A 112,440-nucleotide genomic window follows, 5' to 3' on the forward strand; every position below is an offset into this window, starting at 1 on the left:
CGGCCGGCCTGCTCCAGCACCGTTACCTCGCAGCCGGCCTGGCGGGCCGTGGCCGCCACCTCCAGCCCGATCCACCCGCCCCCCACGACCAGCAGCCGCCGTCCCGGTCCCAGCGCCGCGCGCAGCTTCAGCGCATCGTCGCGCGTGCGCAGCACGTAGACGCCGGGCCCCTCGGCCCCCGGCAGCAAGGGCACGACCGGGCGGCCGCCGGTGCACAGCAGCAGGCTGTCGTAGGCGGCGCTGCCGCCGCCGGACAGCTCCACGCGCCGCGCGTCCAGCCTGAGCCGCCGGACCGCGACGCCCGGGCGGAATTCGATGTCCAGCTCGCGCAGCTTCTGCGCGGAAAACAGCTCCGTGCTCTCGGGCGCGGCCTGTCCGCCGAGCACGGCCTTGCTCAAGGGCGGCCGTTCGTAGGGGGCGTGCGGCTCCGCGCCCACCAGCAGCACGCGCCCCGCGTAGCCGTGCTGGCGCAGGGCGACGGCGGCATGGCCGCCCGCCTGGCCGGCGCCGGCCACCACGATGGCGCCGGCTTGCGGCGGACGGATAGGACCGCCTTCGCGCTGCGCGCTCCGGTATTCGCCCTTGGGGCGGCCCGGCGGGCTCATGCCTCCTCCGCCTTGAGATAAACGGTGCCGGCCTCGACGCGCACTTCGTAGCGCCGCAGGTCGGTGGTGACGGGCGGGCATTGGGGCTTGCCGGTGCGGACGTCGAATACGCCCTGGTGCAGCGGGCATTCGATGGCGCCGTTCTCGAGATAGCCGTCCGCCAGGCTGGCGTTGCCGTGTGGGCAGCGGTCCTGCGTGGCGCAGATCTCGCCTTGCAGGTCGTAGAGGCAGACGCCCTCTCCTTCGTGCACCACGCGCAGCGTGCCGGTATCGGGGGAGATGTCGTCCACCCGGGCCACGGGTTTCCAGGTTTCCATGATTACAGCCCCATTGCTTTGCGGTAGTAGTCGTAGAAGGCGCGGATGAGCACTTCCGTCACCATGTAGTCAGCGGGCCCGGTGTCGCGGCCGCCCATTTCCACGATGCCGCGCGCTTCCGGATAGCCTGAAACGCCGATCTGCACCTGGTTGAGCATTTCGCTGTCGTCCATGGAGACGAAGCCGGCCGGCCCCAGCAGATTGGCGTGCTTGAGCCGCAGGCGCGTCATTTCCTCGTCGTCGTCCTCGTAGCCGTAATAGGTGAACACGAGCTCGTGCTCGGTGGGGCTGCGCGGAATGACGTGCCGGGTCTTGAGCGAATTGGCCTGGATGCCGAACTGCGCCGCCGGAAACACCCACGCCCCGCCGACGCGCCCGCGGTTGAACTCGGCGCGCGGCGTCACGGTTTCAAGGTCGCGCAGCTCCAGGTCGTCGCGGAAGCGGCTCATCTCGGCGGTCGCTTCGGTCTTCTTCTTGCCCTCGTTGTGCGAAACCATCACGCTGTGCGCGCCGCCGCCGGTGGGGATGCATTCCGAGCGCGAATCCGCGCGCCACAGCCCGAACGTGATGTAGAAGGTGTGCAGCAGGGTCGCGTGATAGGGATCTTTCAGGTTTTCGAGGTACATCTTCCAGTTGCTGGGAATGAGCTGGCGGCTGTAGCCCAGCAGCTTGAGTTTCTTGCCCGGCAGCATGTGATCGATCTCGGCCAGCACCTCGGGGCCGCAGTATTCCTCGAAACCGGGCGCGTCTTCGCTGAACGTGGCCCACACCGATCCGCCCCGGTTCACGCTGCGCAACTTGCGTATGCCGTGCTGGCGCGGATCGAAGTCGCGCGGCATGCCGCCCTTGCCCATGGCGCCGCGCCGGAACGGCACGCCCTGCAGATTGCCGTCCAGATCGTAGTTCCATTGGTGGTACGGGCAGGTGAAATCGGCGACCTTGCCGGTGTTCTGCCAGCAGATCTGCGCGCCGCGGTGGGCGCAGCGGTTTTCCAGCACGTTGATCTCGCCGTTGGCGGCGCGCACCATGATGACGGGGCGGTTGCCTATCCAGTTGCGCTTGTAGCAGCCGGGCTCGGGCACTTCGCAGTCGAGCCCCACGTAGTTCCAGGTCTTGCCGGCGAAGAACACGTCCATTTCCTTCTGGAAGATGGCCGGATCGGTATAGACCCAGTTGGGGATGCGCGTGCAGCCTTCCTCGGGCCAGCGGCGCGCGATGGAAACGGGCGCCGCTTCGGGCGCCTGCGGCACGGCGGTGTCGGGACAGGTCATGGGTATTTCCTCGATGCGGTTCAGATGGGAACGATGAGCGACGTGCGCACGCGGTAGTTGTCGTAAACGCAGTCGCGCCGGCTCAGCGCGAAGCCGCCGTCTTGCACGCGCACCACGTCGAGATACCGGCCCACCATGTTGAGCGTGGGTTCGCGGTCGGACAGCGACTCCATGACGGCGAAATTGGCCTGGGCCACGAGGTGGTCGCCCTGCACTTCCATGACGCGCACGCCGCTGATGAAGTGACGCAGCGCGCGCGGCTCGAACATGGTGGTCTCGCGCAGCGCCGTCACCCGGTCCCGCAGCATGTTGCGGTTCATGCAGTAGATCAGGCCCAGCGGCAGGCCGGCGTCATGGTTCTCGCGCGACAGCACGCGATAGTGGCAGTCTTCGGTGAAGAAGCCCGGCCAGTCTTCGAGCCTGTCTTCGTCCAGGCAATAGGCATAGTCTTCGTAGAAGTCGCGCAGCCGTGCGCGCAGGGCTTGCGTGTCGGTGGTGTCTATCATCATGGTTCGATGCCGGTTAACACTGAAAGGGGCTGGGCGCCGGCCCCGGGCGGTTCGGATGGCGGCCGGAAAGCGCCGGCTTCATGCGCGTCGGCCTCATGAAGCCGCGGCCAGTTGCGCGCGGTTGCTCTCGAAACCGCGCTGGCTGCCCAGCGCCAGAATGGGTTCCTGCATGCGTTCCTGCCAGATCAGCGATTCCATGGCGATCTGCAGCGGATGGTCCTGCACCGTGAGGGCCGAAGTGGTCTCGGTGCCCGAATGATGCGAATGCATGGCCCAGCCCGGCGCCGACAGGATCAGGTCGCCCGCCTTCCAGTCGAGCCGCCGGCCGTCGACCTTGCTGTAGCCGTTGCCGCGCAGGTAGTAATTGATGGCCGAGGAACTGTGGCGGTGCGGCACGTGATGGTTGTCCGGCGGCGAGGACGAGATGGTGGCGAAGAAGCTGTGCGTGGTCCCGATGCGGCGCTCGGTGGCCGGGTTGTAGAGCACGAAGAGCCGGCGGCCGTTGTAGCCGCGCGCGATGTCTTCCACCGAGGGCAGGCGGCGCGACACGAGTTCCCAGGGCCAGTGCAGGGCGCGCGACTCCACCACGTCGATGTCGATGAGCCATTCGTAGCCGAGCAGCCAGGCGCCCTCGGGCGTGATCTGCTCGCGCAGGGCCAGGTCGCGCGCGCGCGCCGCGCCGGGCTCGCGCGCCGGTATCGGCCGCGTGCGGGCGTCGGCGGGCGGCGTGTCGCCCTCGAACTCCTCCACGTAATGGATTTCCATCTTCTCCAGCAGCGGCGCGTTGGAGTACGAAAGCCTCACCCACGGGGTCTTGCCTTCGTTGCGATAGGAATGGACCTGCATGGCGGGCGTGTTCCACACGTCCCAGTGGCGCACGCGGATGTCGCGGCCGGCCACGGTGGCCACGCCCTCGCCGGCGATGCTGATCTCCAGCATGTTGGAGTTCTTGCGCAGGTTGAATGTGCTCTCGCCCGGATTGAGGACGTTGATGGTCACGTCGGTGCCGGGCGCCAGCCCCAGGCCGGGCGCGACGGCCTGCGGATGCACGATGAGAGAGGCGCGGCGGCCGTTGTCGGGCCGGGGCGCGTCGGACAGGCGGGCGATTTCCCGGTCGATGTCCTCTTTGGGAATGACGATGGACGGCCACATGGATTGCTGCCGGGGACAGGCCCCGCTTACATCGACAAACATGGTCTGGTCTCCAGTGGGGCCGGCGCGCCGGCCCGGTTGCATGAATCCCGGCTCAGGGCGCCAGGAGCAGGTTTTCCCGCGTCTGCGCGGGCAGCGCGATGCCGGCGCCCCGGGCGCGCGCGTGCTCGTATACGCGGCGCGCCAGCGCGAGATCGGACAGCCCCATGCCCATGCCCTTGAAGATCGTGAGCCGCGCGCCGCGCGGCCGGCTCTTCCCCTGGGCCAGCAGGTCGCAGAGCGCCGGCACGTCGTCCCAGGACGCGTCCGCGCCGTAGCGCTCGCGCAGCTCGCGCGACCCGCGGCGCGCGTTCTCCAGATCGTCCACCGCCACCAGGTCGGCCAGCCCGAAAACGTCCTGCGCGAACTCGGCCTTGGCGGGCAGGATGGCGCCCAGGGCATTCAGGTGCCGGCAATCGTGCAGGGCCGCCGCGTCCACGAAGGGTTCGGCCGCCCGCGTGATCAGCGTCACGATCTCGGCGCCGGCCAGCGCCTCGTCCAGGCTGTCCGCGGCTTGCACGGCGAAGGCGTAGCGGCCCGCGACCGCCTGCACGAAGGCCTGCCGCTTTTCCGGCGTGGGGCTGTAGACGCGCACTCGGGTCAGGGGCCGGGCGGCGGCCAGCGCCGCCAGCTGGGTCACGGCCTGCGGGCCCGTGCCGATGAGGGCGGCCGTCCGGGATCCGGGCGGCGCCAGCAGCCGCGTCGCCACGCCGCCGACGGCGGCGGTGCGCAGCATGCCGAGCGCGCGCGCCTCGATGATGGCCCGGGGCGCGCCGCTGTCGGCATCGAACAGGGTGTAGAGCGAGCCGCCGCCGCCCGGCACGTGCAGCCAGGTCTTGAAGCCCGCGTATCCGCCCCCGCCCGTCATGAGCGAGCCCAACGCATGCATGGAACTGCCCTGGCCCCAGGTCGCCAGCGCCTTGGGCACATTGCGGGCGCGCTCGCGGCCCTGCTCCAGCAGGATTTCGTGCAGGGCGTCGATGGCGCCCGGCATGTCCAGCGCGTCCACCACGTCGCGCTCGGTCAGATAGAGAATGCCTTCAGACATGGATGCCTCCCGCGGGCGAGGGTTCGTCCGCCACGGCGTTGCGCAAACAGCCCACGCCGGGGATGTCGATTTCCAGCACGTCGCCGGCGCGCAGGAAGCGCGGCGGCTTGCGGCTGGCGCCCACGCCCTCGGGCGTGCCCGTGGCGATGATGTCGCCGGGCGACAGGGGCGTGAATGCGCTCAGGTAGGCGATGAGACGGGCGATGGGAAAAATCAGGTCCGCTACCGAGCCGCGCTGCATGGTTTCGCCGTTGAGCCGCGAAATGACTTCCAGCCGCCGCGGATCGCCCGCCTCGTCGGCGGTGGTGATCCATGGCCCCAGCGCGCCGCTGCGCTCGAAGTTCTTGCCCGGCGTGACCTGCGTGTTGTGTTTCTGGAAGTCCCGCACGGAGTTTTCGGCCATACAGGTGTAGCCGGCCACGTGGGCGGCGGCTTCCCGCTCCGGGATGTGCCGCCCGCCGCGGCCGATCACCACGGCCAGCTCGCCTTCGTAGTCGTAGCGGTCCGAGGCGGCCGGTTTCCAGAGCGGCTCGCCCTGGCCGACGAAACTGTCGGCATAGCGCGGGAACACCGAGGGATGGGCGGGGAGTTCCCTGCCCGCTTCGGCAACGTGACGGCCGTAGTTCAGCCCCACGCAGAGAATCTTGGCGCCCGGGGCCAGGGGCGGCAGCCATTGCAGCCCTTGCGCCGGCACCCGCGCGCCGCCCTGCCGGACCGCCTGTGCGATGCGTTCGGCCCCGGCGGCCAGCGCCGCGCGCAGATCGGGCCAGGCGTGCGTCAGGGACAGCACGCCGTCGTCCTGCACCACGCCCCAGCCGGGCGCGCCCTCATGGACGAAGCTTGCCAGCTTCATGTCGTCTCCTTCCATTTGGCATGCAATGCGTCGCTGCGTTGCATGCATTTCTGGATTTATTCGGCCTCTCACAGGCCGTTTTGGAAATTATTGCATGCAATTTTGATCTATCGCAAGAAGGTAGACAATTTTTTTGTACTCATTGCATGCAATTTTCTGGTTACACTGGCCGCTCCCCCGTTATTGCGCATTCCCACATGGCCGCCCAGATCGACAAAGTGATTTCCGAACTCCGCGACATGGTGCTTTCCGGTGCCTTGCAGCCCGGCGAGCGCGTGGTGGAGCTGCAGTTTTCCGCCAGGCTGGGCGTGTCGCGCACGCCGCTGCGCATTGCGCTCACGGAACTGGAAAAAGAAGGTCTGCTGGAACGCCTGCCGTCGCGGGGTTTTCGCGTGCGGGCGTTCACGGTGGAGGAAATCGCCGACGCGGTGGACGTGCGCGGCGTGCTGGAAGGCATGGCGGCGCGGCTGCTGGCCGAGCGCGGCGCCTCGCCGGAGGTGCTGGCGCAACTATCGCAGGCGGTGGAAGAAGGCTGGCGCCTGCTGGCGCCCGCGCGCCGCGATCCCAACACCACGGTGGACGCGCGCGCCTGGGGCCGCATCAACCAGCGCTTCCACGAGATTCTCTGGACGGCCGCCGGAAACCGGGCGCTGCTCTCGGCGCTGGAACACAACAACAAGACGCCGCTCGCGGGCCCGGCCGCGCTTACCCTGCCCTCCACGCCCTCGCTGCTGGAAACGCCTTTCGTGCTGCGGGCGCAGACCGACCATGAAGACCTGCTGCGCGCCATCGAGCAGCGCGAAGCCGCGCGCGCCGAAAGCCTGATGCGCGAACACGCCTATCGCAGCCGCGAAAACAAGCGCGTGCTGCTGCAGTCGATACGCGGCGCCATGCCGCCCCAGCCCGCGCCGGCCGAGGCGACGTAGGCGGGCAAGCGCGGCGGGGCTACTGACGCAGCAGGAAGCTGCGGATGTCGTCGGCGATGGGCATGACGGCCAGCATCATGAGCACGGCCGCCAGCGGCAGCGTGGAACCGAAGCCGAAGTGGAAGAAGGAATAGGCGCCGGCCACGCCCCCCACGAAGAAGAGCGACACCAGCGTGATGAGCACGCGCAGCTTGGCGCGGTCGGCGCGCACCGGCGGCAGCCCCACGGCCTCGGCCGGCGCGAGGTTCCAGTAGAAGAGCTTGCCCAGCTCGATGCCGATGTCGGTGACCATGCCGGTGACGTGGGTGGTGCGGATCTCGGCCTTGGACACCTTGGTGATCATGGCGTTCTGCAGGCCCATGATGTAGCAGAGCACCATGACGGTGGTCGGCACGTACAACCAGCGCAGCAATTCGAGATTGGCGCCCAGCAGCCCGAAGCAGACGAGCAGCAGCGCCTCCAGGAGCAGCGGCATGGCGAACTCGCTCGCCAGCCGGGAGCGGCGGCCGAAGTTGATGAGGAACGCCGAGGACGCCGCGCCCGCGAGGAAGGACAGCAGCGCGGCCAGCCCCTGCATCGCCACCACGATGCCGCCCAGCGCCAGATGGTCGGCCATGAGGGAGACGATGCCGGACATGTGCGAGGTGTACTGCTGCACCGCCAGGAAACCGCCGGCGTTCACGGCGCCGGCGATAAATGTCAGGACATACGCAAGCTGCCGGTTTGCTTCCGGCGTGCGCTGCACCGCCGTGAGACGGCGAAGATGATGCGGAATGGTCACGCGCGAACCCTTGGACGCAGACGAACGAATGGCTCTGGCCGGCCGAAAGACCGGACACGGCCATTCTAGTCCTCCCGGGACGGGCTGGCGCGATCCGCCATATGGCGGATCAGTCCTGTCCTGCCAGGCGCAATTGCTCGCGCCGGTACTCGCCCTGGCGCTCCAGCATCCATCCCGGATATTCGGACGGCAGCGCGCTGGCCGCGTCCAGGCTGGCCAGCTCCTCGGCCGACAGCCGGACCGAGGCGGCGGCCAGGTTGTCGTCGAGCTGCCCGGGACGCTTGGCGCCCACGATCACGCTGGTCACCACGGGCTGGTGCAGCAGCCACGCCAGCGCCACCTGGGCCACCGACACGCCCCGGCCGTCGGCGATGACGCGCATGGCGTCGATGCAGTCGTAGGCGCGCTCGCGGTCCACCGGCGGGAAGTCGAAGACCGCGCGCCGCGCGCCGGCCTCGCCGCCGCCCTCGCGGCCGTATTTGCCGCTGAGCAGCCCGCCGGCCAGCGGGCTCCACACCATCAGGCCCAGACCCTCGCTGCGCAGCATGGGCGCCAGTTCGCGCTCCAGGTCGCGGCCGGCCAGTGTGTAGTACGCCTGCAGCGACGCGAACCCGGCCCAGCCCCTGCGCTCGGCGATGCCCAGCGCCTTCATGATCTGCCAGGCCGCCCAGTTCGACACCCCCACGTAGCGGACGTGGCCTTGGCGGACCAGGTCGTCCAGCGCCGCCACGGTTTCCTCGATGGGCGTGGCCGGGTCGAACCCGTGGATCTGGTAGAGGTCAATGTAGTCCGTCTGCAGGCGCGCCAGGCTCTGCTTGACGCCCTCCATGATGTGCCGGCGCGAATTGCCGCGCGCGTTGGGGCCCGGCCCGGTCTGGCCCGACACCTTGGTAGCCAGCACCACGTCGTCGCGCGCCACGCCGAGCTCGCGCAGCGCCTGTCCGGTCATGATCTCGGAGCGGCCCTCCGAATAGACGTCGGCCGTGTCGACGAAATTGACGCCGGCCTCCAGCGCGCGCCCCACGAGGGCGGTGGCTTCCTGCTGCTGCAGCCGGCCGATCTTGCTCCAGAGTTCGCCTTCGCCGCCGAAGGTCATGGTGCCCAGGCACAGTTCCGAGACGAACAGGCCGGTGTTTCCGAGTTTCTTGTAGCGCATAGGAGGGCTCCGAAAAATAGAATGGGGACGGGTCGGGCGGCGGCCGCCGCGCCAGAATGACGCCCACAGTATGCGTCCGCCCCACCCTCCGCCGCGATACTCGATCCTGCCCTTTTCTTGCCCGATCCTCCGGCGCCGGCGGCACGCCCGATCCTGCGCATTTTCTGCCTGATCCTGCACCGGCCCGGCACACCATGCGGGCAGCGGGCCGACTGGCACTACACTGGATGCGCCTGTTTCTCCGAGCGGTTTTTCTTCTTTCATCGCTCCCCATGTCTGCCGCACAGCCCGAATCCTTTCCCCCGCCCGCCGCCGCGCTCGCCCTGGACCAGGCGTTCGAACCCGCGCGCCGCGAACTGCTCGCCCTGCTCCAGCGCATGACCGCCGGCGTGGACGGCTCCCTGGAAACCCCCATAGAAGGCTTGTACCTGCACCGGCTGGTGCAGCCCACCGGCCCCAAGCCCACCATGCAGAACGCCGCGCTGGCGGTGATCGCCCAGGGGTCCAAGCGACTTTTCATCGGCGATGACGTCTACGAATACGATCCTTTCCACTACCTGGTTTCTTCCGTGGACCTGCCGGTGGTGGCCAAGGTGTCGGTGGCCAGCCCGGACCTGCCCTACCTGGGCCTGCGCCTGGAGCTGAACCCGGAGGAAATCACCGCGCTCATCAGCGACGCGAACCTGCCGCCCCTGGCGCCGGCCGAGGCGCCGCGCGCGCTGTGCGTGAATCCGCTAGGCGGCGCGATGCTGGACGTGGTGCTGCGCATGCTGCGCCTGCTGGACACGCCGCGCGACATTCCCATCCTGGGGCCCATGGTCAAGCGCGAACTGCTTTACCGGCTGCTCATGAACGGCCAGGGCGCGGCCCTGCGCCTGACCGTGCTGCAGGACAGCCAGCTCAACCGCGTGGCCAAGGCCATCCGCATCCTGCGCGACCACTACGCCAAGCCGCTGCGCGTGGAAGACATCGCGCGCGACGTGCACATGAGCGTTTCCTCGCTGCACCATCACTTCAAGCAGGCCACCGCCATGAGCCCGCTGCAGTACCAGAAGCAGCTGCGCCTGCAGGAAGCGCGCCGCCTCATGCTGACGGCGGATGCCGGCGTGGCGCTGGCCGCGCGCGCGGTCGGCTACGAAAGCTCTTCGCAGTTCAGCCGCGAATACAGCCGCCTGTTCGGCACGCCGCCGCTGCGCGACAAGCAGCGTTGGAAGGACGAGGCGCTGGCCGCGTGACGGCGGCCGGAACCCCGCGCCGGCCAAGCGCCCCGCGGCGTCTTTGCGGCGCCGGAGCCGCGTTCCGGCGCTTTTTTCAATCTTTTGCAAACCGGCGCGCCGCGGTTGACAAGCGGCGGCGGTTGGGATGTGATGGGTGCTCCGGGGTCCCGCGCCCCGGCTTTTTTTCAGCCCACACCCTGGTTTTTTAAGAGGCCGTTATGTTCCCTGAATATCGTCACCTCATTACCCAGCTGAAAGCCGAAAACGCGCACTTTGCCGCGCTTTTCCAGCGCCACAACGCATTGGATCAGGAAATCCAGAACCGGGAGGCCGGCATCGTGCCGTCCTCGGGCAATGAAGTCGAAGTGCTGAAGAAAGAAAAGCTGCACCTCAAAGACAAGCTCTACGGCATGTTGCGCGCCGCCGACGGCAAGAACGGCGGCTGACCCGCGCCGGCGCGCCGTGTCCCTCGGCGCGCCCGTTCCGTTTCCCTATGGCCTGGGCGCATGGCGCAGCGTCAGCATCACGTCGCGCGGATCGCCATCGTGGCTGTTGCGCGCGGCCGTGTCGTACAAGGACACGCAGCGCTTCTTGTCGAACAGGTTGTTCACCTTGAGCGCAATGCTCAGCTCCGGCGTGGCCTGGCAGCCGATCCGCGCGCGCCAGGCCACGCCGCTCGCCTCGGCCTGCACGCCCTGGCTGCGCGCCTTGCCGGAAGCGCGCGAGCAGCGCCGGCTGCCGCAGGCGGGGCCGCTTTCGTAATCGTTGACCGCGCGGCTACGGGCGGCCCGCGCCGGGGCCGGCGAGCCAGGCGAGATAGGCCGCCTCCATGCCGGCCGCCATGCCCGCGGAACTGAAGCGGGCGTCGCCCCGGATGCGGGCTTCGCCCGCCCGCCCCATGGCCAGGCGCAGCGGAGGATCGGCCGCCAGGCGGCCCAGCGCGGCAGCCAGGGCGGCCACGTCGCCCGGCGGCACCAGCAGGCCGGTCTGGCCGTGCGCCACCACTTCGGGCACGCCGCCCACGCGCGTGCCCACCACCGGCAGGCCGTGAGCCGAAGCCTCGATGAACGCCGTGCCCAGGGCCTCGCTCGCCGTGGGCAGCGCGAAGATGTCGCACCCCGCCAGCACGTTGGAAATATCGGCGCGATGCCCGAGAAAATGCACGCGCCCGCCGCAGCCCAGCGCGCACGCCCGGGCCCGCAGCGCGGCCTGCTGCGAGCCCGCGCCTGCGAGCACCAGATGCGCGTCGGCATGCGGCAGCCGCGCCATGGCGGCCACCAGCAGCGCCTGGCCCTTCTGTGGCCGCAGATGCGCCACGCAGCCCACCACCAGCGCATGCGGCGCAATGCCGAGTTCGGCGCGCAGCGTGGAATGCGCGGGGCGCGACACGGGATCGATGCCGTCCGGCACCGTGCGCACGTCGCCGGAACGCACGCCGCGCGCGCGCAGCAGGCCGGCCACGTGCTCGCTCACGGCGACAACTTTGTGCGGCAGGCCCGTGTAGGTCCAGCGCGAGCCGACCGGCCGGGCCAGATGCCGCGTGCGCACGATGAGCGGCACCCGGGCCAGGCGGCCGGCCGCCGCGGCGATGACCGTGTCGCGCCGGCTGTGCGTATTGAGGACATCGAATCGGCCGCGCGCAAGCATGCGCCGCAAGCCCAGCAGCGCGCGGACGTAGTTGGCCACGCCGTCCATGGGATGCGGGTGCACCGTGAAACCCGCCGCACGCAGGCGCCCGGCCAGCATGCTGCCCGGCTGGCAGACGGCTTCCATGTGGTGCCCGCGATCGCGCATGGCGATCATTTCCTTGAGGATGCGATGCTCCTGCCCGCCGAACGTGGTGGCGGCTTCGGAGTGGAGAATGCGCAACGGCCTTCCGTGCATCATGCGCGCTCTTGCCCGGCGCGCGCGGCGAGCAGCGCGTCGAGGTAGCGGCAGTCGGACGCCTCCAGGGCGCCGAAGGGCGTGGCTGCGCCGGCGCACAAGCGCAGGCGCTGGTTTCCCAGGACGGCGATTTTCTGGCCATAGGCGTCGCTGTCCACGTTCCAGCCGGCCGCATGCAGACGGCGCAGGACAGCGGAGGGCTGCAGCGTTTCCAGGCGATAGGGAGGCAGGCAGCCGCGCAAATGGGCCGGCGTGTCGCGGGCGTTGCCCGCTTCGACCAGGCAGGGCCCGCGGCCCCGCCCCGGCTCGTACGTATACAGATAAAGCGCGGACAAGGAGGTCCGGCAGGCATTGTTCGACATGAAGAAAAGGCCGCGAAATCCGGGATGGGGAAAAAGACGGCGCGCCGGGCCGGCAGGCAGCCGGCGCGCCATGACAGGAATCAATGCTAGCGGCCCCTGTTACAGGACTTGTCTGGCAATGCTGCGGCCTTTTCTGATTTGATCCATTTTCGGCAAAAGTCTTTTCCGCGATTGCTTGACAAGCACATATGGCTGTATTGTTGCAACCAGAAAATTCACAAAAATTTCACGATCCTCTGCCGGGCGCCACGAGCGCCTCTCTGTTTTGATATCCGGAAACCACGTGACGCAGCCCTTGCGCATCGCGCATGCCGAAGCCGCCATCGGCTTCGGCGGCCAGGAACAGCGCATTCTCAAAGAAATGATCGCCATGCGCGATCGCGGCCACCACCTTGAACTGATCTGCCGTCCCGAGGCGCAGCTCGTGCGGCGCGCGGGCGATGCCGGCTTCAAGGTGCATACCGTGCAGATGGGCGGACTGCTCAATCTGATCAAGGGCGCGCCCAAGGTGCGGCGCATCCTGCGCGAAGGCGGTTTCGACGTGCTCAACACGCACAGCCGCATCGACACCCTGCTGGCGGGCATCGGCGCGCGGTCGCTGGGCAACGCGCCGCTGGTGGTGCGCACGCGCCATCTGAGCAACCGCGTCAATTCCATGCTGGCCTACACGTGGGTGCCCCACCGCCTCATCACCGTGAGCAATCACGTGCGCGAATATCTCATCGAGCGCGGCGTGCCGCGCGAGCGCGTGGAAACGGTGTACTCGCCGATCAAGCTGCCGCCGGCCGGACTGCAATCCACGCTGCGCGCCGAGCTCGGCCTGTCGGAGCAGGACGTGGTGGTGTGCTGCGTGGCCATCCTGCGCGCCACCAAGGGCCACCGCGAGCTGATCGAGGCCCTGCGCCCGCTGATGCTGGAAAATCCCCGCATTCACCTGGTGCTGGTGGGCAATGGTTCGCCGCTCTTCGAGCAATTGCAGGCGCTCATCGCCGAGATCGGCCTGCAGGACCGGATCCACATGCTGGGCTTTCGCGACGACGTGCCCAATATCCTGGCGGGCAGCGACATTTTCGCCCTGCCCACCCTGAAAGAAGCCTCGGGCACGGTGTTCGTCGAGGCGGCCGCCTGCGGCCTGCCCGTGGTGGGCGTGGACGTGGGCGGGGTGAGCGAGATGCTGAGAAACGGCGAAACCGGCATCCTGGTGCCGCCCATGGACATTCCGGCGCTGCGCGACGTGCTGCGCCGCCTGATCGAGGATCCCCGGCTGCGCGCCTCGATGGGCAGGGCCGGCGAACGCCTGGTGCGCGAAGGAGGCCAGTTCTCGCTGGCGGCGCTGGCGGAAAACACCGAGAAGGTCTACCGCAAATGGCTGGACGAGCTCCGTCCGCCGCATGGCGCCGCGCACCGCGCAACGACTTCCTGATCATGCGCCTCGCTTCCCTGCCGATTTCCGATCAAACCTTCGAGGGCATTGCCGTGCCCTCCCTGACGCCCGCGCCCGGCGTCGAGGGCGCGGCCGTGCGCCTGACGCCGCGTCCGCCCGGCGTATTCGACATCATCGACCTGGCCCAGGCGCACCGCGTGGCGGCCGGCAGCGAGCGCGACGTGTACGAACATCCACGCAATCCGGCGCTGCTCATCAAGGTCATCAACCATGCGCGGGCCCGCGAGCCGGGGCGTCGCCAGGCATGGCACAAACAGTTCCAGCGCGAGCAGGCCTACCGCATTTTCATCGCCGAACTGTCGGAATACCTGGCGACCAGCGCGCACAGCGGCATGCCGCAGGGCAATGCGCTGCTGTCGCGCATCTGCGGCGTGGTGAACACCAGCGCGGGCCTGGGCCTGGTGGTGGAAAAAATCGTGGACGAGCGTGGCGAACTGGCTCCCACCCTGCAGCAAGTGGTGGCGGCGCAGGGCTACGGCCCGCAGTTGCGCCAGCAGGTGCACCAGTTTTTCCTGGCGCTGGCCGACGCGCACGTGATCTTCAACGACGTGAGCGCCCGCAACATCGTGGTCGGCCGCAACGCCGATGGACACGCCGGCCTGTTTCTCGTGGACGGCTACGGTCCCAAGCAGTTCCTGCCTGTCTATGCTTGGAGCAAGGCGCTCAACCGGCGGCGGCTGTTGCGCAAGTACGAAAAGATGGCCGACAAAATGGCGCGCCTGGGCGCCGGCGCGCTGACGGCGCATCCCGTGGAGGCCGAGCCGTCCGTGTCGGCGGCCGGCCCGGTGCGCGCGCTGCCCGCCGGGGGACGGCAATGAAAAAAGCCGCGGGCCCCGGCTGGGGCGCGCGGCTTGCAGGCATGGACGGGTTCAGCCGGCCACGCGGAAGCGCTCGGCGTCGTCCATGAAGGCCTTCTCGCCGAAGCCCGCCTCGTTCGAGCCGAAAGGCATCTGCGCGCGCAGCTTCCAGAATGCCGGGATGTTCCACTCGCGCGCCACGGCGGCGTCGATGAGCGGGTTGTAGTGCTGCAGGCTGGCGCCCACGCCCGCGTTGGCCAGCGCCGTCCATACCGAAAGCTGGGCCATGCCGCCGGCTTGCTCGGACCAGACGGGGAAGTTGTCGGCGTACAGCGGGAATTTTTCCTGCAGGCTGCGCACCACGTCCTGGTCTTCGAAGAACAGCACCGTGCCCACGCCCGCGGCAAAGCTCTTGAGCTTGGCTTCGGTCTTCTCGAAGCCCTCGGCCGGCGCGACCTTGCGCACTTCATCCGTGGCCATGGCCCAGAGTTTCTCGCTTTCGGCGCCAAACAGCACCAGGGCGCGCGAGCTCTGCGAATTGAAGGACGAGGGGCTGTGCTTGATGGCTTCCTGGATCAGGGTCGTGAGCTCTTCCTTGGAGAGCGGTACGTTGCGGCCCAGGGCGTATTGCGTGCGGCGCTTTTTGAGCGCCTCGAGGTAAGCATTGCTCATGGCGGTGAAAGCCTCTAGAACGACGGAAGAAGGCCAGATTCTACCCAGCCGCGCCCGCCCCGGTCCCGCGCATCGCGCGTAAAACCACGGTTTCGGCCCGGAACAGATTGTTCCATCGGTGACGCGAATGGACAGCGCCGCGCCCGCCGGCATCTAGCGGGCCTGCGCCGCGGCCCGGCGCACCCGTACGGGAATGGACTTGTACGAAGGCGTGCCGCTCTCCTCGTCGATGTAGTCCAGCGGCGCCAGCACGTTGGCCTCCGGATAGTAGGCAGCCGCCGATCCGCGCGAAATGCCGTACTGCACCGCCGTGAGCCCTTCCATGCGCAGCGTCCGGCCCGCGGCGACGGTTTCCACGTCCACCAGGTCGCCGTGCGCCAGGCCGAGGTCGGCCAGGTCCTGCGCATTCATGAACAGCACGTCGCGCCGCCCGAACACGCCGCGATAGCGGTCGTCCATGCCGTAGATCGTGGTGTTGTACTGGTCGTGGCTGCGGATGGTCATGAGCCGCAGACAGCCCGGGTCCCAGGGCTCGTAGCGCTCGCGCACACCCGGAAACACCGAGAATTCCGCCTTGCCCGACGGCGTGGGCCAGACGCGCCCGGTGGGCGGCAGCGGCATGCGGAAACCGCCCGGCACCCGGATGCGCCGGTTGTAGCCCTCGAAGCCGGGTATGGTCCGCTCGATGAGGTCGCGGATGCGGTCGTAGTCGGCCACCAGTTCCGTCCAGGGAACTTTGCTGTCGGGCAGCGCCGCGCCCGCCATGCCGGCGATGATGGCGCACTCCGACCGCAGGTAAGGCGAGGCGGGCTTCAGCCGCCCCGCCGAGGCGTGCACCATGGACATGGAGTCTTCGACCGTGATCGACTGGGGCCCCGAGTCCTGCAAGTCCAGCTCGGTGCGGCCCAGGCACGGGAACAGGTAGGTTTCGCGCGCCACCAGCAGATGCGAGCGGTTGAGCTTGGTGCCCACGTGCACGCTGAGGTCCAGGTTCTTCATGGCGGGAAAGCAGCGCTCGGGGTCGGGCAGCGCCACGGCGAAATTCCCGCCCAGGCAAATGAGCGCGCGCGCCGTGCCGGCGATCATTGCTTCCATGGCCTTCACGGCGTCGTGACCGTGCGCGCTCGGCGGCCGGAAGCCGAAGACGGCCTGCAGGCTGGCCAGGAACTGCGCCGACGGCTTCTCGGTAATGCCCACGGTGCGGTTGCCCTGCACGTTGGAATGGCCGCGCAAGGGGCAGATGCCGGCGCCGGGCTTGCCGATGTTGCCGCGCAGCAGCAGCAGGTCGGCGATGAGCCGCACGTTGGCCGTGCCCATGTTGTGCTGCGTGATGCCCATGCCGTAGGTGATGATGGTGGCGTTGGACGCGGCATAGGCCTGCGCCACCTGCTCCAGGTCGGCCCGCGCCAGCCCGCTTTCGTATTCGATGTCGGCCCAGCCGGTCGCCCGCAGGTCGGCCTCCAGCGCCTCGAACCCCCGGGTGTGCCGGGCGATGAATTCGCGGTCGAGCACGCCGCCGCGCTCGTCTTCGAGCGCCAGCACCGCCTTCATGATGCCCTTGAGCGCCGCCGCGTCGCCGCCGGCGCGCACCTGGTAGTACGTGGAGGCGATGTCCGTCGAGCCCAGCGTGGCCATCTCCAGCACGTCCTGCGGATCGGCAAAACGCTCCAGCGCCCGCTCGCGCATGGGGTTGAACACGATGATGGGCACTTTGCGCCGGGCAACTTCGTGCAGCGTTCCCATCATGCGCGGATGGTTGGTGCCCGGATTGTGGCCGATGGAAATGACAAGCTCGGTCTGGTCGAAATCCGCCAGCGACACCGTGCCCTTGCCGATGCCGATGGATTGCGGCAGCCCCACGCTGGTGGCCTCGTGGCACATGTTGGAGCAGTCGGGAAAGTTGTTGGTGCCGTACTCGCGCGCGAAGAGCTGGAGCAGATAGGCCGCTTCGTTGGACGCCCGGCCCGAGGTGTAGAACTCCACCTGGTCGGGCGACGCCAAGCCGCGCATGGCCTTGCCGATGCGGCCGAAAGCCTCTTCCCATTGCACCGCGCGGAATTTGTCCGTGACCGGGTCGTACGCCATGGGGTGCGTGAGCCGGCCGAAGTTCTCCAGCTCGTAGTCGGAATAGCCCAGCAGCTCGGACACGGTGTGCCGCTCGAAGAACTCCGGCGTTACGCGCTTGTTGGTGGCCTCCCAGGTAACGGCCTTGGCGCCGTTCTCGCAGAACTGGAACGTGGAGCGGTGCTCCTTGTCGGGCCAGGCGCAGCCCGGACAGTCGAAACCCGTAGGCTGGTTCGTGCGCAGCAGCACGACGGGCGCCTCGAAAGTGTCCATCTGCTGCCGGACGGCCTGCGCGGTCGCGCGCAGCGCCCCCCAGCCGCCCGCCGGCCCGCCATAGGGCCGCACGCCGGGCACGTTGCGCTGCTTGGACTTGCTCATGCTCGAAAAACCCCCGATTCGCCTTGCGCGCCGGTCCGCCGGACGCGGCGCGCAACAGATACACAGGCCGTCAATATAGAAGGGATACAGGACCGGCGGACAGCACAGTTTTTCGGGCAGGAAAGCAGCACAGTTGCCGTGCGCGACGGCGTTGAAATTTTGAAATACTATATCGTTCCAGTTTTTCTTTCCGGCTTTTCCGTCCGCACGCCATGCGTCCCACGCAACGCCCCCGCCGCCGTCCGCGCGCCGCCCCGTCCTGGCTGGCGCTGCTGGGCCTGCTGTGGGTGCTGGCGTCCGCGGCCGGCATGCCCCAGGCCGCCACCTGGCACGCGCTGTCGCACCTGTCCGGCTCGCAGGCCGGCAAACCCGAAGACGTCCGGCCCGGCGGGCACGGCGATGGCGCGGCGCACGGCGGCTGCGACCTCTGCAACGCGCTGGACCTCTGGGACGCCGCGCTGGCGCCCATGGCGCCCCCCGCGCCGCCGGATCCGGCCGCGCAACCGGCGCCGCGCCTGGCGCTCGCGCCCGGCCCCGCCGCGCGCAGCGCGCACTGGTTCCGCTCGCGCGCGCCGCCGCGCGCCTGCGCCAGCCGCTGACATCAGCCGCGCGCTCCTTGCGCGCCCGCATCCCATTTTCCCGATTCACGCCATGCAAAAAATCCACTTCCGGCGCGGCGCGCGCTCGCGCCTGCCCGCCGCCCTGCGGCCGCTTTCCCTGGCCCTGGCCGCCCTGCCGTTCTGCCCCGCCGCCCTGGCCCAGCCTGCCGGCGCGCCCGCCGCCACGCTCGCCCCGGTCGTCGTGACGGGCAATCCGCTCGGCGAGCCGGCCCTCGCCACGCCCTCCACCGTGCTCGAAGGCGCCGACCTGGACCTGCGCCGCGGCGACACCCTGGGCGCCACGCTCAACGGCCTGCCCGGGGTGGCCGCCACCAGCTACGGCCCGATGGTGGGCCGGCCCATCATCCGCGGCATGGACGGCGACCGCATCCGGCTGCTGAACAACGGCGTAGGCGCGCTGGACGCGTCCTCGCTTTCCTACGACCACCAGGTGCCCACCGACCCGCAGGCGGCCGACCGCGTGGAAATCCTGCGCGGGCCGGCCGCCCTGCTCTACGGCGGCAACGCCATCGGCGGCGTGGTCAACACCATCGACAACCGCATCCCCACCGAACCCATCCAGGGAGTGCAGGGCCAGATACAGGGCGAATATGGCGGCGCCAACACCTCGCGCAGCGGCAGCGCGCGCGTGGAAGGCGGCGACGGCACGTTCGCCGTGCACGCCGACGTGTTCGGCCGCGAAACCAGCGAGCTGCGCATTCCCGGCGATGCGCGCTCGGCCCGCGCGCGGGCCGCCGATCCGGACGCGGCCTCGCCCCACGGCCGGCTGCCCAACAGCGACGGCCGCGACAGCGGCGGCGCGCTGGGCATGGGCTGGACCAGCGACCGCGGCTACGCGGGCGTGTCGGTCAGCGGCTATGACTCCGACTACGGCTCGGTGGCCGAGCCCGACGTGCGCATCCGCCTGCGCCAGCAGCGGGTCAACGCCGCCACCGAGCTGCGCGACCTGGACGGCATCTTTACCCGCGTGCGCCTCAGCGCCGGCTACACCGACTACCAGCACAAGGAAATCGAAGACGGGGAAACCGGCACCATCTTCAAGAACCGCGGCTATGAGGCCAGGCTGGAAGCCCAGCATGCCGAGCTGGGTCCGGTGCGCGGCGTCATCGGCCTGCAAGGCGGGCAGTCGCGCTTTTCGGCGCTGGGCGACGAGGCGCTGGTGCCCACGGTGGACACCGACAGCCTGGCGCTCTTCGACGTGGAAACCTGGCAGGTCGATCCGCGCTGGAGCCTGAGCGCCGGCGCGCGCCTGGAGCATACGCGGCTGTCGCCCTCGGCCGGCGGCAACGCACGCTTTCAGGACAGCGCCGGACGCACGTTCAACGCCGCGAGCATATCGCTGGGCACGGTGTACCAGCTGGATCCGGTCTGGTCGCTGGCCGCCAATGCCGCCTATACCGAACGCGCGCCCACCTTTTATGAGCTCTACGCCAACGGCCCGCACGAGGCCACGGGCCAGTACCTCGTGGGCAGCCAGGACCTGTCCAAGGAGCGCGCCTGGTCGGGCGACCTCGGACTGCGCTGGGCGCGCGGCGCGGACAAGGGCGGCGTCAGCGTGTTCTACAGCCATTTCGCCAATTATCTTGCCGAGCTGAACACGGGCCGGCTGCGCAACGACGACGGCGACGTGGTAGGCGCGGACAGCGACGATGCGCTGCCCGAAGCCGTCTACCGCGGCGTGCCCGCCGACTTCTACGGCGTCGAGGCCGAAAGCAGCACGCGCGTGTATGCCGCCGGCGGCCACACGCTGGACCTCAAGCTTGCGGGCGACTACACCCATGCCCGCAACGCGGACACCGGCGAGCCGCTGCCGCGCATCGCGCCCCTGCGCCTGAGCGCCGGGCTGGACTGGGGCCAGGGCCCCTGGAGCGCGGGCGTGTCGGTCACGCGGGCGTTCGCCCAGCACCGCCATCCCGATGAGGACGACAGTACGCCCGCCTACTACAGTCTGGACGCGCATGCCGGCTACCGTTTCAAGGCGGGCGCCACCCGCTGGGAAGCCTATGTGCGCGGCGTCAACCTGACCAACCAGGACATCCGCTACGCCACCTCGGTGCTGCGCGACGTGGCGCCCGAAGGCGGACGCGGCGTGCTGGTCGGGCTGAAAGGCAGCTTCTAGGGGCGCCGGGCGCGCGAGCCGGGACCGGAACCGGGACGTCCTAGCGCGGCACGCGCCGCAGCACCTGCCCCGGCCGCGCGCCGGTGGAACGCCCCTCGCGCCAGACGGGCTGGCCGTTGGTCCACACGGCGTGGATGCCGATCGACGGCGCGACCGGCTGCGCGAAGGTCGCGCGGTCGGCCACTTCCCCGGCGTCCAGCAGCACCACGTCGGCATGCGCGCCCTCGCGCAGCTCGCCGCGGCCGGCCAGCCCGAAACGGGCGGCGGTGAGCCCGGTCATCTTGTGCACGGCCTGCTCCAGGGCGAAGAGCCCCAGCCCGCGGCCGTAGTGGCCCAGCACCCGCGGAAACGTGCCCCACAGGCGCGGATGCGGCTTCTCGTCGTGCGGCAGCCCGTCCGATCCGATCATGGTTTCGTCGAACCGCAGAATGCGCCGCACGTCTTCCTCGTCCATGCGGAAGTAGATGGCGCCGGCCGGCTGCAGACGGTCCACCGCCTGCGCCAGCGGGCAACCCAGCTCGCGCGCGACCTCGTCCAGGTCGCGGCCCGCGAACTGAGGCATGGCCTTGGACCAGGTCACGATGACCCGCGCGGCGCCGTCGACCAGATCGTGCGACAGAATGGTGGACGAGGCGTTGTACGGATAGCAATCCAGGCATACCGGCTGACGGCCCATCTGCTCGCGGATGCGGGCCAGCGTCTGCGCCGAACGGCCACGGTTGGCCGCGCCCACCACCTTGTGATGCGAGATCACCACCGGCACGCCCAGCTCGCGGCCGATGCGGAAGGTTTCCTCCAGCGACGCCATGACGCTGTCGCCCTCGTCGCGCATGTGCGTGCAGTACAGGCCCTGGCGCCCGCTCAGCGGCCGGCAGACCTCGATGACTTCTTCGGTGGTGGCGGCGGCCGAGGGCGCATAGGCCAGTCCGGTGGACACGCCGATGGCGCCTTCCTGCAGCGCTTCGTCCACGCGGGCCCGCATGCGCGCGATTTCCGCCGCGCGGGCGGGCCGGCCCACGTCGTCCATCTCGATCACGCGCAGCGTGGTGTGGCCCACCAGCATGGCGCAGTTGGTGGCGGCGGGCTGCGCGCGCAGCGCGTCCAGGTAGTCGGCGAAGCGCGCATAGCGGAACCACTGCCCGCCGGCGTCCAGCAGGTCCAGCGGCGGCACCGGCGCGCGCGCCGGCTGGGGCATGGGCGCGAGCGAGATGCCGCAGTTCCCGCCGATGACGGTGGTCACGCCCTGGCTGACCTTGGGCGCCATGTCGCCGTCGGAGAGCATGGCCCGGTCGTCGTGGGTGTGGGCGTCGATGAATCCGGGCGTCGCGGTCAGCCCGCGCGCGTCGATTTCCTCGCGCGCCCGCGCGCCGGAAAGATCGCCGATGCGCGCAATGCGCCCGCCCGCGATGGCGATGTCGGCCTCGTAGCGCGGCGCGCCCGTGCCGTCCACCACCTCGGCGCCCCGGATCAGGTAATCGAAAACCTCGGACCGGGTCATTTTTCCGCCTTTTTCAGATGCCAGAACAGCGTGACCGGCGCCTGCAGAATGCCCGACAGCCGGGTGCTGTAGGCAGCCGGAATCTGGAACTGCCCCAGCGGCGCCACCACGCCCTCGTCGATGGCGAGCTTCTGGATTTCGGCGGCGATCCGCTTGCGCTCGGCCGGATCGGAAGCCTGCGCGAACTTCAGGCGCAGCGCCTCGATCGCGGGCACGTCGGGCCAGCCGGCCCAGGCCTTGCGGCCATTGGACGCCAGGGTCGTGTTGCCGAAGGGGTCGCCGCTGCTGGCCAGGATGCTGTAGGTGGAAAACAGGTTCCAGCCGCCTTCCTGCGGCGGATTCTGGTTGCCTTGCTGCGTGACCAGCGTCTGCCAATCCATGGCTTTCATCGTGACGTTGAAGCCTGCCTTGCGCAGCGCCGCGCCCACCACCACGGGCTGGGCCGACAGCATGGCGATGTCGGTGGGCTGCAGGACGATTACCGGCGTGCCGTCGTATCCGGCCTCCTTGAGCAGCGCCCGGGCCTTGTCCAGGCGCGCCGGCACCACCCAGTCCTCGCCGTAATTGTCGCCATAGGGATTGCCGCAGCCCATGACGGCGGCGCAGGTCTTGTAGTACTTGGGATCGCCCACCAGCGCCTTGAGCACGTCTTCCTGGCTGACCGCCGCAATGGCCGCCTGCCGCACCAGCCTGTTGTCGAACGGCGGATAGAGGTGATTCATGCGGAAATAGGTCCAGGCGCCCAGCTTGTCCAGCACCTCGACCTTCAGGCCGTCCTGGTTTTCCACCATGGGCAGCAGGTCGAACGGCACTTGCTGGATGAAATCCACCTCGCCGTTCTGCAAGGCGTTGATGGCGGTCATCTGGTCCGGCATGGCCACCCATTCGACGCGGTCCACGTTGGCCACCTTGCCGCCCGCCGTCCAGCTCGGCGGTTCGCTGCGCGGCACGTAGTCCTTGTTCTTCTCGTAGACCACTTTCAGGCCCGGCCTGAATTCGGACGCCACGAAGCGGAACGGGCCCGAGCCAATGTATTCGCCGATGGGCTGGGACGCGGGCGTCTCGGCGATGCGCCTGGGCATCATGAAAGCGGGACGCGAACTGATCTTGGACAGGCCCTCCAGCAGCAGCGGCGTGGGCTGTTTGAGCACGATGCGGAAATGCCGGTCGTCGACCGCCGCCATGTCCTGCACCAGCGTCATCAGCACCTGTCCCGTGGCGTCCACGGCGGCCCAGCGCCTGATGGAAGCAATGCAGTCTTCCGAGGTGACGGGCTTGCCGTCGTGCCATTTCAGGCCGTCGCGCAAGGCGAAGGTATAGGTCTTGCCGTCGTCGCCCACCGTCCAGCTCGCCATCTGCGGCTGCACCTTGAAATGCTCGTCCAGCCCCAGCAGCGTGTCGTAGATCATGTAGGCATGATCCCGCGTCATGAAGGCTGTGGTGAGAATGGGGTCCAGCACGCGCAGACCCGACTGCATGACCGCCGTCACGGTTTCGGCCATGGACGCCGGCGCGGCCAGCGACGCGCCCGCCACCGCCACGGACAGCAGGAGGTGCCTGGCTCCCCGGCGCAATTTCGATTTCAGCTTCATGATGGCTCCCTCGTATCGTTGTGCCCGGCTGCCTCGCCGGTTGGAGTTGCGGGCCCGCGCCCTTCGGCCGCCCGTTCCCGGCCGCCGCGCGGGCCCCGCGATGGCCGCGCCGCCCGCCGCGCCTCCAGCTCGCACAGCGGCGTGCGCCGCAGCTCCTCGGGCAAGTGGCCGACCATGCTCTGCAGCGCGGCGTACAGGCGCGCCCAGCCTTCGTCCGTGCGCAGCGGCACGCCCAGGAAATGGCTCTCGGTCTTGGCGCGCAGCATCAGGTACAGCACGCCCGCCAGCATGATGCTGACCTGGGCGGGCACGTCCGCCTCGCCCGTCAGGCCGTCGACCCGGTCGATGAAGGCGCGCGCCGCCCGCTCGCGGCGATCGGCGAGCCGTGCCGTCACTTCGTTGCGCTCCACCAGTTCCCAGAGACGGATTTCGCGCAGCGTCTCGTTGCCGCCCAGGGCGTCGATCTGCGCGCGCAACATCGAGAGAATCAGGTCGGCCGGCGCGCGGGAACTGGATTCGTCCGCCTGCAGCAGGCCCGAACGGCCGGTCCAGTAATCCTGCTCGCGCATCCAGGCCAGCAGCAGGCCGGGCAGCCCGTCGAAATAGCGGTAGATCAGCTCCTTGCTCACGCCCGCGCGCTTGGCGATGGCGTTCACGCCCACCCCGGCCATGCCGGTTTCGCGTATCTGGGCCTCGAGCGCCCGCATGATCTGGCGCTCGGTCTGTTCACGCCTGGACATGGTCCATCCTCGCCAGCAGCATGTGCTGGCCCGGCTCCGCGCCCGGCAGCGCCTGCCCCGCGCGCAGCTCGGCATACAGTTCGGTAGTCGCCGTGCCGATGCGGCGGCCGCCGCAGCGCACCTCGGTGCCGAGATATACCGCCGTGCCGCGCCGGTTGAGCGAGGCCAGGCGGGGGTTGGCGGTTTCGAGCCGCACGATGACGCCCGCGCCGTCCACGTGCACGCAATCGCGTTCGGCGGGCGCCAGGTCGGCCGCCTGCTTCAAGACGAGCAGGCGCAGCGCCGCCGGGCCGCCCAGCAGCCTCGACCAGGCAAGGTCCGCCAGGTCGGCGGCCAGGTCGCCCCGCGCATGGATGGAGTTGTGCAGCAGGCCCAGGGTGGCGGGCGGAATCTCGCGCCGCGCCAGGCCCAGATCGTCGCGGCGTCGCACCCGCGCGCTGTTGCCCATGCCGAGCCGTCCGCGCATGTCGATGGCGATGAGGCCGGCGTCCCATTCCGGGTGCGCGTCCAGCACCGCGTCGACCGCGTCCTGGGGATGCGTCCCGCCCGCCATGCGCGCCAGCACGGCCTGGTTGAGCGCGACGCCGTCCTCGCCGGGCAGGTTGGGCAGGCGATGGCCCGTGACCAGGCCCACGCCGCCGGCGCCCGCCAGGAACTGCGTCAGCGGCTCGGGGCGGTCCGGGCCGCTGGAAATGACGGCCGCCACGCGCGCGTCGCGCCACGAAGGCGGCACGTCCAGCGCCGTCACGCCTCCGCGTTGCGTCACCCGGTACTCCGCCGCGCCCGCCGCGCCGCAGACCGCCATGACGGCAAAGCCGCCGATGGCGCCGCGGCCGAGCAATTCGGCGCCCAGCACCGCGTCATATACCGCCGCGCCGGCGGCGTTTCCCGCCGCTGCTATCCCGATGGTCATGAGGCTCGCCCTCGATGTGACCACGTGGTCACGTGCCGATGCTAGCACCGGCCCGCGCGCCGTCACAAGCCCGGGGGAAACCCGCAACGCCGGCCGCGGGCGGATGCGGGCCGGGCCTTGCGCATGGCGCGGCCCGCATTCCTCCTCTTGGAGCATGACGCGTCCCACGCTGGTGCGCGGCGCACCAGCATTGTGCGGCGCGCGGGCGCCCCGCGCCGGCCGTCGTCCCGGCTGTTCCGGCGCCAGACCCGTACATCCGGACCTGGCACGGACCTTGCTTGACTCCTGGCAGGGCGGACAGCCGTCCGCCCCCAAGACAACCCGTGCAGTCCCCGGCAAAGGCGCCCCGACCCCACCCTGAGGTCCAGGGCGCTTTTTGCTTTCCGGAATGCCGTCACACGCAATGGACAACCGATGACCGCCGCAACTACGTCTCCGCCCCGCCTGATCGTGATCGGCAACGGCATGGTCGGCCACCACTTCGTTGAACAGCTTGCCTCGCGCGGCGCGCTCGCCCGCTGGCAGGTGCTCGTCTTCGGCGAAGAGAGCCGGCGCGCCTACGACCGCGTGCACCTGTCGGAATACCTGGCCGGCCGCGACGCCGAGTCCATGGCGCTGGGCGACGGCTCGGTCTACGCGCGGCCGGAGGTCACGCTGCGGCTGGGCGAGCGCGTGACCGGCATCGACCGGCGCAGCCGCGAAGTGGTCACCGAAAGCGGCCGCTATCCCTACGACAAGCTGGTGCTGGCCACCGGCTCCTTCCCCTTCGTGCCGCCGATCTCCGGCGCGCCGGAGCAGCCCCTGGTCTACCGCACGCTGGACGACCTGGACCGCATCCGCGAGGAAGCGGCACAGGGCGCCCGGCGCGGCGTGGTGGTGGGCGGCGGACTGCTGGGGCTGGAAGCGGCCAATGCGCTGAAAGCCCTCGGGCTGGAAGCGCACGTGGTGGAATTCGCGCCGCGGCTCATGCCGGTGCAGCTCGACGAGCAGGGCGGCGAAGCGCTCAAGGCCCGCATCGAGGCGCTCGGCGTGCGCGTACACCTGTCGCGCTCCACGGAGTCCATCAAGCCGGGCTCGCATTACCGCTACCGCATGCATTTCGTCGACGGCGAGGCGCTGGAAACGGACATGGTGGTGTTTTCCGCGGGCATCCGTCCGCGCGACGGGCTGGCGCGCAGCGCGGGCCTGGCGCTGGGCGCCCGCGGCGGCGTGCTCATCGACGAAAACTGCCGCACCAGCGATCCCGACATCTATGCCATCGGCGAATGCGCCCTCTTCAATGGCGTGGTCTATGGGCTGGTCGCGCCCGGCTACCAGATGGCGCGCAGCGCGGCCGCGGCACTCTGCGGCCAGGCCGGCGAGCCCTTCGCCGGCGCCGACATGTCCACCAAGCTCAAGCTGCTGGGCGTGGACGTGGGATCGATCGGCGACGCGCACGGTCGCACGCCCGGCTCGCGCAGCTACCGCTACATCGACGAGGCCAGCGCCAGCTACCGCCGGCTGGTGGTGTCGGCCGATGGCAAACAGGTGCTGGGCGCCGTGCTGGTGGGCGACAACAGCTATTACGACACGCTGCTGCAATACGCGCAGAACGGACTGGCCGCGCCGGCCGACCCGGCCAGCCTGATCCTGCCCGCGGGCGGCGAAGCGCCCGCGCTGGGCCCCGCCGCGCTGCCCGCCACGGCCACCATCTGCTCCTGTCACAACGTCAGCAAGGGCGCCGTCTGCGCCGCCATCGACGGCGGCTGCGCCGACCTTGCGGGCGTCAAGGCATGCACCCGCGCCTCAACCGGCTGCGGCGGCTGCGCCGCGCTGCTCAAGCAGGTGGTCGAGCACGAGCTTGCCGGGCGCGGCGTGCAGGTGGACAAGAGCCTGTGCGAACACTTCGCCTATACGCGGCAGGAGCTGTATGCGCTGGTGCGCGTCGAAGGCCTGGAAACCTTCGAGGAACTGCTGGCACGCCATGGCAGGGGCGCGCTGGGCTGCGACATCTGCAAGCCCGCGGTGGCCTCGATTCTGGCCTCGTGCTGGAACCGGCCCATCCAGGATCCGTCGCTGGTGCCCTTGCAGGACACGAACGACACCTTCATGGCCAACATGCAGAAGAACGGCACCTACTCCGTGGTGCCCCGCATCCCCGGCGGCGAGATCACGCCCGAGGGCCTGATCGCCATTGGCCAGGTGGCCCGCAAGTACAAGCTCTACACCAAGATCACCGGCGGCCAGCGCATCGACCTCTTCGGCGCGCAATTGCACGAACTGCCCGACATCTGGGCCGAGCTTATCGCCGCGGGCTTCGAGACGGGGCATGCCTACGGCAAATCGACCCGCACGGTGAAGTCCTGCGTAGGCAGCACCTGGTGCCGCTACGGCGTGCAGGACAGCGTCGCCATGGCGCTGCGCCTGGAGAACCGCTACAAGGGCCTGCGCTCGCCGCACAAGCTGAAGTTCGCCGTGTCGGGCTGCACGCGCGAATGCGCCGAAGCGCAGAGCAAGGACATTGGCGTGATCGCCACGGAGAACGGCTGGAACCTGTACGTGTGCGGCAATGGCGGCATGCGGCCGCGCCACGCCGAGCTGTTCGCCACCGACCTGGACGACGACACCCTGGTCCGTATCATCGACCGGCTGCTGATGTTCTACATCCGCACCGCCGACAAGCTGCAGCGCACCTCGGTCTGGCGCGAATCGCTCGAAGGCGGGCTCGACTACCTCAAGGCCGTGGTGCTGGACGACAGCCTCGGCCTGTGCGCCGAACTGGAGGCGCAGATGCAGGCCGTGGTGGACCGCTACGAATGCGAATGGGCCAACGCCCTGGCCGACCCCGAAAAGCTCAAGCGCTTCCGGACTTTCGTCAACGACCGGCGCGCCGACCCCGATATCCGCTTCGTCGAGGAACGCGGCCAGCGCCGCCCCGCGAACGCGGACGAGGCCCCGCTCGCCGCAGCACTGGAGGAACACTGATGGATGCCCTGCGCGAACCCTGCTGGCGCGTCGTCTGCCGGCGCTCGGACCTGGTCGCCCATTCCGGCGTGGTGGCCTGGCTGGACGGCGAACAGGTGGCGCTCTTCTACCTGCCCGGCGAGGAGGCCGTTTACGCCGTGGGCAACCGCGATCCGAAATCCGGCGCCAACGTGGTCGGACGCGGCATCGTGTGCAGCCTGGGCGGCGAGAAGGTAGTGGCCGCGCCGCTCTACAAGCAGCATTTCCGGCTGAGCGACGGCTCCTGCGTGGAGTTCCCCGAACAGCGCATCGCCGCATGGCCGGCGCGCCTGAACGGCGACGCCGTCGAAGTCGCTTTCTGATCTCTCAAGCCATGCCAGGGGAAGCCCGCATCATGATCCACCCCGTGTTTCTCATCGGCGCCGGTCCCGGCGACCCCGAACTGCTCACGATCAAGGCCGTCAAGGCCCTGCGGCAGGCCGAAATCGTCCTGGCCGACGATCTGGTCAACCCCGAGGTGCTGGCGCATTGCCCGCAGGCGCGCGTCATCCCGGTGGGCAAGCGCGGCGGATGCCGCTCCACGCCGCAGGATTTCATCCAGCGCCTCATGCTGCGCTATGCGCGCCAGGGCCGGAAAGTCGCCCGCCTGAAGGGCGGCGACCCTTGCATCTTCGGCCGAGGCGGCGAGGAAGCCGCCTGGCTGGCCGCGCGCGGGGTGCCGTGCGAGATCGTCAACGGCATCACCGCGGGCCTGGCCGCCGCGACCGCGATCGGCATCCCCCTCACGCTGCGCGGCGTGGCGCGCGGCGTGACCCTGGTCACCGCGCACACCGAAGACGGCGGCGCGCCCGACTGGGCCGCCCTCGCCCGCTCGGGCACGACCCTGGTGGTCTACATGGGCGTGGCCAGACTGCCCGCGACCGCCGCGGGTCTGCTGGAAGGCGGCCTGCCCGGCGACACCGCGGTCGCCATGATCGAGCGCGCATCGCTGCCCGGCCAGCGCGAAATCCGCTCGACGCTGGCGCGCATGCAGGCCGACGCGAGCTGCCAGGGCCTGCGCAGCCCCGCCATCCTGGTCATCGGCGACGTGGCGGCCTGCAGCCGTTTCGGCGTCGCCGCTGCCAGCCTCCCTGCGCCCGCGCGCGCCGCGCGGGCATGAGCCCGCGCCGGAGCCTGCCATGACCAGGGCCGGGCCCGCGCTCAGGTTTCTCGCGGCGGCGCGCCAGTCCGAGCTGCTGGCCCTTGAGCAGCTCGCGCGCATCAGCGATTTCGTGGCGCTGCTGAGCGAGCTCGTCCACGCCCTGCAGAAGGAGCGCGGCTACTCCAACCTGTACCTGTGCCTGCGGCAGGACACGCTGCTGACGCACCTGGGCGGCCTCTGCGACGCCGCGGACGAATGCGAACGCGCCGTGCGCGGCTTCCTGGACGGCATGGAGCAGGAAGGCGGCAAGGCCCGGCTGTACGACGCCATTGCCTATGCGCTGTACCGGCTGGACGAACTGCCCGACCTGCGCTGGCGCGTGCGGCGCCAGCGCATCGACGCCGAGGCGGCGAGCGCGGCCTATACCCGCCTCATCTCCAGCCTGCTGGCCGTGGTGTTCGAGGCGGCGGACGCCTCGCTGGACGCCGGCATCACCCGGCTGCTGGTGGCCCTGCTCAACTTCATGCAGGGCAAGGAACTGGCCGGCCAGGAGCGCGCCCTCGGCGTCACGGGCTACGCCGCGGGCTACTTCGACGAAGCGCGCCAGGCGCGCCTGGACGGCCTGGTCGGCGACCAGCAGCGCAGCTTCGACACCTTCGAGCGCCATGCGCCGTCGGGCATCCAGCGGGCCTGGCGGCAGGCGCGCCGGCACGATGCCGCCGTGGCGCGCATGCGCGACATGGCCCGCCGCGCCGGCGAACGCCATCCCGTCGATCCCGCGCTGGGCGCCGTATGGTTCGACGTGTGCACCGCGCGCATCGACGCCATGCGCCCCATCGCATCCGGGCTGACGGACCTGCTGGCCGAGGAATGCCGGCAGCGCATCGGCCAGACCCGCCGCGATCTGCGCAACCACGGACTGCTGCGCGAACGCCTGGAAAAGCAGGCCAGAGGCATGGCGCCCGCGATGCTCTTCAGCGTGCAGGGCCGGGCGCTGGATGCGCCGCCGCCCGGCGGCGTGGGCGGCGAGATCGAGCGGTCCATACTCGACATCCTGCAGGCGCAACGCGAACAAATGCAGAAGGCCGACGAGGCGCTGGCGCAGGCCCGCGCCGCGCTGGACGACCAGAAAGACCTGCTGCGCGCCAAGCGCCTGCTCATGCGGACCCGGCGCCTGTCCGAACCCGACGCGCACGCCTGGCTGCAGCGCGCCGCCATGCAGAGCGGCCGGACGCTCATCGACGTGGCGCGGCAGGTGCTGGCCGCAGCGGGCTAACGCGACGTGCGGCGCGGCCGGCGAGGCGCGGCCGGCCAGGCGCGGCCGGCGAGGCGCGGCCGGCCCGCGCCGGGAGGATCAGGCGCGCGACAACCGCTTGCGCACGCGGACCAGGCCCGGCTCGCCCGACGGCGCCAGCCCCCAGACGCGCTCGGACACCCAGGTGCCGCGCTGCGTCAGGTACGCCGGCATGCTGAGGACGGCCGAATGCGGCGTCACGGCGGCCAGCGTGCCCATGGCCGCCATGCCGTCGGTGAAGGCCACCAGCACCTCGTCGCCGGGCGACAGCCTCGCCTCGCCCCGCGGTTCCAGGCAGCTCAACAGGGCGCCGGGATAGAGATGGCTGTGGTTCGCGGAAAAACGCCAGAGCATAAGGCCTCCCGACAATGCGCGGCGCCGGGGCAGCCCCCTGGCCGCCGCGGCCGCGCAAGGCCCCCAGCTTATCCGATGGCGCGCCCGCGAGGAAAGGGCCGGCGGGGCGCCGGCCGGCATCCCCGAACTACCTCGCGACCGCCTGCGCGTGGTCCGGCAGCAGGAAACGCGCCACCTCCCCCGCCAGCTGGGCCGCCTGCCGCTCCATGGACATCGCGGCCGCCGCGGTCTGCTCGACCAGCGCGGCGTTCTGCTGCGTCATGCGATCGAGCTCGTTGACCGCCTGGCTGATCTGGCGCACGCCGATGTCCTGCTCGCGCGCGCCGTTCGCGATCTCGCCGAGCAGGCGATTGACCTGCTGCGACGACTGCTCGATGTCGTTGATCATGGTGCCGGCCTCGGTCACGACCGACACGCCGCTGGCCACCTTGGACACGCTTTCGGAAATGAGCTTGCTCACTTCCTTCGCGGCGGCGGCCGTGCGCAGCGCAAGAGCGCGCACCTCGGCCGCGACGACCGCGAAGCCCCGGCCCTGCTCCCCAGCGCGCGCCGATTCCACGGCGGCGTTGAGCGCCAGGATGTTGGTCTGGAACGCAATGCCGTCGATGGTGCCGGCGATCTCGGCGATCTTGTTCGACGAGTCGCGTATCTGTTCCATGGTGCCCACCACTTCGCGCATCACGCGGCCGCCGTCGGTGGCCACCTGGGCGTTCTGCAGCGCCATCCTGGCCGCTGCGCCGGTGTGCTGCGTGTTGTGGCTGATGGTCGAGGTGATCTCCTCCATCGCGGCCGCCGATGCTTCCAGGTCGCCCGCCGCATGCTCGGTCCGCGACGACAGATCGTTCGCGCCGGCGGCGATTTCCCGGGCGGAATACAGGATCTCGTCGCTGGATTCGCGCACATGCACCACCATGGTGCGCAGCGCGTTCTGCATGGCCAGCAGGTCCAGCATCAGCTCGGCCGCCTCGTCCTTGCCCCAGGGGCTCGGAGAAGTGGTGAGGTCGCCCGTGGCCATGGCGTGCAGATGGCGGCGCGTCTCTTTCAGACCGCCGTTCATCACGTGGTAGAAACTCAGGAACAGATAGGCGCCGACGGCCACGGTCAGCAAGACCCAGAAGGCGGTCCAGGCGATCAGCGACCGCACGTTTTCCCAGACATCGTGCACGTACACGCCCGAACCGAGCACCCAGCCCCAGGGCTCGAAGCCGCGCACGTACGAGATCTTGTCCTCGGCGTCCGGGTGATTGGGTTTGGCCCATTGGTAGCTCACGAACCCCTGCCCGCCCCCGCTGCCCGTCTCGGCGAAGCGCCTGAAGACGTGCTCGCCCCGGGGATCCGTATACCCGCTCATGTCGCGCCCGTTGAGTTGCGGATTCACCGGGTGCATGACCATGCGCTGCCGGACGTCGTTGATCCAGAAGTACTCGCCCTGCTCGTAGCGCAGCGGCTCCAGCAGCGAAATCGCCAGCGTCTGCGCGGCCTCGCGGGTGAGCTTGCCCGCCGCCTCCATGCCGTGCGCGTATTGCAGCAGCCCGTAGGCGATCTCCACGTGCTGCCGCGTGGCGTTCATGCGTTCCTGCATGGTCCGCTCGTACTGGCTGTGCAGCAGCCAGCTCACCAGGGCCAGCATCGGCGCCAGGAACACCAGCGAGATCAGGGCCGCCTTGGTGTTGAACCTGAGCTTGCGAAAGGCGCGAACCCCCGGAGCCCAAAGACCGTGATGCCTGAAGAATCCTTCATCCGCGGGCACCGAAGTCGCCACGGGCACATATTCTGCGGAGCTCAACTGAATGCATCAAAATTTATCATTAAGTAAGAAAACGCGATCTTAGCTTGAGGCGCGGCGGCAAAGCGGAATTCAGGGGCCGGCTTGATGCGCGTCATCCGCCGTTGTCACGGCAAAACAACACCTGCGGAAAAAACCGCCGCGGACGCGGCGGCTTCACCCTCCCGAAATGCCGTAGGCCGTGTTCAGCAGTTGCGGCACGATCTCCCTGGCCATGCGTTGCGGGGGATAGGCGTCGGTCGCCGCCGTGACATTGATGGCCGCGCGCGGCAGCCCGGGCTCGTCGCGCAGCAGCACGGCCGCCCCGATCTGGTTGAGCAGGACCTGGTCTTCGGCAAGCGCATACCCCTGCTCGCGCGCCCGCGCGATTTCGCCCGCCAGCGCGGCGCGGTCGGTCACTGTGCGCACGGTATAGGGCTGGATGTCGGCCCGCTCCAGATACTCGCGCACCGCGTCATCGCCGCGCTGCGACAGCAGCATGCGGCCCGCGCTGTTGCACCAGGCCGGCATGCGCCGCCCGGGCAGCATTTCCGCCAGCGTGAGCTGGCGGCTCGGCAGGCGCAGCAGATAGATCATGTCGCCGCCGTCGAGCACGCTCATGTTCACCGCCAGCCCGCAGCGCTCGCGCAATGCCACCAGATGCGGCGCCGCCCGCGACACCAGCCGGTCGCTGCGCAGGAAGAAATAGCCCAGCTCCACGACGCGCGGCGTCAGCACGTAGCGCCGGGTCTGCGGGTCTTTCCCGAGGTAGCCCATGCGCTCCCAGGTGTGCGTGAAACGCTGCGCCGCGCTTTTGCCCAGCCCGGTAATCTGCCCGATCTCGGTCAGCCCCAGGGATTCGCGCGTGTTCCGAAACGCCTCGAGCACCCGCATCGCCTTGGGCAGGGAAGCAATGTAGAGCGGATCGCGCGGCCCGCCGCCCTCGGGCGGATCGTCTTCCAGTCTGTCGGTCATGGGAGTGCCTCGTTTACCCGGATTGCGGCGCCTGGCGTCCGGACGGTTAAATATTGATTAACAGTACTATGTATTGTATTGCAATACAAGTGCCGAAAAACTCTAGCCGAGGACATCCATGAGCTGGCAAACCCTGTGCAGCATGACGGCGACCCAGATGCGCGCCGAGATCGCCGCGGGACGGCTGAGCGCCCGCGAACTGACCGAAGCCCATCTGGAATCGATCGCGCAGCGCAATTCCGCCGTCAATGCCGTGGTGACGGTGGATCCCGAGGGCGCCCTGGCGCAAGCGCGCGCCGCCGACCAAGCCCAGGCCGCCGGCCGGGCGCTGGGCCTGCTCCATGGCCTGCCCGTCGCGCACAAAGACTGCTTTCTCACGGAAGGCATGCGCACGACCTGGGGTTCGCCCATCCACGCCGGCTTCGTTCCCGCGCAGTCCAGCCTGATTGTCGCGCGCCAGCGCGCCGCCGGCGCCATTACCCTGGGCAAGACCAACATGCCCGAATTCGGCGCCGGCTCGCAGACCTACAACCCGGTATTCGGCGCCACGCACAACCCCTATGATCCTTCCCGCACCGCGGGCGGCAGCAGCGGCGGCGCGGCCGCCGCGCTGGCCTGCCGGCTGCTGCCCCTGGCCGACGGCACCGACATGGGCGGCTCGCTGCGCAATCCGGCCAGCTTCTGCAACGTCGTGGGCCTGCGCCCCTCGCCGGGCCGCGTGCCCCTGTGGCCCAATGCGGCCGCCTACAACACGCTGACGGTCGCCGGGCCCATGGCCCGCACCGTTGCCGACGCCGCCCTGTATCTCGCCGCGATGGCCGGCCCCGATGCGCGAGATCCGCTTTCCATCGACCAGGACCCGGCACGCTTTCTGGGCGCGCTGGAACGCGATTTCGCCGGCACGCGCGTGGCCTACGCCCCCGACTGGGGCGGCCTGCCCACCGAACCGCGCGTGCGCCAGGTGCTCGACGGCCGATTGGGGGTCTTCGCCTCGCTGGGCTGCGAGATTGTCGAGGCCTGCCCCGATTTCACCGGCGCCGACAGCGCCTTCCACGCCTTGCGCGGGCTGGCTTTCGCCACTACGCAGGGCCAGGCCCTGGCGCGCGAGCGCGCGCGCATGAAAGACACCGTCGTCTGGAACATCGAGCTGGGCCTGCAGCAATCGGGCGCCGCGCTCGCGCAGGCCGAGCGCGACCGCGCGGCGCTCTTCGCTCGCATGCATGCCTTCATGCAGGACCACGACTATCTCGTCGGCGCGGTCAGCCAGGTTGCCCCCTTCCCGGTCGACGAACCCTATGTGCGCGAGATCGATGGCGTGCCCATGGGGAACTACATCGACTGGATGCGCTCCGGCTATTACCTCTCGCTGACCGGGCATCCGGCGATCTCGGTGCCATGCGGCTTCACGCCCGACGGGCTGCCCGTGGGCATCCAGATCGTGGGCCGCTATCGCGATGAGCTGGGCGTACTGCGCCTGGCGCACGCCTTCGAGCAGGCCACGGAATGCTGGCGCAGGGCGCCCGCGGGCATGGCCTGAGCGCCGCACCGCCGGCGAAGATTTCCACACGCGGAGCCCGGCTCCGCTTCTCAAGGGGAGAGCAGTCCAATGTTGCGCAGATTTTTCCAACGCCTGGCCCTCGCCGCCATGGCAGCCGTGGCCATGGCGCCCGCGCACGGCCACGCCCAGTCCGGCTGGCCGGCAAAGCCCGTCACGCTCATCGTGCCCTTTCCGCCCGGCGGCTCCACCGACGTGCTGGCGCGCCTGTTCGCCGCCAAACTGGGCGACCGGCTGGGCCAGAGCGTGGTCGTGGAGAACCGCCCGGGAGCCAATACCGGCATCGGCGCTGCGGCCGTGGCGCGCGCGGCGCCCGACGGCTACACGCTGCTCATCACGGGCGCGCCCACCTTCACCACCAATTCGCTGCTCTACCCCAATCTGGGCTATGACCCGATCAAGAGCTATGAATACGTCGCCATCGCGGGCAGCGCGCCGTTCGTGATCCTCACCAACCCGCAGACCGGCCTGTCCAACGTAGCGGACATCGTCAAGCAGTCCGCCGCCGGGCCGTTGAGCTTCGGCTCTTTCGGCACGGCGTCCACGCCCCACCTGGCCGGCGAATTCCTGGCGCAGCGCACGGGCGCGAAACTGCTGCACGTGCCCTATCGCGGCAGCGCGCCGGCCATGACGGACCTGATCGGCAACCAGATCCCGCTGTCCATCGACACCCTGGTCGCGGCCTTGCCGCAGATCCGCGCGGACAAGGTCCGCGCGCTTGCCGTCACGGGCGCCGAACGCGCCCGGCTGCTGCCGCAAGTGCCCACCGTCATGGAGTCCGGCGTCGCGGGCTATGACTTCATCACGTGGTACGGCATCGCCGCGCCGCGCGGCACGCCCGCCCCCGTCGTCGAACGCCTGTCGCGGGAAGTGAAGGCCATGCTGGCCGACGCGGATACGCCGCAGAAGATGCGCGATCTGGGCTTCGATCCCTTCTATGCCGACGCGCAGGCGTTCCGCGCCCGCGTGAAGCAGGAACTCGAACGCAATGCGGGCGTAATCAAGGCGGCGGGAATCAAGCCGGAATAGCGCCCTGGCGATGCGCCCGGCGCGCATCGCCAAAGATGCATGAGGTGGCGGCAACGCAACAAAGAACGGACCGCCGGCACGGCCCGCGCGGGCCATAACGCATTGCGCTGCGGGCCGGGTGGTATATAGTGAAGCGGTCCTGTCGCTGATTCCGCAGCAGCGGAATGAGTGTCTGTCTTGCGCCATCTCCGCCATGAATGACAATGACAGCATAGGTAACCCGGGGCGCCGCGCCTTTTTCAGAAAGTCGCTTCCGCTCATCCCCGCCACGGCGCTGGCCGCCTCGGGCGGCGCCCTCGCAGCGCCAGTCCCCGCCCCCCTGCCCGAAGTTCCCGGACCGGCGGTGGATCCCTCCCTGGCCAATGCCGCCAAATACCAGCCCCGGTTCTTCACCACCGAGGAATACCGCTTTCTCCAGGCCGCGGCGGCCCGCCTGATCCCCAAGGACGAACTGGGCCCGGGCGCGCTGGAAGCGGGCGTGCCCGAGTTCATCGACCGCCAGATGGGAACCGCATACGCGGCCGGCGGCCTGTGGTACATGCAAGGCCCCTTCGCGCCCGATGCGCCCAGAGAAATGGGCTATCAGCTCAAGCTCAGTCCCCGCGAGGTGTATCGCCTGGGCATCGCGGCGGCCGATCGGTGGTGCGCCCGGAAGCTGGGCAAGGCATTTGCCGAACTGGGTCCGCAAGAGCAGGACCAGGCGCTGGCCGCCATGGAAAAAGGCATAGACGGTTTCGAGCACCTGCCCTCGTCCACGTTCTTCTCCATGCTCTGGACCAACACGCGGGAGGGCTTTTTCAGCGATCCCATGCACGGCGGCAACAAAGGCATGGCGGGTTGGAAGCTCATCAATTTTCCCGGCGCGCGCGCCGACTTCATGGACTGGATCGAGCGCGACGAGAAGTACCCCCAACCCCCGGTTTCCATACGCGGCGCAAGAGGATAGCCCATGGCCACGACCCTGAAAAAGACCGACGTGGTGGTGCTGGGCTTCGGCTGGACGGGCGCCATCATGGCCAAGGAACTCACCGAGGCCGGCCTGTCGGTGGTGGCGCTGGAGCGCGGCCCCATGCGCGACACCTATCCCGACGGCGTCTACCCGCAGACCATGGACGAACTCACGTACAACTCGCGCAAGAAGCTGTTCGTGGACGTATCCAAGGAAACCGTGACCATCCGCCACACCAGCAAGGACACCGCCCTGCCCAACCGCCAGCTCGGGGCCTTCCTGCCGGGCAACGGCGTGGGCGGAGCCGGCCTGCACTGGTCCGGCGTGCACTTCCGGGTCGACCCCATGGAGCTGCGCATGCGCAGCCACTACGAAGAACGCTACGGCAAGGACTTCATCCCCGAAGGCATGACCATCCAGGACTTCGGCGCCACGTACGAAGAGTTGGAGCCTCACTTCGATTTCGCCGAGAAAGTCTTCGGCACGTCGGGCACGGCCTGGACCGTCAACGGCAAAAAGGTGGGCGAAGGCAAGGGCGGCAATCCTTTCGCGCCCGACCGCTCCAGCGACTTTCCGCTGCCGGCGCAGAAGAACTCGGTGTCGGCCATGCTGTTCGGCAAGGCGGCCGAAGCGGTGGGCTACCACCCCTACAACATGCCTTCGGCCAATACCTCGGGCCCCTACACCAACCCCTACGGCGCGCAGATGGGGCCCTGCAATTTCTGCGGTTTCTGTAGCGGCTATGCCTGTTATATGTATTCCAAGGCATCGCCCAACGTGAACATCCTGCCCGCGCTGCGGCTGGAGCCGCGCTTCGAGCTGCGCACCCATTGCCAGGTCCGGCGCATCAACCTGGCGCCCGACGGCAAGACCGCCACCGGCGTGACCTACGTGGACGCGGCCGGGCAGGAAGTGGTGCAGCCCGCCGACATCGTGGCGGTGTGCATGTTCCAGTTCAACAACGTGCGCATGCTGCTGCTGTCCGGCGTGGGCAAGCCCTACGACCCGGACACCGGCACCGGCGTGGTGGGCCGCAATTTCGCCTACCAGAACATGGCCACCATCAAGGTCTTCTTCGGCAAGGACCAGCACTACACCAATCCCTTCATGGGCGCGGGCGGCAACGGCATCGCGGTCGATGATTTCAACGCCGACAACTTCGACCACGGGCCGGCAGGCTTTGTCGGCGGTTCGCCGTTCTGGGTCAACCAAGCAGGCACCAAGCCGATCTCCGCCTCGGTCGCGCCGCCCGGCACGCCCGGCTGGGGCAGCGGCTGGAAGAAAGCCATGGCCGACTACTACGAGCACCACGTCTCCATGGACGCGCACGGCGCGCACCAGAGCTACCGGGCCAACTACCTCAGCCTGGACCCCACCTACAAGGACGCCTGTGGCGATCCGCTGCTGCGCATGACCTTCGACTGGCAGCCCAACGACATCAAGATGAACCTGTTCATGCAGGAGAAAATGGCCGCCATCGCGCGCGCCATGGGGGGCAAGGCCATCGGCGTGTCGGGCAAGCAGGAAGGCGCCCGTTTCGACACCTCCAGCTACCAGACCACCCACTTGAACGGCGGCGCCATCATGGGCGTTGATCCGCGCACCAGTGTGGTCAACCGCTATCTGCAGTGCTGGGACGTGCACAACGTCTTCGTGCTGGGGGCCTCGGCCTTTCCGCAAGGGCTGGGCTACAACCCCACGGGGCTGGTGGCCGCGCTCGCGTACTGGTCGGCCAGGGCCATCCGCGAACAGTACCTGAAGCGCCCCGGCGCGCTGCTGAAGGCATGAGGAGCGGACCATGATGCAAGCACGCGACGGCCGCGCCGCGCATCCGTGGGCCCGGCCGCTGGCCGCCCTGGGCGCGGCGGGCGCGGCGGCCCTTTGCGCCGCCGCGGGCCTGACCTGGGCGAGAATGCCGGGCCCCGCGGCCGGCGGCGCGAGCAACGTGCCCGCGCCGCAGGGCCAGACGGGGCCGCAGCCCATGATCTCCGCTGCGCCGCATGCGCCCCCGCCCGCCAACGACGGGGCCACTTCCAGCGACCCGCTGGTGCGCGGCGCCTACCTGGCGCGCATGGGAGACTGCGTGGCCTGCCACACCGCCCCGGGCGGCAAGCCTTACGCGGGCGGCCTGCCGATGGCCTCGCCCATCGGCACGCTGTACTCCACCAACATCACGCCCGACGCCAAGACCGGCATCGGCGGCTACAGCTTCGAAGACTTCGACCGGGCCGTGCGCGAGGGCGTATCGCGCGACCGGGGCAGCCTCTACCCCGCCATGCCCTACCCGTCCTATGCCCGGCTGAGCGAGCAGGACATGCGCGACCTGTACGCCTACTTCATGAAAGGCGTCGCACCGGTGGAGCATGCGGTGCCCGACAACGACATCCCGTGGCCGCTTTCCATGCGCTGGCCGCTGGCCGTCTGGCGCATGCTGTTCGCGCCCGACGCCGACGAGGTCCAGGCCAAGGCCGACGCCGTCTCGCCGCAGGCCGACCCCAAGCTGCGCGGCGCCTACCTGGTCGAGGGCCTGGGACACTGCGGCTCGTGCCATACGCCGCGCGCCTTCACCATGCAGGAAAAGGCCCTCACCGACAGCGACCCCGTCTACCTGAGCGGCGGCGACGCCCCCATCGACGGCTGGATCGCCAAGAGCCTGCGCGGCGAAGCCGCCGACGGCCTGGGCCGCTGGTCGGAACAGGACATCGTCGATCTGCTGAAGACCGGGCGCAACAACCAGACCGCCGTCTTCGGCGGCATGAGCGACGTCATCCGCCACAGCACGCAATACCTGAGCGACCGGGATCTGCGGGCCATCGCCGTGTACCTGAAGGCCCTGTCGCCGCGCGAACCGGGCCGCGGCGACCCCGCCTACGCCGCCAGCCCGGACACCGCCAACGCCCTGTGGAAGGGCGACGCGCGCGCGCGCGGCGCCGCCCTGTACCTGGACAATTGCGCCGCGTGCCACCGTTCCGACGGCAAGGGCTATGCGCAGGTGTTCCCGGCCCTGGCGGGCAACAGCGCCGTGCTCGCGGCCGACCCGCGCAACGTGATAGGCATCGTGCTCCAGGGCCACGAGGTGCCGGCCACCGCCACGCGGCCTTCCACCTTCACCATGCCGGCCTTCGGCTGGCGGCTGACGGACCAGCAGGTTGCCGACATCGCGACCTTCGTGCGCGCTAGCTGGGGCAACCAGGCCGGGGCGGTGGACAGCGGCGCGGTCCGCAACGTGCGCAGCGGGCAGCAGGAAGCCGCGTCGTCATCGCAATAGCGCCCTCGGGCGTGTCAACCCGGACGCCGCGCCCATCCAGAAAGCCAATTGCGCGAGCACGCCCGCGCCGGCCAGCGTCCAGGCCGCCGCCAGCGCCGGGGCGCCGCCCACCCCGGCCTGGGGCGGATTTTCGTGGACTTCTGCCTGGAGCTGTTCGCGCACTGGCCCAGGCGGGCCTGGCCGGCCGCCGGGCCCCGGCATATCCGGATGCCTATTGCGCGGTGTAGCCGCCGTCCGCGACCAGGGCGCTGCCGGTAATGAAACTCGCGCCGTCGGACAGCAGGAATGCAATCGCATGGGCGATTTCCCCGGCGCTTCCGAGGCGGCCGATAGGATGCTGGCTGACCAGTCCCGCGCGGGTGGCGGCATCGTAGCGGCCAAGCAGCGGCGTGTCCACGTAGCCCGGATGGATGGAATTGACGCGGATGCCCTTGGCCGAGTAGGCCAGCGCCGCGGAGCGCGTCAGGCCCGTAACGCCATGCTTGGACGCGTTGTAGGCGGGCGCATGGCCGGCGCCGACCAGCCCCAGGATCGAGGACATATTGACGATCGCCCCGCCGCCGGCGGCGAGAATGGCCGGAATCTCGTAGCGCAGGCCGTACGCCACGCCATTGAGATTGATGTCGATGACGCGTTGCCAGACGTCGAGCGCCATCTCGCCCGCCGGGCCCGAATCCCCGCCGACACCGGCATTGTTGACCGCGAAGTGCAGCGCCCCGAAATGCTTCACCGCGCAATCGACGGCCGCCTCCACCTCGCCGGGCCTGGACACGTCGGCGACGTTGGCCGCCGCCTTGCCGCCCGCCGCGACGATATCGTCGACCACGCGCCGCACCGCGGCGGCATCCCGGTCCGAGACGACCACCGACAGGCCGTTGGCGGCCAGCAGGCGGGCGGTGGCCTCCCCGATGCCGGACGCGGCGCCGGTGACCAGCGCCGACACGCCCGAGAACGAATACTTCATGGCAATACTCCTTGCACGTCGTGCCCAACGCGGGCCGGGGCCGACCGCAGCGGCCGCCCCGCCCCGCTTCAATACATGTGCTGTCCGCCGTTCATGGCCAGGTTGCTGCCCGTCATGAAGGCCGCGGCGTCGCTGCAGAGGAACGCGACCAGCTCGGCGATTTCCGCGGGCTGGCCCAGCCTGCCCACCGGAATCTGCGAAATGATCTGCGACTCCAGGATGTCCCTGGGAATCTTGGCGACCATCTGCGTCTCGAGATAGCCCGGCGACACGGTATTGACCGTGACGCCCTTGCTCGCCAGCTCCAGCGCGAGCGACTTGGTGAAGCCGTGGATTCCCGCCTTGGACGCCGAGTAGTTCGTCTGGCCGAATTGCCCCTTGCTGCCATTGACGGACGAGATGTTGACGATGCGGCCCCAGCCCCGCTGCACCATGCCCTCGACGAACGGCTTGGTCACGTTGAACATGGAGTCGAGGTTGGTGCGCAGCACCGCGTCCCAGCTCTCCTTGCTCATTTTCCGGAAGCTGCCGTCGCGGGTAATGCCGGCGTCGTTGATCAGGATGTCGACCGCCAGGCCATCGGCGTGGATGCGCGCCGCCATCTCCTGGCACGAGTCGAAGTCCGAGACATCGGTCCCGTAGGCCCGGAACGCGTAACCGCGCCCGGCCTGCTGCCGCAGCCATTCTTCGGCGCGCGTATTGGCCTTGCTGTGGGTGACGATCACCTCGTGGCCCGCGTCGTGCAGCCGGAGCGCGATGGCTTCGCCCAGCCCGCTCATGCCGCCCGTTACCAGCGCAGTGTGTTTAGCCGACATGGGCGTCCCCTTTCTTCTTGGCCGCTCCGCCCTCGGCCGGAGCCCATTGGGCGCCCCAGTTTCCGAAGTAGTCGAGGAACGGAAGCTTGGCGCCGCCGGGCTCGATGCCGCCTATCGAGGATTTCTGCCAGGACTGGATCGCCTGCTGCAGGCCCTGCGTGAACGCCGCCTGGTTCTCGATCGCGATCTGGGTGGCGTTCTGCGCGTCCGCGAAACGCTGCTGCACCTGGCGCCAGAACGCCTCGGCCGGCAGCGCGAGCAGCGTCTGCCACGTCGAGGTCTGCCCCAGGTTCTCGATCTCGGCCTTGTATTCGCCCGCGCCTTCCTGGCTGACGCGGGAGGCCAGCCCCAGCCATCGCTGGCTGTTTTCGTGCAGCAACTGTGCAACGCGGAGATGCAGCTCGATGTTGGCCCTCAGCAGGTCGAAGGGAAAAGCGTTGTTGGTAGCCATGGAAACTCCTTAGCAATCGGATTGCTCCCGCAGGAGGCGGCGGGAGGGTATGGCCACGTCGGCCGCCGGCCCGTTTCTGGCGTATGGCGACGGCATGGCTACTTCTCCTTGACGTACAGCCCGGGGGCATCGCAGAGCGGCGCATAGCCGCGCGCAGCCGCTCCAAGCGCAGGCGGCTTGACCGGGGCCCCCGAGCGGCTCTTGAGCCAGGCAGCCCAGGCTTCCCACCACGAACCGCGGTGGACCTTGACCTTGGCGGCCCACTCGTCCGGCGACACATAGCCGCCGCCGCGCGGACGCGTCGCGATCTGGTACTGCCTGCGCGGATGCCCGGGCTCGCTGATGATGCCGGCGTTGTGCCCGCCGGTCGTAAGCACGAAAGTGATTTCTGCGGGAGACAGGTGATGCAGCTTGTACACCGACCGCCACGGCGCGACGTGATCCTTCACGGTGCCCACGCAGAACGTGGGCAGATCCAGCGTGCTCAGCGTCACCGGCCTGTCTCCCACCGGATAGCGGCCGTTGGCCAGGTCGTTGTCGAGAAACAGCCGGCGCAGATACTGAGAATGCATCCGCGCCGGCATGCGCGTGGCGTCGGCGTTCCACGCCATCAGATCATTCATGGGGCGGCGCTCGCCCAACAGATACTCTTCCACCAGCCGCGACCACAGAAGGTCATAGGAACGCAGCATCTGGAACGCCGCCACCATCTGATCCGCCCGCAGATAGCCCGACTCCGCCATCTGCGCCTCCAGCAGGCTGACCTGGCTCTCGTCGATGAACAGGCCCAGCTCACCCGGCTCGCTGAAATCCGTTTGCGCCGTGAACAAGCTCAGCGACGCCAGGCGCCCGGCCTGGCCGTCGCGCACCATGGCCGCGGCCGCGATGGCCAGCAGCGTGCCGCCCAGGCAGTAACCCGTGGCATGAATCTTCCGGTCCGGCACGATGGCCCGGATGGCATCGAGCGCGGCATGAACGCCATGCTCCATGTATTCGTCCATGCCGAAGTTCCGCTCGGCATAGCTTGGATTCTTCCATGATATGCAGAACACGGTATAGCCTTGCGCCACCAGATACCGGATCAGCGAGTTCGACGGCGACAGATCCAGGATGTAGTACTTCATGATCCACGCCGGCACGACCAGTATGGGCTCCGGATGCACCCTGGAGGTGGCCGGGCCGTACTGGATCAGCTCCATGACCGGATTGCGCAGCACCACCTTGCCCGGCGTCACCGCCACGTCCTTTCCCACGACGAAGCGCTCCGTCCCGGCGGGCGGCAGGCCTGCGGCGCGCCGCTGTATGTCTTCCAGCAGATTGTTCATGCCGCGCACGAGATTCATGCCGGCTTCCTCCACCGTGCGCCGCAGCGCCACCGGGTTGGTCGCCAGCAGGTTGCCGGGCGAGAAAATATCCAGCCACTGCCGGGCCGTAAAGGCAACGACTTTCTGGTGATGCCGCGACAGCCCCCAGATATCGCTGGTCGCCGCCTCCCACCAGTGCTGCGTCATGAGGAAACTCTGGTGCAGCAGACTGAAAGGCCATTGCCGCCATGCGGGATCGCGGAAACGACGGTCCAGGATGGGCGGTTCGATATGCGCCGGCCCCTTCAGCGGGCCCACGTGCGCATATTCGCGCAGATAGTCGGAAAGCTCCTGCGCCTGGTCGATCGCCAGCTTCGTCAATTGCAGGCGCTTGCCGGGCGAGCGCGCCAGGTGGCTCAGCCAGTCCACCATGGCCAGCGTGGCCGATTCCGGCGAAAGCGACGTCCAGGCGCGTGCCCAGAGCGCATGCGCGTGCGCGTCGATGGAATCGGGAGGGGCGGCATCCGCCGGCTCTGACACGGCATACTCCTTCGCGAGGCGTTGCTGACAAACGTGACGACCCTATGGTGTCGCGTGGCGCGCCAAAAGGGATTGACCTAAGTCAACTAGCGACCAACTGGTCGGTAGCTGCATCCGCGCGCATGCGTCTGCGTTGCACATCGCCGCGCAATGTTGCAGAACGATACGCGCACCTCCGGGCAGGCCCCCCGGGCGTGGGTAACAACAATTGACATCCACGGCGCGGCGCCCACGGAAACACGAAACGCGGCCCATGCCCCATCAGAACATCGACCGCGGGTCGCGAGCAATAGCACGCTTTCCATGGCCCTGCCCACGAGCGCGGCCCGCGGGACTGGAATCGATGAAGCCGCCGTTGCGCGCGCCATGGATCTGCAAGGGATGGACGCCCGTTCGTCGCGCGCCACGAGAGCATGGGCAGGTAGCGCATGCCTTCATTTCTGCCATGGGAAATGGACGGACCCCGGCACCTCGGCCAGTTGCTCACCTTGGGGCATGCCTCTCAATGCTTGGCCAAGACGTCGCTCTTGCGGACCACGATGCCTGGCGTGCCTCGGAATCCGCTCGACGGCATCAGCATCGGATTGTCGTCGAGGGCCTGGCGGACAGCGTCGGGGAAGACCGACAACCAGCAGCGCCTGCGCAATGCCATATGGCGCAGCCTGTACGACAGCAAGCACGAGGCCATCGCAGAGTATTCGGTATTCGCAAACTTCAGTCGGCCGTTCCTGAACTTAAAAAACGAAAGCGAACTCAAGGCGCTTGCGGCTTTGGTGGCGTTTCTGGCATCGGCCCAAGCAGGTTTCATGTCTGGCGAGGTAGTTCATATCAGCGGTGGTCGTTACGGATAAGCTGCGACTAAGGAAAACGGACAATGACTCATCAACAATCGCTTTCCCGTGAACTCTCCGAATGGGCCATGAGGCTGCGCTTCGACCAAGCCCCCGCTGACGCGCGGCAGGCGATCGCTAATTGCCTGCTGTATAACCTGACCATGGGCCTTGCGGTGGACGACAGTAATGACCAGCTCGGGAGGGCTCTGCGCTCCATTGCCGACGCGAACGGTACTGCGCGTCTATTCAGGGGTCGCGGGACTCGCAGTGCAGCGGATACCGCCTTCATCAATGCCGGGCTCATCACGGCGCGCGGCCAGAACGACACCCATCCCCAGGTCGTCACGCATATGCGCTTCGAGATTGCGACGGGCAGCCAAGCTGCCATCAGCGTTGCCGCGATCAAGGGGCGTATGTCTTCCGAGAGGAAAATCTGGATAGCCCGGCTGATTGCCGAAGAACTGCGAGCGAGCGACTTTATCCCTGCCCTGCCCGCCGATCCGGCTTGAATGTTGCCGGCTTCGAGGTAGCGCCGTGAATCTCGACCCCACGCGAGGTCTGATCCTGGCCCGGTCAGAGTTCGGGCGAAAATCTTTGCCCGCCGGAACCGAGCGACCAAGCAAGTTGGCGCCGACCATGCCCCAAGCGCACACAGGCTCAGAGGAATGGGCCCGCCTCAACTCGAACCCAGGAGAGAGAAGACAGGCGGCGAAATACGCTATTGCGACCGACTGCGCATTCTTGCCTCAATGCCCACATGGATTTGCTCACGGCCCACTGCAAGTTCGTTGTCCCATAGGTTGTCCCATAAGCCGGGCAAAGAAAAAGGGCCAGCTCAACGACATTGAGCTAACCCTTTGATTTTATTGGTCGGGGCGGCGGGATTCGAACTCGCGACCCTCTGCTCCCAAAGCAGATGCGCTACCAGGCTGCGCTACGCCCCGAAGGGTCGCCACTATAACAGATCCGGCCTGCCCGCCGGGGCGATGGCATGCGAGCAGTTACCGATTGACGCCTATATATTTCAAGCCTAAATTAAAAAGCCGCCCGCCTGGGGCGTGCCGCCACAGGCCGTTAGCATCGGCTGCGAGGCGTATACACAATCACAATCGTTCATCGGGAAAATCATGTCTCACGCATCCGCCGCGCCAGCCTGGGGTACGCCGGGCCGCACTACCTATACCGTGTTGCTCGTCTGCTGGCTGGCCATTCTGTTCGAAGGCTACGACGTGGGCGTGATGGGCGCGGTGCTGCCGGCGCTGGCGGAGTACAGGGAATGGAACCTGACCCCGCTGGAACTGGGCATGCTGGGCAGCTATGCGCTGGCGGGCATGTTCGTGGGTTCGTTCGCGGTGGGCACGCTGAGCGATCTGCTGGGGCGGCGGCGCATGCTGCTGGGATGCGTGGGGCTGTTCTCGCTCACCATGGTGGGCGCGGCCTGGGCGCCGACGCCGGCCTGGTTCGCGGCGTTCCGGTTCCTGGGCGGCCTGGGGCTGGGCGGGGTGATCCCGGTGGCGGCGGCGCTGACGATCGAGTACTCGCCGCCGCCGCGCCGCGGCTTCAATTACGGGGTGATGTACTCGGGGTATTCGCTGGGCATCCTGTGCTCGGCGGCCGTGGCCATGGCCCTGCTGGCCCATTGGGGCTGGCGCGCCGTCATTGCGGCGGGCGCCCTGCCGCTGGTGCTGCTGCCGCTGCTGGCGCGCCTGCTGCCCGAATCGCTGGAGTATCTCTTGTCCAAGGGCGACGAGGCCGGCGCCCGCGCGCAGGCCGCGCGCCTGGGCATCGCCTCGCTGGAGCCGTTCCGGCCGCGCGAGGTGGAGGGCGAGAAGGCGACGTGGCGCGATGTGCTGGCGGCGGTGTTCGCTCCGCGCCAATTGCGGGCCACGCTGTGTTTCTGGGGCGCGCTGTTCCTGGGGATGATGCTGGTGTATGGGCTGAACACCTGGCTGCCGCAGATCATGCGCAAGAACGGCTACGACCTGGGTTCGAGCATCTCGTTCCTGCTCGTCTTCAGCCTGGCCTCGGCGGTGGGCGGTCTGGTGCTGGGCCGGTTTGCCGACAAGAGCGAGCCGCGCCGCATCGTGTCGCTGTTTTTCCTGGTGGGCGCGGCGGGCATTTACTGCCTGACCTACCGCAATTCGCTGGCCGTGAATTATCTGTGGGTGGCGCTGGCCGGCGTGGGCAGCATTTCGTCTTCGCTGATTCTCACCGGCTACCTGGCGGGCTACTATCCGGCGCACGCGCGCGGCGCGGCGACTGGCTGGGCGCTGAGTTTCGCGCGCATCGGCGCCATGAGCGGGCCGATCGTGGGCGGCTATCTCGCCAGCCTGAAGCTGCCGCTGGCGTGGAATTTCGTCGTGTTTTCCTGCGCGGCGGCGCTGGCGGCGATCCTGGTGATGCTGATCCCGGCGCGGCGGGCGGCGGCCGCGCATGCGGCAGACGAGCCCCTGCCCGCCCAGGGCGACTGAGGCCCGGAAGCCCGTCGCCTCAGCCGAAGCGGCCGGTGATGTAGTCTTCGGTTTCCTTGCGAGCGGGCTTCACGAAGATCTGGTCGGTCTGTCCGTACTCCACCAGCTCGCCCAGGTACATGTAGGCGGTGAAGTCCGAGCAGCGCGCGGCCTGCTGCATGTTGTGCGTCACGATGACCACGGTGTACTCGTTCTTGAGTTCGGCGATCAGCTCTTCGATCTTGGCAGTGGAGATCGGGTCCAGCGCCGAACACGGCTCGTCCAGCAGCAGGACTTCGGGCTTGATGGCCACGCCGCGCGCGATGCACAGGCGCTGCTGCTGGCCGCCGGACAGGCTGTTGCCGCTCTGGTGCAGTTTGTCTTTCACTTCATTCCACAGCGCGGCCTTGCTCAGCGCCCACTCCACGCGCTCGTCCATCTCGCCCTTGGACAGGCGCTCGAACAGGCGCACGCCGAAGGCGATGTTGTCGTAGATGCTCATGGGAAACGGCGTGGGCTTCTGGAACACCATGCCCACCTTGGCGCGGATAAGCGAGATGTCTTTCTTCGAGGTGAGCAGGTTTTCGCCGTCGAGGATGATTTCGCCCTCGGCTCGCTGGCCGGGGTACAGCTCGAACATGCGGTTGAAGGTGCGCAGCAGCGTGGACTTGCCACAGCCCGAAGGGCCGATGAAGGCGGTGACCTTCTTTTCCTGGATCGACATGTTCACATTGCGGATGGCATGGAACTTGCCGTAGTAGAAGTTGAGGTTCTTGACCTCGATCTTGTTCTTGACGGCGGCGGCGGTGTTTTCCATTGGGTTTTCCTGAAGCCGGCTCCAAAGCGGCGCCGGCGTAGCGGCCTTTACTTGCGGAACATGTTGCGGGCGACGATGTTGATGCCCAGCACCAGCAGGGTGATCAGCGTGGCGCCGGCCCAGGCCAGGTTGTTCCAGTCCTTGAAGGGGCTGGCCGCGTACTGGTAGATGACCACGGGCAGGTTCGCCATCGGCGCGTTCATGTTCAGCGACATGAACTGGTTGGACAGCGCGGTAAAAAGCAGCGGCGCGGTTTCGCCGGAAATGCGGGCGATGGCGAGCAGCACTCCGGTGATGATGCCGGTCTTGGCGGCGCGATAGCACACCATGGTGATCATGCGCCACTTCGGGCAGCCCAGCGCCGCGGCGGCCTCGCGCAGGCTGTTGGGCACCAGCAGCAGCATGTTGTCGGTGGTTCGCACCACCACCGGAATCACCAGGATGGACAGCGCCAGGGCGCCGGCCCATCCGGAATAGTGGCCCACCTGCGCCACGTAGATGGCGTAGATGAAGAGGCCGATGATGATGGACGGCGCCGACAGCAGCACGTCGTTGAGAAAACGCGTGGCCGGCGCGAGCCAGCCGCGCTGGCCGTATTCGGCGAGGTAGGTGCCCGCCAGGATGCCCACCGGCGTGCCGATCAGGGTGCCCACGCCCGCCATGAGCAGGCTGCCGATCACGGCGTTGAGCAGGCCGCCCTGCTGACCCGGCGGCGGCGTGATTTCGGTGAACAGCGTCAGCGACAGCGCCGGCGCGCCCTTCACGAGCAGCGTGAGGATGATCCAGAAGAGCCAGAACAGGCCGAAGGCCAGCGTGCCCAGCGAGATGCCCAGCATGACGCGGTTGACGATTCGGCGCCGGCGATAGATGCCGTTCTGCATGTTGAGGACGGAAACAGCCATGTTTTTTCCTTGGAGCCTCAGGTCTTGCGGCCTTCGCCGGCCGCCAGGCGGACCAGCAGCATTTTCGACAGCGCCAGCACCACGGTGGTGATGAGGAACAGGATCAGGCCCAGTTCCAGCAGCGCGGATTTCTGGATGCCGCCCGCTTCGTTGAATTCGTTGGCGAGCGCGGAAGCAATGGAGTTGCCCGGCGAGAAGAGCGAGCCGGACCACTTGAAGGCGTTGCCGATCACGAAGGTGACCGCCATGGTTTCGCCCAGCGCGCGGCCCAGGCCCAGCATGATGCCGCCGATGACGCCCGACTTGGTGAAGGGCAGCACCACGCGCCACATCACTTCCCAGGTCGTGCTGCCCAGGCCGTAGGCGGATTCCTTGAGCATGGCGGGCACCAGCTCGAACACGTCGCGCATCACCGCGGCAATGAAGGGAATAATCATGATGGACAGGATCAGGCCCGCGGTGAAGATGCCGATGCCGAAAGGCGGCCCGGCGAACAGGCCGCCGATCACGGGCACGCTGCCCAGCGTGGCGATGAGGAACGGCTGCACGTGCTGCTGGAACACCGGCACGAATACGAACAGGCCCCACATGCCGTAGATGATGGAGGGAATGGCGGCCAGCATTTCGACGGCGGTGCCCAGCGGCCGGCGCAGCCAGGCCGGCGACAGCTCGGTCAGGAAGATGGCGATGCCGAAGGACACGGGCACGGCGATGATGAGCGCGATGGCCGAGGTGAGCAGGGTTCCGATGATGGGAACCACCGCGCCGTAGCTCTGCTTGACCGGATCCCAGTCGTTCAGCCACAGGAACGAGAGCCCGTACTTGGCCAGGGTTTCACGGCTGCCGTAGACGAGCGACACCATGATGGCCGCCAGCAGGATGAACACCAGGAAGGCGAACAGGCGGGTGAGATTCTTGAACAGCGCATCCATCAGCGCGTTTTTGCTTTGCTTCATAGGCGAAGGCGTGCCGGTAGTCACGGAGTCCGCCCCGGAAGGCGAAAGCGGCACACTATTATCCATTACCGCGCTCATGGATGGACTTTCCTCGGGAAAACAGGGGTTCGTTCTGCTCGGGCAAGGCCGGCGACGCGGGGCGGGCCGGCCGCAAGGCGGACGGCGCGAGGCATGGCGCCCCGCGCCGGCACGCTTTATTGCCAGACGGGCTTGCCGTCGGCGGACTTGATCTCGCCCCAGGCGCCGCGGATTTCCTTGGTGACCGACTCCGGCAGCGGCACGTAGTCCAGGGCCTCGGCCGACTTGGCGCCGTTCTTGAACGCCCAGTCGAAGAACTCCAGCACCGCCTTGCCCTGCGCCGGCTTGTCCTGCACCTTGTGCACCAGGATGAAGGTGGCGGCGGTCACGGGCCACGAATCGGCGCCCGGCTCGTTGGTCAGCACCACGCCCATGCCCGGCGCGCTCTTCCAGTCGGCGTTGGCGGCCGCGGCGGCGAACGCCTTCTGCTCGGGCTGCACGAACTTGCCGTCCTTGTTCTGGAGCTGCGTCCACGCCAGCTTGTTCTGCTTGGCGTAGGCGTATTCCACGTAGCCGATGGAGTTCTTGAGCTGGCCCACGTAGGCGGCCACGCCTTCGTTGCCCTTGCCGCCCTGGCCGGTGGGCCACTTCACGGCCTTGCCCTCGCCCACCTGCTCTTTCCACTCGGGCGAAACCTTGGACAGGTAGTTGGTCCAGCCGAAGGTGGTGCCCGAACCGTCGGAGCGATGCACCACCACGATGTCGGCGGCGGGCAGCTTCAGGCCGGGGTTGAGCGCCGTGATGGCGTTGTCGTTCCACTTCTTGACCTTGCCCAGGAAGATGTCGGCCAGGACCTTGCCCGAGAGCTTCAGCTTGCCGGGCTCCACGCCGTCGATGTTCACCACGGCCACGGTGCCGCCGATCACGGCCGGGAACTGCAGCAGGCCGTTCTTGTCGAGGGCGTCGGCCTTCATGGGATCGTCCGAGGCGCCGAAGTCCACGGTCTTGGCGATGATCTGCTGCTGGCCGCCGCCCGAGCCGATGGACTGGTAGTTCACGGCATTGCCGGTGGCCGCCTTGTAGTCGGAGGCCCACTTGGCGTAGACGGGATACGGGAAGGAGGCGCCCGCGCCGGTGACGTTGGCGGCCTGGGCCGCGAACACGGCGGCGCTCAGCGCGACGCCCACGGAAACTTGTTTGAAGACGCGTTTGAACATCAGGGGTTCCTTCTGTGCTCGTTGGAGGAGTCCGGACGGGCTGTTTGGCCGCCCGCCTTTCTGCGACCCACGCATCTTAGGAGCTCAACGTGACAGGATAGTGACAGTCATGTAGGACCACCCCCGAAGCGCCTGCGGCGCTTCCCCCTCGAGGGGGCGCGCCTGCGGACCGGCGAAGCCGGATCCGCGGCGCCCGGCTTGGGGCGGGCGGCTCGCGGCGCGCGGCGGAACCCGTCCCCTTATTCGCCGCGTCCTTCGGGCTCAGGTGCCGAGTTTCTGCATCAGAAACTGGTGCAGGTTGAAGGGTTCGCGGCGGCTGCGGACGCGGACGTAGTCGCCATTGGGCTGTTGCTGCCAGGCGAGCTGGTTGTCGCGCAGGGCGTAGGTGAAGGCTTCGTCGATGACGCGCTTCTTGAGCGACTTGTCGTAGATGGGAAAGGCGACTTCGACGCGGCGAAAGAAGTTGCGGTCCATCCAGTCGGCCGAGGAGAGGTATACGGTTTCGGCGCCGTCCGCGTAGAAGTAGAAGACCCGGGAGTGTTCCAGGAAGCGCCCCACGATGGAGCGCACGCGGATGTTCTCGGACAGGCCCGGCACGCCGGCGCGCAGCGCGCATACGCCGCGCACGATGAGGTCGATTTTCACGCCGGCCTGGCTGGCCTTGTAGAGCTCCTCGATGACGCGCTCTTCGAGCAGCGAGTTCATCTTGGCCATGATGCGCGCGCGCTTGCCGGCCTTGGCGGCGCGCGCCTCGGCGCGGATGGCCGCGACCATGCCGTCGTGCAGCGTGAAGGGCGACTGCAGCAGCGCCTTGAGCGAGCGGCGGGCGCCCAGGCCGGTGAGCTGGGTGAACACCTTGTCCATGTCTTCGCACAGGCGGGGGTCGGCGGTCAGCAGGCCGAAGTCGGTGTAGAGCCGCGCCGTGCGGGGATGGTAGTTGCCCGTGCCGAGGTGCGCATAGCGGCGCAGCCGGCCTTTTTCGCGGCGCAGCACCAGGGCCATCTTGGCGTGGGTCTTGTGCGCCACCACGCCGTACACCACGTGCGCCCCCACCTCCTCGAGGCGGGCCGCCCAGTTGATGTTGGTCTGCTCGTCGAAGCGCGCCATCAGCTCCACCACCACCGTCACTTCCTTGCCGGCCCGCGCCGCGGCCAGCAGGATCTTCATCAGCTCGGAATCCTCGCCGGTGCGGTAGATGGTCTGCTTGATGGCCATGACGTCCGGGTCCAGCGCGGCGGCCGTCAGGAAATCGATGATGGGCTGAAACGACTGGTAGGGATGGTGCAGCAACCTGTCCTGCTCGGCCACCGCGGCGAACAGCTCGGCCGGCTTGTCGCCCACCCGGTCGAAGGGCGCCGGCACCGGCGCGCGGTAGTCGGGAAACAGCAGATCGGGCCGTGCTGTGGCGTTGCACAGCTGCATCAGGCGGCTCAGGTTCACCGGCCCCGACACGCGGTAGGTGTCGGCGGGCTGCAGCGAGAACTCCCGCTGCAGGAAGGTTTCCAGTTCCACTGGCGTGAGCTTGTCGATTTCCAGGCGCACGGCCGCGCCGAAATTGCGCTGCGACAGCTCGCCCTGCAGGGCGTGGCGCAGGTTGGTGACTTCTTCCTCGTCCACGAAGAGGTCGCTGTTGCGCGTGACGCGCCACTGGTAGCAGCCCAGCATTTCCAGGCCCGGGAAGAGCTCTCCCACGAACGCCCGCAGCAGCGAGGTGAGCAGGATGTAGCCCTCGGGATGGCCGGACAGCGCCTCGGGCATCTTGATCAGGCGGGGCAAGGCGCGCGGCGCCTGCACGATGGCGATGGATGCCTGGCGGCCGAACGCGTCGGCGCCCGAGAGCGACACGATGAAGTTCAGGCTCTTGTTGTAGACGCGCGGAAACGGGTGCGCCGGATCGAGCCCGATGGGCGTGAGCAGCGGCATGACGTCGCGGCTGAACACCTCGCGCGCCCATTCCTGCTGCTCGGCGTTCCATTCGGAGGCATGGTGCAGCACCACGCCCTCGGCGTGCAGCGCGGGCAGGATGGCGTCGTTGAGCAGCGCGTACTGGCGCGCCACCAGTTCGTGCACCGCCTTTTGCACCGCGTCGAAGGACTGGTCCGGCGTCATGCCGTCCGGCCCCACGAGATTGGGCGATTGGCGCTGCTGCTCCTTCAGGCTGGATATCCGGATCTCGAAGAACTCGTCCAGGTTGGAACTGACGATGCACACGTAGCGCAGCCGTTCCAGCAGCGGCGTCGAGGGGTTCTCCGCCATCGCCAGCACGCGTTCGTTGAATTTCAGCAGCGAAAGCTCGCGGTTCAGCAGCGCGGGCTCGGCGGGCGGGCGAGAAGTCATTCCGGATTCCATACGGGGCGAGAAAGCGGCAAGTTTTACGGCAATAGCGTGACGGTTCTATGACATGCGGCACGACATAAGATACGCCAAAACCGGGACACATGACACAGGCGGCATGCGCGCCCGTAACCGGCAAGCCGCTGTTTCATAAGCGAAAACCCCGCCCGGGCGGCGCTGTCACATGGGATATCTATAATCAGCCCACCTTCACGCCTATTTCACGAGCCGCATGGATCAATTACTGGCCGCGGTGGACCTGGGGTCCAACAGCTTTCGCCTCTCCATCGGGCGCATCGTCCAGCAGGACGGCACCCCGCAGATCTACCAGATCGACCGCCTCAAGGAAACCGTGCGCCTGGCCGCCGGGCTGGACGCCAACAAGCGTCTGAGCGACGAAGCCATCGACCGTGCGATATTGGTGCTGGAACGCTTCGGCGACCGCCTGCGCAGCTTCCATCCCAACCGGGTGCGGGCCGTGGCCACCAATACCTTCCGCGTGGCGCGCAATACCTCCGACTTCCTGCCGCGCGCCGAAAAGGCGCTGGGATTCCCCATCGAAGTGATCGCCGGCCGCGAAGAGGCCCGCCTGATCTACACCGGCGTGATCCACACGCTGCCGCCCTCGCCCAACAAGCGCCTGGTGATCGACATCGGCGGCGGCTCCACCGAGGTCATCATCGGCAAGGGGCTGGAACCCGGTCTGATGTCCTCGCTCTATATGGGCTGCGTGAGCTACAGCCGCCAGTTCTTTCCCGACGGCGTGGTGGACGCGCACCAGATGAAGCTGGCCGAGCTGGCGGCGCGCCGGGAAATCGAGGTGATCGCCAAGCAGTACCGCAAGATGGGCTGGAAAGAAGCCTACGGCTCTTCGGGCACGGCCAAGGCGCTGTTCGCCATTCTCACCGAATGCCGGTTTTCCGACCGCGGCATCACCCGCGCCGGCATGGCCAAGCTGAAAGACCGCATCATCCGCTCGGGGCGGGTCATTCCTTCGGAGCTGCCCGGCATCAAGATCGAGCGGGCCGACGTGCTGCCCGGCGGGCTGGCGATCATGAGCGCGCTCTTCGACGAGCTGGGCATCGACGTGATGCACACGGGCGACGGGGCGCTGCGCCTGGGCGTGCTGTACGACCTGCTGGGCCGGGACGACGAGCACGACAAGCGCGACGAATCGGTGCGGCAGTTCATGAAGCGCTATCACATCGACGTGATCCAGGCGCGCCGCGTGCGGCACGCCGCGCTCACGCTGTTCGACGCCATGATGCCCGAGGGCTCCGAGCGCGCCGAGCTGCACGCCGCGCTGGGCTGGGCGGCCGATTTGCACGAAGTGGGGCTTTCGATCGCCCATAACGCCTATCACAAGCACACGGCCTACGTGCTGGAGAACGCCGACATGCCCGGCTTCTCCCGCGCCGACCAGCAACTGCTGGCCATGCTGGCGCTCGCCCACCAGGGCAAGCTGGGCAAGCTGGAAAACCTGGTGCGCACGCAGGGCCAATGGGTGGCCATCCTGAGCCTGAGGCTGGCCGTGCTGCTGTTCCGCCGGCGCGAAGAAATCGAGCCGCTGCCGCTGTCGGCATCGGTGCGCAACCGCTCTATCGTGGTGCGGGTGGACCGCCAATGGCTGAGCGAGCACCCGCTTACCGACTTCACCCTGCGCGCCGAGGAGGCGGAGTGGTCGAAGGTGGGTTTCTCGTTCGAGCTGCTGGAGTTCTGACGCCTCGCCCGCCGGACGCGCGCATTCGTTCAAAAAGGCAGGAAGTCCGCCTGGCGCTGCAACCGGCGCAATTCCAGGCGCACGGGCCGCGTCGCCCGCCGTATCAATCTGATCTTTACACGACGGAGCAGGCGGCGCATGGCAGGGTCTAGCGCGAGTTCGGAGTGACGGCGGGCAGGCCGAAATGGCGCCGGTAGCGCTCGTCCATGCCGTCCATGCGGAGCAGCACGGGGAAGTCGGCGGCGTTGAAGTCCGGGTCCCAGGCGGGCTCGCCGCACACCGTGGCGCCCAGCTTGAGATAGCCCTTGATCAGCGGCGGCACCCGCGCCGGCAGGGTGCTGTTGAGCTTTTCCACCGGATAGCGGTGCAGCGGCTTGACGCAGGGCTCGCCGACGCGGGGCAGCTGGGGCAGCACGGTGCGCCAGACCTCGGCGGCGGTGACGCCGTCGTCGCGCAGGCTGACGCTGGCGCAGCCCAGCACGTACTGGTAGCCGCCGCGCCGCAGGTATTCGGCCAGCCCCGACCACAGCAACATGATGACCGCGCCGTTGCGGTGATCGGCATGGGTGCACGAGCGCCCCACTTCCACCAGTTCGTCGCGGATGGCGCCCAGGCCGGAAAGGTCGAATTCCGACTGCGAGTAGTAGCCGCCCGCCTCGCGGGCCTTTTCCGGGGTGAGAATGCGGTAGGTGCCCACCACCCGGCCGGTATCGAGTTCGCGCACCATCAGGTGCTCGCAGAAAGGGTCGAAACGGTCGCGCTCGATGCCGTCGTGGGCATCGGGGAAAACCGCCCCCATGTCCTCGGTGAAGACTTCGTAGCGCAGACGCTGGATCTGTTCGATCTCGTCGGCGGTGCGCGCCAGCCCGACGACCAGAACCCGTGAGGCGTGGTCCGCCCACCGTTCTGCCGAGTTGCGGTCCGGATTGGTGCGTGCTAATTCCAGCATTGCGCGATGCTCCTAGAGTGTCCGGCCAGTGTGGACGCCCTGTATGTCAATGACTTGACCAATATGTTACGTGACTATGAAGTGTAGTTCGGACGAACCCAGGGGCCTGACAGCCATCCCGACAAAACATTACAAAGCGCGACAGAACAGTGCGGATTCCTGTGCAAAGGCCATTCGCCGTCGCCGGCGAATGGCCTTCGGTCATGCGCGGCGCGGCGGGTTCATCCCAGGCTGGCGGCCAGGCGTTCGGCCGACGAAACGGCCAGGGCCTCGTCCTCGGCCTCGACCATGACGCGCAGCTTGGGCTCGGTGCCCGAAGCGCGGATGAGGATGCGGCCGCGCCCGCCCAGCTCCGCCTCCACGGCCTCGCGCGCCGCCGCCAGGCCCGGGTGCGTTTTCCAGTCCAGGCCGGGCGCGAGCGGCACGTTGATCATTTTCTGCGGATACATGCGCAGGTCGCTCACCCAGTCGGCCAGCGTGGCGTCGTTGCGGCGCAGGGCCGTGAGCACCTGCAGGGCGGCGATGATGCCGTCGCCGGTGGTGTGGCAGTCCAGGCACAGCAGGTGCCCGGAGCTTTCGCCGCCGTACAGCCAGCCGCGCGCCTGCATCTGCTCCAGCACGTAGCGATCGCCCACGTTGGCCCGGGCAAAGCCCACGCCCAGGCGCTCCAGCGCGCGCTCGAAGCCGAAGTTGGTCATCAGCGTGCCGACCACGCCCTCGACCGTGCCGCGCTGCATGCGCTCGCGCAGGATGGCGTAGAGCAGTTCGTCGCCGTTGTAGATGCGGCCGTCGCCGTCGACCATCTGCAGCCGGTCGGCGTCGCCGTCCAGGGCGATGCCGAGCTGGGCGCCGCGCGCCTTCACTTCCCTGGCGAGCTGGTCGGGGTGCAGCGCGCCCACGCCCTTGTTGATGTTGAAGCCATCGGGGTGCACGCCGATGGCGTGCACGTCGGCGCCCAGCTCGCGGAACACGTGGGGGGCGATGTTGTAGGCCGCGCCGTGGGCGGCGTCCACCACGATGCTCAGGCCGTTCAGGTCGAGATCGTTGGGGAAGGTGCTCTTGCAGAACTCAATGTAGCGGCCCTGCGCGTCGTTCATGCGGCGCGCGCGCCCCAGCCCCTCGGAACTCACGCAGCCCAGCTCTTCGTCGAGCGCGGCCTCGATCTCGGCTTCGAGCTCGTCGGGCAGCTTCATGCCCTGCGCCGAGAAGAACTTGATGCCGTTGTCCTGGTAGGGGTTGTGCGAGGCGCTGATGACGATGCCGGCCACCAGGCGCAGCGCGCGCGTCAGGTAGGCCACGGCCGGGGTGGGAACGGGGCCGGCCAGCACCACGTCCACGCCCGCGGCCGACAGCCCGGCTTCCAGCGCCGACTCGAGCATGTAGCCGGAGATGCGGGTGTCCTTGCCGATGACCACCTGCGGCCGGCCGGCGCCGCGCGCCTTGTCCTTGTAGCTGCGGGCCAGCACCTTGCCTGCCGCGTAGCCCAGCCGCAGCGCGAAGGCCGCGTTGATCACCGGGCCGCCCACTTCGCCGCGCACGCCGTCGGTGCCGAAATACTTGCGTTCACTCATGGATTGATTGCTCCTTGTTCGGCCGCCTGCCAGACCTTGAGCGCGTCCACCGTGGCGGCCACATCGTGCACCCGCACGATCGAGGCGCCGCGGGCCACGCAGGCCAGGGCGGCGGCAATGCTGCCCGGCAGCCGGTCGCCCACGGGCCTGCCGGTGGCCTGGCCTATCATGGTCTTGCGCGACAGGCCGATCAGCAGCGGATAGCCGGCGCTGCGCAGGCTGGACAGCCGGCGCAGCAACTGGAAATTCTGGTCGGCGGTCTTGCCGAAGCCGAAGCCGGGGTCGAGCACGATGCGGCGCGGGTCCACCCACGCGGCGCGCAGCTTTTGCGCCCGCGATCCCAGGAACAGGCCGATCTCGCCGATGACGTCGCTGTACTCCGGCGGCTCGGCCTGCATGGTGCGGGGCTCGCCTTTCATGTGCATCACGCACAGGCCGCAGCGCGACTGGGCCACCGCCTCGATGGCTCCGGGCTGGCGAAAGCCGTAGATGTCATTGATCATGTCGGCGCCGGCGTCCAGCGTGGCGCGCATGACCTCGGGTTTGAAGGTGTCGATGGACAGGGGCACGCCGCAGTCGCGCAGGGCCTCCACCACCGGCAGCAGGCGGGCCAGCTCGTCCTGCGCCGAAACCGGCTCGGCACCGGGCCGGGTGGATTCGCCGCCCAGGTCGAGTATGTGAGCCCCTTCGTCGATCAGGCGGCGCGCATGCGCCACCGCGGCGTCCGGGTCGTTGTGCCTGCCGCCGTCGGAAAAGGAATCCGGCGTGACGTTGACGATGCCCATGACCAGCGGGCGCTCGAGGTCGAACTCGAAGCGCCCGCACAGGAAGTTATTCGCCATGACTCAGGACGGCGGGCCTCAGACGGCGGCGGCCGTGTTGCCGCCGGCAGCCAGCCCGGTGGGCGGCGTATCGGACGTGTCGGATGGGCCTTGCGGCGTCTTGGGAGGACGCGGCGGACGGCCGGCGATGATGTCGTCGATCTGGTCGGCGTCGATGGTTTCCCATTCGAGCAGCGCGGCGGTCATGGCCTCGACCTTGTCTCGGTTGTCTTCCAGGATCTTGCGCGCCACGGCGTACTGCTCGTCGATGATGCGGCGGATCTCGGAGTCCACCTTCTGCATGGTGGCTTCGGACACGTGCGTGGTCTTGGTGACGCTGCGTCCCAGGAACACCTCGCCTTCGTTCTCGGCGTACACCATGGGGCCCAGCTCGTCGGTCATGCCATAGCGCGTGACGATGTCGCGCGCGATGGACGTGGCCCGCTCGAAGTCGTTGGAGGCGCCGGTGGTCATCTGGTTCATGAAGATTTCTTCGGCGATGCGTCCGCCAAAGAGCACGGCGATGGTCGACAGCAGGCGGGTCTTGTCCATGCTGTAGCGGTCCGTCTCGGGCAGCTGCATGGTCACGCCCAGCGCGCGGCCGCGCGGGATGATGGTGACCTTGTGCACCGGGTCGGTCTTGGGCAGCATGCGCGCCACGATGGCGTGGCCGGACTCGTGGTAGGCGGTGTTCTTGCGCTCTTCCTCGGGCATCACGATGGAGCGGCGTTCCGCGCCCATGATGATCTTGTCCTTGGCCTTCTCGAAGTCGGACATGTCGACGGTGCGGCCATTGCGGCGTGCGGCGAACAGCGCCGCCTCGTTCACGAGGTTGGCCAGGTCGGCGCCGGAGAAGCCGGGCGTGCCGCGGGCCAGGATGGTGGCGTCCACGTTGGGCGACAGCGGCACTTTGCGCATGTGCACCTTGAGGATCTGCTCGCGGCCGCGGATGTCGGGCAGCGGCACCACGACCTGGCGGTCGAAGCGGCCCGGGCGCAGCAGCGCCGGGTCGAGTACGTCGGGGCGGTTGGTGGCGGCGATGACGATGACGCCCTGGCCGGACTCGAAGCCGTCCATCTCGACCAGCATCTGGTTCAGGGTCTGTTCGCGCTCGTCGTTGCCGCCGCCCAGGCCGGCGCCACGCTGGCGGCCGACCGCGTCGATTTCATCGATGAAGATGATGCAGGGCGCGTGCTTCTTGGCGTTCTCGAACATGTCGCGCACGCGGGCCGCGCCCACGCCCACGAACATTTCCACGAAATCGGAGCCGGAAATGCTGAAGAACGGCACTTTGGCCTCGCCGGCGATGGCCTTGGCCAGCAGCGTCTTGCCGGTGCCGGGCGAGCCCACCATCAGCACGCCGCGCGGAATGCGGCCGCCGAGCTTCTGGAACTTGCTGGGGTCGCGCAGAAAATCGACCAGTTCCTGCACGTCTTCCTTGGCTTCGTCGCAGCCGGCGACGTCGGCGAAGGTGACCTGGTTGGTGTTCTCGTCGAGCATGCGGGCGCGCGACTTGCCGAAGCTGAATGCGCCGCCCCGGCCGCCCCCCTGCATCTGCCTCATGAAGAATACCCATACCCCGATCAACAGCAGCATCGGGAACCAGGAAACGAAGATGCTCATGAGCAGCGACTGCTCTTCGCGAGGCTTGCCGGACACCTGCACGCCATACTTGAGCAGATCGGAAACCATCCACAGGTCGCCAGGCGAGGTCAGGGTGTACGGACGGCCGGCATCGGGGGTGACATACAGCACGTCGCCCTGCACGTCCACCTTGCGGATGCGGCCAGCCTTGGCGTCATCCATGAACTGGGTGTACGTGACGCCGTCCTGCGTCTGGGTGCGTCCGTCGAACTGCTTGAAGACGGTGAACAGCACCAGGGCTATCACCATCCAGACAGCGACTTTGGAAAAAGAGTTGTTCAAGGTCGATCTCCTGCTTTCGATTCCGACCGGCGACCGCCACCCGCGTATGGCACAGTCACAAGTATGTCAATGACCCATTCTACCCTGTCAGACCAAATTGCGTCCCGGCAGCTTGGGCGTCTGTAAGTTACTTCTGATTCTCGGTTTTTCCAGTCTGTGGTCTCGCAAGCCGGCGCAGCGCCGGAAGGGATCGGGCGCCGAGGGCGCTGCGCTCCCGGCGGACACTATTTCAGATCGCGCGCCACCAGGAAGGTTTCCGAGGATTTGTCCCGCGAGGCCTTCGGCTTGCGCTCGACCACCCGCTTGAAGCGCTGCTTGTAGGACTGCACGATCTGCGAAAAGCCGCTGCCGTGGAAGGCCTTGACGATCAGCGCCCCGTTGGGCTTGAGGTGGGCGCACGCGAATTCCAGGGCCAGCTCGCAAACGTGCTGGATGCGCGCGGAGTCGGCGGAGCCCACTCCGGACAGATTGGGGGCCATGTCCGAAATTACAAGGTCTACCGCCTGCGCCCCGACCCGTTCTTCTAGTTGTTTCAAAATGTCATCTTCGCGGAAGTCGCCCTGGATGAATTCGACGCCCGCCACGGGCTCCATGGGCAGGATGTCCAGGGCGATGATGCGCCCGTCCACCACTCCGCCGGGGCCGGCCAGCCGCTCGCGCGCCACCTGCGACCAGCTGCCCGGCGCGGACCCCAGGTCCACCACCAGGTCGCCGCGACGCATGAGCTTTTCGGCGTCCAGGATCTCGATCAGCTTGAAGGCCGCGCGGGCCCGGTAGCCCTTCTGTTGCGCGAGCTTCACATAGGGGTCGTTGATGTGCTGGTGAATCCAGTCTTTGGAGAATTTCTTTTTGGCCATTACCGTACAATTCCACGCATGCCTATATTAGAACTCACCTCTCGTGAGCGCAGCGACCTGCGGTCGGCCGCTCACGCCTTGCGCCCCGTCGTCCTGATCGGCGACAACGGCCTGACCGAAGCGGTCATGAAAGAAATCGACCGCGCCCTCGCCTCGCACGGCCTGATCAAGGTCCGCGCGGGCGGCGAAGACCGCGAGGCGCGCGAGGCCATGCTGTCCTCGATCTGCGACGCGCTGTCCTGCGCGCCGGTGCATCACCTGGGCAAGACGCTCATTCTCTTCCGCCCTCTGCCGGGCAACCTGGCCTCGGCCAGCCTGGCCGGCGGCGAGCCCGAGCGCCCGGCCAAGCGGCGCGCCTCCGAGCCGCACACCCCCAAGAAGATGGCCGCCGAGGGCAAGACCCTGTCCAAGCGCCCTCGCCGCGCCGAGCCGCGCGACGCCGCCGAGCCCGCGGCGCGCGTACCCCGCAGCGCCCTCAACAAGGCCGGCAAGCCCATGCGCCCCAGCACCCGCAAGGTTGCCGGCAGCGCGCACGGCATTCCGCGCCGCACCGGAAGCGCGCTCAGCCTGCGCGCCGGCGCCCGCAGCGGCACCAGCCGCCGTTCCATCAAGAAGTAATCGTCACACGCCAGCGCCCCGCCCGGGCGCCAGGCACAAAAACGGGCGCTTTACGCGCCCGGCCCACCATGCGGTCCGCGGTTGCTCTGGGACGGCTTGCCGTCGAAACCCGGCTCCGGCGATGGTGTTTTGCTTGCTGTTACTGCGGATGGCGCGGCTTCAGATGTAGCGCACGCTCAGGACTTCATACTCGCGCACGCCGGCCGGGGCCTTGACCTCGACGACGTCGCCTTCGCTCTTGCCGATCAGCGCGCGGGCCACGGGGCTCGACACGGAGATCAGGTTCGACTTGATGTCGGCTTCCACGTCGCCCACGATCTGGTAGGTGACGCGGTCGCCCGAATCGAGGTCTTCGATGTCGACGGTGGCGCCGAACACGGCGCGGCCGTCGGCGTCCAGGGCCGCGGGGTCGATCAGATGCGCGTTGGAAAGCGTGCCTTCGAGTTCAGCGATGCGTCCCTCGATAAACGCCTGGCGTTCGCGAGCGGCGTCGTATTCGGCGTTTTCCGACAGATCGCCCTGGGCACGGGCTTCGGCGATGGCGTTGATAACGGCAGGACGTTCCACGGTTTTCAGCCGCTGGAGCTCTTCTTTCAAGCGCTCGGCCCCGCGCACGGTCAAAGGTATGGCAGACATGTCGTTTCCCAAACAAAAGTAGAAAACGCCCCCTAGGGAGCGTTCCCGGTGAAGGTCGCCGTGGACGCCCGGCCGGCCGCGCGAGGCGGAGGCGTGAGCAACCGGACGGAAGATCGGGGCGGGCTGTGCCGAACCCGATGGGGTCCGACAGGCCCGCTCTGATCGCCCGCCGGAATCTCGCGGCGCAAACTGCGACCAAAACAAAACCCCGGCTCGGGTCGGAACCGGGGCAATCAAGTGCCTATTGTGGGCAAACTCGGCGGGAATTGCAAGCCGCCGGAGAAAACGTCGTTTTCGGCGCATTTCCCGGCGGTAAACCGCGAAAACACGCCGTTTCGCAACAGCGGGGCGGCCAGGCCCCGGCCGCGGCTAGCGCCGCTGGCGCAGCAGGGCGTACAGGATGATGGCTCCGAAGGTGGCCGTGCCGATGCCGCCCAGCGTGAAACTGCCCAGTTTGACGGTGAAGTCGCCCGCGCCCAGCACCAGGGTGACGGCCGCCACGATGAGATTGCGGTTGTCGCTGAAATCGACCTGGTTCACCACCCAGATGCGGGCGCCGGCCACGGCGATGAGGCCGAAGACCACCACCGACATGCCGCCCAGCACCGGCTGGGGAATGGTCTGGATGAGCGCCCCGAACTTGGGCGAAAAGCCCAGCGCGACGGCGATCAGCGCGGCCACCACGAAGACCAGCGTGGAATAGATGCGGGTGACGGCCATGACGCCGATGTTCTCGGCGTAGGTGGTGACGCCGGTGCCGCCCACCGCGCCCGAGACCATGGTGGCCACGCCGTCGCCCACGAAGGCGCGGCCCAGGTAGCGGTCGAGATCCTGGCCGGTCATGGCGCTGACCGCCTTCACGTGGCCCAGGTTCTCGGCCACCAGGATGATGGCCACGGGCACGATCAGGCCCATGGCCTCGGCCTTGAACACCGGGGCCGCGAATTGCGGCAGGCCGAACCAGGCCGCCGAAGCCACGCCGGAGAAGTCCATGGGCTGGCCCAGGCCCAGGCCGTTGGCGCAGGCGGCGTAGATCACGCAGGCCAGCACCAGGCCCACCAGGATGAGCAGGCGCTGCAGCATGCCCCGGGTGTAGACGGCGATGCCGCCCACGCACAGCACGGTGACCACGGCCATGGCGGTGTCGAAGCCGGATTTGCCCATGGCGCTCTTGGCGGCGATGGGCGCGAGGTTCAGGCCGATGACGGCGACCACGGCGCCGGTCACCACCGGCGGCATCAGGGTTTCGATCCATTGCGCGCCCCCGCCCGCCCGGGCGTTGACGAACCACACGACCGCGCCGATCAGCGTGTAGGCCAGGCCGCAGGCGATGATGGCGCCCAGCGCCACGCCGATGTTGGGGTTGGCTCCGCTGCCGGCGTAGCCGGTGACCGCGATCACGCCGCCGATGAAGGCAAAGCTCGACCCCAGGTAGCTGGGCACGCGCCCGCCCACGAAGAGGAAGAAGATCAGCGTGCCGATGCCCGACATCAGGATGGCGACGTTGGGATCGAAACCCATGAGCAGGGGCGCCAGCACCGTGGAGCCGAACATGGCGACCACGTGCTGCGCGCCCATGGCGATGTTCTTGGGCCAGCTCAGCCTTTCGTCGGGCGCGATGATGACGCCGGGCTCGGCGTCGTCGGCCAGGCGCCAGCGCGGGAAATAGGAATTGGACATGGATTCCCCAGGAGGAATGCGTTGAATGGGCGGGCGCAAGTGTAATGGGTGTAATGGCGGCCGGGAAGGCGCGGCAACGCTTAAGTTCCCGCCGGACCCGCCGTATTCTGGGATGTAACGAATTCGCCTCAGGGAGCCATCTTGGCCATCGATTCCATCAGCGGCAATGCCCGGACCGCCCTCTACGACCTCTGGGCCCAGAAGATCCAGGCCGAGAAAGACGCCAAGCGCGGCAGCCAGGACGAGGGCGGTTCCCAGGAAACGGTCGCGGTTTCCGCAACGGGCGCCCTGCGGGTGAACGCCAAGGGCGCGGGCGGCGGCCCGAGCGTGGGCGGCGCGCAGGAAACCTCCTCCAGCGACAACGAAGACGAATACACGCGCCAGATCAAGGAGTTGCAGCGCCAGCTCAAGCGCATCCAGCAGCAGATCGCCAAGGTGCAGTCCAGCGGGCTGCCGGCCGAGCAGAAGGCGCAGCAGATCCAGGCGCTGAATGCGCAGGCCGTCCAGATCATGGGCCAGATCCAGAAGATCATGGCCATGCAGGCCAAGGCCGCGGCGGCCGCCGCCGGCGGCGGAATCTCGGCCACGGCCTAGCCCGGTGATGGCCCGTATCAAAATTTGTGATTGGACGGCCTGGCAATAGGCCGTTACCGTCTCCGGACAATTCAAACACTACGGAGACAAACCATGCTTGCGATGCGCACTGCCCTTGCGGGGGCGCTGCTGGCGGCCTGCGCGCCCGCCCTGGCCGGCACCGTCACGGTCATTACCTCCTTCCCCAAGGATCTCACCCAGGCCTACAAGACGGCCTTCGAGAAGACCAACCCCGACATCAAGCTGGAAATCCTCAACAAGAACACGGTGTCGGGAATCGCCTACGTGCGCGAGACGCCGGCGGGCCAGCGGCCGGAAGTGTTCTGGGCCAGCGCGCCCGACGCCTTCGAAGTGCTGGGCCGCGACAAGCTGCTGGCCAACGCTTCCAGCCTGGCCAACAAGGACGTGCCCGACAAGATCGGCAGCTATCCCGTCAACGACCCCGGCGGCATGTACCTGGGGCAGGCGCTGGCGGGCTACGGCATCATGTACAACACGCGCTACATCAAGGCGCACAAGCTGCCCGCCCCCCGGCAATGGAAAGACCTGCTGGCATCCGAATGGTTCGGCCACGTGGGCACCACCTCGCCGTCGCGCTCGGGCACCATGCACCTCACGGTGGAAACCATCCTGCAGGGCGAGGGCTGGGACGAGGGCTGGCGCACGCTGCTGCGCATGTCGGGCAACGCCAGCGCCATCACGGAGCGCTCTTTCGGCGTGCCCGACGGCGTGAACAACGGCCAGTTCGGCGCGGGGCCGGTGATCGACTTCTTCGGCCTGTCGAGCAAGTATTCCAAGTTTCCCGTCGATTTCGTGTACCCCGAGGAAACCGCCATCGTGCCGGCCAACATCGCCCTGATCGACGGCGCGAAGAACACCGAGGAAGGCAAGAAGTTCATCGCGTTCACGCTCAGCAAGGCCGGCCAGGAGCTGCTGCTGGAGCCCAGGATCTCGCGCCTGCCCGTGCTGCCGTATTCGCAATTGGCCGGCAAGATTCCGGAGGGCTATCCCGATCCGTCCGAGATCGCCAGGCGCAGCAAGGTGCATTTCGACGCCGAGCTCTCGCAGTCGCGCTATTACGTGGTGCAGTCGCTCTATGACCAGACCGTCACGTTCCGCCTGAAAGAGCTGCAGACGGCCACCAAGGCCATCTACGACGCCGAGGCCAGGCTCGGCGAAAAGGCCCGCTCCGGCAAGGCCGCCGAGCTGCTCGAGCGCGCGCGCAAGCTGGCCTGGACCCCGCTGATCGACGGCAAGCAGGCCGCCGACCCGCAGTTCCTCGCGATCTTCGGCGGCAATAAGAAAGACGCTGCCGTGAACCAGAAGATCACGCAGCTCGAAGGCGAATGGAACGGCAAGGCCAAGGCCAACTACGAGGAAGCCGCCAGGCTCGCCCGCGAGGCCATGTCGCTGTAGGCCGCACCCCGCCGCGCGGGGCCCGCGGCCGGTCCGCCGCGCCCCGCGCTTTTCCTGACACGCATTACGGGAATCTCGATGAATCATTCGGGCTATTCGCGCCTGTCCGCCGGCCCCGTGCTGACGGCGCTGCTGGTGTTCGGCTTTCTGCTGCTGTTCCTGGCGGTGCCGGTCGGCACCGTGTTCTACAGCGCTTTCGTCAACGCGGACGGCAGCCTGACCACGGGCCATTTCGGCGCCTTCTTCAACCAGCCCCTGATGCGCGAAGCGTTCTTCAACAGCCTGTACGTGGCGGGCTGGTCGGCGCTGCTGGCCTCGCTCATCGCCGTGCCGCTGGCATACTTCACCGTGCGCTTCGACTTCCGCGGCGCGCTGCTGATCCAGACCCTGGGCGTGCTGCCGCTCATCATGCCGCCCTTCGTGGGCGCGGTGGCCATGCAGCTCCTGTTCGGCCGCTCGGGCAGCGTGAACCTGCTGCTGGACGACGGGTTCGGCATCACCGTGCCTTTCATGGAAGGGCTCAACGGCGTCATCTTCGTCGAAGTGCTGCACTATTTCCCGTTCATCCTCATGAACCTGGTGGTGGCGCTGCGCAACATCGACGGCTCCATGGAGGAAGCGGCCTTCAACCTGGGCTCGCGCGGCTTCCGGCTGTTCTACCGCGTCATCTTCCCGCTCGCGCTGCCCGGCTACATCGCCGGCGCCTCGCTGGTGTTCGTGAAAGTGTTCGACGACCTGGGCACGCCGCTGGTGCTGGGCATCACCAACATGCTGGCGCCGCAGGCCTACCTGCGCATCACCCAGGTCGGGCTGGAAGATCCGCTGGGCTATGTGATCAGCGTCATCATGATCGGCTTTTCGATCCTGGCGCTCTGGCTGTCGGCCCGGGTGCTCAAGGGACGCGACTATTCCACGCTGCAAAAGGGCGGCAATTCCATCCAGAAGCGCCGCCTGCGGCCCGTCGAAAGCGTGCTGGCCTATGCCTGGATCATCCTGGTGCTGCTGCTGGTGCTCTCGCCCCACCTGGGCGTGCTGCTGCTTTCGCTGGCCAGCGTCTGGAGCTACGCGCCGCTGCCCGACGGCTACACGCTGGCCCACTACGCGGCGGTGTTTTCCGAATCGCGCGGCATGATCGCCAACACGCTGCTCTACTGCGGCCTGGCGGCCGGCCTGGACGTGGCGCTGGGCACGGCCATCGCCTACCTGATGCTGCGCACCCGCCTGCCCGCGCGCCAATGGCTGGACTTCATGGCCTCGGCGGCGCTGGCGATTCCCGGCATCGTGCTGGCCATCGGCTACCTGCGCACCTTCCGCGGCGTGGAACTGCCGGGCGCCGGCACGCTGCTGACCTCGTCGTGGATCATCATCATGCTCGCCTATTCCGTGCGGCGCCTGCCCTACGCGCTGCGTTCCTGCGTGGCCGCGCTGCAGCAGATCAACGTGTCGCTCGAAGAAGCCGCGCAATCGGTGGGCGCCACGCGCCTGTCCACCATCCGGCGCGTGGTGGTGCCGCTGATGGCGGGCGGCATGCTGGCGGGGTTCGTCACCAGCTTCGTCACGGCGGCCGTGGAGCTGTCGGCCACCATCATGCTGGTTACCCGGGATAGCCAGGCTCCCATGAGCTATGGCATTTATCTGTACATGCAGAGCGCGGCCGGCCGCGGCCCCGGCGCCGCGCTGGGCGTGCTGGCCGTGGCCGCGGTGGCCGTCGGCACCTACGTATCGCACCTGCTGGTGGAGCGCGCGCAGGCGCGCCAGCGCCCAGCCCGCAACGAAGAGGAAAGCGCATGAAGAAGGTCAGCGTCGAGTGCCGGAATATCCGGCTGTCCTATGGCAAGACGGAAGTGCTCAAGGACGTGAACATCAGCATCGAGCCGGGAGAGTTCTTCGCCCTGCTGGGGCCGTCCGGATCGGGCAAGTCCACCCTGCTGCGCCTGATCGCGGGCTTCAACCGGCACACGCACGGCCAACTGCTGGTCGACGGCAAGGACATCAGCGGCACGCCGCCCTGGAACCGCAACATCGGCATGGTGTTCCAGAACTATGCGCTCTGGCCGCACATGACGGTCTGGGACAACGTGGCGTTCGGACTGGTCGAGCGGCGCCTGCCGCGCAACGAGATCCGCAGCCGTGTCGAGGCCGCGCTCGAACTGGTGGGGCTGGGCCAGTACGGCAAGCGCCGCCCCAACCAGTTGTCGGGCGGGCAGCAGCAGCGCGTGGCGCTGGCGCGCACCATCGTGATCGAGCCGCAGGTGCTGCTGCTGGACGAGCCGCTGTCGAACCTGGACAAGAAGCTGCGCGTGCAGATGCGCCAGGACCTGCTCAGCCTGCAGCGCCGCCTGGGCATCACCACCATTTTCGTCACGCACGACCAGGAAGAAGCCATGACCACCGCCGACCGCATGGCGGTGCTGGACCACGGCGTGGTGCAGCAGATCGGCACGCCCAGCACCCTGTTCGACTATCCTGTCAACCGCTTCGTGGCCAATTTCGTGGGCACCATGAACGTGCTGGAAGGCGACGTGCGCGAGCGCCGCAGCAGCAGCCTGGTGCTGGCCGTGGACGGCGTGGGCGACCTGCACCTGCCGCTGACCGGCGAAGCGCCGGCCGGCGCGCGCCTGGCCGCGAGCTTCCGGCCGCACACCGTGCAGATCGAAATGGCCGACGGGCTGGGCGACGCGCGCTACGTGTGGCTGCCCGGCGTGGTGGCCAGCAGCGAGTTCCTGGGCGAGTTCACGCGCTACCAGGTGCAGGTGGGCGAGCAGCGGCTCACGGCCGACCAGTCGCATCTGGCCGGTCTGTCGCCCTTCCCCGTGGGCGCGCCGGTATCGGTCGGACTGGAGCCGACCCAGGTGCGCCTGCTGGCGGCCTGAGCCGCGCGGGCCGATGGAAATCTACCAGATCCGCGCCTTCGTCACGGTCGCGCGCGTAGGCAGCCTGACCAAGGCTGCCGAGGCGCTTTCGCTGACGCAGCCCGCGGTGACGGCGCAGATCAAGGCGCTGGAGCAAAGCCTGGGGGTGGCGCTGTTCGACCGCAGCGGCGGCCGGCTCACGCTGGCCAAGGCGGGCGAGATCCTGCTGCCCACCGCCGAATCGCTGCTGGTGCTGGGCGCGCAGTTCAAGGCCGAGGCGCAGCAGCTCCAAGGCAGCCTGCAGGGCCAGATCGAACTGGGCATGCCGAGCGAACAGCCGGATTTTCTCCGGCTGGGCGAGCTGGCGGCGGCGGTCACGCAGCGGCTGCCGCTCATCGAACTCAAGACCCAGACCCTGCCCGCCGCCACGCTGGCCGAACAGGTCAGCACCGGCCGCCTGCCGGCCGCGCTCACCATTGCCGCGCATCCGCCGCGCGGCGTGCTGTGGACGCCGCTGCGCAGCGTGCGCTACCGCATCGCGCTGGCCAAGGAGCACGCGGCCGTGCTCAAGCGCGGCGGCTGGCGCGAAGTGGCGCAGCTTCCTTGGCTGGACGGGCCGCCCGGCAGCCACACGCACCTGCTGCTGCGCGACATGTTCGAGCGCCACGGACTCGCGCCCCGCATCGTGATGCAGAACGACGACCAGGCCAACCTCGACGCGCTGGTGCGCGCGGGCGCCGGATGCGCCCTGCTGCGCGAGGAGACGGCGCTGGCCGGCGCGGCCAGCGGCGATTTCACGGTATGGGGCCAGACGCGGGCCGACGCCACCCTGGGTTTCATCCAGCCCCCGGAGCGCGCTGGCGAGCCGGCCCTGGTCGCGTTAAGCTCCATCATCCAGGCCATCTGGAAACCGCGCGCGCCCATCGCGCCGGAGGCGCCCGGCGGGCCCCATCCCCTGGAACGGGAATGAGGCCCGCCCGCCGCGCGCCGCCCGCATTTTTCATCCATCCGATTCATTTCCATGACTGAAATCTGGTTCATCCGCCACGGCGAAACCGACTGGAACCGCCAGCGGCGCCTGCAGGGCTGGCAGGACATTCCCCTGAACGATTCTGGCCGCGAACAGGCCGGGATGCTGGCCGCGCGCCTCGGCGCGCAAGCGCGGGAAACGCCGTTCCATGCGCTCTACACCAGCGACCTGCAGCGGGCCCACGACACCGCGCGGCCGGTAGCCGAGCTGCTGGGGCTGCGCGTGCGGGTGGAGCCGGGCATCCGCGAGCGCGGCTTCGGCGTGCTCGAAGGGCTGGAGATGGACCGCATCGACGTGCTGGCGCCGGAAGCCGCGGCCGCCTGGAAAAGCCGCGACCCGCTGCGCGCGCTGGACGGCGGCGAGACCTTGGGCCAGTTCCAGGCGCGCATCGTCGCCACCGTGGACGACGTGGCCAGCCGCCACGCCGGCGAGCGCATCCTGGCATTCACCCACGGCGGGGTGCTGGACATCATCTGGCGCCACGCCAGCGGCGTGCCGCTCGACGGCCCGCGCGATGCCGCCTTGCTCAACGTGAGCATCAATCGGGTGGGCGTGAAAGACCGCCGCTGGCGGGTGCTGGACTGGGGCGACGTCGCGCACGTGGCGGGCGCCCCGGCCGACGACGTCGTGCCCTAGCGTGTCAACCCTGGCGCGTGGCGCTGCGCGGCTTGCGCGGCGCGTTGCGCGCCAGCCGGTCGTAGAGGGCATTGGGCAGCAGGCGCATCAGCCTGGCCACCACGCCCATCTGCCAGGGAATCACCGTGTACGAAACGCCCCGCCCGATCGCCGCCGCCGCGCGCCGTGCGAAATCGCCGGCGTCCATCAGGAAAGGCATCGAGTAGGGATTGCGCGCGGTCATGGCCGTGCGGATGTACCCGGGCGCGATGGTGACCACCTTGATGCCGGCCCCGGCCAGCTCCAGCCGCAGGCTTTCGCAATAGGTGATGACCGCCGATTTCGAGGCGCTATAGGCGCCCGCGCCCGGCAGGCCGCGTATGCCGGCCACGCTGGCGATGCCGACCAGCGTGCCCGAGCCGGCGGCCCGCATCGGCTCCACGAAAGGCTCGAAGGTCGCCACCGTGGCCAGCAGGTTGGTGTCGACGATGGCCTTGAACACCTCGTAATCTTCTTCATGGCCGGTCAGCGTGCCCGCACTGATGCCGGCGCTGGCGATCACCACGTCCACCCTGCCCTGGCAGAAGGCCAGGAAATCCCTGGCCGCCGCGTGCAGCGCCTGGCGGTCGCGCACGTCCACGGCGTAGCAGCGGTGCGCGCCCGGCAGGCGGTCCGCCAGTTCGGCCAGCGCCTCCTGCCGCCTGCCCAGCAAGCCCAGCGTGGCGCCGGCCGCCGCGTAGCGTTCGGCCAGGGCGCGGCCGAGCCCGCTGCTGGCGCCGGTGATGAAAACTCGTTGCATGCCGGGCTCCAAGAAGTAGGCAGCTGCAGGCGCGGACGGCCGGCCGCAACCGGCCGGTGGTTTGCCGCCGGGAACGCGGCCGCGCCGGGTTCAAAGAAAGATCAGCGCAAAAATGGCCGCCACGAGCGCCCATTTCGACAGGTAATACAGGGGCTTGCTCTTTTTCTTGAGCGACTTGCCGAAACGCCGCACGGCGTACACCGCGCCGAAGATGCGGTTGATGCCGCCAGTGGCGTCGCCTTCCTGGTTGGGAGAGGCCGCCGCGCGCAGCAGGAAGCCGCCCACCTTGCGATTGAAAGCCTGCGCCCAGCGGTAGCGCATGGGACGCTCGACGTCGGCGAACAGGATGATGCGGTTCTGGTCGGTCTTGTTTTCGGCGTAGTGGATGAAGGTTTCGTCGAAGACCACCGCCTCGCCATCGCGCCAGTAGTAGTCCTGCCCGTCGACGTTGATGTAGCAATCGGGGCTGTTGGGCGTGATGAGGCCCATGTGAAAGCGCAGCGAGCCCGCGTAGGGATCGCGGTGGCGGGGCAACCGGCTGCCGGGAGGCAGGGCCGCGAACATGGCCGCCTTGATGGTGGGAATGTCGGCCAGCAGCCGGGTCGTGATGGGGCAGAGCTCGTTGGCCGAGGGGTGGTCGGCGTCGTACCACTTCAGGTAGAAGCGCTTCCAGCCGCTCTTGAAGAACGAGTTGAAGCCCGCGTCGTTGTACTTGCTGGAAGCCTTGATGTGGCCGTCGCCATACAGGCGCATGGCTTCCGCGCGGATGTCGTCGCAGCGCTCCAGCAGCACCTTCAGCTCCGGGAAGGCGTCCAGGGAAAGATAGGGCTTGTTGGGCACGCCGGAAAAGGCGTACATGAAGCAGTTCAGGGGCGCCGTGAACGTGGAATGATCCAGCGCCTGCCGCGAAAACCTGTGCCTGACGCGGCCACGGAAATGCACGACTGTTGCGCATACGGCGAACAACGCCAGGATGAACCACTTCATTGCATACCTCCGGTACTGAGCAAGGGGCGCGCGGGCGCGCCCCTTGCCTTTACTGCGCTGCGAGCCCGGCGTGCAGTTCCTGCAGCGGATACACCTGCAGGCCCAGCCCCTGACGCAGATATTGCATGCCCTCCACGGCCGCGCGGGCGCCGGCGATGGTGGTGAAGAAAGTGACGCGCGCGGCCAGCGCCTGCGTGCGGATGGTGCGCGAATCGGCGATGGCGTTGCGGCGCTCCTCGACCGTATTGATAACCAGCGCGATTTCGCCGTTCTTCACCATGTCCACGATGTGCGGACGGCCTTCGGTGACCTTGTTGACCGTCTGCACGGGGATGCCGGCGGCCTCGATCTCGGCGGCCGTGCCGCGCGTGGCCACCAGCTTGAAGCCCAGGGCATGCAGGCCGCGGGCGACTTCCACCGCACGGGGCTTGTCCTGGTTCTTCACGCTGATGAACACCGTGCCCGATTCGGGCAGGCGCACGCCCGCGGCCAGCTGGGACTTCACGAAAGCTTCGCCGAAGCTCTGGCCCACGCCCATGACCTCGCCGGTGGACTTCATTTCGGGTCCCAGGATGGTGTCCACGCCCGGGAACTTCACGAAGGGGAACACGGCTTCCTTGACCGAGAAGTACGAGGGCACCACTTCCTTGGAGACGCCCTGGTCGGCCAGCGTGCGGCCCGCCATGGCGCGGGCGGCGATCTTGGCAAGCTGCAGGCCCGTGGCCTTGGACACGTAGGGCACCGTGCGCGAGGCGCGCGGATTGACTTCCAGCACGTAGACGTCGCCGCCCTGGATGGCGAACTGCACGTTCATGAGGCCGCAGACGTTCAGCGCCTTGGCCATCATGGAGGTCTGGCGCTTGATCTCGGCGATGACGTCGGCCGACAGCGAATACGGCGGCAGGCTGCAGGCCGAGTCGCCGGAGTGCACGCCGGCCTGCTCGATGTGTTCCATGACGCCGCCGATGAAGACGGTTTCGCCGTCGGCCAGGCAGTCCACGTCGACTTCGGTGGCGTTGTTCAGGAAGCGGTCGAGCAGCACGGGGGAATCGTTGCTGACCTTCACGGCCTCGCGCATGTAGCGTTCGAGATCCTGCTGCTCATGCACGATTTCCATGGCGCGGCCGCCCAGCACGTAGCTGGGGCGCACCACCAGCGGATAGCCGATCTCGGCGGCGTGGGCCAGGGCCTCGCCCTCGGTGCGGGCGGTGCGGTTGGGCGGCTGGCGCAGGCCGAGCTTGTTGAGCAGCTTCTGGAAGCGCTCGCGGTCTTCGGCCACGTCGATGGATTCGGGGCTGGTGCCGATGATGGGCACGCCGTTGGCTTCCAGCGCGCGGGCCAGCTTCAGCGGCGTCTGGCCGCCGTACTGGACGATCATGCCCACGGGGTTTTCCTTGTGGACGATCTCCAGCACGTCTTCGAGCGTCAGCGGCTCGAAGTAGAGGCGGTCGGAGGTGTCGTAGTCGGTGGACACCGTCTCCGGGTTGCAGTTGACCATGATGGTTTCATAGCCATCTTCGCGCAGCGCCAGCGCGGCATGCACGCAGCAATAGTCGAACTCGATGCCCTGGCCGATGCGGTTCGGCCCGCCGCCCAGCACCACGATCTTCTTGCGGTCGGTGGGCGCGGCCTCGCACTCCTCCTCGTAGGTGGAGTACATGTAGGCGGTGCGGGTGGCGAACTCGGCCGCGCAGGTGTCCACGCGCTTGTATACGGGGCGCACGTTCAGCTGGTGACGCAGCTTGCGCACTTCGGATTCGGAGGAATCCAGCAGGAAGGCGAGGCGGCGGTCGGAGAAGCCGCGGCGCTTGAGCTCCCACAGCGTGGCGTAGTCGAGGTCGGCCAGCGTCTTCTGCTCGAGCGCCAGCTCGATGTCGACGATTTCCTTGATCTGCGACAGGAACCACGGGTCGATGTGCGTGATGTTGTGCACTTCTTCGAGGGAGAAGCCTTGCGCGAAGGCGTCGCCCACGTACCAGATGCGCTCGGGGCCGGGCTCGCCCAGCTCCACCTGCAGCTTCTCGCGGTCGGTGGTTTTCTGGTTCAGGCCGTCCACGCCCACTTCCAGGCCGCGCAGGGCCTTCTGGAAGGATTCCTGGAAGGTGCGGCCGATGGCCATGACTTCGCCCACGGACTTCATCTGCGTGGTCAGGCGCGCGTCGGCCTGCGGGAACTTCTCGAACGCGAAGCGCGGCACCTTGGTGACGACGTAGTCGATGGAGGGCTCGAACGAGGCGGGCGTGGCGCCGCCGGTGATTTCGTTCTTGAGTTCATCGAGCGTGTAGCCCACGGCCAGGCGCGCGGCGACCTTGGCGATGGGAAAGCCCGTGGCCTTGGAGGCCAGGGCGGACGAACGCGACACGCGCGGGTTCATCTCGATGACGATCATGCGGCCGTTCTTGGGATTGACGGCGAACTGCACGTTGGAGCCGCCGGTGTCCACGCCGATCTCGCGCAATACCGCGATCGATGCGTCGCGCATGATCTGGTATTCCTTGTCGGTCAGCGTCTGCGCCGGCGCCACGGTGATGGAGTCGCCCGTGTGCACGCCCATGGGGTCGAGGTTCTCGATGGAGCACACGATGATGCAGTTGTCCGCCTTGTCGCGGACCACTTCCATTTCGAATTCCTTCCAGCCCAGCAGCGATTCCTCGATCAGCAGCTCGCTGGTGGGCGAGGCTTCGAGGCCGCGGCGGCAGATGGTTTCGAATTCCTCGGCGTTGTAGGCGATGCCGCCGCCCGTGCCGCCCAGCGTGAAGCTGGGCCGGATCACGACGGGAAAGCCCGAGGTGCCGAGCTCGGCGGCGATGCGACGCTGGACGTCCCAGGCCTCGTCCATGGTGTGGGCCACGCCCGACTTGGCCGATTCCAGGCCGATGTCGGTCATGGCCTGCTTGAACTTCTGGCGGTCTTCGGCCTTCTCGATGGCGTGCTCGTTGGCGCCGATGAGCTCCACGTTGTGCTTCTTCAGCACGCCGTGGTGGGCGAGGTCCAGCGCGCAGTTCAGCGCGGTCTGGCCGCCCATGGTGGGCAGCAGCGCATCGGGCTTCTCGCGCTCGATGATCTTCTCGACGGCCTGCCAGGTGATGGGCTCGATGTACGTGACGTCGGCCGTTTCCGGGTCGGTCATGATGGTGGCCGGGTTGCTGTTCACCAGGATGGTGCGATAGCCCTCGGCCTTGAGCGCCTTGCACGCCTGCGCGCCGGAATAGTCGAATTCGCACGCCTGCCCGATGATGATGGGGCCGGCGCCGATGATGAGAATGCTTTTTATGTCTGTACGCTTGGGCATGATGCAGTCTTTACTTTTGGCCGGCCATCAGGGTGATGAACTTGTCGAACAGTTCGATGATGTCGTGCGGGCCAGGGCTGGCTTCCGGGTGGCCCTGGAAGCAGAATGCCGGACGGTCGGTGAGCTCGAAGCCCTGCAGCGTGCCGTCGAACAGCGAGATGTGGGTGACGCGCGCGTTGGCCGGCAGGCTGGCCGGATCCACCGCGAAGCCGTGGTTCTGGCTGGTGATGTACACCCGCTTGGTGTCCACGTCCTGCACGGGGTGGTTGGCGCCGTGGTGGCCGGTCTTCATCTTGATGGTCTTGCCGCCGACGGCCAGGCCCATGAGCTGATGGCCCAGGCAGATGCCGAAGAGCGGCAGCTTGCGGTCGATGAAGGCGCGGGTGGCCTCGATGGCGTAGTCGCAGGGCTCGGGATCGCCGGGGCCGTTGGACAGGAACACGCCGTCGGGCTGGAGCTTGAAGACTTCGTCGGCGGGCGTCTCGGCCGGCACCAGCGTGATGCGGCAGCCGCGGTCGGCCAGCAGGCGCAGGATGTTGCTCTTCACGCCGTAGTCATAGGCCACGACATGGAAGCGCGACTGCTCGGGCGAGCCGTAGCCCTGGCCCAGCTGCCAGGTGCCTTCCTGCCAGTCGAGGTTTTCCTTGATGGACACGACCTTGGCCAGGTCCTGGCCCGCCATGCCGGGAAAGCCCTGCGCCAGTTCGACGGCGCGCTCGGCGTCGGTGCCGACCAGAATGCAGGCGCCCTGGGCGCCCTTCTCGCGCAGGATGCGCGTGAGCTTGCGGGTGTCGATGCCGGAAATGGCGACGATGCCCTGCTCGGCCAGATACTCGGGCAGGGACTGCGTGGCGCGGAAATTCGACACGCGGGCGGGGCAGTCGCGCACCACCAGGCCGGCGGCATAAACGCGGCGGGACTCCACGTCTTCCTTGTTGACGCCGGTATTGCCGATGTGCGGATAGGTCAGCGTGACCATCTGGCCGCTGTAGCTGGGATCGGTGAGAATTTCCTGGTACCCGGTCATGGCGGTGTTGAACACCACCTCGGCGACAGTATGGCCAGGCGCACCGATCGACACGCCTCGAAAGATGGTACCGTCCGCCAGAGCCAGAATTGCAGGAGGGAAGCGGTTGATCCCCTCGGGAAAAAGTTGCGGCAGCACAGTAAACCCCGGTTTTCAGAATCGATAATCAAACCTTCGAATTATACCTTGAGCGGCCATTTTCCCCGGAAAACCGCGCCAGGCAAGGCCGGAACGGGCGATCCGGCCGGTTGGCGGCGGCCTCGGCCATAGAACGGGCAGCGCGGGCGGCAAGGCGGTGATACGCTTGGTTCTCTTTCCGTTCAACCCGCCGTGAGCAGCACCGGAGCCGTACCGTATGCCCAGCCAGTTAGACGCCCTGCGCAACCACACCACCGTCGTCGCCGACACGGGCGATTTCGAGGCCATGAAGGCCCTGCGTCCCACCGACGCCACCACCAACCCGTCCCTTATTCTCAAGGCCGTGCAGCAGGAAGCCTACCGCCCGCTGCTGGAGCAGACCGCGCGCGACCACCGGGGCGCCTCCACCGCCGAGCTCATGGACCGGCTGCTGGTGGCTTTCGGGCGGGCCATTCTCGACATCGTGCCGGGCCGGGTGTCCACGGAAGTGGACGCGCGCCTTTCCTTCGACACGCGCGGCACCATCGAGCGCGCCCGCGCCCTGGTCGCCCTCTACGAAGCCGCCGGCGTGCCGCGCGAGCGCGTGCTCATCAAGATCGCCTCCACCTGGGAAGGCATACAGGCCGCCCGCGCGCTGCAGGCCGAAGGTGTGCACTGCAACCTCACGCTGCTGTTCTCGCTGCCGCAGGCCGTGGCCTGCGCCGATGCCGGCGCGCAGCTGATCTCGCCCTTCGTGGGCCGCATCTACGACTGGCACAAGAAGGCGGCCGGCGCCGCCTGGGCCGAGGACGAGCATGCCGGCGCCAACGACCCGGGCGTGCAGTCCGTGACCCGTATCTACCACTATTACAAGCGCTTCGGCATCGAAACCGAGATCATGGGCGCCAGCTTCCGCAACGTGGGCCAGATCCTGGCGCTGTCGGGCTGCGACCTGCTCACCATCAGCCCCGAGCTGCTGCGCAAGCTGGCCGACACCGAGGGAGACGCCCCCGCGCAGCTCAGCCCCGACCGGCTGCCCGCGGACATCGAACGCGTTCCCGCCGACGAGGTCAGTTTCCGCACCCTGCTGAACCAGGACGCCATGGCCACCGACAAGCTTTCCGAAGGCATACGCCAGTTCGTGGCCGACGCCGAAAAGCTGGACGGCCTGATCGAGGCCCAGCGGGGCTGACGCCGCCCGCAGGCGCGGCGGGCGGCGCGCAGCCGCGCTGCGCGCCTGGCCGCACAGGGGGCACGGGCGGCCCTGCAAAGGAAGCGCACATTCTTACAAGAACGCTGACAATTTTGACATAATGACATCAGACAGCGCCGCCTTCCTTCTCCCAGAATGACAGCGCCCACCCCCTCTCCTCCCGCGGTCACGCTCGCCAATTGTGAACGTGATCCCGTCCACATCCCGGGCGCGATCCAGCCTCGGGGCCTGCTGCTTGCGTTCGACGCCGACGGCGTGTTGCGCTACGCCAGCGAGAACGCCGCCGGGGCGCTGGATGCCGGCCTCGCGCCCGGCCGGCCCTGCCCGTCCGGGGCCCTGCCGCCCGTCCTGGAAGACGCGCTCGCGCGCAGCCTGCGGGACGGAGAATCCCCCTTCGACCCCGTGACGCTGGCGATCGGCGGCGTCGTCCACGACGCCATCTTCCACCGCAACGCGCAGGGCCTGCTGACCGTGGAACTGGAAGCGCGCGGCCCGTGCACCGCCTCGGTGGAACCTGCCGCGATCTACCGCGCCCTGGAACGGATCCGGCATCAGCAGGACGTCGCCGGCCTGCTGGAACGCGCGGTGCGGGAAGTCCGGCACGCCACCGGCTACGACCGGGTCATGGCCTGCCGCTTCCATCCCGACGACAGCGGCGAAATCGTCGTGGAGGCGCGCAACCCCGCGCTCGATGACTGGACGGGCCGGCGCTACCCCGCCGGCGACATTCCCGCGCAGGCCCGCCGGCGCTACGCCGCCAACATCCTGCGCCTGATCCACGACGCGCAATACCAGCCCGTGCGCGTGCTCGGCGAGCCGGGCGCGCCGCCGCTGGACATGAGCTTCTGCGTCCTGCGCAGCGTGTCGCCGGTGCACCTGGAATACATGGACAACATGGGCGTGCGGGCATCGATGAGCCTGTCGCTGGCGATAGACGGGAGGCTGTGGGGCATGATCGCCTGCCACCACCGCCAGCCGCGGGCCCTGCCGCACCCCGCGCGCCTGGCCTGCGAGGCGCTGGCCCAGGTGCTGTCGGCGTCGCTGGCAACCATCGAGGGCCGCGAACGCTCGCGGTATTCGCAACGCACCGACGGGCTGGTGAGCAGGCTGGCGGAGCGCGTCTCCAACACCGAGAACGTGCGCGACGCGCTGGCCGAAGGCGCAGAAACGCCGGCCTCGCTGCTGCCTTGCGATGCCGCGCTCTGCCTGTGGGGCAACAGCGTCACCGTGTTCGGCGGCATCGCCCCGCGCGGCGAACTCGCGGGCATCCTCTGCGCGCTGGACCAGAGCGGCCAGCGCCTGGTGCACACGCCGTGCATCGCGCGCGACTATCCCGCGCTCCAGACCGATCTGGTGCCCTATGCCGGCCTGCTGGCCTGCAAGTTCGATCCCATGAACAAGGGTTGGCTGATCTGGCTGCGCAAGGAACGGTTCGACACCGGCGCCTGGGGCAGCGCGCCCGAACCGCCGCATGCCGCGGGGCCGTCCGGCCCGCGCCCGACGCCGGGCGGGTCTTTCGAATCCTGGCGCGAAGGCGTGCGCAATACCTGCGCGCCATGGCTGCCCGAGGAGCTGGCCGCGGCCGACAATCTGCGCGACGAGCTGTCGCACATCGCCACCAGCCGCGCCGCCGACGTGGACCGGGCCCGCACCGCGCTGCTCGCGATGCTGGGACACGATCTGCGCGACCCGCTGCAATCCATATCCATGGCGGCCACGCTGCTGTCGCGCACCGACGGCGGCGCGCGCATGGGGGAGCGCATCCGCTATTCGAGCGGCCGCATGCAGCGCCTGATCTCGCAGGTGCTGGACCTGTCGCGCCTGCAGGGCGGCCTGGGCCTGGGCATCGAGAAGCGGCCATGCGACCTGACCGAGCTGCTGCGCGGCCTCATCGAGGAAAAGCGGCAGGCCTATCCCGGCCTGCTCATCGAACCCGAGATCGCGCCCGGCCTGACGCTCATGGCCGACACCGACCGTATCGCGCAGGTCGTCACCAATCTCCTGAGCAACGCGCGCCAGCACGGCGCGCCGCGCCAGCCCATCCGGGTCCGGGCGCATGCCATGGACGATGGCGTGCGCCTGAGCGTGGTCAACCATGGCGGCCCCATTCCCGACGAGGTGATGGCGCACTTGTTCACGCCTTTCAAGCCGGAGTCGCTGGGCCAGTCGCGCAACCGCAGCGGGCTGGGGCTGGGCCTGTACATTGCCGACCAGGTGGTCCGCGACCACGGCGGAACGCTGGAGGTCGAGTGCCGCGACGGCCTGGTGGCCTTTACCGTTACCCTGCCGCGCGGCGAGTCCGCCGGCGGCTGCGCCTGATTGCTGGAGCGATTCTTGGAAACCGAGCCCCCCATGCGCGTCCTGCTGGTCGACGACAACGAAGTGAGCGCGGAGCTGCTGGCCGAATTCCTCGGCCTGTCGGGCGTGCAGGCCCGTTGGGCGGGCACGGCCGCCCAGGCGCTGGAAACCGTGGGCGACTTCGCGCCGCACGCCGTGGTCGCCGACATTCTGCTGCCCGACATGGACGGCTACGAACTGGCGCGCCGCCTGCGCGAAAACGGCGCGCCGCTGCGCATCTATGCGCTGAGCGGCCTGTCCCGCCAGGAACGGCGCGACGAGGCGGCCGGCCTGTTCGACGGCTGGCTGGAAAAACCGGCCGATCCGGACGCGCTGCTCGCCCTGCTGCGCGCGCCGGCGTGAATGCCATCGCCATGAGCGCCCCCCGGCCGCCCGCAACCGCCCGCCGCGAAGACGCATCCCTGCGCCTGCTGGCGGCCGAGGGCGCGCGGTTCAAGGTGCTGGGCCAGGTCTTCCCGGTGCTGCGCCACGAGATCCTGGGGCCGCTGTCCAACGGCACGCTGGCGGCCGCCATGCTGCGCCAGGCGCCCGAGGGCGCAAGCGCGGAGGCCGTGGCCCAGCGCTCGCAGCGACTGGCGGGCGAGCTGTCGTCCATGCTGGAAGACAGCGTCGCCGTCATCCGCGGGCTGGACCAATGGCTGGCCGACCAGGGCGCGCGCACCACCATGGAGCGCCTGCTCGAAGATTGCCGCAAGCTGCTATGTTCGCACCAGCTGCTATCGCGCCAGCATATCGACTGGCCCCGCGGCGCCGCGCACGCCGAGCTTCCGGAGTACGCCTCGCGCTATATGGCGCTGGCCTGGCTGCTGCATCTGCTGCAATCGCTGCCCGAAGACGCCGAGCTGGAGCTGAGCGCGCCGGCAGCCGGATTGCTGCGCGCCTCCTGCAGGGCCGGCGGCGACCGGCGCGAGCCCGCCGTCGGCCGGGAAGACGTGGAACTGCTGGCGGCGGCGAGCGGCGCGACGCTCAAGCGCGATGCGGCGGGCTGGACGCTGCGCCTGCCGCTGTGCCGGTAGAACGCCGCATGACCGCCCCCGCGCGGCAGGACGCCGCGCCCCGCTAGATCTTCTCGGTTTCGCCCGTGCGGGGCTGCCACTTCATGAGGCGCTTTTCGCCCAGCCCGACGATGTAGTCCAGCACCAGCGCGAATGCGGTCAGAACCACGATGCCGGCGAACACGGTGTTCACGTCGAACGTGCCTTCGGCCTGCAGGATGAGATAGCCCACGCCGCTGGCCGAGCCCAGGTACTCGCCCACCACCGCGCCCACGAAGGCCAGGCCCACCGACGTATGCAGGCTGGAGAACACCCAGCTCGTCGCCGAGGGCAGGTAGACGTGGCGCAGGAGCTGGCGGCGGCGCGCGCCCAGCATGCGGGCGTTGTCCAGCAGCGTGGGGCTGACTTCGCGCACGCCCTGGTACACGTTGAAGAACACGATGAAGAACACCAGCGTGACAGCCAGCGCGACCTTGGACCAGATGCCCAGGCCGAACCACATGCCGAAGATGGGCGCCAGGATGACGCGCGGCATGGAGTTGGCGGCCTTGATGTAGGGATCGAGCACCGCGCTGGCGCCCGGCGACAGGCCCAGCCAGAGGCCGCAGCCCAGGCCGGTGATGGTGCCGATGAAGAAGGCCAGCACCGTCTCGCTGAGCGTCACCCACAAGTGGGTGTAGATGTCGCGGCTGGTGACGAACCAGGCCCAGATGCGCCCCCAGACTTCCAGCGGCTGCCCGAAAAAGAACGCGACCTTGGGATCCTTGGAAGCCACGTGCCAGACGCCCAGGATGACCACCAACAGCAGGAGTTGCCAGAAGCGCAGGCTGGCGGAGCCGGTTTTGATCGATTTCAGCATGAATCAGACTCGCTTCTGTTGGGCATAGCCTTTGAGCACCTCTTCGCGCAGCACCGCCCAGATGGCGGCATGCAGCTCCACGAAACGCGGATGGGTGCGCACTTCGGCCACGTCGCGCGGACGCGGCAGGTCGATATGGAACTCCCCGATGGGATGGGTGCCGGGGCCGGCCGAGAGCACGACCACGCGGTCGCTCATGGCGATGGCCTCGTCCAGGTCATGGGTGATGAACAGCACCGCCTTGCGCTTGGCCATCCAGAGGTCGAGCACCTCGTTTTCCATGAGCTGGCGCGTCTGGATGTCCAGCGCCGAAAACGGCTCGTCCATCAGGATGATGTCGGGATCGCGGATCAGCGTCTGGGCCAGCATGGCGCGCTTGCGCATGCCGCCGGACATCTGGTGCGGATAGCGGTTCTCGAAGCCGCCCAGCCCCACGCGGCGCAGCCAGTCGCGGCCGCGCTCCAGCGCCTCGGCGCGCGCCACGCCGGCGAACTCCAGGCCGGCGATGACGTTGTCCAGGGCGCTGCGCCAGGGCAGCAGCGCCTCGCCCTGGAACATGTAGCCGGCGCGCGCGTTGATGCTGCTGAGCGGCTCGCCGAATACCCGCACCAGCCCCGAGGAGGGCTGGAGCAGGCCGGCGCTGACGTTGAGCAGGGTGGACTTGCCGCAGCCGGTGGGGCCCACCACCGAGACGAATTCGCCAGGGGCGATCGCCAGGGTGGTGTCGTGGACCGCGGTATAGCGCTGGCTGCGGTCATCGCGAGAGACAAAGGTGCAGGTAATGTTTTCCAGCGACAGTGCGGCTTCAGCCATTGGGATACTTCTCGTTGGCGCGGCGCGCGAATTCGTTGGTCCAGACCTTGGCGGCGTCGATCTTGGAAGCGTCGAAGCCGGGCGTGAAAGCCGCCAGGGCCTTGAGCGCCGTGGCCGCGCCGTCCTCGGGAATGATGCCGTCGGGCGACAGGCCTTCCATGCTCTTGGAGATGGCGGTCTTGTACACCGCCGGGTCGCCCAGCAGGTAGTTCTGCGGCACGACCTTGGCGATTTCCTCGGCGCCGGCCTTCTGGATCCACTTGTCGGCGCGCACCATGGCGTTGGTGAGGGCCTGCACCGTGTTGGGATTGGCCTCGACGAAGGACTGCGGCGCATAGAGGCAGCCCGCCGGCATGTTGCCGCCGAAGATGTCCTGCGTGTCCTTGAGCGTGCGCGTGTCCACGATGACCTGGATGTCGCCCGGCATTTCCAGCATGGACACCACGGGGTCCGTGTTGGAGATGGCGTCGATCTGGCCGCTGCGCAGCGCCGTCACGGCGCCGGCGCCCGCGCCCACGCCGATGATGGACACGTCGGAAGCCTTCAGGCCGTGCTTGGCCAAGAAGAAGCTCACCACCATGTTGGTGGAGGAGCCCGGCGCGGTGACGCCGATTTTCTTGCCTTTCAGGTCGGCCGGGCCCTTGTAGCCGGGCATGTTCTTCTTGGACACGCCCACGCCGATCATGGGCGCGCGGCCTTGCAGCACGAAGGCGCGGTAGGCCTGGCCCTTGGCCTGCATGGCCAGGGTGTGCTCGAAGGCGCCCGACACCACGTCGGCGCTGCCGCCGACCACGGCCTGCAGGGCCTTGGAGCCGCCGGCGAAGTCGGCGATGCTGACGTCCAGGCCCTCGTCCTTGAAATAGCCGCGCACTTCGGCGATGGTCAGCGGCAGGTAGTAGATGAGCGCCTTGCCGCCCACGGCGATCTGGACCTTGGTCTTTTCCAGCTTCTGGGCGCGCACGATGGCGGGAGCCATGCCCATGACGCCGGCTGCGCCGGCCATCTTGAGCACTTCACGGCGGGTAAATGACATCTGTCGTCTCCTTGGTAGCCGCGCGCGGCGCGGCGAATCTGGTCGGCGGGGCCGTTGCCGCCCCGGCGCCGGGCAAGCGGCGTTTCAGCCGACGGGCCTACCGATGGCGCCGGTCTGGGCCAGCTCGTCGATAGCCGCTGCATCATACCCCAGCGATTTCAGGACTTCCTCGGTATGTTCCCCTAAGCGGGGGCCGATCCAGCGCGTGCCGCCTGGCGTTTCGGACAATTTGGGCACCACCGCCGGCAGCTTCACGGGCGAGCCGTCGGCGAAATGATGCTGCTCGATCATGCGGCGCGCGAGGAACTGCGGATCGGAGAACATGTCGGCCACGCTGTAGATCTTGCCCACCGGCACGTCGGCCTGCTTGAGCGCGGCCAGCGCCTCGTCGATGCCGCGCCCGCCGCACCATTGCTGGATGGCGCCGTCGATCTCCTCCACCCGCCGGGCGCGGCCGTCGTTGCGCACCAGCTCGGGGTCTTCGGCCAGGTCGTCGCGGCCGATGGCGCGCATCAGCCGGTGGAAGATCGCGTCGCCGTTGCCGGCGATGACGATGTTCTGCCCGTCGCGCGTGGTGTAGGTGTTGGACGGCACGATGCCGGGCAGCGCGCCGCCGGTGCGCTCGCGCACCACGCCCGCCACGTCGTATTCCGGCACCAGGCTTTCCATGAGGTTGAACACCGCCTCGTACAGCGCCACGTCCACCATCTGGCCCTGGCCGGCCCGGCATTCCTCGCCGGTCTTGCCGTTCCACCGCCCGCCGGTGGCGTCGCGGTGCCGCAGCGCCATCATGGCGCCGATCACGCCATGCAGCGCCGCGATGGAATCGCCGATGGAAATGCCCACCCGCAGCGGCGGGCGGTCGGGATGGCCCGAGACGTAGCGCAGGCCGCCCATGGATTCGCCGATGGCGCCGAAGCCCGGCTGGTCTTTCATGGGCCCGGTCTGTCCGTAGCCCGACAGGCGCACCATGATGAGCGCGGGGTTGACGGCGCGGAGCTGTTCGTAGCCCAGCCCCCACTTCTCCAGCACGCCGGGCCGGTAGTTCTCGACCACCACATCGGCCTCCAGGGCCAGCCGGCGCGCGATCTCCCGGGCGCGCGGATCCTTGAGGTTGAGGGCGATGGAGCGTTTGTTGCGGGCCTGCACGGTCCACCACAGGGAATTGCCTTCGTGCAGGTGGCGCCAGCTGCGGATGGGGTCGCCGCCGCCCTTGCCGTCGGGGCCGTGCGGGGTTTCGACCTTGATGACGTCGGCGCCGAACTCGCCGAAGATGCGCGCGGCGAAGGGGCCCGCGATGAGCGTGCCCAGTTCCAGGACTTTCAGGCCAGTCAGCGCTGACATTGCTTGTCTTCCTCTCTTTGTCGGATTCGGGCGCGGTGCGTTGCCGCGGCCCTGCCAGGGCGTGTCGCCCCTAGGTGCTGCGGCGTTCCATCAGGGCCCAGGCGATGGTGCCCGCGTCCACGTATTCGAGTTCGCTGCCGGCCGGCACGCCGCGCGCCAGGCGCGTGACGCGCAAGCCGCGCTCGGCCAGCGCCTCGCCCAGGAAATGGGCGGTGGTTTCGCCCTCGGCGGTGAAGCTGGTGGCCAGGATGACCTCCTGCACCACGCCGTCGGTGGCGCGCCGGATCACGCGCTCGAAATCCAGCTCGCGCGGACCGATGCCCTCCAGCGGCGCCACGCGGCCCATCAGCACGTAGTACAGGCCGCGGTAGCCGTGGCTGGACTCGATCATGTTCTGGTCGGCCGGCGTTTCCACGATGCAGAGCTGGGTGGCGTCGCGCTTGGGATTGGCGCAGGTGGCGCAGATCTCTTCTTCGGTGAAGCCGTTGCAGCGGGCGCAATGCCGCAGGTTGCGCACGGCGCCGGCCAGCGCGCGCCCGAGCATGTCGGCGCCCTGCAGGTCGTGCTGGAGCAGGTGGTAGGCCATGCGCCGGGCCGAACGCGCCCCGACGCCGGGCAGGCGCCTGAGGGCCTCGATCAGCGAAACCAGCGGTTCGGGTTCGGGCAGCTGTGCGTCCATGGAGCGGTGGGAAAAGGCGGGCGCCGGCGGAACGGTGTCAGAACGGGAACTTCATGCCGGGAGGCAGCGGCATGCCGGCGGTCACCGACACCATCTTCTCCTGGGCCGTGGCTTCGGCCTTGCGCAGGGCGTCGTTGAAGGCGGCCGCCACCAGGTCTTCGAGCATGTCCTTGTCGTCGCCCAGCAGGGACGGGTCGATGGCCACGCGCTTGACGTCGTGGCGGCAGGTCATGGTGACCTTGACCAGGCCGCCGCCCGAGGCGCCCTCGACCAGGATCTCGGCCAGCGCGTCCTGCGCCTTCTTCATGTTTTCCTGCATCTGCTGGGCCTGGCGCATCAGGCCGGCGAGTTGTCCTTTCATCATGATGGGTGCTTCCTCGTGAAGGGAGAGTGTGAATTCGGGTATAGGCGGCAAGCCGCGCTCAGGCGGCGGGAGGATCGACGTGGCGGACGGAGCCGGGCACGACCCGGCCGCCGAAATCGGCCACCAGGGCCTGGACGAAGGGATCGGCGGCCACGGCCTCTTCGGCCGCCTGCTGGCGCGCGGCGCGCTCGGCCTGGGCCACCGCGTGCGCGGTGGCCTCGCCGGTGGCGCCCACGTCCACGTCCAGCCGCACGCTTTGGCCGAAATGCTCGCACAGCACGGTCTGCAGGCGAACCCGGCTCTCGCTCTCGGCCAGCGTCTTGACCGCGACGCGCAGCACGATGGTGTCGCCCTGCAGGCCCGCCCATTCGCTCTGGCGGGCCAGCTCGGCCGCCAGGCCGGTAACCGGCAGGCGCGCCGCGAGTTCGGGCCAGGCGGCCGGCGTCATGTCGGCCAGCGCGGAGCGCGCGCCACGGCGGCGCGGCGCGGCGGCCGGCTCGCGGCGGCGCGCCGCCGGCGCGCTGGAAGACGGCGCGGGCGCGGCGGCCAGGGTTTCGAAATCGTCGTCGGGGTCGGAGAAAAAGCCGCTGTCGGGCACATAGCCGCCCTCGGCCTCATCGGGAATTTCCTCGTCGACCCAGGCGGGCGGCCCGTCGTCGCCGTCCGGCGCGGAGGCGACCATCGCCGGCGTCGCCGGCGCGGAAGGCGCAGCCGCGGCCGGCGGTTCGGACGCGGGGGCGGGTGCGGCTGCCCGCGGCGCATCTTCCCATGGCGGGATGTCGGGCGCGGCCGGCTGAGGCGCGGCCGGCTGAGGCGCGGCCGGCTGAGGCGTGGCCGGCGCGGCCGCCTCCGGCCTGGCGGCCATGCGCCCGGGCGCAGCGGAAGCGGCCGGCGGAGCCGGTTCCGAGGCGACAGCAGCGCCGGACGGTTCGGATTCGGCCGGGCGGGGCGCGGCGTCGGAGGGCGGGGAGACGGGTTGAGCAACAGGCGCCTGGGCGGCAACGGCGGGTCGGGCCGGCTGGGCCGCGGCCGCGGCGGTTTCGTCGGCGGTTTGGCGCGCCGGCGCGGCAGGCGCTTCCAGCGCCGTCTGCGGGCCGGCATCGCCGTTGAGCGCCAGCATGCGCAGGCAGGCCATGACGAAGCCCGCGTATTCGTCGGGCGCCAGCGTCAACTCGCCGCGGCTGTGCACCGCAACGGAATAGAAAAGCTGGACGGCGTCGGGATGCAGGGACTGCGCCAGGCGGGCGATGTCCGCGGCCAGCGGATCTTCGGGCGGCACGGCGCCGCGCACGCGCTGCTCGATGGCTACGCGCGACAGCAGCACGGCCAGGTCGGCCAGCGCGCCCGCGTACGACAGGCCGCGAACCGCCAGTTCGTCGGCCACGGCCAGCACGCCCTTAGCGTCGTTGCCCGAGAGCGCGTCCAGCAGGCGCACCAGGTGCCGCTGGTCTATGGTGCCCAGCATGCCGCGCACGGCTTCGTCCGTGAGGTTGCCCGCGCTGTAGGCGATGGCCTGGTCGGTAAGCGACAGGGCGTCGCGCATCGACCCCGCCGCGGCCTGGCCGATGAGGCGCAGCGCCGGCAGCTCGAAGCCGATGCCCTCCTCTCCCAGCACCGCCTGCAGGTGCCCCACGATGGCGTCGGGCGGCATCTGCTTCAGATTGAACTGCAGGCAGCGCGACAGCACCGTCACGGGAATCTTCTGCGGATCGGTGGTGGCCAGGATGAACTTGACGTGCGGCGGCGGCTCCTCCAGCGTCTTGAGCATTGCGTTGAAAGCGTGCCCGGTGAGCATGTGGACTTCGTCGATCATGTAGACCTTGAAGCGCCCCGCGCCCGGCGCGTAGACGGCCTGTTCGAGCAGCTGCGTCATTTCCTCGACGCCGCGGTTGGAGGCCGCGTCCAGTTCGAGATAGTCCACGAAGCGGCCCGCGTCGATCTCGGTGCAGGCCTGGCAGACGCCACAGGGCTTGGACGTGATGCCGGTTTCGCAGTTGAGCGACTTGGCCAGGATGCGCGACAAGGTGGTCTTGCCCACGCCGCGCGTGCCGGTGAACAGCCACGCATGGTGCAGGCGCTGGGTGTCGAGCGCGTGCGTGAGCGCGCGCACCACGTGATCCTGTCCCACGAGGGTATCGAACGATCGCGGCCGCCACTTGCGGGCCAGTACCAGATAAGTCATGGCTGGATTGTAGAGCCTGTTTGACGCGCCGGTTCGAAACGCGGCGCGCGGAGCGGACGGATGCCGCGCCGCGGCCCGATCTCCCCTTGCCGGACCGCCGGGTCTTGGAGCCGGCGCGGCCAATGCAAAAGGGACGGGGCGCTTTTCCTGCTCTGGAATGTAGCGCCCCGTCCCTTGGGGAAGATCTGAGCCGGCGGGTATTGCGCTGGCTTGAATGAAATCCGGATGGCGAGCCTTACTCCGGCACTGACTCTAAACGACTATGGCTGCTTCGTTCCCGACCTGACCAGGTTCACCGCCGAACCATGCGAAGGGGCCCGCCGAATGGAATTCTAGCAGAGCTGCGCTTCGCGCGCTCGCTAGAATTCCATTCGGCGGGCCCCGGGGGGCGAGGTGTGGGCCTCCTCCCCGGCCCTCCTCCCGGGGAGGAGGGGGGCGGCCTTCGCTGCGCTGGGCCGGGCGGGCTCGCTGCGCTTCGCCTCGCGGGGTTTCCCTTTCTTTGGCGCATGCCTTGGCTGCGCCCGGCGGGGGCGGCCTTCGCTGCGCTGGGCCGGGCGGGCTCGATGCGCTTCGCCTCGCGGGGGTTCTCTTCCTCTTCTCTTTCGGGGCCAGGCTGTCCGCCGCTTTTTACAAATCAATCCAGGCGCGGGCGCGGGGGAAGTAGAGGGCGGCGCGGGCGGGGCGGTGGTCCAGGGCGGTGACTTGGGCGCAGTAGCGCTGGAGCTGTTCGGCGTGGCGTTGGCGCATGCGGTGGGCGAAGGCGGCGGGGGATTCTCCGGGGTGGGGCGCGCCGGTCTTGTAGTCGACGATGAGCCAGCCGTCTTCGGTGCTGAGGGCGAGGTCGATGACGGACACGCGGCCGGCGGCGTCGATGAGGGGCCATTCGCGGCGCGCGCCGGATTGGGACAGCAGCCACCGGCCGCGCTCGTCGGCGAGGGTGGCCTGGAGCGTCTCGAGAACGGCGGCGGCGGCCTCGTCGGCATGGCTGGCGGGGATGCCGGCGCGGGTGAGCTGGCGGCGCATGGCGGGCAGGCGGGCGGCCAGGGCGTCGGCGGTCCAGGCGTGCGCGCCGTCCTGGCCGATGCGGGCCAGCCAGGCGTGGGCCAGGGTGCCGATGGCGGCGTCATGGCCGGCGTCGAGCTGCCAGGCCGGATGTTCGGCGCTTTCCCAGCCGCCGCGCGGCGGCGCGGAGAAGCCGGGGTTGGGCGCGCCGCCGCCGGCCACGGCCAGCTCGGCCAGGCCCTGGGCGCTGAGACGCCGCAGCGGCTCTCCCTGCCATTCCGGCCCGCTGGGCGCGATTTCGGCCGGAACTTCCGGCGCGGGCGGAGGCGCGGGAATGTCCAGGCAGGGCCAGAGCCGGCCCAGCAGGCTGGCGGCGGCGGGCGGTTTGGGCTGGCCGCTGTCGGCGTCCAGCGTCACGTGCCCCACCAGGTGCAGGCGCTGGCGCGCGCGCGTGGCCGCCACATACAGCAGGCGGTCCACTTCATAGGACGCCCGGCGCGCCTCGCGCGCGCCCAGGTACTTGGAGATGGGGTCGGCCTCGGCGTCGGCGCGCGCCTTGACCGGGCCCATCAGCACGCGGTCGCCGCTGTGCTCGAACCGCACCAGCGGCGCGCGGTCGGCCTGCGGCGCACGATGCAGGCCGTACAGGATGACCGTCTCGAACTGCAGTCCTTTGGACTTGTGCATGGTCATGATCTCGACCGCGCCCTCCTCGCCCGCCGCGTCGGGCGCGGCGAACAGCCGCGCGATGCCCGCGTCCAGCGCGGCAGGGTCGATGGCGCCGTGCGGAGCCAGGCGTTCGACGAGCTGGAACAGGCTTTCGGCGTCGTTGGCCACGGACGCGCCCGGATAGAGCGCGGGGCCGCCCAGCCGGCGCCACACGGATTCCAGCCAGGCCGCGAAAGGCACCGCGCCCGAATCGTTGCGGCGGTCCAGCAGCACCGCCGCAACCTGGCGCAGGCGCCGGCATTCGTCGGGGCCGAGCAGCGTCTCGGCCAGCGGAGATTCCGCCTCGGCCGGCGCGTCGCCGAACAGCCTGCCCTGGCCCGTGGGGCCGGCATCCGGCGCGAGCGCGGGCCCGGGCATGCGCAACGCGCGCTCGATCAGCACCGGCACGGGCGTGAGGTGGTCGTGGCCGAACAGGCGCTGCAGCGATTCCAGCGTCAGGCCGCAGAACGGGGCGCGCAGCACCGACAGCCAGGCCAGGCGGTCGGCGGAATGCGACAGGGCGCGCACCAGTTGCACCAGGTCGGCCACCACGGGCCGCAGCGCCAGGGGCACCAGGTCCACGGCGCGGCAGCGTATGCCTTCCTGGGCCAGGCGTCGGGTCAGGCTGCCCAGATGGCTGCGCGCCCTCACCAGGATGGCCACCGGATGCTTGCTGCCCTTGTGCTCGGCCAGGGCCTCGCGCACGAGCCGCACGGCGATTTCCTCGGCCTGCTCTTCGGCCGGCGGCGCGCCCTCGCGCGCCCAGGCGGGATGGAACCGCACCGCCTCGCCCGGCAGCGCGCCGTGGAAAGCCGCCGACGGGCTGTAGGAAATGGCGCCCGCTTCCGCGTCGTTTTCCGCGGGCAGCAACTGCTTGAAGGATCGGTTGACCCACTCCACCACCCCTGCCTGCGAACGGAAGTTGTCGGTGAGGTTGAGGAACTCCAGCTCCAGTTCGCCCACGCCGCGCCTGGCCACTTCCAGGAAGAGCCCGACTTCCGCCTTGCGGAAGCGGTAGATCGACTGCATGGGATCGCCCACCAGGAACAGGCTGCGGCCGTCGCCCTGCTGCCAGCCGGACGTGAGCGTGCGCAACAGGTCGATCTGCGTCTGGCTCGTGTCCTGGAATTCGTCGATGAGCAGGTGCCGGATGGAGGCGTCGAGCTTGAGCAGCAACTCGCCCGGGTCGTCGGCGCTGCCCAGGGCCGCGCCGGCGCGCTGGGCAATCTCGATGAAATCCACCTCGCCGGTTTCGGCAAAGCGCAGCCGCAGTTGCGCGGCGGCCAGGGTGAGCGTGGTGAGCTGGGCCCGCAGCACCTCCCATTGCGCGTCGCTGAAGCAGGGATCGGGCAGATCGCGCAGCGCCGCCAACCGGCGCACCCACGGCGCGTCCGGATCGGCGGCCTCCAGCCACGCCATGAAGGGCTCCTTGTGCGCGCACTTGGGCGGAAAGCCGAGGTTCTTGTTGACCGTCTTGCGCAGCGCGCCCGAACCCGTCAGCAGCAGATGCGACACGGCGCGCCACTGCTCCAGCGCGCAGGCCTCGGCCGGCGGCGCTCCGGTCCAGTCGAGCAGGGCTTCGAGCCGGCGGTCCCCGCCGGCCTCCAGCAGGCAGGCGGCGGCCAGGCGCGCCGGGCCGCACAGGGCGCCGGCCCAGCCGTGGGGCATGGCATCGCGCAGCGACCGCAGGTCGTGGCCGATGGCGTCGGCCAGCGCCGCTTCCATGGCATCGCGGTCGGAACCGTGCGCGATCAGGGGCAGCCACTGGTCGCGCTGGCCGAGCATGTGCGCGATGGCGTCGCGCGCGGCCTGCACGTCCACGTCCATGTGCGAGAGCAGCGTGCGCACCTCCGCGAACTCGTCGGCCAGCTCCAGCGTGGCGCGGGCGGCCGCGTCGTAGTGCGCGCGGGCGTCGTCGGTGATGTCGGGCATGCCGCCCAGCTCCGAGAGCCAGGGCATGCCGCGCACCAGACCCGCGCAGAACGAGTCGATGGTGCGGATGGACAGGCGCGCCGGATGCTCCAGCAGGTGCCAGCCCAGTTCGTCGTTGCGGGCCAGGGCGGCGCGCGCCAGCTCCCAGCTGCGCCGCTCGTGCCGCGCCTCGGGCGGCGGCTGCGCGCCGGCGCGCAGCTTGCCCAGCACGCGCGCGTGCATTTCCGAGGCCGCCTTGCGGGTAAAGGTAATGGCAACGATTTCCTCGGGCCGGCCGACGGTGGCCAGCAGCGCCAGGATGCGGTCGGTCAGCAGTTCGGTCTTGCCGGAACCGGCGGGCGCCTGGACCAGAAACGAGCGCGCCGGATCGAGCGCGCGGGCGCGCGCGGCGTGGTCCCGGGGCAGGCGTTCGCGATCGGGCATTCAGGCGTCCTCTTCGTCCAGGTTCAGGCGCAGGAAAGGCAGCGCGTCGCAGTATTTCAGGTCGTCGCGGCGGTACGCGACGTTGGCGGCGAAACCCGCCGCATATTCATCGGCCAGCGCCTCGATGGCGGCGCGCCAGCGTCCGCGGATCTCGTCCCACGACAGGCCCTCGAAATACGGGCTTTCGGCGGCCAGGGCCACGCCCGGCACGCCCAGGTCTTCGTCGGCCAGCCCTTGCGCGGCCACCTGCCGCGCGTGGATCTGCGCCAGCACCAGGCCGGCCACCTCGTTGCCGCCGGTTTCGGCCAGCACCGATGCGTAGAACGGCAGTTGCAGATTGACCGGCCGCGCGCGCGACCAGTCGGGCTCGGGCCTGGCGGGCGCGGCGCCGGTCTTGTAGTCGAGGATCACGCTGCGCCCGTCGGCCAGCGCGTCGATGCGGTCCAGCCGCAGCTTGAGCGACAGCGCGCCGCGCCGCCACTGGTGGTTCTTTTCAACCTGCGCTACCTCGAACGGCAGCCGGCGCGCCTCCACGTCGAGCCAGGCCGCCAGCACACGGCGCGCGCGTTCGCATTCCAGTTCGCGCAGCGCCGGCGCATAGCCCTGCAGCTCGGTGTCGGCCGCCTGCGCGACGGCCTGCGCAAGCAGCGCCTCCAGCCTGCCGCCCGCCATGGCATCGTGCAGCGCCTCCTGGCCGGGCAGCATGCCCCACACCAGTTCCAGCGCCTTGTGCAGGAACTGGCCGCGCACATTGACCGAAGCCGCATCGGCGTAGGGCGGCAGCTCGCGCCCGCCCAGCCGGTGGCGCACGAAGGCCCACAAGGGGTTGCGGGCCTGCGTGTCCAGCACGTCCAGCCCGCCCGCGCCGCGATCGTCCGCCGACAGCGGCGGCCCCTGGAAATCGTCCAGCGATTCCTGCGGCAGCGCCGTCGCAGCGGCCCCCGCTGGAGGCGCCCAGGCCACGGGCGCCAGGGACGCGATGAGCGGCGACGGCCGCAGCTCGCGCTCGCCGTCCATGTGCGCATGGCTGACGACGATGCGCGGCGCGGTGCGGCACAGCGCGGCGTACATGCCCTCGGCCCATTCGCGCTCGCGCTCCGGCGTGGCGCGCGGCGCGTTGGCCGCCCGCAGCACCGCCAGCGGCAGCAGGGGATTGGGCTTGGGCGACGCCGGCAGCACGTCGTCGGTGAGGCCGAGTATCCACACGCCGTCCCAGTTCCCGCCCTCGGCCTCCAGGATTCCCAGCACGTCCAGGCGCGCCAGCGGGTCGCGCTGCGGCTGGAACGAGGCCGAACGGGCCACGCTGGCCAGCAGGTTCACGGCGGCGCTGGCGCCCAGCTTGCCCGCCGCCGGCGCCAGCGCCGCGAACGAGGCCAGCGCCTCGCCCAGCGCACCCAGCACCTGGTAGCCCACGCTGTCCAGCGCCGCCTCGCCGGGAAAACCCAGCGCCGACAGCGCGGCCTTCATGCGCAGCATCCAGACGTCGCAGCTCGCCTGCCGGCCGCCCTGGGTCCAGATCTCCATGGCCCGCTCCCAGCCCTGGGCCAGCGCGGGCAGATCGGCCAGCAGCTTGCGCCAGTGCTCCGCGCTCACGCGCAGCTGGCCCTGCCGCCGCCAGCGGGCGTCGATCGCGGCCAGCCGTGCGCGACCGCTGACGTCCCCGGCGCAATGGCCGGCCAGCAGGGCCGCGCCCAGCACCTCGGCCGCGCAGCCCCTGCCCGGCGCGCACTCGGCCAGCGCACGCAGCCAGGCCAGCGCCGCGCGCGTCAAGGGCCACTCGTCCAGCGGACGCCCCACCGCCACGTTGAACGGCAGCGCGGGGCCCTCGGGCCCATCGCCCAGCGCCTGGCTCAGCACGCGGCGCGCGAACGGCGATTCCGATTCCAGCTGGGGCGAGACGATGGCATAGCGGCCCGAAGGATGGGCGCGCAACTGCTGAGCGGCCCAGGCCGCGGCCGCCCGCCATTGCGCCCCGGCGTCGGCCGCTTCGTAACGGCCAGGCAGCGTGGGCGCGCGCAGCGCGTCGCGCCACTGCGCAATGGCGGCGCCGCCCGCCTCGAACGCGCGCAGCAGGCGCGCGAAGCGCGGCGATATTTCGGTGAAGCCCGCCAGCACCAGATGGCCGGGCGTGGCCAGCCGGCCCGCTTCCAGCGCGCGCAGCACGCGCGCATAGCCCTGGTTGGCGTCTTCGGCGTCCAGCTCGGCAAGCCGCGTGCGGTAGCGCTCGCGCCAGCGCGCAAAACCCAGGTACTCGTCCGTCCGGGCGCCCGCGGGCACCTCCAGCGCCCATTCGTCCATGAGCTGGTCCGCGTCCATGGCGAGCTTCGCCGCCTGGCCGGCATCCAGCAGCACGCGGCCCGCTTCTTCCTCGCGGATCGCGTCGGTCCAGACCATCTGCGTGGCGAAGCTGTCCAGCCGGTAGGCGGGCACGTCGCCATCCGCCTCGAAAGCCAGTTCGTTGGCGGCATCGGCCAGCCATGCCGACAGCGGCGCGATGCGGGGCAGCTCGCTCACCTGCCGCTCCTGGCGCAGCAGCGCGGCCAGGTCCTGGATCAGCCGGCGCGAGAGCCGGTTGTTCACCGTGAGCACGAGCGTGGACGCGGCCGGCAGCGCGCCGATCTCGGCCAGCGTGAGCGTGGGATGGGAAAGCGGAGCGTCCTGCATGGGGCACGGAGGCGGCGGCGCGGACCGCCCATGACTCGAATGGATGAACAACGGCGTAGGATACCGCGACGCCCGGGCTGGCGGCATGCCGCGCCACGGCGCCGTCCAGCATGTAGGCGCCCGGCCGCACCACCTTGGCCAGGCAGGGCGCGATGCGCTCGACCCTGGCCAACTGCTGCGCCGCCTCGTCCTGCATGCTCCACCTCTGGGGCAACGCCGCCACCGGCCGCTCCTCGCTTTCGGACGCCGTGCGCGGCCGCCGCGCGCGCCGGGCGGAGATTTCCGGCCAAAATCGTCGAACTGCCGCCGACGATCGTCATTCACCCGCGCGCACGCGTTACACGGTTACAGACCGCGGCTGTTTGCGCACGTGGATTTCAACGGCCGCTAGAAGCCGCAGAGCGCGGCGAGGTTTTCCCAGTGGATGCGCATGGCCGGGGTGGTGTAGCCCCAGAAAGCCAGGGCCAGCACGGCCGCCAGCGCCGCCCCGCCAGCCACGCGCCAGCGGCGCGACACGCGAGGCGGCCTGCGTCCGTCCATGGCCGCGCTCAGGCCGCCGCGGGCTGCGCCACCGGCTGCTCGCGCACCGGCAGGCACAGCGCGGCGGCGAACACCGCCAGCGCCACGCCGATCCACCAGACCAGGTCGTAGCTGCCGGTGCGCGCATACACGTTGCCGCCCAGCCAGACGCCGACGAAACTGCCGATCTGGTGCCCCAGGAACACGATGCCCGACAGCGTAGCCGCGTAACGCAGCCCGTAGATCTGGCCGATGAGCCCCTGCGTGAGCGGCACCGTGCCCAGCCAGAACAGGCCCATCCAGGCCGCGAACACATACAGCACCCAGGGCGACAGCGGCAGCGCCAGCAACAGCAGAATGGCAAACGCGCGCATGCCGTACACCACGGCCAGCAGGCGCTTCTTGCTGTACTTGCCGCCCAGCTTTCCCGCGTAGAACGAGCCCAGCACGTTGAAGAGGCCGATCAGCGCGATGGCGGTCGCGCCATTGGCGGCCGTCAACCCGCCGTCCGTGACATAGGCCGGCAGGTGCAGGGTGATGAAAGCGGTATGGAAGCCGCAGACGAAGTAGCTCCAGAACAGGAAATGGAACGAGGGATGGCGCACCGCCTGCCGGATCGCCGAGGCCAGCGACTGGTGGGGCCCGGCATGCGCGGCAGGACGGCCCCGCAGAAAACACGCCAGCGGCGCGGACACGGCCACCAGCAGCGACAGCGCCCACAGCGCGCCCGGCCAGTCCAGGCCGTTGATGAGCGCCTGTCCCGTGGGCACGATGGCGAACTGCCCCAGCGAGCCGCCCGCGCTGGCGATGCCCATGGCCGTGCTGCGGTAAGCGGGCGGCACCGAGCGCGCCACCACCGGCAGGATGACCGGGAAAGTGGTGCCGGCCTGCCCCAGGCCCACCAGCACGCCGGCGCTCAGGTACAGCATGGTTTCGTCGGCGGCGTAGCGCGTACCTATCATGCCCAGCATGTACAGCGCCGCGCCCAGCGCGATCGTGCGCCCCGATCCGTAGCGGTCGGCCAGCATGCCCATGAAGATACAGGCCACGCCCCACACCAGGTTCTGCAGCGCGAACGCCATCGAAAACACGTCGCGCCCCCAGCCGTGGGCCAGGCCCATGGGCTGCATGAACAGGCCGAACGTGGCGCGCACGCCCATGGCAAGCAGCACCACGAGGGTGCCCAGCGCGATGACGCGTACGGAAATCCGATCGGAGGAAGAAGGCATGAAGGCTGGTCTCTGGTTCTTGTGTTCTGGCCGCCAGGCGCCGCCGCGGCATTCCCGGGGGAGGAATCCAGCCATCATATAGAACAAAGACAAGGCCGCGCCAGACCGCCCGCGGCGGCGGCGCCTCCCGGATCCGCCGCCGATGCTAGAATCATGTTCTTCGCCGGACGCGCCTTTCTGGAACGTCCGGGCCGCGGGGCCGGTTGGCAAAGCCGGTTTCGCAAGACCGCCCGCCTCGCCGTAGTTAAATGGATATAACCGGCCCCTCCTAAGGGTCAATTGGTGGTTCGATTCCACCCGGCGAGGCCAGCCTTTCCATCTTTTCCCCAACACAGATACCCGATCCGCGTCCGATACGCTGGCGTTTGGGCGCCCGCCTGCGCGCCTTTCAGCCGGGCACGGCCAGGGCCGGCCCGGCCTGGCCCCGCGCGAATGCATGGCGCACGGCCTGCAACCAGGCTTGCTGCAGCCGGTCGCCGGCGTCGGCCTGGCGCGTCACCGCGCCCAACTGGAAGACCGGGCCGCCGCGGGGCAGCTGCCGCACTTCCACCGGGTACTGCGCAACCAGCCCGGTATCGATCAATTGCAGCACCGAGAATCCCAGGCCGGCGCTCACCATCGCCACGATGGCCGGGGCGCTGCCCAGCTCCACCAGACTGCGCTTGCCCGGCGCCATCCGATGCACGTAGCGGGTGGCCAGGCCGCCGGTGGTGGTGCCGCGGTCATAGCGCACCCAGTCCATGGCCCGGATGCGCAGCTTCAGTTCGGCGGCGCTCAGGGCGGCCGTCGGCGCGCGGCGCCGGGCGTCTTGCGCGCGGGGCGGACCGATGAAGACCAGCGCTCGCGAGGCCAGCGCCTCCCAATGCAGGCCGGCCTGCACGCCGCGCTGCGGCCGCGCCACGATGGCCGCATCCAGCCGCCCGGCCTTCACGTCTTCGGTCAGCGCCATGCTGGCGCCGCGCTGCGGGGCGATGCTCAGCCGCGGGTAGTGCTCGCGCAGGTAGAGCATGGCCCCGGGGAGCAGCATCGGCTGCAGCGCCTCGATCACGCCCACCCGCAGATGCCCCTCCACCACGACGCTGGCGCGCCGCCGCAGGCTTTGCAGCGCCTCCAGCGCCGGCCGCATGGTCTGCACCAGCTCGACGGCCGCAGGCCGCGCGCGCACGTGCTGGCCCGAGCGATCGAACAGCGGCTTGCCCACGTACTGTTCGAGCTGCTTCATCTGCATGCTTACCGCACTGGGCGTCATGTGCATGACGTGGGCCGCCGCGGCGAAACTGCCTTCGGCGACCACGGCGGCCAGGGTCTGGAATGCTTCGACTTTCATCAAGAAAATTGATCTCTATCAGCAAATTAAGTCACTTTTTATGCTAGGGCGCAAGTCCTAGACTGCGGGGCACCGAAGAAAAACCGTTCGCAATTCCGGAAACCCCGCACCATGACGCAAGCCTCGAACGCAGGATGGCGCAGCCAGCAGGCCGCGCAAGACCACAGATGGATCCAGCGGCTGGATCCGCAAGCCGTGGAGGGCCTGGACCAGGCCCTGGAACACGCCAGGGCGGCAGGCAAGCCGCTGCTGGAAATGACCCCCGACGATTTTCCCCTGCCCCCCGCTTGCCGCGATGCGCTGCGGCGCGCGGTGGCGGCCACGCAGTCCGGGTGGGGCCTGTGCCTGCTCAAGGGCTTCCCGGTGCACCGCTGGAGCGAGGCGGACTGCCGCCTGGCCTACTGGGGCATGGGCCTTCACATGGGCGTGGCCCGCACGCAAAACCGCGCGAGCGAAATCATCAACGACGTGCGCGACGCCGGCGGCGGCTACAAGGTCACTAACGGGCGCGGCTACAACACGAACGCCCAGCTCGATTTCCACTGCGACTCCTGCGACGTGGTGGCGCTGCTGTGCCGCCGCACCGCCAAGGAAGGCGGCGCAAGCAAGGTGATCAGCTCGCCCGCGCTGGTGGCGGAATTCGCCCGCCGCCGGCCGGACCTGCTGCCGGTGCTGCGCCAGCCGTTCTATTACAGCTACCAGGGCGCGCAGGATCCGTCCCAGCCTCCCTACTACCGCATTCCCCTGCTGAACGACGAGCGCTCCCCGTTCGCCTTTCGCATCAACCGCAAGAACGTGACGGCGGCGCAGCGGGATTTCAGCGAAGTGCCGCGCCTGAGCCCCGCCCAGATCGAGGCGCTGGACCTGATCGACGAACTGCTCGCCGACCCCGGGCTCTGCTATTCGATGTGGCTCGAAAAGGGCGATATGCAGCTGCTCAACAACTACACCACCGTGCATTCGCGCACCGGTTTCGTGGACCACGACCTCCCCGACGAAAAGCGCCACCTGCTGCGCCTGTGGCTGGCGGTGCCGGATTCGCAGGAGCTGCCGGCGGACTGGGAGCCGTACTACGGCGACCGCCGCGCCGGCTCGGTGCGCGGCGGCCTGCGGGGCAGCCAGCGGCCCGCCGGGTTCGACGCGTTCGAGGCGCGCCAGGCGCGCTTCATGGGCATGCGCTTGCGACCTTTCGTGGCCCCGGCGGGCGAACTCGCCGCCTGAATGCCGCGGCGCGCCCGCGCCACACCAATACAAACACAACCAACGGTCCATGCACTGCCCGGCCGGCGCGCCGGCCCGGCCATCGGAACCCGCCTGAGGAGACAAATCATGAACCGCCGCGAATTCCTGGCCGCCACGCTGCCGGCCGCACTGGCCGTTGCCGCCGGCCCGTTCCCGGCCCGTCCGGCCGGGCTTTCCTCCACGCTGCGCATCCAGGTCGGGGCCCCGCCGGGCGGCGGCACCGACCTGGTGGCCCGCGCGCTGGCGCAGGGCATGGCCGCCGAACTCAAGCGCAATCTCGTGGTCGAGAACAAGCCGGGCGCGGGGGGCAATATCGCCGCCGGCAGCGTGTCCCAGGCCGTCGGCGATCCGAACACGCTGCTGGTGGCCTACACCAGTTTCGCCATCAATCCCAGCATCCAGACCGACCTGCCCTACGATCCCCTCGCCAGCTTCACGCCGCTCAGCCTGACGGCCACCTCGCCGCTCATGCTGGTCTGTCGTCCCGACCTGCCGGTAAAGAACACCGCGGAGCTGATGGCCTACGTGCGCCAGCGCCCGAAGCAATTCAGCATCGGCGGGGCCGGGCTGGGCAGCGCCAGCCAGATGGCCGGAGAAATGCTCAAGGCCCGGGCCAGACTGGACGTGGTGAGCGTCCCCTACAAGGGCGCGGCGCCCGCCGTACAGGATCTGCTGGGCGGCCAGATCCAGTTATTGATGTCGGACATGGCCACCGTCCAGCCCCTGCTGCGCGGCGGCCGGCTCAAGGCGCTGGGCGTGAGCACGCCGGAACCGCTGGCGGCCTATCCCGGCGTCGAACCCATTGCCCGTGTGCTGCCGGGCTTCGACTACCGCACCTGGTTCGGACTGTTCGCGCCCAGGGACGTGGCGGCGGCGCAAGCCGACCGCTTGTCCGAAGCGGCCCAGGCCTGCACCCGGATGCCCGAGATCGCGCAGCGCCTGGAACATCACGGACTGGACGCCGTGGGCAGCGGCCGCGCCGAATTCGAGGTTTTCATCCGGGCGGAAATCAAGCGCTGGCGGGTCGTGGCCGAGGCCACGGGGATGCGGCTGGGCTGAACGCCCCCGGCGCCTGAAATCATGTTCCGAGGGCTGGCGGGCGGGCCTCCGCCGGCCCCATTTTTTTCTGTTTCACTCCGCTGCTTTTTCAGCCAGATGAGGGTTATTCCGGGCTACGCTCATGCGCCGCCGGCAGGTAGTTTTCGCCTTCATGCCTTGTGACCAAATGCATCAACAACGGGCCTGCGCGACCGTTTTTTCCTCTTTCGGCCCAAATCTCTTGCGCAGCACTTGAAATTGCTGTTTAAATTCGACGCGTAAACCTCTAATTCATCGGTACTTTTTGGGTCCGGAGAAATTCAGGTTTATGCAATATTTTCTTACTGTCTGATAAGCCGGTTTACACCATGGCATTTTCCTGGACCCGTGCAATTGCGAAAGCCCTGGCGCCGCTGGCGCTGGCAGTCTGCGCGCTCCACCCTGACGCCGCGATGGCGGCCAAGAATACCGACCCTTGCAAGACCAACGCCAAGTCGGCGGCCTGCAAGGCGCAGCAATCCAAGAAGTCCCCCTCGGCCAAGAAGCCGGCATCCTCCAAGAGCGCTTCGGCCAAGACCTCCTCGGCCAGGAAGGCGCAGCCCGCCGCCTCCAAGAAGGCGCCCAAGGGCGGCAAGCAGGCGGTGGCGCGCTCCGGCAGCGCCAGGAAGCCGGCCGCCGGCAAGAGCGGCAAAGGCGGCAAGGGTGCGGCCGGCAGGCGCGCGGCGGCGGCCGCCGCCAGCGCCGCCATGCCGCCGCCCGCGGTGTCCGTGCGCGCCGAAGCCGCCGCGCTGCGCTCCAGCACCGCCTACGTGCAAGACCTCGAAAGCTCCAGCGTGCTGTTCGCCAAGAACGAGAACGTGGTGCGCCCGATCGCCTCGATCTCCAAGCTCATGACCGCGCTGGTGGTGGTGGACGCCAACCTGCCCATGGACGAGATGCTGGAAATCACCGACGACGACGTGGACTCGCTCAAGCACACCACGTCGCGCCTGCGCGTGGGCACCCGCCTGAGCCGCGGCGACATGCTGCACCTGGCGCTGATGTCCTCGGAGAACCGCGCCGCGCATGCGCTGGGCCGCAACTATCCCGGCGGCCTGCCGGCCTTCGTGGCCGCCATGAACGCCAAAGCGCGCGCGCTGGGCATGACGAACACGCATTTCATCGAGCCCACCGGCCTGTCGAGCGAAAACGTGTCCTCGCCGCGCGACCTGGCCCGCCTGCTGCGCGCCGCCTCGCAGCGCCCCCTCATCCACCGCTATTCCACCGATTCCGAGTACGAGGTGGAAATCAACAAGCGCACCCAGACCTTCCGCAACACCAACCTGCTGGTGCGCAAGCCGGACTGGGACATCAAGATCTCCAAGACGGGATTCATCAACGAGGCGGGCGAATGCCTGGTCATGCTGGCCCGCATCAACGGGCGCGACCTGGCCATCGTGCTGCTCGATTCCCAGGGCAAGCTCTCGCGCATCGGCGACGCCGTGCGCATCCGCCGCATCGTGCAAAACGAGGTGGCGCTGGCTTCGCTGCAATCCGGCGGCTGACCCGGCGTCCCGCCGACTGTCCCGGGGCCCGGCCAGTCCGGGCCTCTTTTTTTGCGCGCAAGCCCGCAGAGGGCCGTGTCAGGCCGCCCTGGCGGGGCGCGGAGCGGCTTCCTCGCACAGCGCGGGCGGCAGGCCGCGCAGCACGGCGCCCGCATCGAGCGAGCGGATGGGCACCGAGGCGTCGCGCGGAATGCGGCCCTCCGCCAGCAACACTTCGTAGCGCAGGCAGCAGACGCGCAGGAAAGAAGTGAAATTGGCCGCCTCGCCGCGATACGCCACCAATTCGTCGTACAGCCGCTCGATGAGCTGGGACACGCGCATGCCGTCGCGCGCGGCGATTTCTTCCAGCACCTGCCAGAACAGCTTTTCCAGCCGCACGCTGGTGGCCGCGCCATGCAGCCGCAGCGAACGCGTCTGCGGCGAGTACGACTGCGCACTGGCGCGGATGAAGATTTCACACATGCAAGCTCCCTGTTTTTTTCTGGTGCGGTGCGGCGTCCGGGGCCATCTGCAACCGTGCGTTTCCGCCCGACCGCGCGGCGCGCCGGGTTGATATAAATCATTGTCTCGATGCAGTGCGGGTTCGAGGATAGTGAAACTGATCCGACTTCGGAGGTAAAGATGCAGAAAACCATGAAGGCCGCAGTTGCACGTGAATTCGGCAAGCCGCTGGCCATTGAAGAAACCGAAGTGCCCCGCCCTGGCGCGGGCGAGATCCTGGTGAAGATCGAGGCTTGCGGCGTCTGCCACACCGACCTGCATGCCGTCGAGGGCGATTGGCCGGTCAAGCCCAATCCGCCTTTCATTCCGGGCCATGAAGGTGTGGGCTACGTGGCGGCGCTGGGCGCCGGCGTGACGCACGTCAAGGAGGGCGACCGCGTCGGCATCCCCTGGCTGTACTCGGCCTGCGGGCATTGCGAGCATTGCCTGGGCGGCTGGGAAACCCTGTGCGAGCAGCAGAAGAACACCGGCTATTCCGTGAACGGCGGCTTCGCGCAGTACGCGCTGGCCAACGCCGACTACGTGGGCCTGCTGCCCCGCAGCGTGGGCTTCGTCGAGGTGGCGCCCGTGCTGTGCGCCGGCGTCACGGTGTACAAGGGGCTCAAGGTCACCGACACGCGGCCGGGCAACTGGGTGGTGATTTCGGGCGTGGGCGGCCTGGGACACATGGCGGTGCAATATGCCCGCGCCATGGGCCTGAACGTGGCGGCCGTCGACGTGGACGACGCCAAGCTCGACCTGGCGCGCAGGCTGGGTGCCGAAGTCACCGTCAACGCCAGGACCACCGATCCGGCGGCCTATCTCAAGAAGGAGATCGGCGGCGCGCACGGCGCCCTGGTCACGGCCGTGTCGCCCAAGGCCTTCGAGCAGGCGCTGGGCATGGTGCGGCGCGGCGGCACGATTTCGCTCAACGGGCTGCCGCCGGGCGACTTTCCCCTGTCGATCTTCGACATGGTGCTCAACGGCATCACCGTGCGCGGCTCCATCGTCGGGACGCGGCTGGACCTGCAGGAGTCGCTGCAGTTCGCCGAGGAGGGCAAGGTGCGCGCCACCGTGTCCACCGACACGCTGGAAAACATCAACAACGTGTTCGACCGCATGCGCAAGGGCCAGATCGAGGGACGGGTGGTGCTCGACATGCAGTGACGGCAGGCAATGGCCGCCCGCCCCCCGCGCGGCCTGCTCCCGGCGACGGGCGGCCCGCCGTCAGATCTCGATGCGCGCGCCCAGCAGTTTCATGAACTGGGACAGCCAGGCGGGATGCGCGGGCCAGGCCGGGGCCGTGACGAGGTGTCCGTCGGTGTGGGCCTGGTCGACCGCGATGTCGGCGTAGGTGCCGCCGGCGAGCCGGACTTCCGGAGCGCACGCCGGATAGGCCGAGCACGTGCGGCCCTTGAGTACGCCCGCCGCCGCCAGGATCTGCGCGCCGTGGCAGACCGCCGCGATGGGCTTGGCCGCCTTGTCGAAGGCGCGCACGATGTCCAGCACCTTCTCGTTCAGGCGCAGGTACTCGGGCGCGCGGCCGCCCGGTATGACCAGGCCGTCGTACGCGGCGGGATCGACGCCGTCGAAATCGTGATTGAGGGTGAAGTTGTGGCCGCGCTTCTCGGTGTAGGTTTGCGCACCCTCGAAGTCGTGGATGGCCGTGGCCACGGTATCGCCGGACTTCTTGCCCGGGCACACCGCATGCACGGTGTAGCCCACGGCCAGCAGCGTCTGGAACGGCACCATGGTTTCATAGTCTTCGGCGTAATCGCCGACCAGCATCAGCAGTGTCTTGCTCATAATCGTCTCCGTCTGTTCTGCGCCGCCGCGCGGGCGGCGCCGGTCCGGACTTCCACGGGCCCGGGTCATGGCAGGGACGATTGTGCGCGCAAGCCGCCCGCCGCGGGTGGTATGGGAATACCGCGCGACGGGCGATCGGCGGCGGGCGCGCCGGCGCTGCCGCTATTCCAGCGCGACGGAAACCGGCTTGGCGCCCAGCAGGTCGACCAGCACCCTGGGGTCTATGCCCACCAGATAGCCGCGCCGCCCCCCGTTGATGTAGACCACCGGGTATTCCAGCGCCCCGGCCTCCACGTACACCGGCATGCGCTTGCGCGTGCCGAAGGGCGAGGTGCCGCCCACCTGGTAGCCGGAGTGGCGCTGCGCAACCTCGGGATGGCAGGGCTGCACTTTCTTCAGGCCGGCCTGGCGCGCCAGGTTCTTGGTGGAGACTTCGCGGTCGCCGTGCATGACGACCACCAGCGGCCGCGCGTCCTCGTCTTCCATGATGAGCGTCTTGACCACCGCGTGCGGGTCCAGCCCGAGCTGGCGGGCGGCCTCGCCCGCGCCGCCGTGGTCAACGTAGTCGTACGTGTGCTCGGAGTAGGCCACCTTGTTCCGCTTGAGGAACTGCGTGGCGGGCGTTTCGGAAACGTGGCGGGATTTGCTCATGGTGCGTGGTGACGGGCGGTCGGCCTGTGGCGTGTCGCCCTAGCCTCTCGGGTGGTGCGCGGCGTGCAGGGCCTTGAGGCGCTCGCGCGCGACGTGGGTGTAGATCTGGGTGGTGGAAATGTCGGCGTGGCCCAGCAGCATCTGCACCACGCGCAGGTCGGCGCCGTGATTGAGCAGGTGCGTGGCGAAGGCGTGGCGCAGCACGTGGGGCGAGAGCGGCGCGTGTATGCCGGCCTTGATCGCATACTTGCGCACCAGCTGCCAGAAAGCCTGGCGCGACATGGCCTGGGCGCGGCCGGTGATGAACAGCGCGTCGCATACGCGGCCGCCGGACAGCTCCGGCCTGGCCGACTCCAGGTAGCGCGAGATCCAGTGCGCGGCTTCGGCGCCCAGCGGCACCAGGCGGTCCTTGCCTCCCTTGCCGAGCACCACGCGCAGCACGCCTTCGTTCAGGCTCGCGTCCAGCGCGCGCAGGCCGACCAGCTCCGACACCCGCAGGCCGGTGGCGTACAGGGTTTCGAGCATGGCGCGGTCGCGCAGGCCCCGGGCCTGCGACACGTCGGGCGCGTTCAGCAGCTCATCCACCTGCGCTTCCGACAGCGTCTTGGGCGTGCGCGGCGGCTGCCTGGCGGCCGCCAGCGTCAGGCAGGGATCGCGCTCGGCGCGATGCTCGCGCAACGCCCAGGCGTAGTAGCGGCGCAGCGCGGCCAGGCGGCGGTTGGCGGTGGCGGGCCGGGTTTCCTCGTGGCGGCATGCGAACCAGGCCTCGATGTCGGCCTTATCGGCCTGGCTGATGGAGCGGGCCCGCCCCGGGGCGGACAGGGGGGCCAGCCCGAGCCGCGCCATTTCGCGCGCGCGGGCCTGCGGGTCTTCGAGCCACCGCGCAAAGCCGGTGAGATCGCGCCGGTAGGCCGCCAGCGTATTGGCCGACAGGCCGTCCTCCAGCCAGACGGCGTCGAGGAAAGCGTCTATGTCGGCCTGCGAGGCCAGCGGCGAGGAAGAAGACGGAGACATGGAACGGAGAAAACGGGGGCGTGCGTTGCGCCATCGCGGCCCCGGCAAGTCTACACCGCCACCTGCCCGTCCACGCCGGCGGCCACGGATTCGAGCCAGCTCTCGAAGGCCTGCAGGGCTTCGGAACGCTCGCTGCGCTGCGGATAGCCGAAGTAATAGCCCTGGCTCACCGCGAGCGACTGGCGCACGGGCATTGCGAGCGTCCCCTGGTCCAGCGCGGGCTGGGCCAGAAAGCGCGGCATGAGCCCCACGCCCAGGCCGGCCTGGACCGCCGCCATCACCATGGTGAACAATTCGTAGCGCGGGCCGCCCGCCGCCTGCGGACCGTACAGATAGCCGTTGGCCGCGTACCACTGGCGCCAGGCGTCGGGCCGCGAACTGAGGTGCAGGTGGGTCATGCCGCCCAGCACGGCGCCGCCCTCGTCGCGCGCGCGCTCGGCCAGCGCCGGGGCGCACACGGGCACCAGCTCGCGCTCGGGAAAGAGCAGCACGCCCTGGGTGCCCGGCCACAGGCCGTCGCCATGGTAGAGGGCGCCGTCGAAAGGCTGGTCCTTGAACTGGAACGGCAGCGTGCGCACCGACAGGCTCACGGTGATGTCGGGCTGGCGGCGCTGGAAATCGGCCAGCCGCGGAATGAGCCAGGTGGTGGCCAGGGTGGGCACCACCGCAATGTGGATGCTGCGGCCCATGCCCGTGCGGCTGACCAGGCCGAAGGTGTCTTTCTCGATCTGGTCGAGATGGTGGCGGATGCGCCCGGCGTACTCGGCGCCGTGCTCGGTCAGCACGATGCGGCGGCGCACGCGCGTGAAGAGCTGCACGCCCAGGCGTTCTTCCAGGCTGGCCACCTGCCGGTAGACCGCGCTGTGTGTCAGGGCGAGTTCTTCGGCCGCGCGCGAGAAGCTGCCCAGGCGGGCCGAGGCTTCGAATGCCTGCAGGGCGGTCAGGTTGGGGATGCCGTTTCTCATGGGACGGGACAAACCGGAGCGGATCGGACGCGAGGCCGGGCCGGGGGTTGACACGCCCTAGTGCCCGGGACTCAACAGATTGTGCAATTTTATCAATTGCCTTGTGCGACGGAGGCACATATGCTCGTGGATTCCATCCCGGTTCTTCTCGAATACCCCCCATGTCCCAGCAAAAATCCCGTTTAGGCGGTCATATCCTGGTCGACCAGCTCGTGGCCCAGGGCGTCAAACATGTGTTCTGCGTGCCCGGCGAAAGCTATCTGGCGGTGCTGGACGGTCTGCATGACGCGAACATCGAGGTCACGGTGTGCCGCCAGGAAGGCGGCGCGGCCATGATGGCCGACGCGCACGGCAAGCTCACCGGCGAACCCGGCATCTGCATGGTGACGCGCGGCCCCGGCGCCTCCAACGCCCTGGCCGGCGTGCACATCGCCAAGCAGGATTCCACGCCGCTCATTCTCTTCGTGGGCCAGATCGAGCGCGGCATGCGCGAGCGCGAAGCCTTCCAGGAAATGGACTACCGCGCCGTGTTCGGCACCCAGGCCAAGTGGGTTACCGAGATCGACCAGGTCGAACGCATTCCCGAGCTGATCTCGCGCGCCTTCCACGTCGCCACCTCGGGCCGGCCCGGTCCGGTCGTGATCGCCCTGCCGGAAGACATGCTGGTGGAGTCGGCCGAGGTGGCCGACGCGCCGCGCTACGAGGTCATCGAGAGCGCGCCCGCGGCCGGCCAGATGGCCGAGCTGCAAAAGCTGCTGGCCGAGGCCCGCAACCCCGTCGCCATCCTGGGCGGCTCGCGCTGGAACGCGCAGGCCGTGGCGCAATTCGCCGATTTCGCGCAGCGCCACGCCCTGCCCACGGCGGTGTCGTTCCGCCGCCAGATGCTGTTTCCGGCCGATCACCCCTGCTACATCGGCGACGTGGGCCTGGGCATCAACCCGGCGCTGGCCAAGCGCGTGGCCGACGCCGACCTGATCCTGCTGGTGGGCGGGCGCATGTCCGAGAACCCCAGCCAGTCGTATACCCTGCTGGACATCCCCGTGCCGCGCCAGAAGCTGGTGCACGTGCATCCCGACAGCGCCGAGCTGGGCCGCGTGTACCGTCCCACCCTGGCCGTCAACACCTCGCCGGCGGCGTTCGCGCAGGCGCTGTCCGACCTGAAAGCGCCCGCCCGGCCGGCCTGGGCGGACGACACGCGCGCCATGCGCGAGTCGTATCTCAAGTGGAGCGACCCGGCCTCCATCACGACGCCGGGCAGGCTGCAGATGGGCCAGGTCATGGCCTATCTCGAATCCCACCTGCCGGCCGACGCCATCATGACCAACGGCGCGGGCAACTACGCCACCTGGCTGCACCGCTTCCATCGCCACACCCGCTACGGCACCCAGCTCGCGCCCACCTCGGGCTCCATGGGCTACGGACTGCCCGCCGCGGTGGGCGCCAAGCGCGTCCGGCCCGACAAGACCGTGGTGTGCTTCGCGGGCGACGGCTGCTTCCTCATGCATGGCCAGGAATTCGCCACCGCCGTGCAGTACGACCTGCCCATCATCGTGGTGCTGGTGGACAACGGCATGTACGGCACCATCCGCATGCACCAGGAGCGGCACTATCCCGGCCGCATCTCGGCCACCGCCCTGAAGAACCCGGACTTCGCCGATTACGCGCGCGCCTTCGGCGGCCACGGCGAGCGCGTGGAAACCACCGAGGAATTCGGCCCGGCCTTCGAGCGCGCGCTGGCCAGCGGCAAGCCCGCCATCCTGCACTGCCTCATCGATCCCGAAACCATTTCGCCGTCGACCACGCTGCAGAAGATCCGCGAGGCGGCCCTCAAGGCGCGGCAATGACGCGGCCGGCAGCCCGGCGCGCCCGCGGGCGCGCCGGCTTGTCGCGCCAAATATTTTAGATTTAAACTATTCAGCATTCCATACCGGACAAGATAGCGGAGACCAGCATGTCCTCGAACCCCTCCTTCCATTGGCAAGACCCCCTGCTGCTGGACCAGCAGCTCACCGAAGAAGAGCGCATGGTGCGCGACGCCGCGCATGCCTACGCCCAGGACAAGCTGGCCCCGCGCGTGCTCAACGCCTTCCGCAACGAGCAGACCGACCCGGCCATCTTCGCCGAAATGGGCGAGCTGGGCCTGCTGGGCGCCACCATTCCCACCGAGTACGGCGGCGCGGGCCTGAACTACGTCTGCTACGGCCTCATCGCGCGCGAAGTCGAGCGCGTGGACTCCGGCTACCGTTCCATGATGAGCGTGCAATCGTCGCTGGTCATGGTGCCCATCAACGAATTCGGCAGCGAAGCCCAGAAGCAGAAGTACCTGCCCAAGCTGGCGCGCGGCGAATGGATCGGCTGCTTCGGCCTCACTGAACCCAACCACGGCTCCGATCCCGGCGGCATGGAAACCCGCGCCGTCAAGACGGCCGACGGCTACACGCTCACCGGCAACAAGATGTGGATCACCAATTCGCCCATCGCCGACGTGTTCGTGGTGTGGGCCAAGTGCGTGGGCGGCGAATACGACGGCAAGATCCGCGGCTTCATCCTGGAAAAGGGCATGCAGGGCCTGTCCGCCCCGGCCATCCACGGCAAGGTGGGCCTGCGCGCTTCCATCACCGGCGAAATCGTGATGGACGAAGTGGAAGTCTCCGAAGCCCAGATGATGCCCGGCGTAACCGGCCTGAAGGGCCCGTTCACGTGCCTGAACTCCGCCCGCTACGGCATCGCCTGGGGCGCGCTGGGCGCGGCCGAGGCCTGCTGGCACACCGCCCGCCAATACACGCTGGACCGCAAGCAGTTCGGCCGCCCGCTGGCCGCCAACCAGCTCATCCAGAAGAAACTGGCCGACATGCAGACCGAGATCACCCTGGGCCTGCAAGGCTGCCTGCGCCTGGGCCGCATGAAAGACGAAGGCACGGCCGCGGTGGAAATCACTTCCATCATGAAGCGCAATTCCTGCGGCAAGGCGCTGGACATCGCCCGCCTGGCCCGCGACATGCTGGGCGGCAACGGCATCTCCGACGAGTTCGGCGTGGCCCGCCACCTGGTGAACCTCGAAGTGGTCAACACCTACGAAGGCACACACGACGTGCACGCCCTCATCCTGGGCCGCGCCCAGACCGGCATCCAGGCGTTCTACTGATCGTCCGCCGTCCCCGCCGACAAAGCGCCGCGCAAGCGGCGCTTTGTTTTTTCGGCCTCCATTGCCGTTAGCCCCGATGGCGCGGCGCGTGCGCAGGCCGTACCCTTGCGGCATCGTCCCGGCACTGGCCCGGACCGCCTCGCGCGGTCCGCCGCGTGCCCGACCCCGGATTTCCCCCCACCAGGAGTCGCGCATGTTCCGCAGCCTTTCTTCCCTCCGCCTGGCGGCGGCCCTCACGCTGGCGCTGGCCGGCAACGGGGCCTGGGCCGCCACCACGCTCACCATGGCCACCGAGTATCCGGCCTCGTCCATGCCCGGCCAGGGCGTGTCCACTTTCGCGGAACTGGTGCGCGCCAAGACCGCGGGCCAGGTGGTCATAGACGCCAGCTACGACGCCGCCAAGGGCATCAAATCGGCGGGCATGATCGATGCGGTGCAGGCGCGCAAGGTGGATGCCGGCGATGCGTTCGCCGGCGCGCTGGCCGGACAGTATCCCGTCTTCGGCGTCTCTTCCCTGCCCTTCCTGGCGGACTCGCTGCAAAAGGCCCGCAACCTGAACAAAGCGGCGCGGCCGGCCTACGAAAAACTGCTGGCCGGGCATGGCCAGAAGCTGCTCTACACCACGCCCTGGCCGCCGTCCGGCATCTGGTCCAAACGCAAGATCGACAGTGTGGCGGCGCTGAAATCGCTGAGCATCCGCACCTACGACGCGACTTCGCAGCAGGTGATGGAAAAGGCGGGCGCCAAGGCGCAGAACATTTCGTTTTCGGACGCCATGCCGCGCATCGCCTCGGGCGAGGTGAACGCCGTGCTGTCCTCGGGCGACGGCGGCGCGGGACGCAAGCTGTGGGAGCACCTGCCGCAGTTCGCCGAGATCAACTACGCCATGCCGGTGTCCGTGGCCACCATGAACCTGGAAGCCTACAAGGCGCTGGACGCCCGGGCGCGCAAGGCCATCGACCAGGCGGCCGCCCAGACCGAAGCGGAGCAATGGAAACGCATCGAGGGCCGCCTGCAGCAGAACTACGCCACCATGCGCAAGAACGGCGTGGCCATCAACACTTCGGTGCCGGCGCCGGTGCGCGACGCGCTGAAGCGGGCGTCGGCGGACTCGCTCAGCGCCTGGAAGGCGGCCGCCGGCCCCGACGGCGCGGCCATCCTCAAGCGCGCGGGCATACGCTAGGAAAAGGCGCGGAGCCGGCGCGGCCGGCTTCGCCGCCGTCAGTCGTTGCCCGAAAGATCGAACAGGCTGGTGGCATCCAGCTCGAGCACGGATTCGCCGTGCTGGTTGAGGACGGTCCAGGCCCAGGTAATGATGCCCAGGTCCGGACGCGACGACGAATGGCGCACGCCCTGCACGCGGGCTTCCAGCCGCAGCGTGTCGCCGGGCCGCACCGGCGTGCGCCAGCGCACCTCGCCCAGGCCGGGCGAGCCGAACGATTCCGAATCGTGCAGCGCCGCGTCCACCGCCATGCGCATGGCCAGCGCGCAGGTGTGCCAGCCGCTGGCGATGAGCCCGCCCCAGCGGCCCTCGGCGGCGCGTTTCAGGTCGGTATGGAACCATTGCGGATCG

General features: G+C 68.8%; 96 protein-coding genes, 2 tRNA genes, 1 other RNA gene and 1 pseudogene (2 of these 100 only partly in view). 39 read left to right on the forward strand and 61 right to left on the reverse strand.

From position 1 onward, the window contains the following. The 7 genes from NGJ44_RS07705 to NGJ44_RS07735 all read right to left on the reverse strand — a co-directional run. Window positions 1–605, reverse strand: the beginning of a protein-coding gene (locus tag NGJ44_RS07705; protein ID WP_251863581.1) for an NAD(P)/FAD-dependent oxidoreductase. 694 nt of this gene lie to the left of the window's left edge; 605 of the gene's 1,299 nt are visible here — the first part of the coding sequence; the start codon lies at window positions 603–605; its stop codon lies off the left edge, out of view. Further along, window positions 602–922: a non-heme iron oxygenase ferredoxin subunit gene (locus NGJ44_RS07710; protein WP_251863582.1), complete on the reverse strand. Its 321-nt coding sequence runs from the start codon at window positions 920–922 to the stop codon at window positions 602–604. The genes NGJ44_RS07705 and NGJ44_RS07710 overlap by 4 nt, the downstream gene beginning before the upstream one ends. A 2-nt stretch (window positions 923–924) precedes the next feature. Continuing rightward, complete coding sequence (locus NGJ44_RS07715) at window positions 925–2,193, reverse strand: aromatic ring-hydroxylating dioxygenase subunit alpha (protein WP_251863583.1); 1,269 nt, start codon at window positions 2,191–2,193, stop codon at window positions 925–927. A 20-nt stretch (window positions 2,194–2,213) separates the two neighbouring features. Next, window positions 2,214–2,702, reverse strand: coding sequence for an aromatic-ring-hydroxylating dioxygenase subunit beta (locus NGJ44_RS07720; protein WP_251863584.1), 489 nt, complete (start codon window positions 2,700–2,702; stop codon window positions 2,214–2,216). Between the two features lie 93 nt (window positions 2,703–2,795). After that, on the reverse strand, window positions 2,796–3,896 hold the full coding sequence (locus NGJ44_RS07725; protein ID WP_251863585.1) for a cupin domain-containing protein: 1,101 nt from the start codon (window positions 3,894–3,896) through the stop codon (window positions 2,796–2,798). 52 nt (window positions 3,897–3,948) lie between these two features. Continuing rightward, entirely contained in the window at window positions 3,949–4,941 is a 993-nt protein-coding gene (locus NGJ44_RS07730; RefSeq protein WP_251863586.1) for an ornithine cyclodeaminase family protein, read from the reverse strand. Continuing rightward, entirely contained in the window at window positions 4,934–5,794 is an 861-nt protein-coding gene (locus NGJ44_RS07735) for a fumarylacetoacetate hydrolase family protein (protein WP_053246355.1), read from the reverse strand. Before NGJ44_RS07735 ends, NGJ44_RS07730 begins: the two co-directional genes overlap by 8 nt. A gap of 197 nt (window positions 5,795–5,991) precedes the next feature. On the opposite strand from NGJ44_RS07735, the gene NGJ44_RS07740 reads away from it, so the two are divergent. Further along, the gene (locus tag NGJ44_RS07740; RefSeq protein WP_251863587.1) at window positions 5,992–6,720 is read left to right on the forward strand and encodes a GntR family transcriptional regulator; all 729 of its coding nucleotides are present in this window, start codon (window positions 5,992–5,994) and stop codon (window positions 6,718–6,720) included. A 22-nt stretch (window positions 6,721–6,742) separates the two neighbouring features. On the opposite strand, the pseudogene NGJ44_RS07745 reads toward NGJ44_RS07740, so the two are convergent. Further along, window positions 6,743–7,501, reverse strand: a pseudogene (locus tag NGJ44_RS07745) (YoaK family protein); the annotation flags it as partial. Between the two features lie 109 nt (window positions 7,502–7,610). Further along, a complete protein-coding gene (locus NGJ44_RS07750; protein ID WP_251863588.1) occupies window positions 7,611–8,657 on the reverse strand; it encodes an aldo/keto reductase in 1,047 nt (348 codons plus the stop codon). A gap of 272 nt (window positions 8,658–8,929) precedes the next feature. Here NGJ44_RS07750 and NGJ44_RS07755 point away from each other — a divergent pair, with 272 nt between their 5' ends. Together NGJ44_RS07755 and NGJ44_RS07760 are read left to right on the forward strand one after the other, a co-directional pair. After that, window positions 8,930–9,892 (forward strand): AraC family transcriptional regulator, encoded by a 963-nt coding sequence (locus NGJ44_RS07755; protein ID WP_251863589.1) that lies wholly within the window; start codon window positions 8,930–8,932, stop codon window positions 9,890–9,892. Between the two features lie 200 nt (window positions 9,893–10,092). Continuing rightward, a complete protein-coding gene (locus NGJ44_RS07760) occupies window positions 10,093–10,320 on the forward strand; it encodes an HP1242/YdcH family protein (protein ID WP_053246359.1) in 228 nt (75 codons plus the stop codon). A gap of 45 nt (window positions 10,321–10,365) precedes the next feature. On the opposite strand, the gene NGJ44_RS07765 is transcribed toward NGJ44_RS07760, so the two are convergent. The 3 genes from NGJ44_RS07765 to NGJ44_RS07775 form a co-directional block, all read right to left on the reverse strand. After that, window positions 10,366–10,566, reverse strand: coding sequence for a hypothetical protein (locus NGJ44_RS07765; RefSeq protein WP_251863590.1), 201 nt, complete (start codon window positions 10,564–10,566; stop codon window positions 10,366–10,368). 85 nt (window positions 10,567–10,651) lie between these two features. Continuing rightward, on the reverse strand, window positions 10,652–11,761 hold the full coding sequence (locus NGJ44_RS07770) for a glycosyltransferase family 4 protein (protein ID WP_251863591.1): 1,110 nt from the start codon (window positions 11,759–11,761) through the stop codon (window positions 10,652–10,654). Beyond that, window positions 11,758–12,093, reverse strand: coding sequence for a hypothetical protein (locus NGJ44_RS07775; RefSeq protein ID WP_251863592.1), 336 nt, complete (start codon window positions 12,091–12,093; stop codon window positions 11,758–11,760). The genes NGJ44_RS07770 and NGJ44_RS07775 overlap by 4 nt, the downstream gene beginning before the upstream one ends. A gap of 310 nt (window positions 12,094–12,403) precedes the next feature. On the opposite strand from NGJ44_RS07775, the gene NGJ44_RS07780 reads away from it, so the two are divergent. Then, window positions 12,404–13,543, forward strand: a complete 1,140-nt coding sequence (locus NGJ44_RS07780; protein ID WP_251863593.1) for a glycosyltransferase family 4 protein — start codon at window positions 12,404–12,406, stop codon at window positions 13,541–13,543. Between the two features lie 2 nt (window positions 13,544–13,545). Then, window positions 13,546–14,382 carry a YrbL family protein gene (locus NGJ44_RS07785; protein WP_251863594.1) on the forward strand — a complete coding sequence of 279 codons (837 nt, stop codon included), beginning with the start codon at window positions 13,546–13,548 and terminating at the stop codon, window positions 14,380–14,382. Window positions 14,383–14,433: 51 nt separating this feature from the next. Here the strand turns inward: NGJ44_RS07785 and NGJ44_RS07790 are convergent, their stop codons facing one another. Further along, window positions 14,434–15,033 carry a nitroreductase family protein gene (locus NGJ44_RS07790; RefSeq protein WP_053246651.1) on the reverse strand — a complete coding sequence of 200 codons (600 nt, stop codon included), beginning with the start codon at window positions 15,031–15,033 and terminating at the stop codon, window positions 14,434–14,436. Window positions 15,034–15,186: 153 nt separating this feature from the next. Then, complete coding sequence (locus tag NGJ44_RS07795; protein WP_251863595.1) at window positions 15,187–17,475, reverse strand: FdhF/YdeP family oxidoreductase; 2,289 nt, start codon at window positions 17,473–17,475, stop codon at window positions 15,187–15,189. Between the two features lie 212 nt (window positions 17,476–17,687). Here NGJ44_RS07795 and NGJ44_RS07800 point away from each other — a divergent pair, with 212 nt between their 5' ends. Both NGJ44_RS07800 and NGJ44_RS07805 read left to right on the forward strand, forming a co-directional pair. Then, on the forward strand, window positions 17,688–18,074 hold the full coding sequence (locus tag NGJ44_RS07800; RefSeq protein ID WP_251863596.1) for a DUF2946 family protein: 387 nt from the start codon (window positions 17,688–17,690) through the stop codon (window positions 18,072–18,074). Between the two features lie 52 nt (window positions 18,075–18,126). Further along, window positions 18,127–20,214 (forward strand): TonB-dependent receptor, encoded by a 2,088-nt coding sequence (locus NGJ44_RS07805; protein ID WP_251863597.1) that lies wholly within the window; start codon window positions 18,127–18,129, stop codon window positions 20,212–20,214. A gap of 40 nt (window positions 20,215–20,254) precedes the next feature. Here the strand turns inward: NGJ44_RS07805 and NGJ44_RS07810 are convergent, their stop codons facing one another. The 4 genes from NGJ44_RS07810 to NGJ44_RS07825 are packed head-to-tail and all read right to left on the reverse strand — an operon-like array spanning window position 20,255 to window position 24,957. After that, window positions 20,255–21,712, reverse strand: a complete 1,458-nt coding sequence (locus NGJ44_RS07810) for an N-acyl-D-amino-acid deacylase family protein (protein ID WP_251863598.1) — start codon at window positions 21,710–21,712, stop codon at window positions 20,255–20,257. After that, a complete protein-coding gene (locus NGJ44_RS07815; RefSeq protein ID WP_053246649.1) occupies window positions 21,709–23,304 on the reverse strand; it encodes an ABC transporter substrate-binding protein in 1,596 nt (531 codons plus the stop codon). The genes NGJ44_RS07810 and NGJ44_RS07815 overlap by 4 nt, the downstream gene beginning before the upstream one ends. After that, window positions 23,301–24,044 carry a TetR/AcrR family transcriptional regulator gene (locus NGJ44_RS07820; protein ID WP_251863599.1) on the reverse strand — a complete coding sequence of 248 codons (744 nt, stop codon included), beginning with the start codon at window positions 24,042–24,044 and terminating at the stop codon, window positions 23,301–23,303. The genes NGJ44_RS07815 and NGJ44_RS07820 overlap by 4 nt, the downstream gene beginning before the upstream one ends. Further along, window positions 24,031–24,957 carry a DUF6963 family protein gene (locus NGJ44_RS07825; protein WP_251863600.1) on the reverse strand — a complete coding sequence of 309 codons (927 nt, stop codon included), beginning with the start codon at window positions 24,955–24,957 and terminating at the stop codon, window positions 24,031–24,033. Before NGJ44_RS07825 ends, NGJ44_RS07820 begins: the two co-directional genes overlap by 14 nt. Before the next feature lie 414 nt (window positions 24,958–25,371). Here NGJ44_RS07825 and nirB point away from each other — a divergent pair, with 414 nt between their 5' ends. The 4 genes from nirB to NGJ44_RS07845 are packed head-to-tail and all read left to right on the forward strand — an operon-like array spanning window position 25,372 to window position 30,317. Continuing rightward, the gene (nirB, locus tag NGJ44_RS07830) at window positions 25,372–27,921 is read left to right on the forward strand and encodes a nitrite reductase large subunit NirB (protein WP_251863601.1); all 2,550 of its coding nucleotides are present in this window, start codon (window positions 25,372–25,374) and stop codon (window positions 27,919–27,921) included. After that, window positions 27,921–28,262: a nitrite reductase small subunit NirD gene (nirD, locus tag NGJ44_RS07835; protein ID WP_053246483.1), complete on the forward strand. Its 342-nt coding sequence runs from the start codon at window positions 27,921–27,923 to the stop codon at window positions 28,260–28,262. Before nirB ends, nirD begins: the two co-directional genes overlap by 1 nt. Before the next feature lie 32 nt (window positions 28,263–28,294). Continuing rightward, on the forward strand, window positions 28,295–29,059 hold the full coding sequence (gene cobA, locus NGJ44_RS07840; protein WP_251863602.1) for a uroporphyrinogen-III C-methyltransferase: 765 nt from the start codon (window positions 28,295–28,297) through the stop codon (window positions 29,057–29,059). Between the two features lie 19 nt (window positions 29,060–29,078). After that, on the forward strand, window positions 29,079–30,317 hold the full coding sequence (locus NGJ44_RS07845) for a nitrate regulatory protein (RefSeq protein ID WP_251863603.1): 1,239 nt from the start codon (window positions 29,079–29,081) through the stop codon (window positions 30,315–30,317). A gap of 78 nt (window positions 30,318–30,395) precedes the next feature. Here NGJ44_RS07845 and NGJ44_RS07850 read toward each other — a convergent pair whose 3' ends face one another. The 3 genes from NGJ44_RS07850 to NGJ44_RS07860 form a co-directional block, all read right to left on the reverse strand. Beyond that, window positions 30,396–30,689, reverse strand: coding sequence for a hypothetical protein (locus tag NGJ44_RS07850; protein WP_251863604.1), 294 nt, complete (start codon window positions 30,687–30,689; stop codon window positions 30,396–30,398). 127 nt (window positions 30,690–30,816) lie between these two features. After that, entirely contained in the window at window positions 30,817–32,475 is a 1,659-nt protein-coding gene (locus NGJ44_RS07855; RefSeq protein WP_251863605.1) for a methyl-accepting chemotaxis protein, read from the reverse strand. A 156-nt stretch (window positions 32,476–32,631) separates the two neighbouring features. After that, window positions 32,632–33,429, reverse strand: a complete 798-nt coding sequence (locus NGJ44_RS07860) for an IclR family transcriptional regulator (RefSeq protein ID WP_251863606.1) — start codon at window positions 33,427–33,429, stop codon at window positions 32,632–32,634. 118 nt (window positions 33,430–33,547) lie between these two features. Between NGJ44_RS07860 and NGJ44_RS07865 the strand changes: the two genes are divergently transcribed. The 5 genes from NGJ44_RS07865 (at window position 33,548) to NGJ44_RS07885 (ending at window position 40,230) form a co-directional block, all read left to right on the forward strand. Beyond that, window positions 33,548–34,966 carry an amidase gene (locus NGJ44_RS07865; protein WP_251863607.1) on the forward strand — a complete coding sequence of 473 codons (1,419 nt, stop codon included), beginning with the start codon at window positions 33,548–33,550 and terminating at the stop codon, window positions 34,964–34,966. Between the two features lie 69 nt (window positions 34,967–35,035). Next, window positions 35,036–36,013: a Bug family tripartite tricarboxylate transporter substrate binding protein gene (locus NGJ44_RS07870; RefSeq protein ID WP_251863608.1), complete on the forward strand. Its 978-nt coding sequence runs from the start codon at window positions 35,036–35,038 to the stop codon at window positions 36,011–36,013. A gap of 193 nt (window positions 36,014–36,206) precedes the next feature. Next, the gene (locus NGJ44_RS07875) at window positions 36,207–36,959 is read left to right on the forward strand and encodes a gluconate 2-dehydrogenase subunit 3 family protein (RefSeq protein WP_053244109.1); all 753 of its coding nucleotides are present in this window, start codon (window positions 36,207–36,209) and stop codon (window positions 36,957–36,959) included. Between the two features lie 3 nt (window positions 36,960–36,962). Beyond that, window positions 36,963–38,750 carry a GMC family oxidoreductase gene (locus NGJ44_RS07880; RefSeq protein WP_251863609.1) on the forward strand — a complete coding sequence of 596 codons (1,788 nt, stop codon included), beginning with the start codon at window positions 36,963–36,965 and terminating at the stop codon, window positions 38,748–38,750. A 10-nt stretch (window positions 38,751–38,760) separates the two neighbouring features. Next, window positions 38,761–40,230 carry a cytochrome c gene (locus tag NGJ44_RS07885; protein ID WP_502802117.1) on the forward strand — a complete coding sequence of 490 codons (1,470 nt, stop codon included), beginning with the start codon at window positions 38,761–38,763 and terminating at the stop codon, window positions 40,228–40,230. Between the two features lie 211 nt (window positions 40,231–40,441). On the opposite strand, the gene NGJ44_RS07890 is transcribed toward NGJ44_RS07885, so the two are convergent. The 4 genes from NGJ44_RS07890 to NGJ44_RS07905 all read right to left on the reverse strand — a co-directional run bounded on the left by NGJ44_RS07890 (window position 40,442) and on the right by NGJ44_RS07905 (window position 44,304). Beyond that, entirely contained in the window at window positions 40,442–41,194 is a 753-nt protein-coding gene (locus NGJ44_RS07890) for an SDR family NAD(P)-dependent oxidoreductase (protein WP_053244111.1), read from the reverse strand. A gap of 68 nt (window positions 41,195–41,262) precedes the next feature. Next, a complete protein-coding gene (phbB, locus tag NGJ44_RS07895; protein ID WP_053244112.1) occupies window positions 41,263–42,009 on the reverse strand; it encodes an acetoacetyl-CoA reductase in 747 nt (248 codons plus the stop codon). Continuing rightward, on the reverse strand, window positions 41,999–42,460 hold the full coding sequence (locus NGJ44_RS07900; RefSeq protein WP_053244113.1) for a phasin family protein: 462 nt from the start codon (window positions 42,458–42,460) through the stop codon (window positions 41,999–42,001). Before NGJ44_RS07900 ends, phbB begins: the two co-directional genes overlap by 11 nt. Window positions 42,461–42,558: 98 nt before the next feature. Beyond that, a complete protein-coding gene (locus tag NGJ44_RS07905; RefSeq protein ID WP_053244114.1) occupies window positions 42,559–44,304 on the reverse strand; it encodes a PHA/PHB synthase family protein in 1,746 nt (581 codons plus the stop codon). A gap of 428 nt (window positions 44,305–44,732) precedes the next feature. Here NGJ44_RS07905 and NGJ44_RS07910 point away from each other — a divergent pair, with 428 nt between their 5' ends. Continuing rightward, window positions 44,733–45,155, forward strand: a complete 423-nt coding sequence (locus tag NGJ44_RS07910) for a hypothetical protein (RefSeq protein ID WP_200907981.1) — start codon at window positions 44,733–44,735, stop codon at window positions 45,153–45,155. A 23-nt stretch (window positions 45,156–45,178) separates the two neighbouring features. Continuing rightward, the gene (locus NGJ44_RS07915) at window positions 45,179–45,646 is read left to right on the forward strand and encodes an MmgE/PrpD family protein (protein WP_053244116.1); all 468 of its coding nucleotides are present in this window, start codon (window positions 45,179–45,181) and stop codon (window positions 45,644–45,646) included. Between the two features lie 358 nt (window positions 45,647–46,004). On the opposite strand, the gene NGJ44_RS07920 is transcribed toward NGJ44_RS07915, so the two are convergent. Next, a tRNA-Pro gene (locus NGJ44_RS07920) sits at window positions 46,005–46,081 on the reverse strand. A gap of 183 nt (window positions 46,082–46,264) precedes the next feature. On the opposite strand from NGJ44_RS07920, the gene NGJ44_RS07925 reads away from it, so the two are divergent. Further along, window positions 46,265–47,608, forward strand: a complete 1,344-nt coding sequence (locus NGJ44_RS07925; protein ID WP_053244117.1) for an MFS transporter — start codon at window positions 46,265–46,267, stop codon at window positions 47,606–47,608. A 19-nt stretch (window positions 47,609–47,627) separates the two neighbouring features. On the opposite strand, the gene pstB is transcribed toward NGJ44_RS07925, so the two are convergent. From pstB to ppk1, 5 genes are all read right to left on the reverse strand, one after another. Continuing rightward, the gene (gene pstB, locus NGJ44_RS07930; RefSeq protein WP_053244118.1) at window positions 47,628–48,404 is read right to left on the reverse strand and encodes a phosphate ABC transporter ATP-binding protein PstB; all 777 of its coding nucleotides are present in this window, start codon (window positions 48,402–48,404) and stop codon (window positions 47,628–47,630) included. Between the two features lie 47 nt (window positions 48,405–48,451). Then, the gene (pstA, locus tag NGJ44_RS07935) at window positions 48,452–49,306 is read right to left on the reverse strand and encodes a phosphate ABC transporter permease PstA (RefSeq protein ID WP_082308232.1); all 855 of its coding nucleotides are present in this window, start codon (window positions 49,304–49,306) and stop codon (window positions 48,452–48,454) included. 17 nt (window positions 49,307–49,323) lie between these two features. Continuing rightward, a complete protein-coding gene (pstC, locus tag NGJ44_RS07940) occupies window positions 49,324–50,340 on the reverse strand; it encodes a phosphate ABC transporter permease subunit PstC (RefSeq protein WP_053244119.1) in 1,017 nt (338 codons plus the stop codon). Between the two features lie 116 nt (window positions 50,341–50,456). After that, entirely contained in the window at window positions 50,457–51,497 is a 1,041-nt protein-coding gene (pstS, locus tag NGJ44_RS07945; RefSeq protein WP_053244120.1) for a phosphate ABC transporter substrate-binding protein PstS, read from the reverse strand. A 261-nt stretch (window positions 51,498–51,758) separates the two neighbouring features. Beyond that, window positions 51,759–53,834: a polyphosphate kinase 1 gene (gene ppk1 / locus NGJ44_RS07950; RefSeq protein ID WP_053244121.1), complete on the reverse strand. Its 2,076-nt coding sequence runs from the start codon at window positions 53,832–53,834 to the stop codon at window positions 51,759–51,761. Window positions 53,835–54,063: 229 nt separating this feature from the next. Here ppk1 and ppx point away from each other — a divergent pair, with 229 nt between their 5' ends. Next, complete coding sequence (gene ppx / locus NGJ44_RS07955; protein ID WP_053244122.1) at window positions 54,064–55,551, forward strand: exopolyphosphatase; 1,488 nt, start codon at window positions 54,064–54,066, stop codon at window positions 55,549–55,551. Window positions 55,552–55,699: 148 nt separating this feature from the next. On the opposite strand, the gene NGJ44_RS07960 is transcribed toward ppx, so the two are convergent. The 5 genes from NGJ44_RS07960 to NGJ44_RS07980 form a co-directional block, all read right to left on the reverse strand. Continuing rightward, window positions 55,700–56,500 (reverse strand): GNAT family N-acetyltransferase, encoded by an 801-nt coding sequence (locus NGJ44_RS07960; RefSeq protein WP_053244123.1) that lies wholly within the window; start codon window positions 56,498–56,500, stop codon window positions 55,700–55,702. 221 nt (window positions 56,501–56,721) lie between these two features. Continuing rightward, window positions 56,722–58,071 carry a phosphoglucosamine mutase gene (gene glmM, locus NGJ44_RS07965; RefSeq protein ID WP_251863610.1) on the reverse strand — a complete coding sequence of 450 codons (1,350 nt, stop codon included), beginning with the start codon at window positions 58,069–58,071 and terminating at the stop codon, window positions 56,722–56,724. Next, window positions 58,068–58,913, reverse strand: coding sequence for a dihydropteroate synthase (folP, locus tag NGJ44_RS07970; RefSeq protein ID WP_053244124.1), 846 nt, complete (start codon window positions 58,911–58,913; stop codon window positions 58,068–58,070). Before folP ends, glmM begins: the two co-directional genes overlap by 4 nt. An 18-nt stretch (window positions 58,914–58,931) precedes the next feature. Then, the gene (gene ftsH, locus NGJ44_RS07975; protein ID WP_053244125.1) at window positions 58,932–60,818 is read right to left on the reverse strand and encodes an ATP-dependent zinc metalloprotease FtsH; all 1,887 of its coding nucleotides are present in this window, start codon (window positions 60,816–60,818) and stop codon (window positions 58,932–58,934) included. Window positions 60,819–61,042: 224 nt separating this feature from the next. Further along, window positions 61,043–61,675 carry an RlmE family RNA methyltransferase gene (locus NGJ44_RS07980; RefSeq protein ID WP_053244126.1) on the reverse strand — a complete coding sequence of 211 codons (633 nt, stop codon included), beginning with the start codon at window positions 61,673–61,675 and terminating at the stop codon, window positions 61,043–61,045. An 18-nt stretch (window positions 61,676–61,693) separates the two neighbouring features. Here NGJ44_RS07980 and NGJ44_RS07985 point away from each other — a divergent pair, with 18 nt between their 5' ends. Next, complete coding sequence (locus NGJ44_RS07985) at window positions 61,694–62,293, forward strand: YhbY family RNA-binding protein (protein WP_251863611.1); 600 nt, start codon at window positions 61,694–61,696, stop codon at window positions 62,291–62,293. A 159-nt stretch (window positions 62,294–62,452) separates the two neighbouring features. Here NGJ44_RS07985 and greA read toward each other — a convergent pair whose 3' ends face one another. Both greA and NGJ44_RS07995 read right to left on the reverse strand, forming a co-directional pair. Next, entirely contained in the window at window positions 62,453–62,929 is a 477-nt protein-coding gene (greA, locus tag NGJ44_RS07990; RefSeq protein WP_053244127.1) for a transcription elongation factor GreA, read from the reverse strand. Window positions 62,930–63,298: 369 nt separating this feature from the next. Continuing rightward, entirely contained in the window at window positions 63,299–64,609 is a 1,311-nt protein-coding gene (locus NGJ44_RS07995; protein ID WP_251863612.1) for a solute carrier family 23 protein, read from the reverse strand. Between the two features lie 141 nt (window positions 64,610–64,750). On the opposite strand from NGJ44_RS07995, the gene NGJ44_RS08000 reads away from it, so the two are divergent. The 6 genes from NGJ44_RS08000 to NGJ44_RS08025 all read left to right on the forward strand — a co-directional run bounded on the left by NGJ44_RS08000 (window position 64,751) and on the right by NGJ44_RS08025 (window position 71,137). Next, window positions 64,751–65,203 (forward strand): FlxA-like family protein, encoded by a 453-nt coding sequence (locus NGJ44_RS08000; protein WP_053244129.1) that lies wholly within the window; start codon window positions 64,751–64,753, stop codon window positions 65,201–65,203. 93 nt (window positions 65,204–65,296) lie between these two features. Beyond that, window positions 65,297–66,619, forward strand: coding sequence for an ABC transporter substrate-binding protein (locus tag NGJ44_RS08005; protein WP_251863613.1), 1,323 nt, complete (start codon window positions 65,297–65,299; stop codon window positions 66,617–66,619). Between the two features lie 78 nt (window positions 66,620–66,697). Further along, window positions 66,698–68,410 carry an ABC transporter permease gene (locus tag NGJ44_RS08010; protein WP_251863614.1) on the forward strand — a complete coding sequence of 571 codons (1,713 nt, stop codon included), beginning with the start codon at window positions 66,698–66,700 and terminating at the stop codon, window positions 68,408–68,410. Beyond that, entirely contained in the window at window positions 68,407–69,492 is a 1,086-nt protein-coding gene (locus NGJ44_RS08015; RefSeq protein ID WP_251863615.1) for an ABC transporter ATP-binding protein, read from the forward strand. The genes NGJ44_RS08010 and NGJ44_RS08015 overlap by 4 nt, the downstream gene beginning before the upstream one ends. Before the next feature lie 13 nt (window positions 69,493–69,505). Further along, complete coding sequence (locus NGJ44_RS08020; RefSeq protein ID WP_251863616.1) at window positions 69,506–70,441, forward strand: LysR family transcriptional regulator; 936 nt, start codon at window positions 69,506–69,508, stop codon at window positions 70,439–70,441. Between the two features lie 51 nt (window positions 70,442–70,492). Then, window positions 70,493–71,137 carry a histidine phosphatase family protein gene (locus NGJ44_RS08025; protein WP_251863617.1) on the forward strand — a complete coding sequence of 215 codons (645 nt, stop codon included), beginning with the start codon at window positions 70,493–70,495 and terminating at the stop codon, window positions 71,135–71,137. A 4-nt stretch (window positions 71,138–71,141) separates the two neighbouring features. On the opposite strand, the gene NGJ44_RS08030 is transcribed toward NGJ44_RS08025, so the two are convergent. The 4 genes from NGJ44_RS08030 to carA all read right to left on the reverse strand — a co-directional run bounded on the left by NGJ44_RS08030 (window position 71,142) and on the right by carA (window position 77,359). Continuing rightward, the gene (locus NGJ44_RS08030; RefSeq protein ID WP_251863618.1) at window positions 71,142–71,915 is read right to left on the reverse strand and encodes an SDR family oxidoreductase; all 774 of its coding nucleotides are present in this window, start codon (window positions 71,913–71,915) and stop codon (window positions 71,142–71,144) included. Between the two features lie 90 nt (window positions 71,916–72,005). Continuing rightward, window positions 72,006–72,902: a lipid A hydroxylase LpxO gene (gene lpxO, locus NGJ44_RS08035; RefSeq protein ID WP_053246387.1), complete on the reverse strand. Its 897-nt coding sequence runs from the start codon at window positions 72,900–72,902 to the stop codon at window positions 72,006–72,008. Between the two features lie 49 nt (window positions 72,903–72,951). Beyond that, window positions 72,952–76,194 (reverse strand): carbamoyl-phosphate synthase large subunit, encoded by a 3,243-nt coding sequence (carB, locus tag NGJ44_RS08040; RefSeq protein WP_251863619.1) that lies wholly within the window; start codon window positions 76,192–76,194, stop codon window positions 72,952–72,954. Between the two features lie 10 nt (window positions 76,195–76,204). After that, entirely contained in the window at window positions 76,205–77,359 is a 1,155-nt protein-coding gene (gene carA / locus NGJ44_RS08045; RefSeq protein ID WP_353506950.1) for a glutamine-hydrolyzing carbamoyl-phosphate synthase small subunit, read from the reverse strand. A 217-nt stretch (window positions 77,360–77,576) separates the two neighbouring features. Here carA and tal point away from each other — a divergent pair, with 217 nt between their 5' ends. The 4 genes from tal to NGJ44_RS08065 all read left to right on the forward strand — a co-directional run bounded on the left by tal (window position 77,577) and on the right by NGJ44_RS08065 (window position 81,925). Then, window positions 77,577–78,530: a transaldolase gene (gene tal / locus NGJ44_RS08050; protein ID WP_251863620.1), complete on the forward strand. Its 954-nt coding sequence runs from the start codon at window positions 77,577–77,579 to the stop codon at window positions 78,528–78,530. Window positions 78,531–78,686: 156 nt separating this feature from the next. Beyond that, window positions 78,687–80,870 (forward strand): ATP-binding protein, encoded by a 2,184-nt coding sequence (locus NGJ44_RS08055; protein ID WP_251863621.1) that lies wholly within the window; start codon window positions 78,687–78,689, stop codon window positions 80,868–80,870. Between the two features lie 15 nt (window positions 80,871–80,885). Then, window positions 80,886–81,251, forward strand: a complete 366-nt coding sequence (locus tag NGJ44_RS08060; RefSeq protein WP_251863622.1) for a response regulator — start codon at window positions 80,886–80,888, stop codon at window positions 81,249–81,251. 11 nt (window positions 81,252–81,262) lie between these two features. After that, window positions 81,263–81,925 carry a hypothetical protein gene (locus NGJ44_RS08065; protein WP_251863623.1) on the forward strand — a complete coding sequence of 221 codons (663 nt, stop codon included), beginning with the start codon at window positions 81,263–81,265 and terminating at the stop codon, window positions 81,923–81,925. A 43-nt stretch (window positions 81,926–81,968) separates the two neighbouring features. Here the strand turns inward: NGJ44_RS08065 and NGJ44_RS08070 are convergent, their stop codons facing one another. The 12 genes from NGJ44_RS08070 to NGJ44_RS08125 form a co-directional block, all read right to left on the reverse strand. Continuing rightward, window positions 81,969–82,763 (reverse strand): ABC transporter permease, encoded by a 795-nt coding sequence (locus NGJ44_RS08070; protein WP_053246541.1) that lies wholly within the window; start codon window positions 82,761–82,763, stop codon window positions 81,969–81,971. Between the two features lie 3 nt (window positions 82,764–82,766). Then, complete coding sequence (locus tag NGJ44_RS08075) at window positions 82,767–83,576, reverse strand: ABC transporter ATP-binding protein (RefSeq protein ID WP_053246542.1); 810 nt, start codon at window positions 83,574–83,576, stop codon at window positions 82,767–82,769. Beyond that, window positions 83,569–84,609: an ABC transporter substrate-binding protein gene (locus NGJ44_RS08080; RefSeq protein ID WP_251863624.1), complete on the reverse strand. Its 1,041-nt coding sequence runs from the start codon at window positions 84,607–84,609 to the stop codon at window positions 83,569–83,571. Before NGJ44_RS08080 ends, NGJ44_RS08075 begins: the two co-directional genes overlap by 8 nt. Window positions 84,610–84,693: 84 nt before the next feature. Next, entirely contained in the window at window positions 84,694–85,953 is a 1,260-nt protein-coding gene (locus tag NGJ44_RS08085; protein ID WP_053246543.1) for a CaiB/BaiF CoA transferase family protein, read from the reverse strand. Window positions 85,954–86,023: 70 nt separating this feature from the next. Next, window positions 86,024–86,632, reverse strand: coding sequence for a recombination mediator RecR (gene recR / locus NGJ44_RS08090; RefSeq protein WP_053246544.1), 609 nt, complete (start codon window positions 86,630–86,632; stop codon window positions 86,024–86,026). Between the two features lie 37 nt (window positions 86,633–86,669). Continuing rightward, complete coding sequence (locus tag NGJ44_RS08095; protein WP_251863625.1) at window positions 86,670–86,996, reverse strand: YbaB/EbfC family nucleoid-associated protein; 327 nt, start codon at window positions 86,994–86,996, stop codon at window positions 86,670–86,672. 58 nt (window positions 86,997–87,054) lie between these two features. Beyond that, window positions 87,055–89,178: a DNA polymerase III subunit gamma/tau gene (locus tag NGJ44_RS08100; RefSeq protein WP_251863626.1), complete on the reverse strand. Its 2,124-nt coding sequence runs from the start codon at window positions 89,176–89,178 to the stop codon at window positions 87,055–87,057. A 224-nt stretch (window positions 89,179–89,402) separates the two neighbouring features. Further along, window positions 89,403–89,500, reverse strand: an RNA gene (ffs, locus tag NGJ44_RS08105) — signal recognition particle sRNA small type. 305 nt (window positions 89,501–89,805) lie between these two features. Next, a complete protein-coding gene (locus tag NGJ44_RS08110; RefSeq protein ID WP_251863627.1) occupies window positions 89,806–93,243 on the reverse strand; it encodes a UvrD-helicase domain-containing protein in 3,438 nt (1,145 codons plus the stop codon). Beyond that, window positions 93,244–95,907 carry a PD-(D/E)XK nuclease family protein gene (locus NGJ44_RS08115; protein ID WP_251863628.1) on the reverse strand — a complete coding sequence of 888 codons (2,664 nt, stop codon included), beginning with the start codon at window positions 95,905–95,907 and terminating at the stop codon, window positions 93,244–93,246. 387 nt (window positions 95,908–96,294) lie between these two features. Continuing rightward, window positions 96,295–96,447, reverse strand: a complete 153-nt coding sequence (locus tag NGJ44_RS08120; protein ID WP_251863629.1) for a hypothetical protein — start codon at window positions 96,445–96,447, stop codon at window positions 96,295–96,297. Between the two features lie 8 nt (window positions 96,448–96,455). After that, window positions 96,456–97,655 (reverse strand): MFS transporter, encoded by a 1,200-nt coding sequence (locus tag NGJ44_RS08125; protein ID WP_053245505.1) that lies wholly within the window; start codon window positions 97,653–97,655, stop codon window positions 96,456–96,458. Between the two features lie 234 nt (window positions 97,656–97,889). Between NGJ44_RS08125 and NGJ44_RS08130 the strand changes: the two genes are divergently transcribed. Then, window positions 97,890–97,964, forward strand: a tRNA-Arg gene (locus NGJ44_RS08130). 79 nt (window positions 97,965–98,043) lie between these two features. Here the strand turns inward: NGJ44_RS08130 and NGJ44_RS08135 are convergent. Continuing rightward, window positions 98,044–98,982 (reverse strand): LysR family transcriptional regulator, encoded by a 939-nt coding sequence (locus tag NGJ44_RS08135; RefSeq protein WP_251863630.1) that lies wholly within the window; start codon window positions 98,980–98,982, stop codon window positions 98,044–98,046. Between the two features lie 111 nt (window positions 98,983–99,093). On the opposite strand from NGJ44_RS08135, the gene NGJ44_RS08140 reads away from it, so the two are divergent. The 3 genes from NGJ44_RS08140 (at window position 99,094) to pbpG (ending at window position 102,806) form a co-directional block, all read left to right on the forward strand. Then, window positions 99,094–100,203 carry a TauD/TfdA family dioxygenase gene (locus NGJ44_RS08140; RefSeq protein WP_251863631.1) on the forward strand — a complete coding sequence of 370 codons (1,110 nt, stop codon included), beginning with the start codon at window positions 99,094–99,096 and terminating at the stop codon, window positions 100,201–100,203. Window positions 100,204–100,311: 108 nt separating this feature from the next. Further along, entirely contained in the window at window positions 100,312–101,283 is a 972-nt protein-coding gene (locus NGJ44_RS08145; RefSeq protein WP_251863632.1) for a Bug family tripartite tricarboxylate transporter substrate binding protein, read from the forward strand. Between the two features lie 347 nt (window positions 101,284–101,630). Continuing rightward, window positions 101,631–102,806 (forward strand): D-alanyl-D-alanine endopeptidase, encoded by a 1,176-nt coding sequence (gene pbpG, locus NGJ44_RS08150; protein ID WP_251863633.1) that lies wholly within the window; start codon window positions 101,631–101,633, stop codon window positions 102,804–102,806. A gap of 78 nt (window positions 102,807–102,884) precedes the next feature. On the opposite strand, the gene NGJ44_RS08155 is transcribed toward pbpG, so the two are convergent. Continuing rightward, window positions 102,885–103,268 (reverse strand): ribbon-helix-helix domain-containing protein, encoded by a 384-nt coding sequence (locus NGJ44_RS08155; RefSeq protein ID WP_053245508.1) that lies wholly within the window; start codon window positions 103,266–103,268, stop codon window positions 102,885–102,887. Window positions 103,269–103,427: 159 nt separating this feature from the next. Here NGJ44_RS08155 and adhP point away from each other — a divergent pair, with 159 nt between their 5' ends. Beyond that, a complete protein-coding gene (gene adhP / locus NGJ44_RS08160) occupies window positions 103,428–104,453 on the forward strand; it encodes an alcohol dehydrogenase AdhP (RefSeq protein WP_251863634.1) in 1,026 nt (341 codons plus the stop codon). Between the two features lie 60 nt (window positions 104,454–104,513). Here adhP and NGJ44_RS08165 read toward each other — a convergent pair whose 3' ends face one another. The 4 genes from NGJ44_RS08165 to NGJ44_RS08180 form a co-directional block, all read right to left on the reverse strand. After that, window positions 104,514–105,092, reverse strand: a complete 579-nt coding sequence (locus NGJ44_RS08165) for a DJ-1/PfpI family protein (RefSeq protein WP_251863635.1) — start codon at window positions 105,090–105,092, stop codon at window positions 104,514–104,516. 162 nt (window positions 105,093–105,254) lie between these two features. Then, window positions 105,255–105,743: a Cys-tRNA(Pro) deacylase gene (ybaK, locus tag NGJ44_RS08170; RefSeq protein ID WP_053245511.1), complete on the reverse strand. Its 489-nt coding sequence runs from the start codon at window positions 105,741–105,743 to the stop codon at window positions 105,255–105,257. A 39-nt stretch (window positions 105,744–105,782) separates the two neighbouring features. Then, window positions 105,783–106,757, reverse strand: a complete 975-nt coding sequence (xerD, locus tag NGJ44_RS08175) for a site-specific tyrosine recombinase XerD (RefSeq protein WP_251863636.1) — start codon at window positions 106,755–106,757, stop codon at window positions 105,783–105,785. A 50-nt stretch (window positions 106,758–106,807) separates the two neighbouring features. Continuing rightward, window positions 106,808–107,722, reverse strand: coding sequence for a LysR substrate-binding domain-containing protein (locus NGJ44_RS08180; RefSeq protein WP_251863637.1), 915 nt, complete (start codon window positions 107,720–107,722; stop codon window positions 106,808–106,810). A gap of 161 nt (window positions 107,723–107,883) precedes the next feature. Between NGJ44_RS08180 and NGJ44_RS08185 the strand changes: the two genes are divergently transcribed. From NGJ44_RS08185 to NGJ44_RS08195, 3 genes are all read left to right on the forward strand, one after another. Beyond that, the gene (locus tag NGJ44_RS08185) at window positions 107,884–109,566 is read left to right on the forward strand and encodes a thiamine pyrophosphate-binding protein (RefSeq protein WP_251863638.1); all 1,683 of its coding nucleotides are present in this window, start codon (window positions 107,884–107,886) and stop codon (window positions 109,564–109,566) included. A gap of 107 nt (window positions 109,567–109,673) precedes the next feature. Continuing rightward, window positions 109,674–110,867 (forward strand): acyl-CoA dehydrogenase, encoded by a 1,194-nt coding sequence (locus NGJ44_RS08190; RefSeq protein WP_251863639.1) that lies wholly within the window; start codon window positions 109,674–109,676, stop codon window positions 110,865–110,867. A gap of 193 nt (window positions 110,868–111,060) precedes the next feature. Next, the gene (locus NGJ44_RS08195) at window positions 111,061–112,050 is read left to right on the forward strand and encodes a TRAP transporter substrate-binding protein (RefSeq protein ID WP_251863640.1); all 990 of its coding nucleotides are present in this window, start codon (window positions 111,061–111,063) and stop codon (window positions 112,048–112,050) included. Between the two features lie 38 nt (window positions 112,051–112,088). On the opposite strand, the gene NGJ44_RS08200 is transcribed toward NGJ44_RS08195, so the two are convergent. Further along, window positions 112,089–112,440: the 3' portion of a MaoC family dehydratase gene (locus tag NGJ44_RS08200; RefSeq protein ID WP_251863641.1), read on the reverse strand. It continues 92 nt past the right edge of the window; the window shows 352 of its 444 coding nt (coding positions 93–444); its start codon lies beyond the right edge, outside the window; the stop codon is at window positions 112,089–112,091.

Origin of the sequence: Achromobacter sp. Marseille-Q4962 (assembly GCF_943737005.1) — a bacterium.
Lineage (GTDB): Bacteria > Pseudomonadota > Gammaproteobacteria > Burkholderiales > Burkholderiaceae_B > Achromobacter.

What these genes read in the sequence shown, in the direction of transcription:
- NGJ44_RS07710 (WP_251863582.1), bottom strand. Translation starts at nt 922, where the DNA reads ATGGAAACCTGGAAACCCGTGGCCCGGGTGGACGACATCTCCCCCGAT.
- NGJ44_RS07715 (WP_251863583.1), bottom strand. Translation starts at nt 2,193, where the DNA reads ATGACCTGTCCCGACACCGCCGTGCCGCAGGCGCCCGAAGCGGCGCCC.
- NGJ44_RS07720 (WP_251863584.1), bottom strand. Translation starts at nt 2,702, where the DNA reads ATGATGATAGACACCACCGACACGCAAGCCCTGCGCGCACGGCTGCGC.
- NGJ44_RS07725 (WP_251863585.1), bottom strand. Translation starts at nt 3,896, where the DNA reads ATGTTTGTCGATGTAAGCGGGGCCTGTCCCCGGCAGCAATCCATGTGG.
- NGJ44_RS07730 (WP_251863586.1), bottom strand. Translation starts at nt 4,941, where the DNA reads ATGTCTGAAGGCATTCTCTATCTGACCGAGCGCGACGTGGTGGACGCG.
- NGJ44_RS07735 (WP_053246355.1), bottom strand. Translation starts at nt 5,794, where the DNA reads ATGAAGCTGGCAAGCTTCGTCCATGAGGGCGCGCCCGGCTGGGGCGTG.
- NGJ44_RS07740 (WP_251863587.1), top strand. Translation starts at nt 5,992, where the DNA reads ATGGCCGCCCAGATCGACAAAGTGATTTCCGAACTCCGCGACATGGTG.
- NGJ44_RS07750 (WP_251863588.1), bottom strand. Translation starts at nt 8,657, where the DNA reads ATGCGCTACAAGAAACTCGGAAACACCGGCCTGTTCGTCTCGGAACTG.
- NGJ44_RS07755 (WP_251863589.1), top strand. Translation starts at nt 8,930, where the DNA reads ATGTCTGCCGCACAGCCCGAATCCTTTCCCCCGCCCGCCGCCGCGCTC.
- NGJ44_RS07760 (WP_053246359.1), top strand. Translation starts at nt 10,093, where the DNA reads ATGTTCCCTGAATATCGTCACCTCATTACCCAGCTGAAAGCCGAAAAC.
- NGJ44_RS07770 (WP_251863591.1), bottom strand. Translation starts at nt 11,761, where the DNA reads ATGATGCACGGAAGGCCGTTGCGCATTCTCCACTCCGAAGCCGCCACC.
- NGJ44_RS07785 (WP_251863594.1), top strand. Translation starts at nt 13,546, where the DNA reads ATGCGCCTCGCTTCCCTGCCGATTTCCGATCAAACCTTCGAGGGCATT.
- NGJ44_RS07790 (WP_053246651.1), bottom strand. Translation starts at nt 15,033, where the DNA reads ATGAGCAATGCTTACCTCGAGGCGCTCAAAAAGCGCCGCACGCAATAC.
- NGJ44_RS07795 (WP_251863595.1), bottom strand. Translation starts at nt 17,475, where the DNA reads ATGAGCAAGTCCAAGCAGCGCAACGTGCCCGGCGTGCGGCCCTATGGC.
- NGJ44_RS07800 (WP_251863596.1), top strand. Translation starts at nt 17,688, where the DNA reads ATGCGTCCCACGCAACGCCCCCGCCGCCGTCCGCGCGCCGCCCCGTCC.
- NGJ44_RS07805 (WP_251863597.1), top strand. Translation starts at nt 18,127, where the DNA reads ATGCAAAAAATCCACTTCCGGCGCGGCGCGCGCTCGCGCCTGCCCGCC.
- NGJ44_RS07810 (WP_251863598.1), bottom strand. Translation starts at nt 21,712, where the DNA reads ATGACCCGGTCCGAGGTTTTCGATTACCTGATCCGGGGCGCCGAGGTG.
- NGJ44_RS07815 (WP_053246649.1), bottom strand. Translation starts at nt 23,304, where the DNA reads ATGAAGCTGAAATCGAAATTGCGCCGGGGAGCCAGGCACCTCCTGCTG.
- NGJ44_RS07820 (WP_251863599.1), bottom strand. Translation starts at nt 24,044, where the DNA reads ATGTCCAGGCGTGAACAGACCGAGCGCCAGATCATGCGGGCGCTCGAG.
- NGJ44_RS07825 (WP_251863600.1), bottom strand. Translation starts at nt 24,957, where the DNA reads ATGACCATCGGGATAGCAGCGGCGGGAAACGCCGCCGGCGCGGCGGTA.
- nirB (WP_251863601.1), top strand. Translation starts at nt 25,372, where the DNA reads ATGACCGCCGCAACTACGTCTCCGCCCCGCCTGATCGTGATCGGCAAC.
- nirD (WP_053246483.1), top strand. Translation starts at nt 27,921, where the DNA reads ATGGATGCCCTGCGCGAACCCTGCTGGCGCGTCGTCTGCCGGCGCTCG.
- cobA (WP_251863602.1), top strand. Translation starts at nt 28,295, where the DNA reads ATGATCCACCCCGTGTTTCTCATCGGCGCCGGTCCCGGCGACCCCGAA.
- NGJ44_RS07845 (WP_251863603.1), top strand. Translation starts at nt 29,079, where the DNA reads ATGACCAGGGCCGGGCCCGCGCTCAGGTTTCTCGCGGCGGCGCGCCAG.
- NGJ44_RS07850 (WP_251863604.1), bottom strand. Translation starts at nt 30,689, where the DNA reads ATGCTCTGGCGTTTTTCCGCGAACCACAGCCATCTCTATCCCGGCGCC.
- NGJ44_RS07860 (WP_251863606.1), bottom strand. Translation starts at nt 33,429, where the DNA reads ATGACCGACAGACTGGAAGACGATCCGCCCGAGGGCGGCGGGCCGCGC.
- NGJ44_RS07865 (WP_251863607.1), top strand. Translation starts at nt 33,548, where the DNA reads ATGAGCTGGCAAACCCTGTGCAGCATGACGGCGACCCAGATGCGCGCC.
- NGJ44_RS07870 (WP_251863608.1), top strand. Translation starts at nt 35,036, where the DNA reads ATGTTGCGCAGATTTTTCCAACGCCTGGCCCTCGCCGCCATGGCAGCC.
- NGJ44_RS07875 (WP_053244109.1), top strand. Translation starts at nt 36,207, where the DNA reads ATGAATGACAATGACAGCATAGGTAACCCGGGGCGCCGCGCCTTTTTC.
- NGJ44_RS07880 (WP_251863609.1), top strand. Translation starts at nt 36,963, where the DNA reads ATGGCCACGACCCTGAAAAAGACCGACGTGGTGGTGCTGGGCTTCGGC.
- NGJ44_RS07885 (WP_502802117.1), top strand. Translation starts at nt 38,761, where the DNA reads ATGATGCAAGCACGCGACGGCCGCGCCGCGCATCCGTGGGCCCGGCCG.
- NGJ44_RS07890 (WP_053244111.1), bottom strand. Translation starts at nt 41,194, where the DNA reads ATGAAGTATTCGTTCTCGGGCGTGTCGGCGCTGGTCACCGGCGCCGCG.
- phbB (WP_053244112.1), bottom strand. Translation starts at nt 42,009, where the DNA reads ATGTCGGCTAAACACACTGCGCTGGTAACGGGCGGCATGAGCGGGCTG.
- NGJ44_RS07900 (WP_053244113.1), bottom strand. Translation starts at nt 42,460, where the DNA reads ATGGCTACCAACAACGCTTTTCCCTTCGACCTGCTGAGGGCCAACATC.
- NGJ44_RS07910 (WP_200907981.1), top strand. Translation starts at nt 44,733, where the DNA reads ATGCCTTCATTTCTGCCATGGGAAATGGACGGACCCCGGCACCTCGGC.
- NGJ44_RS07915 (WP_053244116.1), top strand. Translation starts at nt 45,179, where the DNA reads ATGACTCATCAACAATCGCTTTCCCGTGAACTCTCCGAATGGGCCATG.
- NGJ44_RS07925 (WP_053244117.1), top strand. Translation starts at nt 46,265, where the DNA reads ATGTCTCACGCATCCGCCGCGCCAGCCTGGGGTACGCCGGGCCGCACT.
- pstB (WP_053244118.1), bottom strand. Translation starts at nt 48,404, where the DNA reads ATGGAAAACACCGCCGCCGCCGTCAAGAACAAGATCGAGGTCAAGAAC.
- pstA (WP_082308232.1), bottom strand. Translation starts at nt 49,306, where the DNA reads ATGGCTGTTTCCGTCCTCAACATGCAGAACGGCATCTATCGCCGGCGC.
- pstC (WP_053244119.1), bottom strand. Translation starts at nt 50,340, where the DNA reads ATGAGCGCGGTAATGGATAATAGTGTGCCGCTTTCGCCTTCCGGGGCG.
- pstS (WP_053244120.1), bottom strand. Translation starts at nt 51,497, where the DNA reads ATGTTCAAACGCGTCTTCAAACAAGTTTCCGTGGGCGTCGCGCTGAGC.
- ppk1 (WP_053244121.1), bottom strand. Translation starts at nt 53,834, where the DNA reads ATGACTTCTCGCCCGCCCGCCGAGCCCGCGCTGCTGAACCGCGAGCTT.
- ppx (WP_053244122.1), top strand. Translation starts at nt 54,064, where the DNA reads ATGGATCAATTACTGGCCGCGGTGGACCTGGGGTCCAACAGCTTTCGC.
- NGJ44_RS07960 (WP_053244123.1), bottom strand. Translation starts at nt 56,500, where the DNA reads ATGCTGGAATTAGCACGCACCAATCCGGACCGCAACTCGGCAGAACGG.
- glmM (WP_251863610.1), bottom strand. Translation starts at nt 58,071, where the DNA reads ATGAGTGAACGCAAGTATTTCGGCACCGACGGCGTGCGCGGCGAAGTG.
- folP (WP_053244124.1), bottom strand. Translation starts at nt 58,913, where the DNA reads ATGGCGAATAACTTCCTGTGCGGGCGCTTCGAGTTCGACCTCGAGCGC.
- NGJ44_RS07980 (WP_053244126.1), bottom strand. Translation starts at nt 61,675, where the DNA reads ATGGCCAAAAAGAAATTCTCCAAAGACTGGATTCACCAGCACATCAAC.
- NGJ44_RS07985 (WP_251863611.1), top strand. Translation starts at nt 61,694, where the DNA reads ATGCCTATATTAGAACTCACCTCTCGTGAGCGCAGCGACCTGCGGTCG.
- greA (WP_053244127.1), bottom strand. Translation starts at nt 62,929, where the DNA reads ATGTCTGCCATACCTTTGACCGTGCGCGGGGCCGAGCGCTTGAAAGAA.
- NGJ44_RS07995 (WP_251863612.1), bottom strand. Translation starts at nt 64,609, where the DNA reads ATGTCCAATTCCTATTTCCCGCGCTGGCGCCTGGCCGACGACGCCGAG.
- NGJ44_RS08005 (WP_251863613.1), top strand. Translation starts at nt 65,297, where the DNA reads ATGCTTGCGATGCGCACTGCCCTTGCGGGGGCGCTGCTGGCGGCCTGC.
- NGJ44_RS08010 (WP_251863614.1), top strand. Translation starts at nt 66,698, where the DNA reads ATGAATCATTCGGGCTATTCGCGCCTGTCCGCCGGCCCCGTGCTGACG.
- NGJ44_RS08015 (WP_251863615.1), top strand. Translation starts at nt 68,407, where the DNA reads ATGAAGAAGGTCAGCGTCGAGTGCCGGAATATCCGGCTGTCCTATGGC.
- NGJ44_RS08020 (WP_251863616.1), top strand. Translation starts at nt 69,506, where the DNA reads ATGGAAATCTACCAGATCCGCGCCTTCGTCACGGTCGCGCGCGTAGGC.
- NGJ44_RS08025 (WP_251863617.1), top strand. Translation starts at nt 70,493, where the DNA reads ATGACTGAAATCTGGTTCATCCGCCACGGCGAAACCGACTGGAACCGC.
- NGJ44_RS08030 (WP_251863618.1), bottom strand. Translation starts at nt 71,915, where the DNA reads ATGCAACGAGTTTTCATCACCGGCGCCAGCAGCGGGCTCGGCCGCGCC.
- lpxO (WP_053246387.1), bottom strand. Translation starts at nt 72,902, where the DNA reads ATGAAGTGGTTCATCCTGGCGTTGTTCGCCGTATGCGCAACAGTCGTG.
- carB (WP_251863619.1), bottom strand. Translation starts at nt 76,194, where the DNA reads ATGCCCAAGCGTACAGACATAAAAAGCATTCTCATCATCGGCGCCGGC.
- tal (WP_251863620.1), top strand. Translation starts at nt 77,577, where the DNA reads ATGCCCAGCCAGTTAGACGCCCTGCGCAACCACACCACCGTCGTCGCC.
- NGJ44_RS08055 (WP_251863621.1), top strand. Translation starts at nt 78,687, where the DNA reads ATGACAGCGCCCACCCCCTCTCCTCCCGCGGTCACGCTCGCCAATTGT.
- NGJ44_RS08065 (WP_251863623.1), top strand. Translation starts at nt 81,263, where the DNA reads ATGAGCGCCCCCCGGCCGCCCGCAACCGCCCGCCGCGAAGACGCATCC.
- NGJ44_RS08070 (WP_053246541.1), bottom strand. Translation starts at nt 82,763, where the DNA reads ATGCTGAAATCGATCAAAACCGGCTCCGCCAGCCTGCGCTTCTGGCAA.
- NGJ44_RS08075 (WP_053246542.1), bottom strand. Translation starts at nt 83,576, where the DNA reads ATGGCTGAAGCCGCACTGTCGCTGGAAAACATTACCTGCACCTTTGTC.
- NGJ44_RS08080 (WP_251863624.1), bottom strand. Translation starts at nt 84,609, where the DNA reads ATGTCATTTACCCGCCGTGAAGTGCTCAAGATGGCCGGCGCAGCCGGC.
- NGJ44_RS08085 (WP_053246543.1), bottom strand. Translation starts at nt 85,953, where the DNA reads ATGTCAGCGCTGACTGGCCTGAAAGTCCTGGAACTGGGCACGCTCATC.
- recR (WP_053246544.1), bottom strand. Translation starts at nt 86,632, where the DNA reads ATGGACGCACAGCTGCCCGAACCCGAACCGCTGGTTTCGCTGATCGAG.
- NGJ44_RS08095 (WP_251863625.1), bottom strand. Translation starts at nt 86,996, where the DNA reads ATGATGAAAGGACAACTCGCCGGCCTGATGCGCCAGGCCCAGCAGATG.
- NGJ44_RS08100 (WP_251863626.1), bottom strand. Translation starts at nt 89,178, where the DNA reads ATGACTTATCTGGTACTGGCCCGCAAGTGGCGGCCGCGATCGTTCGAT.
- NGJ44_RS08110 (WP_251863627.1), bottom strand. Translation starts at nt 93,243, where the DNA reads ATGCCCGATCGCGAACGCCTGCCCCGGGACCACGCCGCGCGCGCCCGC.
- NGJ44_RS08115 (WP_251863628.1), bottom strand. Translation starts at nt 95,907, where the DNA reads ATGCAGGACGCTCCGCTTTCCCATCCCACGCTCACGCTGGCCGAGATC.
- NGJ44_RS08120 (WP_251863629.1), bottom strand. Translation starts at nt 96,447, where the DNA reads ATGGACGGACGCAGGCCGCCTCGCGTGTCGCGCCGCTGGCGCGTGGCT.
- NGJ44_RS08125 (WP_053245505.1), bottom strand. Translation starts at nt 97,655, where the DNA reads ATGCCTTCTTCCTCCGATCGGATTTCCGTACGCGTCATCGCGCTGGGC.
- NGJ44_RS08135 (WP_251863630.1), bottom strand. Translation starts at nt 98,982, where the DNA reads ATGAAAGTCGAAGCATTCCAGACCCTGGCCGCCGTGGTCGCCGAAGGC.
- NGJ44_RS08140 (WP_251863631.1), top strand. Translation starts at nt 99,094, where the DNA reads ATGACGCAAGCCTCGAACGCAGGATGGCGCAGCCAGCAGGCCGCGCAA.
- NGJ44_RS08145 (WP_251863632.1), top strand. Translation starts at nt 100,312, where the DNA reads ATGAACCGCCGCGAATTCCTGGCCGCCACGCTGCCGGCCGCACTGGCC.
- pbpG (WP_251863633.1), top strand. Translation starts at nt 101,631, where the DNA reads ATGGCATTTTCCTGGACCCGTGCAATTGCGAAAGCCCTGGCGCCGCTG.
- NGJ44_RS08155 (WP_053245508.1), bottom strand. Translation starts at nt 103,268, where the DNA reads ATGTGTGAAATCTTCATCCGCGCCAGTGCGCAGTCGTACTCGCCGCAG.
- adhP (WP_251863634.1), top strand. Translation starts at nt 103,428, where the DNA reads ATGCAGAAAACCATGAAGGCCGCAGTTGCACGTGAATTCGGCAAGCCG.
- NGJ44_RS08165 (WP_251863635.1), bottom strand. Translation starts at nt 105,092, where the DNA reads ATGAGCAAGACACTGCTGATGCTGGTCGGCGATTACGCCGAAGACTAT.
- ybaK (WP_053245511.1), bottom strand. Translation starts at nt 105,743, where the DNA reads ATGAGCAAATCCCGCCACGTTTCCGAAACGCCCGCCACGCAGTTCCTC.
- xerD (WP_251863636.1), bottom strand. Translation starts at nt 106,757, where the DNA reads ATGTCTCCGTCTTCTTCCTCGCCGCTGGCCTCGCAGGCCGACATAGAC.
- NGJ44_RS08180 (WP_251863637.1), bottom strand. Translation starts at nt 107,722, where the DNA reads ATGAGAAACGGCATCCCCAACCTGACCGCCCTGCAGGCATTCGAAGCC.
- NGJ44_RS08185 (WP_251863638.1), top strand. Translation starts at nt 107,884, where the DNA reads ATGTCCCAGCAAAAATCCCGTTTAGGCGGTCATATCCTGGTCGACCAG.
- NGJ44_RS08190 (WP_251863639.1), top strand. Translation starts at nt 109,674, where the DNA reads ATGTCCTCGAACCCCTCCTTCCATTGGCAAGACCCCCTGCTGCTGGAC.
- NGJ44_RS08195 (WP_251863640.1), top strand. Translation starts at nt 111,061, where the DNA reads ATGTTCCGCAGCCTTTCTTCCCTCCGCCTGGCGGCGGCCCTCACGCTG.